The 114,769-nt window shown below is 52.6% G+C and carries 111 protein-coding genes and 4 pseudogenes (1 of these 115 cut by a window edge); 75 read left to right on the top strand and 40 right to left on the bottom strand.

Annotated elements, in window-relative coordinates; translation table 11 throughout:
- From P5706_RS35100 to P5706_RS35060, 9 genes are all read left to right on the top strand, one after another.
- Positions 1-60 carry the 3' portion of a PEP-utilizing enzyme gene (locus P5706_RS35100; protein WP_078465839.1) on the top strand. The gene continues 3,372 nt to the left of window position 1, outside the view, so the window shows 60 of its 3,432 coding nt (coding positions 3,373-3,432); its start codon lies beyond the left edge, outside the window; the stop codon is at positions 58-60.
- Positions 61-160: 100 nt separating this feature from the next.
- Entirely contained in the window at positions 161-1,696 is a 1,536-nt protein-coding gene (locus tag P5706_RS35095; RefSeq protein ID WP_285685311.1) for a radical SAM protein, read from the top strand.
- Positions 1,693-2,889, top strand: coding sequence for an SPASM domain-containing protein (locus tag P5706_RS35090; protein WP_177345119.1), 1,197 nt, complete (start codon positions 1,693-1,695; stop codon positions 2,887-2,889). Before P5706_RS35095 ends, P5706_RS35090 begins: the two co-directional genes overlap by 4 nt.
- Positions 2,886-3,530: a 2OG-Fe(II) oxygenase gene (locus P5706_RS35085; RefSeq protein ID WP_078465836.1), complete on the top strand. Its 645-nt coding sequence runs from the start codon at positions 2,886-2,888 to the stop codon at positions 3,528-3,530. Before P5706_RS35090 ends, P5706_RS35085 begins: the two co-directional genes overlap by 4 nt.
- 107 nt (positions 3,531-3,637) lie before the next feature.
- On the top strand, positions 3,638-4,306 hold the full coding sequence (locus P5706_RS35080) for a hypothetical protein (RefSeq protein WP_153045956.1): 669 nt from the start codon (positions 3,638-3,640) through the stop codon (positions 4,304-4,306).
- 119 nt (positions 4,307-4,425) lie between these two features.
- Positions 4,426-5,538 (top strand): radical SAM protein, encoded by a 1,113-nt coding sequence (locus P5706_RS35075; protein ID WP_233100552.1) that lies wholly within the window; start codon positions 4,426-4,428, stop codon positions 5,536-5,538.
- A 2-nt stretch (positions 5,539-5,540) separates the two neighbouring features.
- Positions 5,541-5,855 (top strand): hypothetical protein, encoded by a 315-nt coding sequence (locus tag P5706_RS35070; protein WP_153045955.1) that lies wholly within the window; start codon positions 5,541-5,543, stop codon positions 5,853-5,855.
- Positions 5,836-7,005: a radical SAM protein gene (locus P5706_RS35065; protein WP_238597266.1), complete on the top strand. Its 1,170-nt coding sequence runs from the start codon at positions 5,836-5,838 to the stop codon at positions 7,003-7,005. The genes P5706_RS35070 and P5706_RS35065 overlap by 20 nt, the downstream gene beginning before the upstream one ends.
- Positions 7,006-7,015: 10 nt before the next feature.
- Entirely contained in the window at positions 7,016-8,053 is a 1,038-nt protein-coding gene (locus tag P5706_RS35060; protein WP_078465833.1) for an ATPase, T2SS/T4P/T4SS family, read from the top strand.
- A 28-nt stretch (positions 8,054-8,081) separates the two neighbouring features.
- Here P5706_RS35060 and P5706_RS35055 read toward each other — a convergent pair whose 3' ends face one another.
- On the bottom strand, positions 8,082-8,846 hold the full coding sequence (locus P5706_RS35055) for an EAL domain-containing protein (RefSeq protein WP_078465832.1): 765 nt from the start codon (positions 8,844-8,846) through the stop codon (positions 8,082-8,084).
- A 151-nt stretch (positions 8,847-8,997) separates the two neighbouring features.
- Between P5706_RS35055 and P5706_RS35050 the strand changes: the two genes are divergently transcribed.
- On the top strand, positions 8,998-11,694 hold the full coding sequence (locus P5706_RS35050) for a PD-(D/E)XK nuclease family protein (RefSeq protein WP_078465831.1): 2,697 nt from the start codon (positions 8,998-9,000) through the stop codon (positions 11,692-11,694).
- A gap of 178 nt (positions 11,695-11,872) precedes the next feature.
- Entirely contained in the window at positions 11,873-15,238 is a 3,366-nt protein-coding gene (locus P5706_RS35045) for a UvrD-helicase domain-containing protein (RefSeq protein ID WP_198834201.1), read from the top strand.
- Positions 15,239-15,240: 2 nt separating this feature from the next.
- Here P5706_RS35045 and P5706_RS35040 read toward each other — a convergent pair whose 3' ends face one another.
- The 6 genes from P5706_RS35040 to P5706_RS35015 all read right to left on the bottom strand — a co-directional run bounded on the left by P5706_RS35040 (position 15,241) and on the right by P5706_RS35015 (position 18,340).
- A complete protein-coding gene (locus P5706_RS35040; RefSeq protein WP_078465829.1) occupies positions 15,241-15,765 on the bottom strand; it encodes a hypothetical protein in 525 nt (174 codons plus the stop codon).
- Between the two features lies 1 nt (position 15,766).
- Entirely contained in the window at positions 15,767-15,988 is a 222-nt protein-coding gene (locus tag P5706_RS35035) for a hypothetical protein (protein ID WP_078465828.1), read from the bottom strand.
- On the bottom strand, positions 15,967-16,692 hold the full coding sequence (locus P5706_RS35030) for a Crp/Fnr family transcriptional regulator (RefSeq protein ID WP_078465827.1): 726 nt from the start codon (positions 16,690-16,692) through the stop codon (positions 15,967-15,969). Before P5706_RS35030 ends, P5706_RS35035 begins: the two co-directional genes overlap by 22 nt.
- The gene (locus P5706_RS35025; protein WP_078465826.1) at positions 16,692-17,105 is read right to left on the bottom strand and encodes a 30S ribosomal protein S10; all 414 of its coding nucleotides are present in this window, start codon (positions 17,103-17,105) and stop codon (positions 16,692-16,694) included. The genes P5706_RS35030 and P5706_RS35025 overlap by 1 nt, the downstream gene beginning before the upstream one ends.
- A 75-nt stretch (positions 17,106-17,180) precedes the next feature.
- Positions 17,181-17,447, bottom strand: a complete 267-nt coding sequence (locus P5706_RS35020) for a hypothetical protein (RefSeq protein WP_078465825.1) — start codon at positions 17,445-17,447, stop codon at positions 17,181-17,183.
- Positions 17,444-18,340 (bottom strand): hypothetical protein, encoded by an 897-nt coding sequence (locus P5706_RS35015; RefSeq protein ID WP_188117753.1) that lies wholly within the window; start codon positions 18,338-18,340, stop codon positions 17,444-17,446. Before P5706_RS35015 ends, P5706_RS35020 begins: the two co-directional genes overlap by 4 nt.
- Positions 18,341-18,595: 255 nt before the next feature.
- Between P5706_RS35015 and P5706_RS35010 the strand changes: the two genes are divergently transcribed.
- Complete coding sequence (locus P5706_RS35010) at positions 18,596-18,964, top strand: PilZ domain-containing protein (protein WP_078465823.1); 369 nt, start codon at positions 18,596-18,598, stop codon at positions 18,962-18,964.
- Between the two features lie 550 nt (positions 18,965-19,514).
- Here the strand turns inward: P5706_RS35010 and P5706_RS35005 are convergent.
- The 3 genes from P5706_RS35005 to P5706_RS34995 all read right to left on the bottom strand — a co-directional run bounded on the left by P5706_RS35005 (position 19,515) and on the right by P5706_RS34995 (position 22,199).
- Positions 19,515-20,672, bottom strand: coding sequence for a hypothetical protein (locus P5706_RS35005; RefSeq protein ID WP_078465822.1), 1,158 nt, complete (start codon positions 20,670-20,672; stop codon positions 19,515-19,517).
- Between the two features lie 2 nt (positions 20,673-20,674).
- Complete coding sequence (locus tag P5706_RS35000; RefSeq protein ID WP_169904180.1) at positions 20,675-21,109, bottom strand: tetratricopeptide repeat protein; 435 nt, start codon at positions 21,107-21,109, stop codon at positions 20,675-20,677.
- A gap of 112 nt (positions 21,110-21,221) precedes the next feature.
- Positions 21,222-22,199, bottom strand: a complete 978-nt coding sequence (locus P5706_RS34995; protein WP_078465821.1) for a DNA replication terminus site-binding protein — start codon at positions 22,197-22,199, stop codon at positions 21,222-21,224.
- A gap of 129 nt (positions 22,200-22,328) precedes the next feature.
- Between P5706_RS34995 and P5706_RS34990 the strand changes: the two genes are divergently transcribed.
- The 5 genes from P5706_RS34990 to P5706_RS34970 all read left to right on the top strand — a co-directional run bounded on the left by P5706_RS34990 (position 22,329) and on the right by P5706_RS34970 (position 27,877).
- Positions 22,329-23,981, top strand: coding sequence for a tetratricopeptide repeat protein (locus P5706_RS34990; protein WP_153045954.1), 1,653 nt, complete (start codon positions 22,329-22,331; stop codon positions 23,979-23,981).
- Between the two features lie 97 nt (positions 23,982-24,078).
- Complete coding sequence (locus P5706_RS34985) at positions 24,079-24,588, top strand: DUF922 domain-containing protein (protein ID WP_169904182.1); 510 nt, start codon at positions 24,079-24,081, stop codon at positions 24,586-24,588.
- A 44-nt stretch (positions 24,589-24,632) separates the two neighbouring features.
- Positions 24,633-25,763 (top strand): endonuclease/exonuclease/phosphatase family protein, encoded by a 1,131-nt coding sequence (locus P5706_RS34980; RefSeq protein ID WP_228759002.1) that lies wholly within the window; start codon positions 24,633-24,635, stop codon positions 25,761-25,763.
- Positions 25,764-25,785: 22 nt separating this feature from the next.
- A complete protein-coding gene (locus P5706_RS34975) occupies positions 25,786-26,295 on the top strand; it encodes a hypothetical protein (protein ID WP_153045953.1) in 510 nt (169 codons plus the stop codon).
- Positions 26,296-26,785: 490 nt separating this feature from the next.
- Positions 26,786-27,877 carry a hypothetical protein gene (locus tag P5706_RS34970; RefSeq protein ID WP_153045952.1) on the top strand — a complete coding sequence of 364 codons (1,092 nt, stop codon included), beginning with the start codon at positions 26,786-26,788 and terminating at the stop codon, positions 27,875-27,877.
- 373 nt (positions 27,878-28,250) lie between these two features.
- Here the strand turns inward: P5706_RS34970 and P5706_RS34965 are convergent, their stop codons facing one another.
- Entirely contained in the window at positions 28,251-28,898 is a 648-nt protein-coding gene (locus P5706_RS34965) for a helix-turn-helix domain-containing protein (protein ID WP_078465815.1), read from the bottom strand.
- 194 nt (positions 28,899-29,092) lie between these two features.
- Here P5706_RS34965 and P5706_RS34960 point away from each other — a divergent pair, with 194 nt between their 5' ends.
- On the top strand, positions 29,093-31,507 hold the full coding sequence (locus P5706_RS34960; RefSeq protein WP_078465814.1) for a UvrD-helicase domain-containing protein: 2,415 nt from the start codon (positions 29,093-29,095) through the stop codon (positions 31,505-31,507).
- 256 nt (positions 31,508-31,763) lie between these two features.
- On the opposite strand, the gene P5706_RS34955 is transcribed toward P5706_RS34960, so the two are convergent.
- Complete coding sequence (locus P5706_RS34955) at positions 31,764-32,165, bottom strand: hypothetical protein (RefSeq protein ID WP_078465813.1); 402 nt, start codon at positions 32,163-32,165, stop codon at positions 31,764-31,766.
- A gap of 124 nt (positions 32,166-32,289) precedes the next feature.
- Between P5706_RS34955 and P5706_RS34950 the strand changes: the two genes are divergently transcribed.
- The 18 genes from P5706_RS34950 (at position 32,290) to P5706_RS34865 (ending at position 49,851) form a co-directional block, all read left to right on the top strand.
- Positions 32,290-33,570 (top strand): site-specific DNA-methyltransferase, encoded by a 1,281-nt coding sequence (locus P5706_RS34950; protein ID WP_078465812.1) that lies wholly within the window; start codon positions 32,290-32,292, stop codon positions 33,568-33,570.
- A gap of 9 nt (positions 33,571-33,579) precedes the next feature.
- Positions 33,580-34,278 carry a hypothetical protein gene (locus P5706_RS34945; protein WP_285685274.1) on the top strand — a complete coding sequence of 233 codons (699 nt, stop codon included), beginning with the start codon at positions 33,580-33,582 and terminating at the stop codon, positions 34,276-34,278.
- A 481-nt stretch (positions 34,279-34,759) separates the two neighbouring features.
- Entirely contained in the window at positions 34,760-35,758 is a 999-nt protein-coding gene (locus P5706_RS34940) for an ATP-grasp domain-containing protein (RefSeq protein ID WP_078465810.1), read from the top strand.
- A 90-nt stretch (positions 35,759-35,848) separates the two neighbouring features.
- Positions 35,849-36,988 carry a trypsin-like peptidase domain-containing protein gene (locus P5706_RS34935; RefSeq protein WP_078465809.1) on the top strand — a complete coding sequence of 380 codons (1,140 nt, stop codon included), beginning with the start codon at positions 35,849-35,851 and terminating at the stop codon, positions 36,986-36,988.
- A 72-nt stretch (positions 36,989-37,060) separates the two neighbouring features.
- Positions 37,061-38,188 carry a phosphoribosyltransferase domain-containing protein gene (locus P5706_RS34930; protein WP_285685270.1) on the top strand — a complete coding sequence of 376 codons (1,128 nt, stop codon included), beginning with the start codon at positions 37,061-37,063 and terminating at the stop codon, positions 38,186-38,188.
- Positions 38,178-38,936, top strand: coding sequence for an HAD family hydrolase (locus P5706_RS34925; protein WP_078465807.1), 759 nt, complete (start codon positions 38,178-38,180; stop codon positions 38,934-38,936). Before P5706_RS34930 ends, P5706_RS34925 begins: the two co-directional genes overlap by 11 nt.
- Positions 38,929-40,023, top strand: a complete 1,095-nt coding sequence (locus P5706_RS34920) for a cysteine protease StiP domain-containing protein (RefSeq protein ID WP_285685266.1) — start codon at positions 38,929-38,931, stop codon at positions 40,021-40,023. Before P5706_RS34925 ends, P5706_RS34920 begins: the two co-directional genes overlap by 8 nt.
- Positions 40,023-40,973, top strand: coding sequence for an HpcH/HpaI aldolase/citrate lyase family protein (locus tag P5706_RS34915; protein ID WP_078465805.1), 951 nt, complete (start codon positions 40,023-40,025; stop codon positions 40,971-40,973). The genes P5706_RS34920 and P5706_RS34915 overlap by 1 nt, the downstream gene beginning before the upstream one ends.
- Positions 40,970-41,728 carry an HAD family hydrolase gene (locus tag P5706_RS34910; protein WP_078465804.1) on the top strand — a complete coding sequence of 253 codons (759 nt, stop codon included), beginning with the start codon at positions 40,970-40,972 and terminating at the stop codon, positions 41,726-41,728. Before P5706_RS34915 ends, P5706_RS34910 begins: the two co-directional genes overlap by 4 nt.
- A 2-nt stretch (positions 41,729-41,730) precedes the next feature.
- Positions 41,731-42,318 carry a TerD family protein gene (locus P5706_RS34905; protein WP_078465803.1) on the top strand — a complete coding sequence of 196 codons (588 nt, stop codon included), beginning with the start codon at positions 41,731-41,733 and terminating at the stop codon, positions 42,316-42,318.
- Positions 42,318-43,493 (top strand): TerD family protein, encoded by a 1,176-nt coding sequence (locus tag P5706_RS34900; RefSeq protein WP_078465802.1) that lies wholly within the window; start codon positions 42,318-42,320, stop codon positions 43,491-43,493. The genes P5706_RS34905 and P5706_RS34900 overlap by 1 nt, the downstream gene beginning before the upstream one ends.
- 45 nt (positions 43,494-43,538) lie before the next feature.
- Positions 43,539-43,988 (top strand): tellurite resistance TerB family protein, encoded by a 450-nt coding sequence (locus P5706_RS34895; protein ID WP_078465801.1) that lies wholly within the window; start codon positions 43,539-43,541, stop codon positions 43,986-43,988.
- Between the two features lie 44 nt (positions 43,989-44,032).
- Positions 44,033-45,034: a TerC/Alx family metal homeostasis membrane protein gene (locus tag P5706_RS34890; RefSeq protein WP_078466138.1), complete on the top strand. Its 1,002-nt coding sequence runs from the start codon at positions 44,033-44,035 to the stop codon at positions 45,032-45,034.
- Positions 45,035-45,061: 27 nt separating this feature from the next.
- A complete protein-coding gene (locus P5706_RS34885) occupies positions 45,062-45,637 on the top strand; it encodes a TerD family protein (protein ID WP_046071045.1) in 576 nt (191 codons plus the stop codon).
- Positions 45,638-45,719: 82 nt separating this feature from the next.
- The gene (locus P5706_RS34880; protein ID WP_046071046.1) at positions 45,720-46,298 is read left to right on the top strand and encodes a TerD family protein; all 579 of its coding nucleotides are present in this window, start codon (positions 45,720-45,722) and stop codon (positions 46,296-46,298) included.
- 164 nt (positions 46,299-46,462) lie between these two features.
- Entirely contained in the window at positions 46,463-47,464 is a 1,002-nt protein-coding gene (locus P5706_RS34875; protein ID WP_078465800.1) for a hypothetical protein, read from the top strand.
- Between the two features lie 83 nt (positions 47,465-47,547).
- A complete protein-coding gene (locus P5706_RS34870) occupies positions 47,548-48,522 on the top strand; it encodes a lysozyme inhibitor LprI family protein (RefSeq protein WP_078465799.1) in 975 nt (324 codons plus the stop codon).
- 135 nt (positions 48,523-48,657) lie between these two features.
- The gene (locus P5706_RS34865; protein ID WP_198834163.1) at positions 48,658-49,851 is read left to right on the top strand and encodes a DUF4236 domain-containing protein; all 1,194 of its coding nucleotides are present in this window, start codon (positions 48,658-48,660) and stop codon (positions 49,849-49,851) included.
- 52 nt (positions 49,852-49,903) lie between these two features.
- On the opposite strand, the gene P5706_RS34860 is transcribed toward P5706_RS34865, so the two are convergent.
- A complete protein-coding gene (locus P5706_RS34860) occupies positions 49,904-51,148 on the bottom strand; it encodes a VWA domain-containing protein (RefSeq protein ID WP_078465798.1) in 1,245 nt (414 codons plus the stop codon).
- 326 nt (positions 51,149-51,474) lie between these two features.
- Complete coding sequence (locus tag P5706_RS34855) at positions 51,475-52,731, bottom strand: TerD family protein (RefSeq protein ID WP_078465797.1); 1,257 nt, start codon at positions 52,729-52,731, stop codon at positions 51,475-51,477.
- 417 nt (positions 52,732-53,148) lie between these two features.
- On the opposite strand from P5706_RS34855, the gene P5706_RS34850 reads away from it, so the two are divergent.
- The 6 genes from P5706_RS34850 (at position 53,149) to P5706_RS34825 (ending at position 59,554) form a co-directional block, all read left to right on the top strand.
- Entirely contained in the window at positions 53,149-54,408 is a 1,260-nt protein-coding gene (locus P5706_RS34850) for a hypothetical protein (RefSeq protein WP_169904190.1), read from the top strand.
- Positions 54,409-54,430: 22 nt separating this feature from the next.
- Positions 54,431-55,288: an SH3 domain-containing protein gene (locus tag P5706_RS34845; RefSeq protein WP_078465796.1), complete on the top strand. Its 858-nt coding sequence runs from the start codon at positions 54,431-54,433 to the stop codon at positions 55,286-55,288.
- A gap of 9 nt (positions 55,289-55,297) precedes the next feature.
- Positions 55,298-57,262: a hypothetical protein gene (locus tag P5706_RS34840; RefSeq protein WP_078465795.1), complete on the top strand. Its 1,965-nt coding sequence runs from the start codon at positions 55,298-55,300 to the stop codon at positions 57,260-57,262.
- Between the two features lie 11 nt (positions 57,263-57,273).
- On the top strand, positions 57,274-58,485 hold the full coding sequence (locus tag P5706_RS34835) for a hypothetical protein (protein ID WP_078465794.1): 1,212 nt from the start codon (positions 57,274-57,276) through the stop codon (positions 58,483-58,485).
- 83 nt (positions 58,486-58,568) lie between these two features.
- Entirely contained in the window at positions 58,569-59,045 is a 477-nt protein-coding gene (locus P5706_RS34830) for a DUF2059 domain-containing protein (RefSeq protein WP_078465793.1), read from the top strand.
- 83 nt (positions 59,046-59,128) lie between these two features.
- The gene (locus tag P5706_RS34825) at positions 59,129-59,554 is read left to right on the top strand and encodes a hypothetical protein (RefSeq protein WP_078465792.1); all 426 of its coding nucleotides are present in this window, start codon (positions 59,129-59,131) and stop codon (positions 59,552-59,554) included.
- Positions 59,555-59,682: 128 nt separating this feature from the next.
- Here the strand turns inward: P5706_RS34825 and P5706_RS34820 are convergent, their stop codons facing one another.
- Together P5706_RS34820 and P5706_RS34815 are read right to left on the bottom strand one after the other, a co-directional pair.
- On the bottom strand, positions 59,683-60,225 hold the full coding sequence (locus P5706_RS34820; RefSeq protein ID WP_078465791.1) for a DUF1523 family protein: 543 nt from the start codon (positions 60,223-60,225) through the stop codon (positions 59,683-59,685).
- A 252-nt stretch (positions 60,226-60,477) separates the two neighbouring features.
- On the bottom strand, positions 60,478-60,852 hold the full coding sequence (locus P5706_RS34815; protein WP_078465790.1) for a histone-like nucleoid-structuring protein, MvaT/MvaU family: 375 nt from the start codon (positions 60,850-60,852) through the stop codon (positions 60,478-60,480).
- A 1,222-nt stretch (positions 60,853-62,074) separates the two neighbouring features.
- Here P5706_RS34815 and P5706_RS34810 point away from each other — a divergent pair.
- From P5706_RS34810 to P5706_RS34790, 5 genes are all read left to right on the top strand, one after another.
- On the top strand, positions 62,075-62,446 hold the full coding sequence (locus P5706_RS34810; RefSeq protein WP_153045949.1) for a hypothetical protein: 372 nt from the start codon (positions 62,075-62,077) through the stop codon (positions 62,444-62,446).
- 183 nt (positions 62,447-62,629) lie between these two features.
- A complete protein-coding gene (locus P5706_RS34805) occupies positions 62,630-63,811 on the top strand; it encodes a C2H2-type zinc finger protein (protein WP_078465789.1) in 1,182 nt (393 codons plus the stop codon).
- Positions 63,812-64,039: 228 nt separating this feature from the next.
- A complete protein-coding gene (locus P5706_RS34800) occupies positions 64,040-64,282 on the top strand; it encodes a hypothetical protein (RefSeq protein ID WP_078465788.1) in 243 nt (80 codons plus the stop codon).
- Between the two features lie 700 nt (positions 64,283-64,982).
- Positions 64,983-65,138: a hypothetical protein gene (locus tag P5706_RS34795; protein WP_155007503.1), complete on the top strand. Its 156-nt coding sequence runs from the start codon at positions 64,983-64,985 to the stop codon at positions 65,136-65,138.
- Between the two features lie 134 nt (positions 65,139-65,272).
- Complete coding sequence (locus P5706_RS34790; RefSeq protein ID WP_153045948.1) at positions 65,273-66,046, top strand: hypothetical protein; 774 nt, start codon at positions 65,273-65,275, stop codon at positions 66,044-66,046.
- Positions 66,047-66,101: 55 nt separating this feature from the next.
- Here the strand turns inward: P5706_RS34790 and P5706_RS34785 are convergent, their stop codons facing one another.
- From P5706_RS34785 to P5706_RS34765, 5 genes are all read right to left on the bottom strand, one after another.
- Positions 66,102-66,443: a hypothetical protein gene (locus tag P5706_RS34785; RefSeq protein ID WP_078465785.1), complete on the bottom strand. Its 342-nt coding sequence runs from the start codon at positions 66,441-66,443 to the stop codon at positions 66,102-66,104.
- A 99-nt stretch (positions 66,444-66,542) separates the two neighbouring features.
- Positions 66,543-66,752, bottom strand: coding sequence for a hypothetical protein (locus P5706_RS34780; protein WP_078465784.1), 210 nt, complete (start codon positions 66,750-66,752; stop codon positions 66,543-66,545).
- A gap of 90 nt (positions 66,753-66,842) precedes the next feature.
- Entirely contained in the window at positions 66,843-67,184 is a 342-nt protein-coding gene (locus P5706_RS34775) for a hypothetical protein (protein ID WP_078465783.1), read from the bottom strand.
- Positions 67,185-67,314: 130 nt separating this feature from the next.
- On the bottom strand, positions 67,315-68,352 hold the full coding sequence (locus P5706_RS34770; protein ID WP_153045947.1) for a hypothetical protein: 1,038 nt from the start codon (positions 68,350-68,352) through the stop codon (positions 67,315-67,317).
- Between the two features lie 42 nt (positions 68,353-68,394).
- Positions 68,395-69,567: a hypothetical protein gene (locus P5706_RS34765; RefSeq protein ID WP_078465781.1), complete on the bottom strand. Its 1,173-nt coding sequence runs from the start codon at positions 69,565-69,567 to the stop codon at positions 68,395-68,397.
- A gap of 382 nt (positions 69,568-69,949) precedes the next feature.
- Between P5706_RS34765 and P5706_RS34760 the strand changes: the two genes are divergently transcribed.
- The 9 genes from P5706_RS34760 to P5706_RS34720 all read left to right on the top strand — a co-directional run bounded on the left by P5706_RS34760 (position 69,950) and on the right by P5706_RS34720 (position 80,778).
- Positions 69,950-70,624 (top strand): hypothetical protein, encoded by a 675-nt coding sequence (locus P5706_RS34760; protein WP_078465780.1) that lies wholly within the window; start codon positions 69,950-69,952, stop codon positions 70,622-70,624.
- A gap of 23 nt (positions 70,625-70,647) precedes the next feature.
- Positions 70,648-71,676 carry a phospholipase D family protein gene (locus P5706_RS34755; RefSeq protein ID WP_078465779.1) on the top strand — a complete coding sequence of 343 codons (1,029 nt, stop codon included), beginning with the start codon at positions 70,648-70,650 and terminating at the stop codon, positions 71,674-71,676.
- Between the two features lie 403 nt (positions 71,677-72,079).
- A complete protein-coding gene (locus P5706_RS34750; protein ID WP_078465778.1) occupies positions 72,080-72,904 on the top strand; it encodes a hypothetical protein in 825 nt (274 codons plus the stop codon).
- Positions 72,905-73,052: 148 nt separating this feature from the next.
- The gene (locus P5706_RS34745) at positions 73,053-74,129 is read left to right on the top strand and encodes a hypothetical protein (protein WP_078465777.1); all 1,077 of its coding nucleotides are present in this window, start codon (positions 73,053-73,055) and stop codon (positions 74,127-74,129) included.
- Positions 74,130-74,192: 63 nt separating this feature from the next.
- The gene (locus P5706_RS34740; RefSeq protein ID WP_285685615.1) at positions 74,193-75,044 is read left to right on the top strand and encodes a DUF808 domain-containing protein; all 852 of its coding nucleotides are present in this window, start codon (positions 74,193-74,195) and stop codon (positions 75,042-75,044) included.
- Positions 74,993-76,459: a tyrosine-type recombinase/integrase gene (locus tag P5706_RS34735; protein WP_285685244.1), complete on the top strand. Its 1,467-nt coding sequence runs from the start codon at positions 74,993-74,995 to the stop codon at positions 76,457-76,459. The genes P5706_RS34740 and P5706_RS34735 overlap by 52 nt, the downstream gene beginning before the upstream one ends.
- Positions 76,449-78,389, top strand: a complete 1,941-nt coding sequence (locus tag P5706_RS34730) for a hypothetical protein (RefSeq protein ID WP_285685242.1) — start codon at positions 76,449-76,451, stop codon at positions 78,387-78,389. The genes P5706_RS34735 and P5706_RS34730 overlap by 11 nt, the downstream gene beginning before the upstream one ends.
- Positions 78,386-80,362, top strand: coding sequence for a hypothetical protein (locus tag P5706_RS34725; protein ID WP_285685239.1), 1,977 nt, complete (start codon positions 78,386-78,388; stop codon positions 80,360-80,362). Before P5706_RS34730 ends, P5706_RS34725 begins: the two co-directional genes overlap by 4 nt.
- 11 nt (positions 80,363-80,373) lie before the next feature.
- Positions 80,374-80,778 carry a hypothetical protein gene (locus P5706_RS34720; RefSeq protein WP_285685238.1) on the top strand — a complete coding sequence of 135 codons (405 nt, stop codon included), beginning with the start codon at positions 80,374-80,376 and terminating at the stop codon, positions 80,776-80,778.
- A 481-nt stretch (positions 80,779-81,259) separates the two neighbouring features.
- Here the strand turns inward: P5706_RS34720 and P5706_RS34715 are convergent, their stop codons facing one another.
- The gene (locus P5706_RS34715; protein ID WP_285685235.1) at positions 81,260-81,730 is read right to left on the bottom strand and encodes a helix-turn-helix domain-containing protein; all 471 of its coding nucleotides are present in this window, start codon (positions 81,728-81,730) and stop codon (positions 81,260-81,262) included.
- A gap of 162 nt (positions 81,731-81,892) precedes the next feature.
- Between P5706_RS34715 and P5706_RS34710 the strand changes: the two genes are divergently transcribed.
- The 4 genes from P5706_RS34710 to P5706_RS34695 all read left to right on the top strand — a co-directional run bounded on the left by P5706_RS34710 (position 81,893) and on the right by P5706_RS34695 (position 83,600).
- Complete coding sequence (locus P5706_RS34710; protein ID WP_285685233.1) at positions 81,893-82,288, top strand: DUF6957 family protein; 396 nt, start codon at positions 81,893-81,895, stop codon at positions 82,286-82,288.
- Between the two features lie 40 nt (positions 82,289-82,328).
- Positions 82,329-82,772, top strand: coding sequence for a hypothetical protein (locus tag P5706_RS34705; protein WP_285685231.1), 444 nt, complete (start codon positions 82,329-82,331; stop codon positions 82,770-82,772).
- A gap of 90 nt (positions 82,773-82,862) precedes the next feature.
- Positions 82,863-83,246: a hypothetical protein gene (locus P5706_RS34700; RefSeq protein WP_285685228.1), complete on the top strand. Its 384-nt coding sequence runs from the start codon at positions 82,863-82,865 to the stop codon at positions 83,244-83,246.
- Between the two features lie 60 nt (positions 83,247-83,306).
- The gene (locus P5706_RS34695; RefSeq protein ID WP_285685226.1) at positions 83,307-83,600 is read left to right on the top strand and encodes a hypothetical protein; all 294 of its coding nucleotides are present in this window, start codon (positions 83,307-83,309) and stop codon (positions 83,598-83,600) included.
- A 445-nt stretch (positions 83,601-84,045) separates the two neighbouring features.
- Here the strand turns inward: P5706_RS34695 and P5706_RS34690 are convergent, their stop codons facing one another.
- Positions 84,046-84,453 (bottom strand): hypothetical protein, encoded by a 408-nt coding sequence (locus P5706_RS34690; RefSeq protein ID WP_285685224.1) that lies wholly within the window; start codon positions 84,451-84,453, stop codon positions 84,046-84,048.
- 290 nt (positions 84,454-84,743) lie between these two features.
- Between P5706_RS34690 and P5706_RS34685 the strand changes: the two genes are divergently transcribed.
- Complete coding sequence (locus tag P5706_RS34685; RefSeq protein WP_285685222.1) at positions 84,744-85,382, top strand: hypothetical protein; 639 nt, start codon at positions 84,744-84,746, stop codon at positions 85,380-85,382.
- Positions 85,383-85,734: 352 nt separating this feature from the next.
- Complete coding sequence (locus tag P5706_RS34680) at positions 85,735-86,379, top strand: hypothetical protein (protein ID WP_285685220.1); 645 nt, start codon at positions 85,735-85,737, stop codon at positions 86,377-86,379.
- 471 nt (positions 86,380-86,850) lie between these two features.
- Here the strand turns inward: P5706_RS34680 and P5706_RS34675 are convergent, their stop codons facing one another.
- The 3 genes from P5706_RS34675 to P5706_RS34665 all read right to left on the bottom strand — a co-directional run bounded on the left by P5706_RS34675 (position 86,851) and on the right by P5706_RS34665 (position 90,481).
- Positions 86,851-87,603 carry an SIR2 family NAD-dependent protein deacylase gene (locus P5706_RS34675; RefSeq protein ID WP_285685218.1) on the bottom strand — a complete coding sequence of 251 codons (753 nt, stop codon included), beginning with the start codon at positions 87,601-87,603 and terminating at the stop codon, positions 86,851-86,853.
- A 300-nt stretch (positions 87,604-87,903) separates the two neighbouring features.
- Complete coding sequence (locus tag P5706_RS34670) at positions 87,904-88,536, bottom strand: hypothetical protein (protein ID WP_285685216.1); 633 nt, start codon at positions 88,534-88,536, stop codon at positions 87,904-87,906.
- Between the two features lie 1,039 nt (positions 88,537-89,575).
- The gene (locus tag P5706_RS34665) at positions 89,576-90,481 is read right to left on the bottom strand and encodes a hypothetical protein (protein ID WP_285685214.1); all 906 of its coding nucleotides are present in this window, start codon (positions 90,479-90,481) and stop codon (positions 89,576-89,578) included.
- A gap of 325 nt (positions 90,482-90,806) precedes the next feature.
- Here P5706_RS34665 and P5706_RS34660 point away from each other — a divergent pair.
- Positions 90,807-91,575: pseudogene (locus P5706_RS34660) on the top strand (SIR2 family NAD-dependent protein deacylase).
- Here the strand turns inward: P5706_RS34660 and P5706_RS34655 are convergent.
- The 8 genes and pseudogenes from P5706_RS34655 to P5706_RS34620 form a co-directional block, all read right to left on the bottom strand.
- The gene (locus P5706_RS34655) at positions 91,563-92,192 is read right to left on the bottom strand and encodes a hypothetical protein (RefSeq protein WP_285685212.1); all 630 of its coding nucleotides are present in this window, start codon (positions 92,190-92,192) and stop codon (positions 91,563-91,565) included. The pseudogene P5706_RS34660 and the gene P5706_RS34655 overlap by 13 nt on opposite strands.
- 214 nt (positions 92,193-92,406) lie before the next feature.
- The gene (locus P5706_RS34650; protein WP_285685211.1) at positions 92,407-92,736 is read right to left on the bottom strand and encodes a hypothetical protein; all 330 of its coding nucleotides are present in this window, start codon (positions 92,734-92,736) and stop codon (positions 92,407-92,409) included.
- A gap of 507 nt (positions 92,737-93,243) precedes the next feature.
- Entirely contained in the window at positions 93,244-93,498 is a 255-nt protein-coding gene (locus tag P5706_RS34645) for a hypothetical protein (protein WP_285685614.1), read from the bottom strand.
- Positions 93,499-94,274: 776 nt separating this feature from the next.
- Positions 94,275-94,799 carry a hypothetical protein gene (locus P5706_RS34640; RefSeq protein ID WP_285685209.1) on the bottom strand — a complete coding sequence of 175 codons (525 nt, stop codon included), beginning with the start codon at positions 94,797-94,799 and terminating at the stop codon, positions 94,275-94,277.
- Positions 94,792-95,964 (bottom strand): DUF3800 domain-containing protein, encoded by a 1,173-nt coding sequence (locus P5706_RS34635; protein WP_285685207.1) that lies wholly within the window; start codon positions 95,962-95,964, stop codon positions 94,792-94,794. The genes P5706_RS34640 and P5706_RS34635 overlap by 8 nt, the downstream gene beginning before the upstream one ends.
- Positions 95,965-96,025: 61 nt before the next feature.
- Positions 96,026-96,394: a hypothetical protein gene (locus P5706_RS34630; protein WP_038443869.1), complete on the bottom strand. Its 369-nt coding sequence runs from the start codon at positions 96,392-96,394 to the stop codon at positions 96,026-96,028.
- 531 nt (positions 96,395-96,925) lie between these two features.
- Positions 96,926-97,054 (bottom strand): hypothetical protein, encoded by a 129-nt coding sequence (locus P5706_RS34625; RefSeq protein WP_256588646.1) that lies wholly within the window; start codon positions 97,052-97,054, stop codon positions 96,926-96,928.
- 242 nt (positions 97,055-97,296) lie between these two features.
- Positions 97,297-97,686, bottom strand: a pseudogene (locus tag P5706_RS34620) (DUF4113 domain-containing protein); the annotation flags it as partial.
- A gap of 25 nt (positions 97,687-97,711) precedes the next feature.
- Between P5706_RS34620 and P5706_RS34615 the strand changes: the two are divergent.
- Positions 97,712-98,365 (top strand): hypothetical protein, encoded by a 654-nt coding sequence (locus tag P5706_RS34615; RefSeq protein ID WP_098949351.1) that lies wholly within the window; start codon positions 97,712-97,714, stop codon positions 98,363-98,365.
- A gap of 104 nt (positions 98,366-98,469) precedes the next feature.
- Here P5706_RS34615 and P5706_RS34610 read toward each other — a convergent pair whose 3' ends face one another.
- The 3 genes from P5706_RS34610 to P5706_RS34600 all read right to left on the bottom strand — a co-directional run bounded on the left by P5706_RS34610 (position 98,470) and on the right by P5706_RS34600 (position 100,314).
- Positions 98,470-98,805: a hypothetical protein gene (locus P5706_RS34610; protein ID WP_285685197.1), complete on the bottom strand. Its 336-nt coding sequence runs from the start codon at positions 98,803-98,805 to the stop codon at positions 98,470-98,472.
- 168 nt (positions 98,806-98,973) lie between these two features.
- A complete protein-coding gene (locus P5706_RS34605; protein ID WP_098952558.1) occupies positions 98,974-99,468 on the bottom strand; it encodes a hypothetical protein in 495 nt (164 codons plus the stop codon).
- A 441-nt stretch (positions 99,469-99,909) separates the two neighbouring features.
- Entirely contained in the window at positions 99,910-100,314 is a 405-nt protein-coding gene (locus P5706_RS34600) for a hypothetical protein (protein ID WP_285685195.1), read from the bottom strand.
- Positions 100,315-100,566: 252 nt separating this feature from the next.
- Between P5706_RS34600 and P5706_RS34595 the strand changes: the two genes are divergently transcribed.
- A complete protein-coding gene (locus P5706_RS34595; RefSeq protein ID WP_285685192.1) occupies positions 100,567-102,291 on the top strand; it encodes a GGDEF domain-containing protein in 1,725 nt (574 codons plus the stop codon).
- Between the two features lie 438 nt (positions 102,292-102,729).
- On the opposite strand, the gene P5706_RS34590 is transcribed toward P5706_RS34595, so the two are convergent.
- Positions 102,730-104,334, bottom strand: a complete 1,605-nt coding sequence (locus P5706_RS34590) for an EAL domain-containing protein (RefSeq protein WP_098949349.1) — start codon at positions 104,332-104,334, stop codon at positions 102,730-102,732.
- Between the two features lie 922 nt (positions 104,335-105,256).
- On the opposite strand from P5706_RS34590, the gene P5706_RS34585 reads away from it, so the two are divergent.
- Positions 105,257-106,327, top strand: a complete 1,071-nt coding sequence (locus tag P5706_RS34585) for a zinc-dependent alcohol dehydrogenase family protein (protein WP_098949348.1) — start codon at positions 105,257-105,259, stop codon at positions 106,325-106,327.
- 978 nt (positions 106,328-107,305) lie between these two features.
- Here the strand turns inward: P5706_RS34585 and P5706_RS37375 are convergent.
- Positions 107,306-107,407 carry a hypothetical protein gene (locus tag P5706_RS37375; protein WP_502945544.1) on the bottom strand — a complete coding sequence of 34 codons (102 nt, stop codon included), beginning with the start codon at positions 107,405-107,407 and terminating at the stop codon, positions 107,306-107,308.
- Between the two features lie 501 nt (positions 107,408-107,908).
- Between P5706_RS37375 and P5706_RS34580 the strand changes: the two are divergent.
- From P5706_RS34580 to P5706_RS34565, 5 genes and pseudogenes are all read left to right on the top strand, one after another.
- A pseudogene (locus tag P5706_RS34580) lies at positions 107,909-108,931 on the top strand (PAS domain-containing protein); the annotation flags it as partial.
- Positions 108,923-109,180: pseudogene (locus tag P5706_RS37370) on the top strand (methyl-accepting chemotaxis protein); the annotation flags it as partial. The pseudogenes P5706_RS34580 and P5706_RS37370, both read left to right, overlap by 9 nt.
- A gap of 215 nt (positions 109,181-109,395) precedes the next feature.
- Positions 109,396-109,824, top strand: coding sequence for an oxidoreductase (locus P5706_RS34575; RefSeq protein ID WP_352231481.1), 429 nt, complete (start codon positions 109,396-109,398; stop codon positions 109,822-109,824).
- Complete coding sequence (locus P5706_RS34570) at positions 109,821-110,492, top strand: oxidoreductase (RefSeq protein ID WP_285685186.1); 672 nt, start codon at positions 109,821-109,823, stop codon at positions 110,490-110,492. The genes P5706_RS34575 and P5706_RS34570 overlap by 4 nt, the downstream gene beginning before the upstream one ends.
- 229 nt (positions 110,493-110,721) lie before the next feature.
- Positions 110,722-111,837: an alcohol dehydrogenase catalytic domain-containing protein gene (locus P5706_RS34565; RefSeq protein WP_285685184.1), complete on the top strand. Its 1,116-nt coding sequence runs from the start codon at positions 110,722-110,724 to the stop codon at positions 111,835-111,837.
- Positions 111,838-111,876: 39 nt separating this feature from the next.
- On the opposite strand, the gene P5706_RS34560 is transcribed toward P5706_RS34565, so the two are convergent.
- Complete coding sequence (locus P5706_RS34560) at positions 111,877-112,551, bottom strand: TetR/AcrR family transcriptional regulator (protein ID WP_285685182.1); 675 nt, start codon at positions 112,549-112,551, stop codon at positions 111,877-111,879.
- Positions 112,552-112,904: 353 nt separating this feature from the next.
- Here P5706_RS34560 and P5706_RS34555 point away from each other — a divergent pair, with 353 nt between their 5' ends.
- From P5706_RS34555 to P5706_RS34540, 4 genes are all read left to right on the top strand, one after another.
- Entirely contained in the window at positions 112,905-113,519 is a 615-nt protein-coding gene (locus P5706_RS34555) for a hypothetical protein (RefSeq protein WP_285685180.1), read from the top strand.
- A complete protein-coding gene (locus P5706_RS34550) occupies positions 113,520-114,179 on the top strand; it encodes an endonuclease III domain-containing protein (protein ID WP_285685178.1) in 660 nt (219 codons plus the stop codon). It begins immediately after the preceding gene.
- Positions 114,180-114,233: 54 nt separating this feature from the next.
- On the top strand, positions 114,234-114,665 hold the full coding sequence (locus P5706_RS34545) for a LexA family protein (protein WP_285685176.1): 432 nt from the start codon (positions 114,234-114,236) through the stop codon (positions 114,663-114,665).
- Positions 114,652-114,769 (top strand): Y-family DNA polymerase (locus P5706_RS34540; RefSeq protein ID WP_502945545.1); only part of this gene is annotated, 118 nt, incomplete at its 3' end. The genes P5706_RS34545 and P5706_RS34540, both read left to right, overlap by 14 nt.

The raw sequence follows: 114,769 nt of genomic DNA, 5'->3' as shown, positions 1-114,769 counted from the left end.
GCAGATTTAGTTGGTAAGACCATTCGAATTGAACCTACAGGTGGGGTGTTTTGTGCATAACGCCCTAGACATGTTGAATGTGTGCATAGCGCCCACCCGATTGTGCAACCTCAGTTGCACCCATTGCTATGTCGATCCCGCCCTTTTGCGGGACAAAAGCATGATGGATGAAGGTACTTACCGCGAGTCCTTCCAGCGGATCGAGGAGTTGTTCTGTCGCGACAAAAAGGTCACCAAGATAAACGTGGAGCTGCTGGGTGGGGAGTTGACCATGATGCCCCTCCAGTTCTGGGAGCGGAACCTGCCGTGGACCCTCAAGACTATGAAGGCCTGGGAAACCCTTTATGACGCTGAGGCAGCGTTGATCTGGTGCACAAATCTTATCTTCAAAGACCCTGAATACATTGACCTGCTCAACTCTGTAGGAACCGAGTTTGGGTACGGGATTGACATTTTTGTCCCGTGGGAGCCCGACACCAACAGGTTTCTAAAAAACGACAAACTACTTCCTCGGTATTTCGCGACGCTTGAAGCCATTACCGGTATCAAACGGAAAACACTGTGTATCACTATGAGTCGAGGAGTCATTGAGCGCGGCCCTCAATTCATCGTCGATGAGTTCGTCAGCCGTGGAATAACTGACATCAGCTGCGACATGCTGTATCCGGCCGGCAGCGGTAAGAGCTATTTCTTGAAGACCTGTACGTACGGAGATGTTTCCGACTACCTGCTTGAACTCAACTCGTTGGTTCCACAGGGTGTGACTATCAGCCCGCTTGTGGAGATGCGAACCGCTTCCCGATCAGGCGAGCACTATCACTATCCGGGCAACGACTCATACGACATAGAAATCGAGCCCAACGGTCAGGTCACGTTCAATTCTAGCTACACCGGTAATGAGTCAATTTTCCCGACCCAGACTCTATCCGTGCACGATCCACTGTTCTCAGCGAAGGCCATCTTCAATAACACACCTGAGTACGTCTCTCGGCATCGGATGCCTTATCAAGCATGCGGGACGTGCAAATTCGCCATCACCTGCTCTGGAGGGTGGGCGTGGCATAAGGATCTCGATCCAAATATGTCATCGCTCATTGCGTCTGGCGATTGTGCTGGTTTGAAGCGCGTGTGGGACTTTGCAGATGAAACCACGGTAGGTAGGTTGGACCGAGCTGGCTATCTCAGACGAACAGAAGCTCGCCGGCGCCAGGGGGCAATGACAAAGAGGCTCGTTACGACTGCTGTGGCCAAGGGCAAGGATGTGCCACTCATTGAGGACAGCGTTGCTGGTAACTACGACAAGTATTTCACTGAGTTCGACCGGGCCAGGCTAGTAGCAATGAAGCCTGGAAAGCTCTTCGAAAAAAGGTGGGTAGAGCGGCTCTTTTTCTACGATGCAATTGGTGCCCAAATCGATGACTATCCGGGCTGGTACGTTGAAGCCGCCGACGAAGGTGGAGAAGAGCTCTATCGGCATATTGTCTATGGCAATTTTCATTTCCTCGAGTTCGACCCGGTCGCCGTTTTCAATGAGATTCGTTACCGCGGCGAATGGTATCTGTCCAAGCTGATGATGCGGACGATTCAGGAGCTTGAGGGTTGTCTGCCAGTTGGAGCGGAAACGATCGGTGGAAGCCACGAGGAGATGATCCAATTTTGTAGCCAGGTGATTCAGATGCGGGAGCGAGCAGCATGACTCCCTCACCACTCACGCTTCATATTCGAATGACAAAGGCCTGCAATGCCGATTGCGGGTATTGCAGCAGCTGGCAGGAATCGCAGTCGACACGAATGCCCGCAAATGACTTCAAGCGCTCTATCGATTTCATATTCCAGGAAGGGTTTCAAAAACTCGGTATTTCTCCGACACATCTCACTGCCCAGTACATCGGCGGAGAGATTTTGACGGTACCTCACGCGGAGCTATTGGAGTGTGTCACCTACTTGCGCGAGATGGCAGCCTCACGTGGGATTCAATTTGTAGATGGTGTCCAGAGTAATCTGATTGGTTCTCCCGCCCGGGCAAAACGACTTTACGATTTGTTTGAAGGCCGGCTTGGTACTTCTGTAGATGACATGAGTGATGTCCGGACCGTTGGCGGTTCGCCAGAAAAGTACCGTCTTATTTGGAAGGAAGCTGATACCGCTCTTCGGCGTGAGCGGAGTGTGCCGGGGGCCGTATATGTCCTTGATGAATCTGGCCTAAACGGCGTAACCCGACAAATGATGCTCTCTGCAAGAGATCAAAGAATGCTGACTCTCCGCCCGCTCTTCCAAGGCGGCACTCCAGGCCAGGTTTTGCAGGGGGCAGAGGCTACAAAGGACGCATTTGTAACAGGTTTCCGCCTATGGTTCATGCGACTACCCATCATCGTAGAGCCTTACTTCTACCTCACTCAGGCACGAGTTCGAACGCTGTCTGGCCAGCAGCAAGCTGTAGGCGCTGCCTGTGCGTTTCAGTCCGACTGCACCAAGCGGTCACTTTCCCTTGAGCCGAATGGAGATCTCTATGTATGCCAAGACATGGCCGATGGCGGAATAGGGAAGCTAGGCAATGCCCTCACAAGCGTTTGGGACGCTGAAATGGTTGCAATGCTCAGTGAGCGGCCGAACCGTCTCGACGACAACTGTCGTTCGTGTCCGTATCTCACTGAATGCCAGGGTGGCTGTATGTTCGAGTCAGCAGCTCAAGGGCGTGGCATGTACGGCAGAAGCCAGCACTGCACAAGTTGGAAGTCTCTGTTCTCACTGATCGATCAAGGCGTCGCCGAGCATGGGTTAGGTGAGGTTGTTGATTGGCTTCATAGAATTGACATGCGGCACGCGAACACCAAATCAGCGGGTCTTGATAGGGCCAACCTGGCCGCAATGGTGGAGGCTGAATTTTGAAGCACCTGAATTCGATTTACAGGGATGGCTTCGCTGTAAGCTCTATCCCTAAGCACATTGCTGACGCTTTTCTGAACGCCGCGAAGGCGGATGATTTCCAGCCCGATAAGCCTGGCAGCCCTGATGTGGTGTCGTGGGAAGAAGATGATCCCTCGCGAAGCCTGTCAGTACCGCTGGACTACCTGGGGCCCATGGAATTGATTGGTCTGGGCAAAGAGACAGAGCACATCCGGGCCCATTTGGGCGACTGGAGCCGGACTAACGTGATGCTCCAGCGTGGTAAGCGTGGAGACTCGATGGGATGGCACCACGACTCCTACGACCCCATGCAGATGGTGGTGATCATCTACCTATCGGATGAAATCTGGACTCCTGAAGACGGCGGGCAGCTGTTGTTGGGTGAGGGTGATATTGACGACAAGGGAGCGCTTGTCGATCCATCAAAGGTTGTCGTGAAAGAAGCTGTGTCGCCCAACCATGGCACAGCCGTATGGCTGATTAACACGAACCCGAGATGGGTTCATAGCGTGTCTGAGATCCTTTGCGACAAGGCGCGCTACACACTGATTGGCCAATTCGGCTATCGAGAGAATGTAATGCGTGCTTACCCGCGCAAGAGATATGGAGATGATTGGCGTTGAGCAGTGTTCACCTCCCGCTAAGGCGGCTTCAATTCAGGGACGCACTAATAACGGCTCCGGTTTCGCTAACGCTTACTGGGGTTGTATTACGTGTTCTTGATGCCTTTGTGGATGGGATTTACGGGTCGCTTCGTCCCGACACAATTGTGATGGGAAATGATCCCCTCGTGGGGATTTGCGCAGCCCTTTCCCTGGCCGACCAAGGCCAACAAGTTGTCGTGCTCCCAGACACACTGGACGCCAAATCATGGCCCAATCCTGACTATGGCGAAAATGCGGTCGCGATCTTCAACTCTTGGGATGAAGCGATCGCCGAGGAAGTTCGCAGTCATTTCCCATCATTACCCTCCGGGGTCTCTATCGCCGAATGCCTTTCATTGCTCTGCAGCGCTTGCATGGCCACTGGCCGGGTCACTTTGATTGATGGTGCGACCTTTCAGACTAGTCACGGACATATTCGTGGTGAGCCAGGTCGTGAAGTGTTGTTTCCGGTACGTCCGGGCGAGCGGGATGCAGCTGGAATCAACCCTGGCTGGAAATACCTATCAAGACGTCTACACCGAACGATCATTAACCACGATGAGATCGAATTCATCAGCGCACGCTCCGTCGTTTTGACAAGCCACCCGTCATCGTTCGTTGACTCAAGCGGGAGTGCATACACGCGCGTTGGCCAAGCAAGATTAAACAAACCCGAGGTGGTTGATAGCGACGGCCGCATCGACGACCTCCGATCAGTATTATTTAAAGGGACGCCCCCATGCAGCCAGGCTTGACCTCAATCGGCGAAACGGGGCGTAGCACATTCCTGTTTCAGATCAACGTCACTCGCCGGTGCCAGTTACGTTGCTCACACTGCTACATTTTGTCCGACAAAAAGGACAAGAGCCCTGACATGAGCGAAACGGAGTTTCTCCATATTGTGGCTGGGATCGTCGAGCACATGCAGGCGGATCATAATTTCGCTCAGCGCTACAACCATGTCGATATCCACGTCATCGGCGGTGAACCCTCGATGCTTGGAGTGCCATTCTATGAAAGCGCATTGCCTAAAGCTAAGGCATTGTTAGCCCTGATCCCACAAGCGGTTTCATTCTCGATTGTGACCAACCTTGTGACAAAAGAGGCGCTCGATGTCGCTCGGCTGTTCGACAAGATTTCGACATCCTATGAGCGGTCGACCAGGTTCACGAAGCGTAGGCAGGAAGAGATCTGGCGAAACAACGTAACCACGCTCATGAATGAATCCCGACAACCAGAAATCTACGGACCCAAAGATTTCGCTGTCACGACTGCGCTAGTTAAGCCTGTTGTCGAAGCCGGCGCCGTTGCGATGATGGAAGAGTTGTACCAATTGGGTTTCACGAAAGTCCATTTCGGGTTCTTCATCCCATCGGGCGATGGGGATCTTAATGCAAAACTCATTCAGCCCAAGCACGCGGCAACCTCAAAGTTCTACATGGAACTGATGGACTGGTACCTGGCCAAGCGTGATCACATCGATGACCTCTGGATCAATCCTTGCGAGTCATGGCTTGAAGCTGTGTTTCGGAACGTCCCCTCGGACGACGTGGTATGTCCAATAGTCGCTGGCGCTCTGGATTTCGACTCTGACGGCCGTACGATCAGCTGTATCGAGAAGGGCGGCACTAACGACTACGTTTCCCACGGCAATGTCTTTGAGACTAGAGAGGTCATTGGAGAGGGCGGTGTTACTGAAGTTGAGTTTACGACATCCGTCCACGATGTTCTCACTTCAAAAAGCTATCTGCGAGAGGTCGCGAAGGCACGGCGATTGCCTGAGATATGTCGTACCTGCGATGAGCGAACGCTGTGCCAGGCAAACTGCGGTGTATTGCATGAGCAGTGGAATCAGAAAGACGAATGCCCGGGCTTCAAGACCTTCATCAAGTACGTGCGACATCTCGTCGAGGAGAAGGGCGTACTTCCAAAATCTGTTCTCGAGCGTGAGCGCGCGATGGGAAATAACCTGATTGCGGTGGGGTGAAAGTGGACGAGTCTAAACCACCTGGATTTTTCTCGATATTTCCTCTGCTGGCTCGAATCATCTTCCGGGCTGGCAAGAAATTGCTGAGTTTCGAAACCATCGTGGCCCTTGAGAAAAAGCAGGGGCAGGGCAGCGGAGAGCGCACGCCTGAAGAGCTCGAATTCGCGGCCCACCTTGAGTCGACCCCAGTGTACGTGGAGGAAGCGTCCTCGCCGTATTTCAGAAAAGCTGAATCCCTCATTGAGGAATCCAACAAGCTTGGCCAAGGCAGATTCGTTATCAATGAGGAGGTGCTGCGTGCAGTCCGGCAGCGATAGCTTTTCACTCATGGGCCCAGATATTAGGCCAGATACCATTGAAAATGGTTACTTCGTTTTCACCATAATGCCGACGCTGCACTGCCCCTATAACTGCAAACATTGCTATCTGAGTAAGGAGCAGCGAGCAGACAAGAGCGTTATGTCCCTCGATGACCTGCGGGTCATTTGTCGCAAGATTTACGACTATTTCGAGGAGCAGCAGCCGGATCAGAAAACCATCATTGCGTACAACTACGGTGGGGAGCCGACTGCCGCCGGGCCTGAATATTTCGAAGGGTACGTTCAGGTGATGGCTGAAGAATTCCCAGCAGCAGAGGGCTACCAAGTACGTCATGTGATGCTGACCTCAATGCTTGGTGTCGACCTCGATGTTTGGGAACCGCTGTGGAAGAAGCACTGCAATGGCTATGTACAGACCTCATACGATGGCGATATGCGTTCAGGTAACTATGTACGCAAGTGGGAACTCAAGGTTCGGGAGGCGATCAGGCGAGGCCTGAATGTCGGTACCATCAGCGTGGTCAACTCGGACCTCCTGACCCAGGGCCCAAGGCACACTCTGGATAAGCTACGTGAGATGGGAATTCAGGAGTCGGGCTGGCTGCCATTCATGCTCAATGAGCAGAACGACGTGCCAGGCAAATACGATGTACTTGCCCCAACCATGAAAGGCTTCAATGACTTCATGATCGAAATGCTCGACTACTGGTACGAGCTGCAGGAGCGTGGGTTCAATGCTCCTGCGATCGGCGAAGCACACTTTGCCGTGGAAAAGATCAAAGGCAACGCCATGAGCAACATGGCCGGTCAAACACTGTTCCTCCTCCCCGATGGCGACATGGTTCTTCCCAACTACCGTGATGGCTGGAAGGAGTACCTGCACTCATTTGGGAACATCCTTGAGCCGGGGGTGACCTTTCGAGACATCCTCTGTTCGCGTGAGCGGCTTCTTTATCTCCGGCGGCAGATGCGTAGGAACAACAATCCTGAGTGCGCATCATGCGAATTTCGTAACGCATGCCTCCTCGAGTTCGCCAAACCAAACAAGCCTGACGATGAGTGCTTTGGCGCAAAGCGTTTTGTGGCGCATGCCATCAATCGCAACGCTATAAATCCACGCCTCAGTGGCCCCGTTCAACTGTACTAGGAGATACCCGGTGTCTGTGCTCACATCCAGTCATCTTAATGACAAACCCTTGAGGCCAGAGGACGCGACCAACATCACTCTGACCAAAGACAGCCTTGAGGCTGAAGATAACAACGGTCGGTTCGAAATCATGAAGCCCCCGGGTGCTTGGAAAGACTTCTTCGATCGGATGCTCTCCGAGAAGGGGAGAGGCAACAAGCGTAAGGCAGCCAACTTCACCACCCCCTTTAACGGCGAGCGTTACCGCTGCATCTTGGCTGACTCATCCGGCGGCCAGGTCATCACAATGCGCAAGCTCATGAAGTCCATTCCGAGGGTTGATAAAGACCTAGGCTTAGACTGGAACGCTATTCGTCCGCTTCTTGAAGGGTCGGGCTTGACCATCTTTGCTGGCCAGATGTCATCTGGTAAGTCGACCACGATGATCTCAGCTATTGAGCAGTTGGGGCGCAAGCGCGGAAACCTCGGTACGGTTGAGGATCCTATTGAAGTTGAGTTCCAAGGCGGGGGGGTGATTCAGCGTGAAGTAGGTACGCACGTTGATTCGTTCGCAGAAGCGATCCGTGACTTCGTCCGGCAGTATCGCAACACAATTATGGTTGGTGAGATTCGTGACCCAGAAACTGCCGACGCAGCGGTTCTCGCCGCATCCCTCGGTCACAGTGTTGTGGGTACCCTCCATGCGGACAGTGCCATCGATATCCCAACGCGCATGGCTTCGCTGCTCGATCCCAAACTCGCTCGGATCTTGCCATCTGTTCTACGCGGACTTTGGTGGCAGCATGTCTATCGACGCGGTGATGGGAAAAGCAAGCCGCTACCCATTTACGAATCGCTGTATGTAACCAATTCTGTACGTCAGATTATTGCTGACGGCCCAGAGAAGCTGCCTCAGTTGATGAACGAAATGGTTTCTCAGAAACGTGTATCTATGGCCCAGTCGGCGACAGCTTGGGTAAGCAAGAATCAGGCAACACGTGAAGAACTTCGCCAATGGCTTGAGACACGTGGTCGTATCAACGACTCACAACTGGACTACGTTCGGTAATGTATTGATACGCTCTAGCGCCCCTCAGTCAGGGGCGCATCTCGGCGAAGTGTTGTAATTCTGAGGGGATTGCCGGCATACCAAGCAGGTACCCTTGGCACAGGTCAATATTCAAATGCTTGGCCAGTGACAACTCGTCTATAGTCTCAATTCCCTCAAGCACAACCTGCTTACCTCGCCGACGGCAAAGCTTTACCAGACGCTGCACCTCTGCCCGCGCTGACTCAGACACCATGAGCTCCATGGTTGACTCGCGTGAGAGTTTGCAGCCTACAACCGAGTCGCTTAGCAAGAGCGAGCGCTTTGCGTAACCATCACGCACGTCATCGACCATCACTGTCAGCGCCTGTAAACGAAGAGCCTCAAGACGCTTCGCAAGCAGGTGAGCCTCAACGTCTGCAGTTTCAGTCACTTCAAACGTGACCCTGCCCATCACATTCGCTGCAAGGAGGGCCTGCACGGCATCTCCGACGAAGGATGGGTGCGCGATCGACAACTGGCTTGTGTTGATCCAGACAGAAAGCCTCGGCCGGGATTTCAATTGATTGATCACCTGGGCCAGAACCCAGCGGTCGATATCGACAATCGAACCATCAGACTCTGCACGCGCGACAAGCGCAGCTGGCCCCTGAGTCCCAGTGCTGTCAGAAATCCGAAGCAAGGACTCAAAGGCTATTACTGATCTTTGGTCATCCATGACACTGAAGACTGGCTGGTATGCCAGGCTGAATCTTACGGGCACTGATCCCTCATGTGCCCAAGGCGAAGTCTGGGATAACCTCTGGATCGACATATGACGCAACCAAGCATTGAGCGGATACCTTAATAGTGGGATGTCACTACCCCATTTGCCGCATTCCGTTGGAAATGATTCATTTGGTCTGGGCTGGTGGCACTAAAGACCGCCGTTATTCTGGGTGTATCGAAAACGGAGATCTGCCCGAATGAAATTCCTCAGCCACCTCTCAAACATCACAGACGGGACAGTTGTCCTGGCCTCGACAGAGCGTGTCGCGCGACACATTAAGCTACAAGCAGCACTGCTCCAGGCGGTAGGTGGGAAGAAGGCTTGGTTCACCAAGGGGCAGATTATGACCATCACGAAGTGGATTGAGACCACTTGGTTGGAGCTGATGCCCGACGAACAAGCCCTCAACCCTGTTCAGGAGTTGGCCACTGTGAAGTCGGTAATTGACCAGTCGGACCTACTGCCGTCAAACATGATCTCTTCCACGAACGCAGCTCGCCGAGTTGGGGTGGCGTACTCGCAGGTAAACAAGTACCTGATTGGGATGGATAGTGATCGCTTCCGATTCAAAGAAGAGTTTGAGGCTTTCCTCCAATGGAAGACTCAACTCGATAGCGTGTGCGGCGCAAAACAGTATGTGTTCCGTGCTCACCTCCCTACGCTCCTGCTTAAGGCTATCAAGGCTGGCGATGTTCAACCCCCGGAGCGGGTGATTATCGTAGGCATGATGTCCCTGAACCCAGCAGAAAAGGCCGTGTTCGATGCCTTAGAGGCTCTCGGTACTGATGTAATTATCGTCTCAGCAGAGGGGGATAAGACGACCCCGCGTCTTGTGCGCAGCCACAATAATGCGAGCGAAATGCTTGAGGTCGCGCAATGGGTGTCAGATCACCTGCTGCCCTTCGTGGACGCCCCTCATGCTGCACCTTCACTCGCCATCGTCGTACCTGACATCCGTTCCTACAAAGGCCCCTTGCTTGATGCGCTGAGCTTGCATACGAGCCCAGGATCATTAATGCCTGTTGGTCCGGATGGTGAAACACGGGCGCCGTGGGATATTTCCAGTGGTGCAACGCTGGGTAGCCGCCCCATGATCCGTGCGGCTATGGATCTGTTGTCCATCACGCCCGACAAGGCAGATTCCGAGACTTTCAGCCGTGTGCTGCGCTCTCGCTGGATTGCTGGCCATGTGGGCGAGTCTGCGACCCGTGCCCTTCTGGATCTGTGGTTCCGTGACAACCTAGGCCTGAACATGGGTGGCAAGGATTTTCTGCGGGCTATTGGGGCATACAAGGGGGATGCAGTTCCTGATTTCCGAAAGCGCTTTGGTGGACTTCTTGAGAAGTTGGTGTCCGGCGAGCAAAGCCGATATCCATCTGAGTGGGCCGACCATTTTACCGAAGCCCTGAACGATATGGGCTGGCCCGGTCAGAGCGAACTGGACAGTGCCAATTTCCAGACACTTAATGCTTGGGCTGAGGCGCTTGCAATGTTCCGCACACTGGATGCTCAACTCGGGACTGTTCAGTATGAGCGAGCATTCATGTGGCTCAGGGAGGTCGTAGACACACGACAATTCCAGCCCCGTATCAGCCATTTGGCCCCAGTTTCGATCTTGGGCTATGAGGATGCTATCGGCCTCAACTTCGACGCCTTATGGATCGTTGGCGCATCGAACAACGTATTGCCGGGCCGCGCTGAGCCATCACCCTTCATTCCTACCGATCTTCAGATTGATGCGGGGATTTCTGACGCCTCTAGCGAAGGGATGCTGGCATATGCTCAAAGTGTTGTGGGCGCACTCCTCAGCTCTAGCGCTGACGTCACGGTGTCGTGCCCCAGCCATAACGAAAAGGGGGCGGCCATCGGGGCCAGTGAGTTGTTTGGCACGTGGCCCGCAACTGCACCTACCCTGGAAACAAAGGGTGACTTCCTTGATGACCTGATGGGCCAGTTGGATAGGAATAATTACGAGCAAGAGGAGGCCCCAGCTGTCAGCGATATCGAACTAACTGATATCAAGGGTGGAGTTCGCATCTTCAAGGACTATGCAGAGTCCCCATTCTATTCATTCGTGCGCAATCGCCTACGAGCCAACATGTTTCCGCAACCAATCATCGGCCTTGATCCTCGAATCCAAGGGACAATGATCCACCTTGTGCTTGAAAAATTTTGGACTGAGGTGGTGACCTCCAAGGCACTCAAGGCATTCTCGGTTGCCGAGCTCAAAGCCAAGGTCCAGCACCACACTCAGCTGGCTTCCGAGGACCTTCTATACAAGCTGATCTGGCGCTACGGCATGAAGCTGATCATGCTTGAGCAACGTCGTATCGTCGACCTGACCATTGAGTGGTTGGAGCTCGAAAAGAAGCGGGAATTCGAGTTCGAGGTTATCGGCTTTGAAGAACGCCATGACATCGTTGTTGGGCAGGTACCTTTGACGGTAAGCCTTGATCGTCGGGAGCGCATCTTCTTGAACGAAGAGCAAACGGTCTCTCGGAGTGTTGTGTTTGACTACAAGACAGGCCAAGAGATGCGGATGAACAGTCTGAATGCTTCCACCCTCACAGAGCCTCAATTGCCAATCTACGCGACCAAGATCGACCTCAGTGTCGCTTCAGTAGAACCAATCGACGGCATTGTGCTGGCTCAGGTGAATCAAAAGTCTCTCGGTTTTCATGCTCGCTCAAACTTTTCGGCCAATCTCGTCGAAGGGAAGAAGGCCAGACAAGAGGACGTCGATACCTCGGACAAATGGGAAGCTCAGAAAGATGCATGGAACCGGCAGTTGGATTCTATGAGTGCTGGCTTCATCCGTGGCGAAGCGACTCTGGACCTATGTGGAAAGGGGTTTCCAATCGGCTACGAGTACATTGCGCCTATCGCACGATAAGCGTCAGTCGGGCTCCCAATGCATAGCGAAGGGGAGCCCATAGCTTAAAACATTCCGCATGCGAAAACTTTTAGTCCAATCCCGGGTTTACCGACCTGCGTCCTGAAAGATTACTTTGGCGGCTGGTGGCACGCGGGGGCGACGTTATTCTGGGTGTATCTGAATTGGAGCTGACCACATGACTGCATTCGTACCCTTCGCCGCTCTGCCGCACCTGGACCCTATTTTTGCTGGAATCCGAGGTCTCAGCATTGCAGATGCCGAAGCGCGCGCCCTGGCTATCGACCCTCGCCGCTCGCTACTGTTACTGGCCCCGGCCGGATCAGGTAAAACGTCTACCTTGCAAATGCGCTTGCTTTCCTGCCTGACAGTCGTGGAGCGCCCTGAGGAAGTGCTGGCTATCACATTCACCAACATGGCTGCTGCTGAAATTGTAGAGCGTGTTATTGGTGCGTTGCAGCAGGCAGCGACTGGCATTGAGCCTGAATTGGCCCATGAGCTCCCGCAATACCGTCTGGCTCGTTTGGTGCTAGATCGAGATAAGGAAATGGGTTGGAACCTTCTCTTGAACCCTAGCCGTCTGCGCATTATGACCTTCGATAGCTTTTGCGCTTCACTGGCAAGCAAAACTCCAATCATGTCCGGGCTGGGTGGCGGTAAAACTACCGACGATGCTTCGCTCATCTATCGTCAAGCGATTCTCGAAACCCTCAAGTCCGTTAACGACAACGACATTCCTGAGTCTCTCTCTAACGCGCTTGAGGCGGTATTGTCTTTCGCTAAAAACCGATTTGAAGCTTTGGTTCCACTGTTCGAAAACCTACTAATGAAACGCGATCAGTGGGCCGGCCGTATCATGGCACTGGACACTATTGAAATGCAGGAAGCGGTCAGCTCAGTTGTTCTGCATGCTGCCCAACAAGCTATTTCACTGATCCCAGGATCTGATCTCGAACGTGCAATGACTTGCCTTAAATCTGCCTCCGGTGCCCTTGATGGTTTCGAGTGGGCTGCGGAAATGCCCGCTGCCATTGCGAGTGCGAAAACGCTCGAATATTTCGGGCAATTTGCCTCCTACATGCTGACTAGTACCGGCACGCTCCGGGCGAAAGTAACCGTAGCCAACGGATTCCCAGCTAAGCATTTCTGCACAGTTGAGATGAATGGAATTCTGGCTGACCTCAAGGTTAACCCTCATTCTCAAGAATATGCTCAGGCCCTAGCCACACTTGCAACCCTGCCAGAACTTCAATACCCAGCTCGTTCAGCAAAAATGGTCGAGCACTTCACGGTAATTCTTCGGTATCTGTTGGCCAATCTGACGCTGGCAATGGAAGGGACAAACTCACTGGACTTCCCTGAAATCGCTCAGCGCGCCATTCAAGCTCTCGGCGCTGGTGAGACTGTCGGCGACGCCTTGCTCGAAGAAGACCGTATTCTGCATATCATGGTTGATGAATTCCAAGACACCAACCAGGCCCAATACGACCTATTGAAACTGCTGGTAGAGAACTGGGAGCCGGCCGACAATCGTTCTATCGCTTATGTCGGCGATGGCTTTCAGTCGATCTATCTTTTCCGTGGCGCTGACCTGAATCTGTTCACATCAGTTGTCGAGGCGAAAGCTTTCGGGCCCAAGCAAATGGATATTCTCCGGTTGACTGTCAACTTTCGGTCCTTGCCGGGCGTCGTTGAGTGGAATAACGCGACCTATGCCGAGGTCTTCAAAGACTCAGCTTATGAGTTCGTCCCATCGGTAGCGTTCCGGAAAGGCGATGGCGGTGTGAGCGTACACCCCGTGGCCACAGGTCAAATCGGTGAAGCCGAAGAAGTTACAAAGGTTGTTCAGGAAGCCCTTTCAAAAGACCCTTCAAAGTCGATCGCAATCCTAGTACGTGGTCGCTCGCACCTGAAACACATTCTGCCGATGTTAAAAGAGGCTGGAATTGAGGTTCGCGGTAAGGATATTGATCCCATTGGAGAGGCTGCCCCTGTCTCTGAAGTGATTTCACTGATTCGTTCACTCTGGCATTCCGCTGATCGAGCTTCGTGGATCGCACTGTTACGGGCAGCGTTCGTTGGTCTTAGCTGGGCAGACTGTTTGACTGTCGCCCGGGGGCATAACGTCATTGAGAATGCTCTACGCGACGAAGGCGTGCAGGCTCAATTGTCTTCCGAAGGACTGACCCGAGTGTTGAGGCTCTTGGAGGTTCTGGACGGAGTGAAGCGCTCCAGTCGTGGTTCAGAGCTGGGTTGGGCTGTTAAATCAGCCTGGATCGCCTTGGGCGGACCTGCAACGGTAAATACTGGCGAGATGGACGATGTGGAAACCATCTTCAAGCTACTCACTTCACACACGGAGTCAGGTGACCTTATTGACCCTCAGGCCTTTTTCCGCGCGATTGACAAAGCATATGCAAGCCCAAAAGCTGGCGCGGTAACAGTCATGACTTGCCACGGCTCCAAAGGCCTGGAATACGACATTGTGTTGATTCCTGGCTTAAACAAAGGCGGGGCTAAAGATGATGCGCCTCTGTTCTACTTCCGCCAGATGGATGGTGTCTTTTCCGTCGTTCCTAACCTCGGAGACTTGGACACTACCACCCCTGATAGTCGTCTATTCAAATTCGTTGGCCGCATGGTTCGCAAGGATATTTCTGATGAAGTATGTCGGGCGGCGTACGTGGGGACGACTCGGGCCAAAGAAGATTGCCACCTTTTCGTATGCGTCGACCGTTTCCCTGCTGCCGAGGGTGAGGTCCAGAAAGAGAAGGAAATCAAGCCAGCAGCAGGTTCGTTGGCTGAGTGCTTGTGGTCGGCTATTGGAGCCCAAGTGAAAGCGGTCGCCCCGGCATTCCCTATTGTTGCAGTTACGGATTCTGGGGTTCCCTCTAAGGCACGCCTGGCTCCCAGCTACAAAGTCGAATTGCCTAAAACGGTCTTTGTTCCGGCTGCAAGCAATGACCAAGTACCCACTGAAAATGAACTGAACGATGAATTGCGGGAGGAGGAGGGGAGCGACTATCGCGCCAAGACCATCGGTATCGTCTACCACTGGTTTGTAGAGCAGATCGGTAAGCAGGGTATCGAACTCTGGGATGAAGCTCGCGTGCGTACAAAGGCTCAGGCTATCGCATCGATGCTTCGTCGTGAAGGCTTCCCTGCTGCTGAGGTTCCTCAGGCGGTTGCTCGCATCCTCCGGCTGCTGTCCAATACCGTAAACAGTATTCATGGGCAATGGATCTTGAAGAAGCGTCCGGGCAGTGGCCATGAGGTGCAGGTCAGTGCATACCGTAACGGACGTTGGGTTCACCGCTTCCTGGATCGACCTTTTGAAGATGATGGGGTTTACTGGATCAGCGACTACAAAACTCCGGACTGCCCGGAGGGTATGTCCGAAGACGCTTTTGTTGCGCGGGAGGTTGAGCGGTACCGGCCGAAAATGGATGAGTACGAGCGTGCTGTGAAAGATGCCGGTATCACCATCCCTGTTAAAAAGGTGCTGTATTTCCCAGCATTCGACCGGCTTGCAGAGGTTGCCTAAGCCTAACGAGGGAACCTGATTTTCGGGTTCTTGACTGTGATGCCCATTCGCTTATGCAGAGGCCTTGAATCTTGCGGCTTTCTGTTCTTGAGTGAAATGGGTACCTCAGTCCTGATGGAAACCAAAGCTCGAAATAGCTGCTCATCGAACGGGATCTGCACACACTCATCTCTAAAGCTCAGCAGCCCAACCACATTCGATTCTTTGAATGCCTCCCGAGCAAGGCCGATATACAGCATCACCTGGTAGTATTCCCGGCGTCGTACGAACCCCTTGTACATTCGGTTTTTGAATTCACCGATTACAATTTGCCCTGTACGATTTCCGCGGAAAATGGCATCCGGTTCACCTGCTACGCCGAGTGCGCTGAGCCGTTTTCGTGGATGCCCCTTGCCTAGGTCAGTCCCTACAATTACCCACTGAGTTGCAGGCAGCGAAAACTGCTTGTAAATATCGAGTGGTGCCTTGGCTTTGAGGGCCAGATACAGCGACAGGGCCGCTACAATAATTCCAAGAATGATCAGCATGTCAGAATGTAATCACCTTAAAGTAGAGCAGGGCGGCGATGGCTACCAACACAATGGCAATAAATCCGCCTTTGCTTGGCCCCGCGCCGATCCGGCCATGCGCTGCGGTACCCATTTTGGCTAAACGTTGGTTGTATGCCCCACCACCGGCCCCAACGAACTTGCGCGGATCCTCTGCATAAGCGGCGATCTTGCTAACAGCTACGTTCGTACTGCGGCGCATGCCGAAACCTCAGATTGTGATTGAAAGAAAAAGGTCTTGTACCCATCAAACTTCAGCAACCCTTCCTCTTCCAATGCTTTGAACGCGCGACTGCCCGACCGCCTCTCGACCCCCGCAAGGGTTCTTATTTCATCTTTGCTGGCATGGACCTCTATACCGCGGGCCGTGGGGCGTGAGTCGGGATGCTCAACCAGCATGGTAATCACCCGCTTGATGCGATCAAGGTCCTTGGCAAATAGGTACTGCGCAGCCTGGGAATGCTTGGTCATCAAGTTCAGTTCAGCGGCCATGAGAACAGTCTCGCTGTAGCTGTTCGCTTTCATGAACTCATCGTATTTTGACTTTGAGACAGCGAGTAGGAAGGTATGGCTTCGAGTCTCGTAGCCAAACCGTACCTGCTTAGGTTGAAGTGGCCAGATTATGTCACCCTTCCGAAGGGCGTCTACGAAGATCCCCTTGCCCTGGACATCTGGCGAAAGTGCATAGGCAACCACGCAGCCTTGAAGGACGATGAAGAAATTCCCTCGGTCGATGTCCAGTTGAGTCTTTGGCGGGAGGTCAATCAATGTCCCGTAATGGTTGCCATGGATGAGCCAACTGGCCCACGTTCCCTTTTGAGGGCTTGTTTTGAACCAGTCAGGTTCGGGCGTTTCGAGGACGGCAATGTTTGGGTGTTTCATGGCGTGTGAGAAACCGTTTGCCATTATTGAGCTTCCTTCAAGTCGTATTGGCTCTGGTACGACTCGATCTTGATGTTGACAGTCGCCGGCAGTGGTAACGCCACGAGCGACATGATGGATTCCGAGGTTGGAGATTCAACCAGGAGGACATTCCTGATTCGTTTGGCTTTGGCGCAGTAAAGACCGCGGGAGCCATTGGACAGGGCTTCTCGGAGAATGATGTGACGTCTGCGTACAGTCGGAAGCGCGAGAGGGCCTCGCACCTTCACCCCTTGCGTGCGGCGCAGGGCAGTTTTAATCGTTTTGGCAGTTTGCAGGACGATAGGGTGGTCCAGCCCATCGATGACGATGTAGAAGCTGGCGGAGGAAAAATTCGAGCGCATGGTCCTGGGATCTGCAAGATCCCAGGCTTGGGCAGATTTCGCTTCGCTGTACATTGGACGGGGCCCTTGAAATATCTCATGCCCTAATAGTGGAAAGAGACAGCCCCATTTCAGCGACTTTGACCGATATTATTTGTTCAGATCTGCAATTTTCTGATGATGATAGAGGGCGCTTGCGAAGGATCGCTGCGCTTTCCTTAGGCGCAGTGCATCAAACAGCCCCGGGTCTCGGCGGACTCGGATTGTGTGCGGCCCAGTGAGAACCCCAAGGATCTTGTCGTAAAGAGCCATTATCTGGGGATTGGCGAGCTGGTTCACCATAGGGAGTGACTGTTCATGTGCAGAGACGGCCTGACTGATGACCTGTTGCTTCCAAAGCTTATAGTCGAGGATCACTTAATTGCTCCCTTGGGTTTTGACTTCCTGCGGGCCTGGTGCATAAAGACCAGATGCATCCCACCAAAAAACCACACAGCTATGAATGTGGTTGAGAACGAAAGTAGACCAACCTTGGCGACGTTGAGGGAATGACTAGGGAATTTTTCATCGAAAACCGCCCGATGTAGGGTGTCGTTTTTGTAAGCAGTGATGATCACCTTCTGGCTTGCGCTAACCCCCCTCAGGACGGTATCGGATTCGTTATCGGTAGCAGGGAAGACCTCTAGCCATCCGGTAACACTCATTTTTGAGCTTTCGATCGACTCTAGGATACCTTGAGCAGAAGGTGCAGCCAAAACCTCAGCTGGGATTTCATTTCCCACCCATTGAAAGCATTTGATGGGTAGACGCTCACATTCATACTTGAACCGACCCGGATAGGTCGCCGTCAGTTCCTCTTGGTAACGCATCCTTTCTGTCAGCAATTCGCCCTGGATGTAGTAAGCGAAGAGATAGTGGATGCAGCACAAGAAGGTGGTGTAGGCCACAAGGAAGAATGTGATGTGAATTCGCATGAAACTGCGGAACCCACGCTGGGCGATGAACCGCAAAATCAAGCTCGTAAAAACGAGAGCCAGTGTGTAGACGTCTCCGCGTTGGCGCTCTTCGCCGGTGGGTACGTGACCGACCATCCAGCAAATTCCTTCGTACCCCAGGTTAAGAAAATTGACCTCTTCTTGGAATAGTGAAACTGCGGCAATTGCCGCGAGCCACCCCAAGGTCATTTCACGGCGGAAATGAGCATAGATACCAGTCCATAAGCTCAGAAATAGAACGTAGACGCCAAGATCCTCGAGCACTTTCAGGAAAGTGATTTGTTCGCCGTCAGGTGTGGCGAATGTGAGAGTCACACACACAGCCAAGTAAACAAAAAGGAACACCGGGATCTGAAGTTGCCAGGGTATTCGGGACTCGAGCACACCAGCACCTCGGGGCCAAATTGAAGCTGTGCTAGGGAGGAATTTCATAAGGGGGTTTTGAATAGCCGTTGAATATGTTGTGACGATACTATTCAGTTCCTTGAAGGTGACCAGCCAAAAAGGGGTCTCGGATTTCTGTAACGGCGCTCTGAACAGATCCGCACAACTAGCTATAGGAAACAAAGGATGAATGCGTCCAGCCGACGGCACACGCGGTACGTGATCTCTGAAGGAGCGCTGCTCTCTCAAAAAATCAAAGGAAAGGGTTTGGTAGCAGGGCTCCTGGGTTGGGCCGATTGCCGGGTGCGAGATTTATCGATCGCGGGCGCTATGATCCTGACAGAAAAGAAGAAAGGAATCGGAGATGCTATCTCGATGAAGCTGATCCAGCGGAATGGTGACGAGCTTCAATTCGAAGGGAGGGTGGTGAACTGCGGTACTGATCATCGAAGCGGAAATTTCCAGCTTGGGATTGCCCTGTCCGAACAAGCTCCGGAATCTCGTGAACATATTTTTCTTCACAGTCTGGGCGAGTCCTTCCCCGAAGCGCGCTGACCCGATAGCAGTGACTGCTTGGTTGTGATACGACAAGGCCCGCCCATTTGCATGGACGGGCCTTGAATAAGTCGAGGAGAAGCAACGGCACCCATAGGCATTTGGATGTAGAAGGGGGTGACTTAGGAGTTAGGAGGTCTAAAGCCTATGCTTTCCTCAAGAAACTGTGTCAAAAACTGGCATGGGGGAGTGAACCCCATTCCGCACATTCTGTACGAACGACCGGGCTTTGTGAAGATGAAGGCCGTGAATTTGCGATAAATTGACACCTATGCAGCGGTCTCAGAAATCTCGCAAAGCGGCGAAAATCTGGAAAAGCTTTCTATCTCAAGTGTCTTCGACCCTCTCGCCGCCCATCGGTTCAAAAAAAACCAGGATTTTTCTTTTCTTGTCTCCGGCCCGAGTGGACTGGTAATGCTCTATTTCAGGGCGTGTAGCTTCCTGTTGCGGGAATTCTACACCTCCCTTTTACGACAATTCTGTCAACTTGGTTGTGATTCTTGGCAATAACAGACGCGCTAATTTAGGACGCGTCTGGGAATGAGAGAGCTCAACCAACGGCAGGCTTGCCGAATATCCGTTTGAATAGCGTAGCTCCTTGTGCCTGGGCTTGGGTTTCCGGCACGAGCTGGACGATGCTGAAGATTACTCCTGTGTCGTTCGAATGATAGGCGAGTTGCAGGTTGTTCTTCTTGAGGCCAATGAATGGAGCTGAAGCAACTAGCGATTGATCCATTTGCTCATGGCCCGTAGCAACCATTGTAGGGTCGAAGCCAAATATGACACGACTATCAAATTTGTCCCAAAGCATCGGGTCTGGATGAGAGATGGTTAGAACGACGTTGATGCCTACGCTACTGGCAAGCTTCAAACCGGCAGTGACCGATTCCTCATCCCTCGCGACCGATACCCGGTCGATGATGAGGGTGCGTCCACGCACAGCTCCCTCGTTAAGGGCAGAATAATGAGCGGAGACTAGCTGCTCGAGCGTGTAGGTACGACTTGGTAAAATCGTCACCGCCAAGTGGTGGTCTGGATGCTTCTGACGTTCACCCAGGATGAACGAACTGTGATCTTCAGAAAGCGACTTTCTGAAGACATCATGGCCGCGGCTGTAACGGTTCAGATAGTTGTCGCCATCGTGTGTGGCTCGCACTACGGCAACGAACAGGTCATCAAGGCGGTTCAGGCAAATCTCTTGGTCGATCCATTGAGAGATGTGCAGGGGCTCGGTATGGATGATTAGGGTATGGCCGGCATAATCACGTCCCAGTAAATATTGGGAGGGTGGCATGAAACCAGTGCGAGCCTTGAATCTCGCCATTTCCTCCGCTGATTGAGAGGTTGGATCTATCTTATCTTGCCTTGCGTATGCCTTCAGCGCTTCAAAATTGCTAAACCCCCACATGGTTGCAATGAGCGTTCCCTGAGGGTGCCCTTTACGAATGTCGGGTAACGTATTCTTGAGGGGATCCATGTTCATGGCCATTCGCAAGAACTCCATCATCTGGAGGCTTCGATCGGAAATGGCTCTTATCTGATCAGGGGTCTTGATCATCTGCAGGCCATTGATTGGCTCTTCGAGTTCACCAGTTTTAGCGTTCAGACGGTTGTACCCGTAGGCACGCGCAACGATCACATTTGCCGCTTCAGCATTAATGCCCAAGGCCATTTTCTTGACCAAACGTTCAGATTGCTCTTTGTACATGCTCACGAGTCCAGAAGGTTGGTGATGGGCTGGTGGCGCTCTACGAATCCAACGTAGGCCGCGTAGAGGGCTTTGTCGGACTTCTCGCTAAGCGAGGATGCCAGTAAGCGGTAAGCGCGGCGAAGATCTGGTTTGATGTCAGTCATGCCATGCTCGACGATCTTGACGAGCTCTATAGTGGCTTTAACGTAACCGGCAGAAGCAGCTCGCTCGATGTATTGGATGCCCTTAACTGGATCGGCCCCTGCGCGTTGTTTGAGGACGTGGGACATTCCGTAGGTGAATAGGGCGTCGGTCGATGCAGGTTTAGCAATGCAGGCGAGCCGGAGCCAGTGGTCAGCGCGGGTTATGTCAGTGTCTACACCGATGCCTTGATTGAGACACCTCGCCACTTGGAACATTGCTTTGCCATCTCCATTTTCAGCAAGCTCAAGCATGTCTCGATATGCGTTCGCTCGGTTTCGCTCATCGCAGGAGACCAGATCTCGAGTGAGACTGGCCAGGCGGAGACTGGTGGTTTGGTCAGTGGACTGCATTCTGATTATTGCCTTATTCATCAATTGAGGCAGGAAATGAATCGCTTTCGGCTTTCTGTACCAAAGGCCCAAAGACGCGATAGTTCTCGAGATACTGATAGAGGTTCATTTTCTTGATGTACGGTTCTTTCTCGAGTAGTTCGCGGCCGGCAGATTTGCGTCGTGCCGTGACTACGTCGTAGCTAAGTAGCGGTTTAATTGTGGGTGCAAACTTGCATACATCGATGTCGTAAACGAAGGGCACGGAAGAGATGATCTGGCGCACCGGCGTATCACCGTCACGAACCCGTGCTCGGATGTGGGGTTTGACTGGTCTCCGAATAGCGACCTGTTCATTGCCTAGCTTCCGTAAGAGATCAATAGCGGTCAGCAAGCCCTCTTCAATTGATCCCTCAGGAGCGTCGGACATGGTAGGACGTCGGTCGTGAAGCTCATCTAAGAGGTCTTCCCACTCTTTCACTAAATCTGAAGCCACATGCCTTGATCCGGATGTGCCGGTATCAGTCCAGTAGAAATTAATGGTCTGAGGGTTCATCAGCACCGGGGTGCAACGCATTGCCTGCTTTGGCGATATGGCCTCAAACTTAATCCAAACCTTCCGGCGATCGTTAGATTTCTTGATCTTGCCGATTAGCATTTCCAGCTTGCTGCGCAGATCATTCGTTTCGATGATTTTGGCAATCACTTCCCCAGGCAGCGCAACTACCCCTGGACTCCTCAAGGTTTCCTTCGCGTTCTGAGTTTCCTTCATCGTGATGCAAGTGAGGACGTCTATAGCTGCGTCGACCGCGTCGCTACCTTCAAGCCTCCTCACCGGGATAGGCGCAGCTTCGTCTACTTCTGGCTCTTGTCGAAACTCCATCTCAAAAATCGCATCGACTCTCAATCGGTGTCGTGAGTCATTGAGCATTCTGACCAGTACCTTGAGCTCGGCCTCAAGCTGTTTGACCACTGCGATTGCTTCACTGATAGCGCTGAGGTGGAGTTCCATAGAGATGTCCACTGCGTGAGCCCACACATCACTTTAACGGGCGTTGGATTTTCGACTAGGCGTTTTGAATTGGATTCTATTATGGCGCGGGTACACTCTGGCACATAACCAAATTGGGGTATCCGAATCTTGTCTCTGGCAAAAACCTTTGAATCTGCAGTGAACCTGGGCGCTCTTACTGAAGCCTGGTTGCGCACAATCAAGCCTCTGCTGAAGACCCAACTTTTCGAACTCGGGGTGAAGGCCAAGCTCAACAACGCTGCCTCGGTAATGGCCCCGGGAGCTTTAGTCGCGAATGTCGTTCGTCAATCAGGTATCAGCTGGAGCGAGAAGCCAATTCGTGTCCTCCTGCTGGGATCAGATCCTCTCATAAGATTCGATAAGTCCAAGTGGGCTAGCTTGGCTGGCGAATTTCTTGGAGCTCCAGGAGCTGTGGAGATCATCTATACCCTGGACGAGAATGCGGACTCCGAATTCTCAAAGCTTGCGACAGCGCTCAACCTTCCCGCATGTAGCGTATTGACCCACGGCGAAGCAGTCGAGAGCGGCTTTTCGAAGGTCGACTTGGCAATATGGGTTCACCCTGCCGCAGAGTCGGCAGACGAGGCTGAGGCTCTGAATACCTCCACTGCGATGTCGCTGTCCACCAAGCAAGGTGTTCCTGTTTATTCGGCCTCATTTAACGAGGTCGACCTCCACACACAGAATTTCCTGATTCAACATCACTCTGTGCAGTTGCAGCCACTTGGCGGTCCGATTACTCGCGGGGCCCCATCCATCAACCGATACGGCATTTCTACCTTCGGTTTAGGGGTAGAGGGTGGATGGGGTGCAATATTGGCAAAAGTTGAGCCGGCGCAGCAGCTCGGCGATCCCTGCGAGGCCGCTCTCGTACGCACGGCGATGAGACTCGTATGTGCTGAAGGAGCACTCCATACGTCATGGAGCCTGGGCCAGCGCATAAACGGTGTAGCCTTCAACCGGATCATCCCGTTGGGATTGCTTGGCAACATGGCCATCGACCCTTCAACTGGTCATGTCTTCCAAAAAAATGAAGACTCACGTGATCTCCGCGTTGTCGGCCATCTATGGGACAGCGAGCTTAGGCTGATGCCGAGCTCCAAGCGTGAGCTGTTGCTGTGGGCATGTCGAATTAAGCTGGCATTTCAAACAGAGCTGCCAAAAGAAGATGCCAGGCGCAAAGAGGCAATAGCCTCCCTTGAGCAGGGTTTTAATGACGGAATTGTCGAAGCTGCTGTAGCGCTGGCTCGGTGCTATGAGTCATCAAAAGCTGATGGAAGCGATGTAACGGCACATCTTTGGCAAAGCAAGGCTGGGGCCCTGCACCCATTGAGCTCTTACGGCTTGGCCTATGAGGCTTTGGGAGCTGGAGACTTAGCCGCCGTTGAGCGATATCTGCGAATCGCTGTCGAGTTCGGATACCCGATTGCGATGACAGACCTCGGGAAGATGCTCTGTGACAGTAAGCGAGTAGACGAGGGTCTGGCTCTCTTGAACGAAGCCGCCTCTCGCAAGGATCCTGAAGCCAATTACGAGCTTGGAGAATTGTCTGCCAAAGGTGGTGACCTGCAAGGCGCCCTGGAATTCCTTCGCGCGGCATGGATCTATGGTCATGTCGACGCAGCAGCCCTTGCGCGGCAAGTAGCCGATTACATGCTTGAGCACGGAATTGGGAAACGCTCGTTAATCAAGCGCGAAGCGAAGGAAATCGCTGCATTTCAAAAGAAGCTCGACACCCGCTTGGTGGCAAATGCTACTTAGGATTCGACTGAGTGCTTCAAATTGGGCTGGAAGAATCGCTATATCAGCGATCCTCGCTTGGATGCCTTTACATTCTGTGGCATCAACGGTTCCAGTTGTGGATTCCAAGTTGGTCACTTACGGAGTGTCCGGGCAAACCATCGATCAAATTCAACGATCGATTGCAGAGCATACACCCAGTCGAAACGGGGGCTCCTACTACGCCGGCGTCACGATATGGAATCTCTCAGCATCCTATGACCTGATTCCCTCCCCACATGGCTGCCTACTCGATAACGGGCAGGTGTTCTTGAAAATCAGGATTCACCTACCTGTTCTGGAATCGATTCCCAAATCCCCAGGTGTTGAGCAAGAGTGGCGGCGGTTTTACAGCGCCCTCAATGCTCATGAAGCATTGCATGCGCAAAACGCCTACCGGGCCGCCACCACGCTACTGGCAAAAATAAACGGGACACGCACTGATGTGCCCTGTTCTCGCGCCAAGGTGATCGCTGAGAAGGCTACGGCCGCGCTGATAGAACGGATTTCTGCCTACGACAAAGATCTAGACATTCAAACCCGTCACGGAACTACGCAGGGCGCTTATTTGAACCCCGTTGTCAGATGACCCCCCCCACAGAATATGAAGCCTAACTGCCTGGAGCATAACCTTTGAAGAAAACGTTATTGATGTCTGCTTTGTTGGTGTTGGCTACTGCTATATCAGGGGTTGCCGCAGCCGCAGACGCTCGTGTTGGAACCTGGAATACAATGCGTCTGGGCAACGGTGACCAGAAAAGTTACCCAGCTTTAGCAGCAGTCGCCGCCAATGTTGACGTCCTGGCCGTTCAGGAGGTGATGAATGATGAGGGCATCCAATACCTAAAACTGGCACTGGAGCAACGGACACGTGAAAAGTGGAGCTCGCTGTGCTCAAGCCCTGTAGGCTCGCGCAGTTATAAGGAGCAGTATTGCTTTCTTAGCCGCGATTCGGCAGTTCAATATGAAGACGGCGCCGTAAGCTTTTTGGATCGTAAGCATGTGTTCATGCGAGAGCCCTATAGCGCGCGCTTTAAGTCCCTCAGTGACGGCAATACCTTCGCCTTGGCCACCGTACATATCATTTACGGCAAGTCAGCCGCTGACAGAACCCCAGAGCTGAAAGAGCTCGGTAATTACTGGGAATGGCTCGAGCAGGTATACCCAGGAGAGCCCATCATGCTGATGGGTGATTTCAACATGCCCCCTTCGGACCCTGCGTTCGAGTCCCTTCGAGCACGTGCTATCCCAATGGTTACAGACGGCGCAAGCACGTTGTCGAACACAAGCGGTCGGTTTGCCAATCTGTACGACAATGTGTTTGCCAACCAGTCAGCGCGATCGATGATGTCCGGTGTTGGGATCGTCAATTACCCTGCGATGCTCAAGGTAAGCCATGAGGATGGGCGGCGCGCCGTGAGCGATCATGCGCCAGTGTTCTTCCAGCTTGGGAAGGCTAGGCTGGGGAGTGCTGTCCAGATGGCTTATCCTCAAGGACCCGCTCAGCTGATGCACCAGGTAGTGAATGCTCCGGCTCGTAATGACTCTGTCTTCACTCCTCTCGCATCGACCGGGCTTGGTGCCCTTTCTACCGCTTCGAATACTCAGGTCGGGAGCGTGCACGGTAATAAGAGCTCCCATATCTACCACCTTTCCAGCGGTTGCCCGTCCTACGGAATGATCTCGGAGAAGAATCTGGTGGTATTTGCTAGTGAAGCCGAAGCGATTACGAGCAACTACAGGAAGGCGGGTAATTGCAAGTAAGGTAAGCAAACGGCATCTTGTCATGAATGACGGTAAATATAAAATGAGAGACCCAATGAAAGCCACAATGCAGCAGGCAACCGAACACAATCAAAACGTACTGAATGTCCTAACTGAACTTCTTAGTGTACTTCGCGATGCAGATGCCATTATCGGTCGTGACGAAGAAATTTTAGCTTTCGACAGTCACCGCACCCTAGCGGCAATTCATGGTGACATACACTCTGTTTTTGGCTCGCTAAGTTTGATTGCGGGAGGTGAATATTCTGGCGGGTGGAACGTGTTCTCTCAAACCCAACAGAATAAGGACTTCTTTCTGCTCAATATTCGCTCCCTGCTCCGTGAATCGGACTTCAATAACGGCTTCCCGCTGATCACAGATGTTTGCACCCTGATCGAAGGGTTGCCGTGTATGCCACCCGAATACGCTTTGAAGGTCAAAATCGCTCACGATAAAATCTCTCATGCGATGAGAAGTTTTCGCTCGAAAAACAGTGGAGAGATTGAGGCGGCGATTTTTGACCACGAATGACCACGGAAACAGTCCTGACTGTTGCAAACAAAAACGAGCCATGCGATCTGTTGGCAGCAAACAACATCGTTCGACACAAGACAACTTATTGCGACACTCGGCATTATAGATTGACACAAAAACGCTGATGAATCGCCCTCTGGAGCAGAGCAACAGCCTGCAGCGCCCGGAATCACTGGTAGGTTGTGTCAAACTATGTTGTCGTTGCTGTCCGGGTTGATACGTGAGTGGTCAGTGATTTAGGGGCTTTGTGTCAATCTATGTTGATGCCACCCAGTGAACCCGCAAAGCGCGGTCAACGCCCGCTTCACATGCGAAGGCATTGTGCTGGACGAAATCGTCGCCCGAATCGGTTTGAAGATGCGCAGCAGTGAAATCGTATGTTTAACTGACAACACCGTGTGGTGAAAAGCCTAAGGTGGCGCAGTGCAGATGTATCGCCACAGCGATGGCGGGATACCCAGCGTTGTTTGAATACGAGGCCACCGTCATGACGCAATTCATAGCTACTGAACACAAATTGGCTCGCCTATGGGTCGAGGTCTGCGGCAAGAGCTTGGGCATCGAGCGTGCTGAGGCCGCAGCCATGTATGCAAATCTGTGCGGTTTCCGAACTTGGGATGCAGTTACCAGTGCGATAGGGAACAAGCAGCCCAGTGTTCCAGACGAGCAACTAGAAGTACCCGAGTTGATGGCTCGACGGGATAGCTACATTGCTGTGATGGTTGATGTCTTTGCGATAAACCCATCGATGGCCGTCCACCTGGCCGCGAACCTCAGTCCCTCCAGCGGCAAAATGCCTAAGACTATATCAATCAACCGAAGTACTTTGCATTCTCCGCCTGAAGATGAAGGTTTGAGCCTCTATGTGCCGGGCTTTGATGATCCTCGGGTAGCAAACGCAATGCTCAAGGATTTGCTAGGTGGTGCGCCAGGCCTCGAAGGCTGCAATCTGGATAACTTAACCGACCGCCTGCGCATTTCTCATCCGGTTGAACCGGGGGATTTCTGGGACTTTTACAGCGATCAGGGCTTCGACCTGATCGAAGATACCTTTGTCGAAGATTATGAATACGGTGGACCATCGTTCTTCATGCCGTGTAGCCCTGAAATATCCGATAGCGAAAAGGTACCGGTCTTCCTGACCAGCCTTGCTTACACGCCGCTAGATCATCATGACCAGATGGCAGATGAGGTTCGTCGAGTGATGCTTGAGAGCGCCAAAGCGATCACTGGTGCGGATACCCTGCTCCTCTGCTGGGGACATTTGCAGCAAAAAGAAATTGGGGGCAAGCGGTTCACCTACGCTGGCCAGATTCATCATGAGGGGACTTGGCGCGATCTGCTCCTGAACAGATCGCTGGACTCATTCGACAAGTTGCTTCGTGCAACAACTGCTCTACAGGACATTAATGAGCCAGGGCCAGAGTTTCAGGACAGCGGCTCGGAATGCATGATTCGCTTCTTTATGGTGCAGACCCAGTGCGAGTCTAGCGCGGAGTTCTTCCAAAAATACATTGTGAACAGCATCGGCAACCCCAGCGGATGGTCAATTGGGATTATTACTAGCAAGTCCGAGTAGACATCAAGAAAATCGCATGAGGAACACCCAAGCCCCGCCTAACCCGTGGGGCCGTTGCCGTAGGGGCGGCGTGATTTTCGCTCCCAGGATCGATCGTGAATATCAAATACTGGGGGCTATCGGCCGTGTTCTCGTTGCCTCGCAACTCGGCGATGGCATCAAGGTAACCGTACAGTTTTCGAGTAAACAAGCTGTGAACGATCAGGAAGCATTCAGCCGCGCGGTGGACGAATTAGCGGCTTTAGTTCGGCAACTAGTCCACCAACTCGGTAAGGTCGCACCAGATAGCGACCTCCCGGCGAAGGCTCTGGACTAATTAAAGCGCAAGTGTCTGCAAGGTAGTCCACTACGCAAAGACACCCTGCAGCTCACCTCACCTGGTGGTGCTGGCATGGACGAGGGTCTGCCTTCCCCTGATGCTGATAAGACCTTCCTGAGAAAGCTCCTTCATCACCTTTCCAACCATCTCTCGCGTGCACCCGACCATGGACGCGATCTCGACCCGTGTATTCTTCAATACGTACCCCTCTGGGTGAGAGATTGCACCGGGTAGACTGCATAGTTCCACGAGCGCGCTTGAAACTCTGCCGCGAACGTCATAGAAGGCAAATTGGCCGACCTTGCGTAAAGACCTAACGCTCGTGCGTGAAAGCTCACGACAGAGTCCAAACATCGCAAGAGGCTGAGATGCACAGGCCTGCAGCAGCTCTTTGGCAGTCAGCACGTATGCAAAGCACTCAGATTTGGCAAGCACGTACATTTCGATCTTGTTGCCTTCTCCGGGATCGATGCTTCCAAATACGTCGCCAGGAATTAGGTGCGCAATGTTGAGCTCGCTTACTTGAGAATGATCAGTGACTTGTATAGCCGCAGTACCTTCTGTGAGCAAAAAAACACATGGTTCCTCAGAGTCGAATCTCATCAACGTCGAACCCCGAGCAAATTTTCGTCTTTTGCCCGACGCAGTAAACAAGGTATTAGCGCCTGCCTTCTGGAGCGCACTGCTGCCGGCATGTTTCATTCATCGCTCCATCATCTGTAAGTCCCATAATGACGAGATACCTGGTCATTGGGAGATGGCAGGACGATACCCAGATTCAGTGGAAGGTGTTACTCAAAAGAGGGCTGTGTAATTTCCGTGAGCTCGTTTTGGGTAGCACATAGAGGATCCTGAAGACACACTTGATCTATTAATTTGTTCGACAGGCGATCACAGTGAATCAACCAATCGAGCCACCCTACGAACTCGATGAGCTTCCATTTCATCATCGCTTGGCAGCCCAGGTGTTGGGTGCTGGATTGGATCTACTTAATGCGAGACATCTCGAGTCCTGGGAGGCTGGCCGCCGTATCGGTCTCATGGAGGCCAAGGCATTAGCTCAGCAGTCATCTACCCAGGATCAGGTCGTAATTCCCGGTTTGAAAACCACTGAGCCCGATCATCAGGTCACAGGCAAAGATGACTTGGTGTTTGGCGGCGAACGCATTCATATCAGCAGTGATGCTCGCGCAGCTATGCGCGCTGACTGTGAAGCAAGGCTAGATAAGTGTGCACAGCCCACAATGGAGCAATGGAAGGCTATCCTTTCGACATCCAATACGACTCTTCTCGGAGGTGGTGCGGGTACTGGTAAGACCAAGACATTGCTGTTCAGGGCATTGTTTTTCCATCGATATGCGCAGGTCCCTCTATCTCAGATACGTATTCTCACGTTCAGCCGTGAGGCTCGTGTAGAGATGGCCAGCGATCTACAGGAGGTCTTTGGTCTGTTCGGTGTGGTGCTCTCGCCGGCCGAATGTCAAGCGATAGTGATGACCCCACGCTCATGCCTTTTAACCCAATCGATGGCTCTTCCTGACCTTGCCACGGTGATACCGCTTGAGAACTATGGAGCCAGCCCGCCTGACACATCTGCCCTCGCTGACGGCCGACCCTTCGAGGCGTCATTGAACAATACGCAGAGGGTGGAGATGACCAAGTGCCTCAACCTTCTCTATCGATCCAATAAGCGGTTCAATGAAACTTACATTGCTTTGTGGATTTCGTCGCTAAGACTACCTCAGCTTGAAGTCGATTCACCCGAAGTCGTAAGGCGCGCTTCATTGGGATGGAAGCTCAGCGAGCATGACGAGGCCCTGACCAACTCTGTTGAGGCTTTGTGGCGCAAAGCAAAGGCCTGGCCTGTTGAGGGTGTGACAGCCGCTAGAAAGGTCTTCACCGTCAGAGGTCGACCTTATGCAACACATGGCTACATCCCACAATTGAAACTCCACGTGGTGCTTGGCTTCGATAGGTCGGAAGGGCCGAGCTTGCGCCGCGATCCTTCAGCTTCAATGGAACTGTACAAAGAGGTCGCGATCAAGCGCACCCTGTTCCAGGCCTACTTTCCAGAGGGTGTGGTGCACCTGGACTCCTATCAAGATGCTGCCGAACTGTCGGAGAGGCTGAAATACCTCGCTCAAGCCGCTCCAAGCTTTTCTTACGCACTACAAGGTCAAACAGGTCCGGTACCGGTTCTCGATTCGTTCAATTCAACGTCAGCCTTACTTGATTCGCTGGGCATAGAGGTAGGGTCTGTGCCTGGCAGAATGAATTTTCTACCTGCAGATTCTGACGCACTCTACTTTGAGGCATTGGCGATTTACTGGGAGGCCCTTGAGCGGCACCTCTCTAAACTAGAGGGACCGGTGATTCCGTTTGGTCGTCTGTTCGCCGCGCTTGGGGGCGGTAAGCTGCCAGCCGTACGGTACGTGCCTATGAGTATTCTCGAGCAATGCCGCCACCTTCTCATTGACGGTGCAGAAGATCAGACGCTCCCGGTTGCCTCTTGGGTGCGGTCGGTACTGATTGAGATACGTAGAAGAGACTCAGCTCAAATATACACAAGGGGTTTGTCATCAAGTATTACAGTGGCAGGAGATCCGAATCAGTGGGTGTACGGTAGTTTTGGGGCGACTCCAAAATTGTTCTTTGACTTCGAAGATATGTTTAGTAGTCCGGTACCGGCTACGAAGGTGACCCTGACCGAGTCATTCCGGTCTACTCAAGCCATTATCGATGCGGGATCTAACCTGGTCCAAAACCTTTCTTTGGGAGTAAACCGAAGCCCTAGGTCTATTCGACCTCCAAAGGGGGAGGATCAGCCTGTCAGGATAGTTGGTGATGATCTGGATCAACTTCAACGCATCTGCCAGTCAGCAGCGGCAGATGGCTACAAAGTTTTGATACTCATCGACAGCGAGGTCGACAAGGCTTGGGTCGACTCTGCTGTTGGGGACCAGATTAGAGATGATCGTGCTTCAGGCGGGCGGTCTATCCGTGTTCGTTCATTCCACAAGGCGAAGTCACTTGAAGCGGACATCGTCGTGATGGTCGGAGACCCGTCGACTGGTGTTTCGTCTTGGTACCGCAATCAGCTCTACAAGATAGCGGGGTTCAGTTCGGGTGGTGACTCTGCGCCGGGGGATACGGTCTCTCACGGCGAGGCTTTGCGCCTAGTCCACGTGGCAATCACCAGGGCGAGGCATAAGTGCATTTGGTTTCCAAATCGCGGAGTGGGTACTGTCCGTACCGCGAGTGTGCTGGGTGGGCTGATGCCGGGACTCTTCGATGATGAGCGCCGTGCTTGATGCGGTAGGTATTTAGTAGATGGGCTGGTAAAGCCGATAGGTGATGCTCGAAATAGTGGTGAGGAGTTTGTGCTTGTTCTGTCAGGTGTAGATCTCGATGGGGCGTATGGGCTGACTGAGAAGTTTAGTCATTAAGTGGAGCGTCGCTACATGCATCTCAGCGTTCCTGTAGGCAGAGTGACCATAAGCGCTGACGTTTGTGCAGGCTTACCTGGTCAGTGCTTTGCGGCCACAAACAGTGGGTCGAGCCCTCTACTCAGCGAATTATTTCGGGCGTAATCAGGCTGCTCTGGCTTTCTGACTCGACGTCGGCAAAAGACATCAACATCAGCCTTCTAATCGGTTCAGGGAGCACTTTTACCTCTATGGTGACCCCTTCGTAGATAGCTTCGGTTTCAGAGGCTCTGAATACGCCATGGGGAATCCATGGCTCATGTCCAAGCCACCGCCTGGCCTGGTAGTCGATCATAAAGCCGTATACCTCGATCCAGAGGTGTGGACGCACGATAGCGCCGCGGGCGGACAGTGCCCCCGCTTTGAGAATTGGTTTGTGCCCTCTCTCCGTCAAAACGGAAAAGACAATTCGTGAAAATCCATCGCATTCGACGTTCGAGTGCTGGATAGGGTCGAAGAGGGCAGCCAGTTCATCGCGGGTCACAGTAGATCTCCATAGTGGAGTCAAGACTTTAACCGCGCTACATCATCCCTACCACCTGAAGGCTTCTGCCACAGGTTTCGCGATGGGAAGGTAGGGCATCGATATTTTAGACGAGTTATCAGCAATGAAGTCTTTTAAGGCCAAGTCAGTACCAGCTTCGCAAGGTGAGCTTTTCGGGGCAGATCAGATCGCCGCCATCTATAGATCCCAACCGGAAGCACACATCGACAATGCCACCTTGTATGGATTGGTTGCCATGCGAAACGGATTGTCGGCTGGCGCATTGAACGAGCGTGTACCCGTAGGCCGATCAGGGCAGCGGCATAGCCTAGAGAGGCGTGCGATTCGATGGACGCAGCAAGATCTGCGCAGGGCAGGGGTCCTTGAGCGAGTACCGGGTGAGCGTGGTATTTGGCGCCTTACGGAGGAGGCTAAGCGCGATTTAAACATGGCGAAGCCAGGCGTCAAGGTACTTGGCTTTCGAACTGATCTAGGTGTCGCAATTTTCGGCGGTAGCGAGTATATCTTCAATAACTTAGATGTTCAGCCAGTATCAATTATTTGCAGTCCTCCCTATCCTTTGGCAAAAAGTCGGGCTTACTCTAATCCTACCCAATCGGAAATCGTTAAATACATTGTGGGGATTCTTGAGCCAATTATTGAAAAGCTTGCAGACACAGGTAGTCTCGCTATCAATGTCAGCAATGATATTTTCCTGCCTAATTCCCCCGCGCGCTCAACCTACGTTGAGCGATTGACGATAACACTGGAAGACATGGGTCTAGGGCTTATAGATCGTTTGGTATGGAAGTCCAACAAGCCGCCTGGGCCAGTTCATTGGGCGTCTAAGACGAGGCAACTTCTTAACGCAACCTATGAACCAATTCTAATATTTGCAAAGAACCCAAAGCTTTTTAAAGGGGACAATAGGCGCGTTCTCGAGCCTCACTCTGAGCGGCATCTTGCATTAATCAATTCAGGTGGCGAAAAGAGAACAACAAACTATGGGGACGGTGCCTATCGGCTACGGGTTGGCAGTTACAGCAACCAAACTGAGGGACGTATTCCTAAGAACGTACTGGAGCGCGGCATTCGCTGCCCATATGGCTCACAGTTTCGTGCTTCAGCGGAAGCGCTGGGGTTGCCTAGTCATGGTGCGGGCCAGCCCTTTAGCGTTGCTGAATTCCTTATCAAATATTTGACTGAGGAAGGTGACCTTGTGGTGGATCCATGGGGTGGCCGCTCGATGACAGGTTTGGCCGCCGAAATGCTTAATCGGACTTGGATCACTGGCGAGCGGGCTCTACAGTACGTTCGTGGTGCAGCAGAGCTATTCCGCGAGCGCCCAGGCTTTCGTATCAACCCTCAACTAGAACAAGCATTCGCCGGCTCAGTCCAGCGCTAAGGATCCATTTTGCCAGCCATCAACGTTGCTGAGTTTCCTGCATTTCTTCGCGCCTATCGCTGGACTAACGTTAATCATGCTTCTCGTGGATATCCAGGGGACACGTTTCCTGATTTTCCATGGATTCAGTCGCTAGAAGGACGTGGTGTGAGGATTGTGGCGAAAGGTGTCATTACTGCGTGCCCGACGGACTACCTTCGCGAGATCCTTGCATGGGGCGCGGGGAAGAATGACCCCGGGATGAAATTTGAGGCCGGGCTGGGTAACGTGTCTCTCATTGTAATCCTCCAGCAAGTAGTGGCCAGTCTTGAACAGCCGCTTGCTGCTATTGACGCTGCTCTTAAAATTCCGGGATTTGGTCTGACGTATGCTTCCAAGCTTCTCCGTTTTTTTGACCCTGGCCGGTATGGGAGCTTGGATCGCCGGATTAGGCTTGCACTGTTGAAAGCAGACCTACTTCCCAAAATACACGATAGCTATAAAAGCTCGATGATCGAAGGCTACGTGAAATTCCAAACACTCTGCGAGAGTTTGGTTTTCGAGCTCGAGTCTAAGGGCATATGCCGCCCGGAGTGCAATCTACCCTCCGCTGCGTCAGCGACGGGATGGCGCATCGCCGATGTTGAAATGGTTCTCTTCACCTGGGCCGATCGCGGCTTGCAAACGGAAAAGGGCAACCAATTCGAAACGGTGAATCCTGACATCTAGTGATAGACTTGATATTGATCCTCCGTTCTGCGTTGGCCCACTTTACACCGAATCATTTTTAGCTGGGTATCGTGATCCTTCATATGCTGAAATAGATTATCTGTGGACGACTAACTTGGAGTCTCTGCATAATTAGAGGGAGATTGTTGGGATTGTTAATCAGTCTTGGCCGTGCCGAAACTTATAATGTAGATGTTGTTTATATTTTACCGGTCTACCTTACCTCGTTTTGCCCCACACCCACCGTCGAGAAATATTTTGCTAGCGCAGTTACCGCAAGCAAGGCCGACCAATTTGAAACCCGCAAAACGAAATTGTAGAGGGGGGCTTTTTGTCGAAATGACGTCTCTATTTTGGGCGGCCCCCCGCATTGCCTTGAAGCTACAGCTGGACTCGTTATGTTCCGGTTGAACAATCGAATGCTGTCAGTCCCCTTCCTCGGGTTTGACTGTCAGTGCACATCTACAAGTGAGGTTAAAGTATGATTTGGTTTCTCGAAGGGCAGTCAAGCCAGCGTGACATTATTGAAGGTGCGCGTGACGCGCTGCCACCTGAGGTGAAGATATTCGCCTCGCACCGCGACAATCGCCCCGAAATTATGGCTGGAGCAGATATTAGCTTTTGCGAGCCCCGTGGTGCTGAAGAGCGGGTTTCGTGGGTGATTACTACTGCACGCACCTATGGAATCAAAGTAATCCTGGCGGGTCGCTTGGGGGCGGTATTTGAAAGCGCCCGGGATCGATTCGAGGAAGCTGGCCTGGTGCTGGTAACTGGTGGTTCATCGATGCGCACATTCGATCTTGTTGATGACAAAAGCAGGTTTACCGCTGAGGCGGAGCTTGCGGGCTTGGATTGCGTTCCGGCAATAACCGCAACTAATGCCGATGAAATGTTAGCAGCGTACGGGGCTCTGTCTGCTTCGGGAGAGGTTTGCGTAAAGCCTGCCGTTGGCATTTATGGTCAAGGCTTTTGGCGCTTCAAGGAGGGTGCTGACCCATTTCGTAGCTTTGCTGATCCCGATGCCCGCGTTGCGAATTTCGCGACCTATATGCGTGCATACAGCGAGGTGGAAAATCCTCCGTCGATGCTTGTAATGCCCTACATGGCTGGAACCGAGTGTTCGGTGGATATGGTCTGTGAGACTGGCCGAGCGGTTGCGTTTGTAGGCCGGAGGAAGACCGGCGCGTATCAGTTATTTGAAAAGGAAGGTGCGGCGGTCGAGTTGGCACTAAAAGCGGCTGCTCATTTCCAGTGTGATGGCATCGTGAACGTTCAAACAAAGGATGATGCACAGGGTAAACCGCATTTGTTGGAAATCAATCCTCGCTACTCCGGTGGAGTCGGTTACACCCGGGAGGCTGGCGTCAATTTGGCAGGGATCTTTGCTACGCGCCGCCTAAACCTTCCTGAGCCACCTACCGTTTGGCGGGCAGGCGTACGTGTGAAAGGGGTCTCCGTTGCAGCTGTAGTTCCAAAATGACATCCTGAATCATCGAGAACCCTGAAGTTTGGTACCATTGGAGCGCTTCCGGTGGCGCGGTGGATTTAGCACTCAAGGAGTAAAAAAGGAATGATGGTGCTAGCGCCAGGCGCAAACACCGCGGTATCTAGTGCACGGAGTGAATGGACTCTGGAATGCGGGAACTCCTCGGCTTTCGGAGAGTACGCTGCGATTGCCATACTGCCGGTAAATGACAAGCGCCTACCCACTGGTGAGGCTGCCCTATTTCAGACGTCTCAGTCCTGGATGGAGTGGAGCGGCGACCAAGCAAAGGTTGGTTGTAAGTTGAACTTGTCAGCCCTCCCGTCCGGTAGCGATAGGCTACTCCTCATCGCATACACTTTTTCTGCAGCAGGACCGGTAAGCGATCTTCGTTCGTTGCACCTACTTGTTGACGAACAGATTGAATATAGGTTGGACCTTCGCGATAACGGTGAAGCGGCGATCATTATCGGCGAATTCTACATCCGCAATCAGCAATGGAAGTTTCGTGCACTGGCTGAGGGTTCGGCTTATGGTTTAGCCGCTCTAGGCCGCCGCATCGGGATCGATATTAATGACGCTCATCCAAAAGGGCGCACTAGCTCTGCGGAGGCTGACCGCGCACGAGCGGGCGCAACCGGCACTGGTTTCGCTGTTTCCCAGCACCATGTGCTCACCTGTGCTCATGTAATCGAGGGCATGAGTGATATATTCATTTCCTCCTTTGAAGGTCGTTATCGTGCAGAGCCGGTCGTCGTTGATCAGCGTAATGACATCGCTCTCCTCAGGGTGATGGAGTCGCCTGTCCTCAGATCTGTCACTTTTAAGGAAGGCTCCGGCTGCGACTTGGGTGAATCTGTAGTCGCGCTGGGTTTCCCTATGTCGGGTTTCGCCGGCGGTGGTGTCCACGTGACCCAGGGCGGCGTGTCGGCGTTGTTTGGCCTGCATAACGATTCTAGCCTTCTACAATTTACTGCGGCTATTCAACCGGGCTCTAGCGGATCCCCCTTATTTGATTCGACAGGCGCTGTTATCGGGTTGGTAACTTCTACAATGCCTGATGCTCAAAATATGAACTTTGCCGTTAAAGCGTCTTTGCTCCTCTCCTTTCTGGATGCGTGCCGCGTTGATGCAGTTCAAACATCCAGCAGCAGGACGTTCACAACTGCTGAATTAGCACGTTCGGCCCAAGCATCTATGTGGCGCGTCGAAGCCAAGAATTTTTAGCCCCTATTTTGACTTGAAAACTGCGGAAGAGACGTTAGGTTATCGACCTCACGCAACCCTAGGAATTTTTTCATGGAATGCAACGCAGATAAACAAGCTCTAAGCGCACAACTGATGCGCGGGCGTCTCGATGTCACTGTCGATGCCACACATATCGACCCGGACTCCTTGTTCGGTTTTGCCGAGCGCCGTAATCCAAAGCGTGCGTTTCTTTTCGTGTCCAGAGTACTTGGTCGCCACATACCTGTGCGGCCTTCGATCATGAATTCAAGCTTCAATAGCCTCGCAGCACAAATTCCTGACGACCTGCCTGGGCCCGTACTCGTTATCGGCATGGCTGAAACAGCAGTTGGCCTGGGTGCTGGTGTGCATCGCTCATACAGCGCGACGCGCCCGGACACGGTTTATATGGTCAGCACACGCCACCCTACTGGCAATGACCTGTTCGCCCGATTTGAAGAAGAACATAGTCACGCCAGTGCGCACCTCATTCATTTGCCGATCGATGCCGACGTTCGGGAAATGATGTTGAATGCCCGTTCGCTAGTGCTGGTCGACGACGAAGCCTCAACGGGCAAAACCTTCATCAATCTTCACCGTGCGCTGGTCGATGCCGGCCTGACTCGGGTCGAGCGCGTGGTGACTTGCGTACTGACGGATTGGTCCGGCGATGCGGTGCGCAAAACCATCGGTGACTCTGCTCAACAGGTTTCGCTGTTGCAGGGGGCGTATACCTTCCACGAGGACGCTGATGCGCCGCTGCCGGAAATGCCGGCCGTGGGTAGCATCGAGCCCGGAGAGTGGCCGTTGTCGGCGGAAAGCGATTGGGGGCGCCATGGTATTCGTTGTGTAGAAGACACTTTGGCTCTCGATCTGAAGGTCAAAGCGGGCGAGCGCGTACTCGTGGTTGGTACCAGCGAATTCGTCTGGCGTCCGTTTTTGCTCGCCGAGCGCTTGGAGCGTGCTGGTGCTGATGTGCATTTCAGTTCGACCAGTCGCTCACCAATCGCACTGGGCCATGCCATCGGTCACGCGTTGTCGTTCGCGGACAACTACGGTCTCGGTATCCCCAACTTCCTCTACAATGTCAGCCCAGGGCAATTTGATCGTGTCCTTATTTGCTCGGAAACACCTGAGCAGGCTGTGTCCGCCGCCCTGATTGAATCCCTGAGCGCGGAGGTGATTGTCGATGGTCAATAAGCGCCCCCTCGCCCTGGTTGATCTCGACGACACCCTGTTCCAGACTGCTCGCAAAATGCCAGAAGGTTCTCAGCGGATTACTGCGACTCTCGATATCGAGGGTCAGCCCAATGGCTACATGAGTACGGTCCAACACTCCCTCGCACAATGGCTCCTGTCCACGACCGACGTGGTCCCAGTTACAGCGCGCAGCGTTGAAGCATTCAGTCGTGTGAAACTGCCTTTTATGCACGGTGCCGTCTGCTCCCATGGCGGCGTGATCCTTGGTGCTGATGGAAAGCTTGACGAGGAATGGCAAGCACGCATGAGCGATGTTCTTGCTGACTATCAGGCTCGCTTGCCAGGCCTCAGTGAAGCAACCCTCGCCATTGGCAAGGAGCTTGGCATTTCCTTGCGCGGATGGGTTGTCGAGGAAGAAGGCCTGCGCCACTACGTAGTGACCAAGCACAACGAATCCAATGATGAAGTCCTGCAAACGGTTCTCGCTGAAGTACAGGCCCGCGGTTTATTGGAAGGCATGCACATCCACGGAAATTCCAACAACCTCGCGTTCTTGCCGCTGGGCCTGTCGAAGGTAGTGGCTGTTCAAGAATTGTTGCGCCGTGATCGTGAGGCCAATGGTGAGCGTCCGGTGTTGGGCTTTGGGGACAGCATCACTGACCTCGGTTTCATGCAGGAGTGCCATATGTGGGCGACCCCAGCGCGTAGCCAATTGGCCAAGCTCGTTGGAGGGAAAGTCCATGACTAAGGCCATTGCGGGTCTGGTTACCGTGGGGAGCGGCAGCTATGCAGCAGATGATGTTCAGTTCCTGCTGCAGGCCGTTCAGATGGAGACCACTGATGTCTTGGAGAAGGAGCGTCTGATTCAGTCGAAGCAGAAGCACTACTCCGAAATGATCAGCCTTGAGAGTGCGCCGACTGACGTGCACAAAGCCCTCTACGAGCGCGCACTCGAACAAAACGGTACCCGCATGGCCATGGACGTTCAGTCCCTGGCGCTGGCGCTGAGCGAGGCATGCACGGGCCCGTCTATTGTTCTTGTGTCGTTCGTTCGTGCTGGCTTGCCGCTCGGCGTTTTATTGCGTCGGGCCCTGCTCGACATGGGTCGAGATGCGCACCACTACGGAATCAGCATTGTCCGAGATCGCGGGATCGACAAAGTCGCCCTCGAGGCCATCATTCAGGAACATGGTTCCGAGAACATCGTCTTCGTCGATGGCTGGACAGGGAAGGGCGCAATCTCTGGCGAGATTCAGCGCAGCCTCAATGGCGACTCGCGCTTCCCTGAGGAACCCCGGCTTGTAGTACTGGCAGATCCCTGCGGCCGGGCGTGGTTGTCCGCGTCGGCTGAAGACTGGGTTATCCCCTCCGGCATCCTTGGTGCGACGGTGTCTGGTCTGGTTTCGCGCTCCATATGGCCCGCAGATGGAGGCCTGCATGGTTGTGTGGTTTATGACCATCTGCGTGAGCACGATGTCACCCGCGAGTTCATCGAGCAGATCGAAGAGAAGCGAAAGGCGTTGGGGACGGCTCCTCAAGCCTCTCCATGGACCGATACCCAGCGTTTTGAACTGCAGGGTGCAGCTTCGCACCTAGTCAAGTCGCTGGCCTCCCAGTTCGGCATTACCAATCTCAATCGAGTAAAGCCTGGTATTGCCGAAGCAACACGCGCGGTACTGCGTCGCGTACCTGATCACGTCTTGGTGCGCAGCCGTAGCGACAGTGATGTTCAGTTGCTCATGCACCTGACTGAGGGCGCTGGGGTCGCTGCGGAAGAAGTGGGTGCTGCATTAGGCCCTTACCGGGCGGTAACCATCATTCGGAGTGTGAGCTGATGAAAGTCCTTTCTCCTTATGCCCTGGGGGCAACGCTCTACATGCCGGCCACACGTCCGGATCTGCTGGATGTGGTTTTCCGCACAAAACTGCCAGAACTGCGTTCTTTGGTCGTGTGCCTTGAGGATGCGGTCGCGGAGATTGACGTCGACACGGCTTTGAGAAATCTGCATGGACTGCTTACCGCAATCAACGAGCGTGGTGGGCGTCCGTCCGATGGTCCACTGCTGTTTGTTCGTCCCCGAGACTCGGTGATGGCTGCTGTGCTGAATGATTGGTCGTTGATGGCCCACGTTGATGGGTTCGTTGTGCCGAAATTGACCCTGCGCAACCTCGGGGAATGGGAACACGCCGTTACAAACCCGGCGCTGTACCTTATGCCGACGCTGGAAACCACAGACGTGTTCAACCCTGGTGCAATGGTCGAGTTGGGCCAGGCGCTGAAGGCGAACCTAAATCAGCGGATTATCGCCCTACGTATCGGTGGGAACGACCTGATGGGAAGTCTTGGACTTCGTCGGAATCCTGCAACAACGCTCTATAGCACCCCAATGGGCTACGTGATCCCAATGTTGGCAGGCGTCATGGGGTCCCAAGGTTTCGCACTGACGGCACCAGTGTTCGAGCAACTCGCGACACCGCATTTGCTGATGGAGGAGCTTGAACTCGACATCGCCCATGGCTTGGTAGGGAAGACGGCGATTCATCCATCGCAGATCAGCACGATCCAGGACACGTTGCGCGTAAGCCTCGAAGACCTCAACTGCGCGAAGATGATTGTCAGTGACGCTGCTCCGGCAGTGTTCAAGCACAACGATGCCATGTGCGAACCTGCGACCCATTACAAGTGGGCGGTCAACATCCTTGAACGAGCGAAGTGGCACGGGGTTCGGCAAGCAGATGTAGGACCCATTGAGGCCCCTATCCGTTTGGCCGAGGCCGTGGGATGACAATGGAATATGACGATGCTGGCGGGCAAAGGCGTCATGTGCTGTCGGTTTTTGACTTCGACGGCACGCTGACCCGGCACGATAGCTTTGTTCCATTCCTGAAGTTTGCCTTTGGAACCCGGGAATTCAATCGACGTATTTTGCGGCTTGCCCTGCCAAGCGTTCGATACCTGGCTCGGCGTTTGAATCGTGATGAGTTGAAAGCACAGCTGATCAGCACGTTTCTCACAGGCGTAGAAACGAAATGGGTGCAGGAGCAGGCCGTGAAATTCTGCGGGTTGTTTTGGGGACAGCTCATGCGCCCTTCAGGTTTAAAATCTGTCGCCGCCGAAGTAGAGGCGGGAGCAGTAGTTACTCTCTGCTCCGCGTCCCCAGCGTTGGTTCTCAAGCCGTTTGCGGATCGACTTGGCATCAAGTTGATCGGCACCGAGCTTGAGGTAGTAGACGGTCTGTTGACCGGGCGCATGACTGGCAACAACTGCAGATGCGAGAACAAAGTACTCAGGCTTGAGGCTGTGTACGGGCCACTGGACCTGTTCCGGGTTAAAGCATGGGGTGATACCCGCGGCGATTTCGAATTGTTGGCTGCGGCCCAAGAAGCACACTGGCGACACTTTCATCCCGCATGGCGTCGTCTAGGCCTGCGGGCAAATAGAAGCGGGAATTCGGGTGTGCGCAATGTCGCGCAAGCCAACCTGCAAGTGACGATCAACCCTGATCGACACGCGAACACTGATGACCAACAAGGAGCGTAACCATGGCACTAACCCTGCAAAAACAGCAATCCATCTCCCTGGCTAAAACGGCCGGCAGTTCGCTGACCAGCATCAGCCTTGGTTTGGGTTGGGACCCAGTCAAGGCGGGCGGTTTCCTCGGCAAGATGTTTGGTGGCGGTGCCGAGATCGACCTCGACGCTTCCTGCATTTTGCTGAACAGCGATTACCAAAAAATCGACCTGGTATGGTTTCGCCAACTGAAGTCTCAGGACGGTTCGATCAAACATTCCGGTGACAATCGTACCGGCGAAGGCGATGGTGATGACGAGACCATTAATGTCGACCTGCAGCGCTTGCCTGCCTCCGTCAAGTATCTGATTTTTACGGTAAACTCATTTACGGGACAGACTTTTGAGAAAGTCGAAAAGGCCTATTGCCGTATTGTGAATGGCAGCAACAACAATGAGCTAGCTCGCTTCAACCTATCGGAAAAAGGTGGGCACACCGGAATCGTCATGGCGAGCCTGACCCGCGAGAATGGCGACTGGGAATTCAAGGCAATCGGTACGACGACGAATGGCCGAACTGCCGACGACCTAATCACTCTGGCCGTTCAGGCGCTGCGCTAATGGCGAATCTCGTACCTGGTGGTAACGCGCCGGTTGCCAGCGGCCAGCTTCGCGTTGATATCAATTACACGCCAATCCCGGGGGCCGACATTGACGTCTCGGCCTTCGCACTGGGCGCCTCGGCCAAAGTCCGAGGCGATGGCGACATGTGTTTCTATGGCCAGCCTCAAATTCTGGGTGGCGCCGTTCAACTGACCGAGTCCTCGGCCGGGCGCGCAGTGTTTTCCCTCGATACGAGTCGTCTTGAGTCTTCAGTTGAGAAAGTGGCCCTTACTGCCACTATCTACGAAAACAAGGCAAGCTTTGAGCGTGTGTCACAACTTTCGGTTGTGGTGACAGGAGGAATCGAAGCTCAAATCCCTACTGGCGGCATGAAGGAAACAGCACTCATCCTCGGCGAATTTTATCGCCGAAATGGTGACTGGAAATTCCGCTGTGTGGCCCAGGGATTCAATGGCGGACTTGAGCCGTTGGCCAAGCACTTCGGTGTAGATGTCGCCGCACCAGCGCCGGCCCCTGCCCCAGCGCCAGTGGTACAAACGCCGCCGCCTGCTCCGGCCGCGCCCCCTAAATCTACGATTAGTCTGAACAAGGTCACCCTCGATAAAACACGATCGTCTATCAGTCTTGAAAAGACGGCAGCCGGTTTCGGCGAAATCAAGGTGAATTTGAACTGGAACAAAGGCAGCTCGGGCGGCTTCTTTAAGCGAAGCCAATCCGTCGACTTGGACGTTGGTTGCCTGTACGAGCTGCAAGACGGCGAGAAGGGGGTTGTTCAAGCCCTCGGAAGATCGTTCGGCAGCCTGACCCAGGAACCTTTCATCCAATTGATGGGTGATGACCGTACGGGCTCTGTCGCTGGTGGTGAGTGGCTGCACATCAACGGGGCGAAGTGGAGTGACATCCGCCGGATCTTGGTATTCGCCTTCATCTATGAAGGTGCTCCGAACTGGAAAGAAACCGATGGTGTTGTGACGATTTTCATCCCTGGCCAACCCGAAATTGAGGTCCGTCTCAATGAAGAGGGTGGTCGTGACGCAATGTGTGCCATTGCGATGCTTGAAAATGTGAACGGCGCCGTTAAGGTCTCTCGGCGTGTGGACTTCCATCGAGGTCACGCAGTAATGGACAAAGCTTACGGCTGGGGCATGAACTGGCGCGCAGGCTCCAAATAGAGAATCTGGCGGGGTCTGCCGACCCCGCCCTTGAGGGAACACAACATGTTTGCATGGCTTAAACAAAACGCTGTTGCAGCGCGTGAAGCACTGACTACTGAAGTTTCAAAGTTCAAGAACCAGAAGTTTCTTGATGCGATGACTGCGAATTGCGCGCTCATCTCGGCTGCGTCAGGTGGTATCTCTTCTGAAGAAAAACAGAAGATGACCGGTTTCATTCAAAACTCGCCTGAGTTGAAAGTGTTCGACATGGGCGACGTAATCAAGGCGTTCAACGCACACTGCGAAAAGTTTGAGTTCGACTTTCAGATTGGCCAGGCCGAAGCACTGAAGGTTATCGGCAAGATCAAGAACGATGCTGGCGCTTCCCGCCTCTTGGTTCGCGTCGGCTGCGCCATTGGTGCGTCTGACGGCGACTTCGATGACAAAGAAAAAGCAGCGTGCCGCTTGGTCTGCCTTGAGCTGGGCCTTAACCCAGCTGATTTTGAACTTTAAGGAGCGGTAATTTGGACACTCACATCGGTTTCCCTCCGCTGACCATGGCGGTATTCGTGGGGATCGCGCTCGGCGCGCTTCTCCTCGACATGGTCACTCACCGCGGTGACAAGCCAATTTCCCTGGCTAAGGCTTCGATTTGGTCGATCTTCTGGATCGCTATCTCGTTGGCGTTCGCCGGCTTCTTATACGTACAGCACGGCCCGGAGGTCGCCAGCCTGTTTGTAACTGGCTACGCCCTCGAAAAAGTTCTCAGCGTCGACAACCTGTTTGTGTTCATGGCGATTTTCGCATGGTTCAAAGTGCCGGATGGCATGCGACACCGCGTGCTGTACTGGGGCATCATTGGCGCGATCGTGTTCCGCGGCATCTTCGTTGCCATTGGTACCGGTCTGCTGGCTTTCGGTCCATGGGTCGAAATCGTGTTCGCCGTGATCGTTGCGTGGACCGCAGTTATGATGCTGCGCGCCGGCGGCGATGATGAAGAGGAAGAGGACTACTCCAAGCACATGGCTTACCGCTTCGCACAGAAGTTGTTCCCTGTGTGGCCGAAACTCCACGGCCATAATTTCTTCGTCAGCCGTAAGCAGCTAGAGGTCGAACTCCAGAAGCCTGAGAATAAAGGCATGACCCTGGCAGCAAAAGGAACAGTTTTTGCGACGCCGCTGTTCCTCTGTCTTGTAGTGGCCGAAGTTTCTGACGTGTTGTTCGCGTTTGACTCTGTGCCGGCGGTGATCGCCGTTAGCCGTGAGCCCCTGATCGTCTACTCTGCCATGCTGTTTGCGATCCTGGGACTGCGTACCATGTACTTCGTGCTCGAAGCGCTGAAACGCTACCTGGTTCACCTGGAAAAATCTGTAGTCGCCCTGCTGTTCTTCATCGCCATTAAACTCGGCCTGAACGCTACCGACCACATGTTTCACCATGGCTACACAATCGATGCAAACACCAGCCTGCTAATCGTTATGGTTGTACTGGTGATTGGTGTAGTTGCAAGCCTTGTCTTTCCAGGCAAGGAAGAAGCTCAAACTGAAACCGCTGAGTAATAGCCCATACCACAAGGAGTAATACCCATGGCGTTGACCCTACAGAAAGGTGGCAATCTTTCGTTGACCAAAACCGACCCGAGCCTGACCAAAATTTTGGTAGGCCTGGGCTGGGACCCGCGTGCTACTGATGGTGCTGAGTTCGACCTGGACGCCAGTGCGCTACTGCTGGGCGCAAATGGCAAAGTACGCGGGGAAGCCGACTTCATTTTCTACAACCAGCTGAAAAGCGTTGACGGTTCGGTTGAGCACACAGGCGACAACCGCACTGGTGCGGGCGACGGCGACGACGAAGTAATCAAGGTAGACCTGAGCCGCATCCCGGCCGACGTGGACAAAGTGGTCTTCATCGTTACCATCCACGATGCAGAAGTACGCAAGCAAAGCTTCGGTCAGGTCGGCGGCTCCTTCATTCGCATCGTTAACGATACGACCAATGCGGAAGTCGTTCGTTACGACCTGGCAGAAGACGCATCGACTGAAACTGCGATGGTGTTCGCTGAGTTGTACCGCAACGGCGGCGAGTGGAAATTCCGGGCTGTTGGCCAGGGTTATGCCGGCGGCCTGAAAGCTCTGGCCAATAACTACGGCATGAATTTTTAACGCCTAAGCCGTTAATCTAATTATCTTTTTTTACCTGGCCTTGATCTAAAGGCCTTGTCTACCTTACTAAAAGGAATCGAAAATGGCCGTATCTCTGCAGAAAGGCGGGAACGTTAGTTTGTCTAAAGAGGCTCCAGGCCTCACCGAAGTCACTGTAGGTCTGGGTTGGGACGCACGAGTTACCGATGGTTCGAAATTCGACCTCGACGCGTCGATCTTCATCCTGGGTGAAAGCGGCCAAGTCCTCGACGACGCCAGCTTCATTTTCTACAACAACAAGAAATCGGTTGATGGTTCTGTTGAACACATGGGCGACAACCAGTCCGGCGAAGGCGAAGGTGATGACGAGCAAGCCACCGTCAAGTTGAACGGTCTGGCTGCCGCCGTGAAGAAGCTGGTTTTCGCAGTGACCATTCACGACGCTGAAGCGCGCAAGCAGAGCTTCGGCCAGGTTGCCAATGCTTACATCCGTGTAGTGAACAAGGCTGACGGCAAAGAACTGGCGCGCTACGACCTGAGTGAAGACGCTTCGACCGAAACCGCCATGATCTTCGGCGAGCTGTACCGCAATGGCGACGAATTCAAGTTCAAGGCGATCGGCCAAGGGTTTGCTGGTGGCCTGGCGCCTCTGGCTAAATCGATGGGCGTGAACATCGGCTAACCCGCAAGGGTTGAGAAAGCCCCCGCGAAACGGGGGCTTTTTCTTGCCTACAGAAAGACCACGGAGTTGGTCCTGTAGGCGGTTTCGACTACTTCATCACTAGGAGCGACTGCTGGCGATCGCCACGGCAGTCTACCGGTTCTCGGGTTTAAAAGGATATTTGGATGGGCATGTTTCGTGGGGTTGTAGCTGCAGGTGTTTTGGTGTCTATGTCAGGCTGCGGAGCCTACAACGATTTCCAGGCAAACAATGCAGTTCAAGAATACAGGCAGGCATGCCTTGGAAATTATACGAACGAGTGCGAAAGCAAACTGGTCGACACGAACATTGTCATGCTCGAGCTCGCGCGAAGCAACATCGAGCGGGAGAAGGACTCGATTGTGCAAGTCGTCGGCAAAGATGGATTTGATCGTTTCTCAAAAACTGCCAATGAGCTAATTGACCACTTGGTCGATCAACAGGAAAACAAGCGTCCAGGTTTTTTTGCACGATGGTTCCTGGGTGAAGGTCAACCGTTCGGCAACACACGCAACCAACTTTTTGACATTGCAGACATGCAAGAATTAAGTGCTGCAGTGCTTCAAAAGATCAGCTCCGGTGTCCACGCGAGCAAAGCATCTGCTAAGCCTAATGAACCAATCACTGAGACTGAGGCAATCTTGTTAGGCAAGGTACCTCAGGCACCGATTCAGGCTCAGGTCACCCCGACTGCCCAGCCGGCGGAACCAGCAGCACAGGCCGCCGAGTCGACTGTTCAGGCATTAGTGCCATCCGACCTTGCTGCATCTGCAGATCGGATGATCGCGAGTGAAATCGCCCGGGATGGCGGGGATGAATACAAAGAGGGCCGTCAGGTTAAGTTTGCTGACCTAAATAACGACGGCATCAAGGATGCCGTAGTGCTTTACACGATCGAAGGTCAAGGTGGCGGCAATGGCTACTTCCAAACCCTTGCCGCGTTCATTGGCGACTCGGCAGGATGGGACTTCCGTGGAAAAGCTGTAGTCGGCAATGGTGTCCAGGACATTCAGGTAGTTGATCCCCAAACCGTCAGACTGACGGTTCTCTCCGTCGGTCCGGATGATGCGGATTGCTGCCCGAGTGTTCAGAGCACCGAAAACTACAAGTGGGACGGCACGACATTTCTTCAAGCCCCAACGTCGTAAGTAAGAGCCAGGCATCAGGCACCTAGCCGTGTGCATACGAGTGCGGCTAGGCAGGGCTCTGGCGAAACGCTGGAGCAAACAAAATGAAGGAAAAATCGAATATGTCGCGATTCAACATCGGCTCTGGCCTTTTCGTCATGTTGCTCTCCCTGGTATCAGCCCACTCCAATGCCACCAGCTTTGATTGCACCAAAGCTGCAAGCTTTGCTGAGAAATCGATTTGCACAGATTCTGCACTCAGTCGTCTGGATGAGCAGATGAACTCCGAATATGTCCGCGCTTTAGACGCAGCGCCGCACAAGGCCCAGGTCCGTCAAGATCAACGAGACTGGTTGCGTCTGCGCGACAACTGCAAGACCGCCAGTTGCTTAACCGCTTCGATGACTGATCGGCTCAGTGTTCTATTACGCACCAGGGTTGATCAGCCATCTAAAGCGCCAACCTCCGTTGCCGCTACCCGGGTTGATCAATCTGAAACGAATGTGATTTCAAAGACCGCTACTTCTCCAATGGTCCCCGCCGTGGTGAAGCCGGCGGCCCCGCGAAATGCCACGGATGATCATCAAGCGATCCTGAACTTGAAGATTGGCCTGTTCGTGATGGCAATGTTGCTGCTGGTCTGCATTTACCTGCACCGTCAGGGGACCATTACGATCTATCAGGACTACACCGACGCGCTTTGGACAACCTTGACTCCGATCTTGGGGATTGGTGCGTATTTCGTCGCGAGCGCCTGGCTCGAGGTACCACGCAACTACTCCATCATTGCTGCCTGTGTCCTTGGTGGTCTTATGTCATTGCAGGTGCTTATCCAAACGTACAGAAGCAACAGCATCTGGTTTTTCCTTTTATCCCTCTTCGCAAAGGTCATTCTGCTGACCTTCTACCTTCTGATGATGGCCCTCCTGCTGTGCGGTGGTGCGCGAACCAAAAGTGAGGCCCGGCGGCGGCGCGGCTGGGCAGTTCTTGCCACGACCGTATTCGTATTCCTCTCAGGCTGGATGTGCCGGAATCGGCAATTCAGTTCGATCGACGATTACATAGCCGGACGAGCATAAGTGACATATCGGAGGTCGCGCTATTGCCACATGCGTGCCCCCGATGTAAATGGACGTCGGGCCAGTCTAAGGGGCCCGACCGAAGCCGGCATTTCAAACAACAAAGAATCCAGGAAGAAGGATCAAGGAGTAGTCATGGGATTTCGTTTCAGCAAGCGAATCACGATTGTGCCTGGCGTACGCCTTAACATCAGTGGGAAGGGGGTGAGTACTTCTATTGGGCCCCGTGGTCTGAGTATGACGATGGGCCGCAATGGCACCTATCTCAATGCGGGTTTGCCCGGTACCGGGCTTTCATATCGTGAAAGGATCGACCGGCCCAGTAGATCAAGTAATTCTCAGTCATCGCCCGCCGGAAGCGAATACTCGGGCCAGGTAAAGGTCAAGGTAAACGAAGATGGCACGTTGTTGATTACGGACATGGATGACATCGAGTTGCCGGCTGCTGTCATCAAACGCGTCAAATCCGAGATGGCCGATTCCATTCAGGACTTGCTGACGAAAGCAGCGGATAAGGTCAACCAGGATCTTGAGTCCTGCCTAGGCGTGCACCTGTTGACGCCACGGCCGGGGGCCATGCCGGTAATCCCAGCTCCTTTCGCCATTGAAGAACCCACGAGGCCTACTCAGCAAACGCCAGGCTTGATGGATCGAATGCTGCTGCGCAGCGCGAAGATTGAGCGTGAGGCCGAGTCAGCGGAAGAGCAGTATCGACAAGACCTCGCGAACTGGCAGGCCACGCGGGACGCCCATGAACTTGAACGCACCGAAATCGAGAAAGCATTCCGGCTGGCGGCAAAGGGCTTCAGTGCTCAGATGGAACGCGCTCTGGACTATGTGTTGAGCGGCATTGCCTGGCCAAAAGAAACCCAAGTGGCCTATGAGTTCTCACAAGACGTTACCGGCGTCGCGCTCGATGTTGATTTACCTGATGAGGGCGACATCCCGCAACGCAGCGCTGAAGCCAGAGGAAATGGCAAGCTGACCTTTAAGAATCGTTCGGATGCCCAGGTGCGTAGGGATTTTGTCGCATTGTGCTATGGCTCTCTGTTTCGAGTTGTAGGAGAGGTATTTGCTTTACTGCCGGCGATCCAGAAGATCTTGGTGTCGGGCTACATTCAGCGTAACAACCCCGCTACCGGTGCGGTGGATGATCAGTACGTGCTCTCGGTCTTGGTAGGCCGAGATCAGTGGGATGCGATTGATTTTAATCGTCTGGATGCGATCGATCCTGCAGCGACCCTGATCGCGTGTGGCGCAGTGGTAAAGCTAGACCGCTCTGCGCGTTTTGTTGAGGTGACGCCGATGGATATGTCGGTCTTGAACTGAAGACAACCGCGGCGGCTAGAGCCGCCGCGGTGTGGGGCAGGGCAGGAGAAGATTAGCGAATGATTCCTTCGCGCTTTGCCTCCAAGATCCACATCGGAAATTCCTGCATCAGCCGTTCGTACAACTGCTCTTCCGTCATGTCGTGCAGGTCATCCAGGGCAAAGAATCCGCAGTTGTCCACGACTCTCCCGGGCATGGTGTCCAGTTTTTCCAGAATGCCGTAATTCCGGCCTGCTAAACCAACGTATTGCCAGAAGATTCCCAGCTTCGCTGCATCCACCATAAGTTGCGTGATCTTGCGGTTTTCAGACACGCCACCGTCGCTGATGAAAACCACAAACATAGGGGTTTTGTCTTTGGAAGCTTGGAAGGACTCGATCACTTTTTGGATCGCCTTCGGCTCATCATTGTAGCGCCGACCGACGTCCCACTTTGTCCAGCCGCTGTTGTCGGATTCGACAAAGTTCTGGTAGTTGTTCAGTTTCACAGGTGAGAGTCGCAATGGTCGTTCGGCGAATGTCCAGCACTCAAGTTCAGCGTCTGTATCTAGGGCGACGGCGATTGGCACAAGTCGATTTAGGACTTCCTGCACCCGGCCGGTTTTGTATTGATTTCTCATCGAGTCGGTGACGTCGAGCACGAGCAAAACGCGAGCTTTCATTCCAACCAGGCAGGCTTTCTCGAGGCTAACCTGTGCCTTCTTGGCCAGACTGACCAGCTCCGGCGCGACAGCAGCTACACGCTTCTCCAGAGAGATTGTGGAGGGAGATGGGGCCGGTGCCGCCTCTTCAGTAACTTCGCCGCCAAAATGCCTCACGAGAGCGTCCAAGCCCTCGGCAAACCCCTGAAGGTTAGAGGCCAACCGCCACTCCCCATTCTTTCGGTAAAGCTCAACGATCATTACCGCTTTCTCGGTTGTGAATGTGAGCCCTGAGAACGCGCAGGTCGCTCCTGTCTCACCAGTGGGGCTGATTACTTTGAAGTTGCCATTCCGGATGTCACTCATGGCCCCGGCACCATCGATAGAGGCTGTGAAGACCAAACGTTCGATAGAGGCGGGCAGGGTGGCTAGATTAATTTCAAACTGGCCGCCCGGGGCAAGCTTCACACTGCTGCAAGGCGTGACAGGCTGATTGAAGAAGACCATATAGCGATCGTCAGAAAGCTTGCCTTGGTCGTCGACACCGAAACAGACGAAGTCAATGACGCCGGGGCTTTCGATGTTGACCGAGAGAGTGAGGGAGAGACCGGGAACAATATTTGCCAGCGGCATGCGCTGGCCTTGGGTGATCTGCATGCATGGTTCCTTGTGACGATTAGAGCGCCTGATGATGAAGTGGCCATGGTGAAACAGCCGGTTCTGCACGGGTGGCTGGTTTATCCGTCGGCTTAAACCTAACGGCGCTCGACCTTCCTGCAAGTCTTATAAGGCCAGTGAGGTCGCAGCGGGAAGTTCCTATGGTAAGAACTGTTTTGTTCGTGGGCGCGGGGCGATTCAACATGAGTTGATGAGGCAGATGATGCTGGCATACAACCAAAAAAGAAATCCCGCGGCGGCCGTGTGCCGTCGCGGGAGTACTGGTCAAGCATGGATCTGCTCAAAGCGCCTGTAAACACGAAAGCTTAGACGTACTGCTTTTTGCCGCTCCTTGCGATTGGGCGCCCTTTAAATACGTGTGGGCCGTCCATGGTCAGTTCGATTTTGTCACCTTTCCGAGTCAGCCAGGGGGTGGCTTCACTGCCAGTTTTGGAGGTAACTCCGGATGGGCTCAAAAGGATGTGGTCATCATGGATTTCGATTTGGCCGATAACAAAAGTGTAAATCATTGAACTGAAGAAACCGCCAGCCTTGAATTCGAATGCGCACTCGACGACCTGGTCGCCGTATTCCATCCGCATCTTAGGTTTCAGTGATGCCACCGAAACCGCACCGTTATCTACCGCTGAATAAACGCTGCAGACCAGCGCTACCTTACCGCCCATGAGCTGCGAGATTGCTGGGTTAATTTCGACGGTTTCAATACCAGGAGCGGAGGCGCTGGCGCTGACTACGTCACCGGTATGGAAAACGAAGGGATCGACGTCAAAGGCCCCACGCTTGTCAGGTGCCTGGATGATGGACATTCGCCCATCAGGACGAAGGATGCCGATTCGAAGATCGAGGTCGTCGTTGTCAGATCCGTCGCCGTTATCAACCCACGTTGCGCTGACCCGAATTACCTTTGGAGCGGACGGCCCTTTTTCGAGGGACACCTTGTGGCTGCTGCCAGGCTTGTCCAGTTTAACCACGGTCTTGGCGATGTTGACGGGCTTTGGAGGCGGTGAAGGTGTCGCCGCCGGCGCGGAGGATGCATTGTCTTCAACTTCGATGCCATAAAACCCGCAGAGTCCGGCAAGACCTGAGGCGAAACCTTGCCATACAGAGCGTGCCTTGAGTTGGCCGTTCCGGACGTACAACTCAAGCACGATGATGCCCGTCTCTTGTGAGAAGGGCTCAGGTGCCAGTTCCAGGGTTTGGTCCCCGGCAATGACGATAGCGCGAAGGTCTTTGACTGCTTCGAAGCCGCCGGCGCTGCCGTCTTGCGTCAAAGTGATTGCGATCTTCGTGATGTTTGCCGGGAGTCGAGACGAGTCGAAGCTGATGCTGTGACTGACCGTGTCGCCACGAGCGATCGGGGGCGCGAATGTCGCCGCCCCTGAAGAGTGCTCGGGTGCATTGAAGAAAACCATGCCGCTGTCATCCACTACCTTGCCAGTGTCGGTGACCAAAAACGCAGTAAGGGTTACGTCTAGGTTGTTACCTGCCGCATGGGTAACTTCCACCCGCCCTTGGGAGGAAAAGATCGTTGTGTTCTCGCCGGGTTTGAGTGACTGATTCAATTCATGCCGCCTATTCCATGGGTTTTCGTAACGCATTGTTCATGCGCTGCGCTTTTGTTGTTTGAGCGCGAAGGCCGGCCAATGGGGAAACATCCCTCATTGGTGCTGATTGCATTGATGCAGTTTAACGGCTTGGCCGCCGGCGACCGCCGAGACATCCATTCTCCATTTACACACCGTCTGAAACCCAAGTTTGGAACGTACGAGAGGGAATGTTGTGCGCGACATTGAAAGTCCTCTCAGTCCCGTTAAGTTCTGTTCGTAGGAAACAAAAACATCTGCCCGGCGTTCTGCACCGGAATTCGACACGGCATTTTGAGTGGTGCGGTCTCCTGCTAGATGGCAATATGCTACATCTATTTGCGCTCCCCTCATCATCCAGGGTCTGGCGTTTAATTTCTGACAAGGACCCGTTGGATGCTAATCGCACTTGTGGTTTTGAACGCCCTTTATTTGATCTGCAGTCTGCTGTTCAACGCCGAGCTGCTCAACATGGCTGGCGCTGATATCCCCCTCCGAAAACTCGAAGTCCTTGAGACCTATAGCCAGATCCTGGCGGCGACGAGTATGTGCTTGCTGGTATGGCGAATCTGTTATCGACGATACCAAGGCAAGGGGAGGGTGCTGTGGGTTTGGCTCGGAGCATCGACACTTGTCGTTACGCCGTTGACGTGGTGGTTTCAGGGTGCGGCACCGGATTGGATCGCAGAGCAGTTCCCCGGCTCGCTACGGGTCAGTAGCCTCTACGCATACGTCACCAAAAAGGGATTGCTCTATGACTCCCTGACTATTCCGCAGATCCCCTATAAGGCTTACAAGGATCAGGGAGAGGGGAAGGCTTTTATAGCAAACCTCGGCGTTCTGATGAGTGTTCAAGGCTCTTACGTCGAGCGCATCGACAGGAACTTCCAAGGCTTTTCAGCTGCTGTTTTTCGTGGCTACACCGTCCGTAATGGAGACGCGTTATACGAGCGCTTGCAAGAAACTGTCGTGCCCTCAATCAGTGACATCAGCAGGGCGTATGCACAGCTTGAAGGTTTTCGTGCGGGAGGCATCTCGGGGAGTGAGTGGCGACCGATCAAATGGCCGAATGCAGGGGAAGATCTGGGATACCAGCCGACCATTGACGAGTACGCCCGGTCAATCAATCCCGGTGTGCGGACACGAGATGCTCTGGCCAACACCACCGAGGTTCGCCACATGGCGAAGACCAAACTCGGTCCTCTCTATGTGAAGGGCATGAACCTTCTGGCTACGCGAGAGCAGTACCAGGCTTATCTGCCTGGCATTGCCGACAACATGGCCTATGACGTCGCTCACACCGACATCCACGGGGCTGAAGGTTTGAACGTCCTCAAGAATATGTGGTTTATCCCCTTCTCCCTTCTTAGTGGGTTGTTCTTCGGCGGCATCAGTCTAGTGGTCTTGATCATCTCGGGTGTTGAGGCGCTTCGAAGCCTCCCCGGGCGAATTCGCTTCGTTCGACCGGTCGCCGTGATTTCGATCGTTATGCTGCCTCTCGTTGTTGGCAACGCAATTGTCGATAGCCCCGGTTATAGAGATGCGTTCAGGAGCTTGGGCAAACAGCCAGTTGTGCTTGCCACCGTTTTCCATTGGGCCATGTCCTCAGAAGCAATGCTTTACAACATTACAAGGCCTCTGCTGAAAGCAGAGTGACCTACACAAAGGGAGAGTCACCGTGCGTAAAAAGTTTCTCGTTTCAGTACTGGCATTGACCATCGCAGCATCAACCTCTGGCTGCGCTGAGTTGGGTATCAACAAGCAACAGGCTGGTACCGCAGTGGGTGTCGTTGCTGGCGCTGTCATCGGGCAGTTCATCGGGAAAGGCAACGGACGGATCGTGGCAACCCTTGTCGGCGGTGCACTGGGCGGTTACATCGGTAACAAAATCGGTGCAAAACTCGATGAGCAGGATCAGCAGGCTCTGGCACAACGCACGCAAGATGCATTGAACGCGTCGCCGAGCGGGTCCAGTCTGCCCGTGTCTTGGACATCGGCCCATTCTGGCGCGTCGGCGGAGATCGTTCAGGGCAAAGAGTTCACCCAAACCAAAACGGTTGAAGTGAAACGTGCTCCGAAGATCGTCGCCGTCCCTTCGATGAAGCTCATCAACGAACAGTACGTCACCAAAAGTAGTTCGAATGTGCGCGCCGCGCCTGAAAAAGGCGCAGACAAAGTGGGTGGTTTGAAACCTGGCACCGAGTTCACTGCCGTTGGTTCGACAGGCGACTGGATTCTTGTCGGCCGCAAGGGTGTAACTGTCGGCTACGTCCACAAAGATTTGGTTGAACCAAAATCAGTAGCCGTTGCGAAGCGTGTGAAGTCCGCGGCCAACCTGGACGAGATGAACGTCGCTGTTGACAAAGAAACAAGGGCCTTCGATCTCGATTCGATCCCGACGTTGCCAACTCAGCAGGTCGCTGCTGAAACGTCTTGCCGGCCGGTGACCGTGAGCCTCAAAGCGGCCGACGGAAACACTGTGCAGGAGAAGAACACCTTCTGCAAACAAGCCAACGGCACCTGGGAACTCATCTAAGGGATCTTCATGAAAAACCGCGCACTCGCTCTCCTTGTAGTGGGTGCTTGCGGCATCGCGCCGCAAGCCTGGGCACACCAGCTCGCCTACTCGAAGACAGAACAGATCCAGGTGAACGTTGATGGTGAGGCGACATCCTGGTGCAAACCAGAAGTGGCCATCACCATGCAGCGCCCAACTTGGGATGACCAGAAGCCGCTGAACACGCTTCTATCGAAGCTCCCGTATATTCTTGGCCAGGAATGCCCGACGGCCCAGGTCACCTGGAAAGCAGTCGACGCAAAGGGGGCGGTTTACGCCACCGGCGCGGGCAATGCGAGTAATCTGGGCCTGGCCACGCTGACTTCACCGACTGCCGCTACGGCCGCTGCCGCGCCCGCTGTTTCGGTAGCCCCCGTGGCTTCTCCTCCTACTCCACCAGCAGCTGTGGCGGCTGCATCTGTACTACCAGCCGTCGCTGCGCCTACTGAGCCTGCCGGTGCAGCGCCTGTGGTTGCTGCACCGGCCCCAGCGCCTGTAACGGCACCTGTGATACCACAACCAGCACCAGAGGCTTCACCCGTGCCAGTGCAACCGGTGCCGGTGGCTCAAGTACCTGTGACGGTTGCCCCTGTAGCTGCCGTGGCCACAGTACCTGTGGAGTCAGCTCCAGCCGCCCCCCCTAAGCCTGCCGCTCCAGCTGAAGCGCCGGCCGCTGTTGCCGCCGTTCCTACCGGTGACTTCGGCCGCTCATTGGTGCTGGACAACCGGAACCTGATGGGGATTACCGACGGAAGTGGATGCAAATGGGTTATCAGTAAGTCGGTAACTGATGAGTCCGATCCAAGTCTGTCCTTTGCGTCGACACCCGCCATGCCTTGCTCTGCATCGGGCTATGCCGAGGGGTCCTATGACAAATTGCGTTGGGCGGTACCGAACACCTATCGCGGTGATACCTGGTCAAAAATAACCGTGCACCCGAGCGGTCTGATGTTCAACCAGGCACTGGTCCCAGCGGTGAAAGGCAAGGCGCTTTCATTCCTGAATAGCCGGGCAGACCAAGCACTCTTTCAGTTGGGTGAACTGCATGCGCGTAGCATGAAGGTGTATTTGGCCTTTGAGCGCCCCAACTACCGTGTCCTGTCGCCGTTCTCCAGTGATCCGTATTATGTAGTGATCACTGCAGATGAGGCATTTGCTCTTGATGCGGTTGAGTTGAAGCGCGCTGTGGTTGAGGTCTACCAATTGGTGAAGGCAACGTCGCCAACGACCGTCGGCCTGTCGAACCTCTTCTTCGCCAAGAATTTCGAAGCGCTTTACCCCGAGGGATACGCGTCGGAAACCAAAGACAGCATTCTCAAAACGCGTATGGGCGAGAACCGTGGTGAGTTTTACTTCGATGCTCGCCAAGGGAATAACTTCGCCCTGCGTCGCGAGGAGATCCGCCTGAGAGAAGTACGTCGTCTGCAGCAGCAAATGGCAGAGCTGCACACACGCGTCTTGGCGCGTTACGAACAACTCAAATCCGGGATGAAGGAATTCGAAGGTCGGGAGGCTGAGGCGCTGGCGCAGATGGCTGGTATTAAAGTCACCTTCCCATCGCCGATCGCAATGCAGGACCCGAGCTCTTCAAAGTCCGCTGTGCCGATGATGATTCACGTCACTGGAAAGAGCGGCGACTTCTACGAGGTCGACTTCCCACGTAAGGGGCGTGTACAGGCTGATGCTGAACTGGAGAGCCAGTGGTACGTGCTGCCGGCGGCAAACATGACACCCTTCCTGCCGCTCGAAGACGGTCGCGCCGTTCCTACGTATCGCGTGTATACCGCTGGCCCGGCTGAGGCCTGCAAGCAAGACCACTGTGCTGACAGAGTGTCATTTGGTGCCGTACTGGCCAAGGAATTTCCTAGCGCCGGGATCGACTTCAACTGGACGCCTGCAGTCTCTCAGCAGCACGTGATTGATTGGCAGCAAGCATCTGTTCAAATTCAGTAAGGCAACCGACTATGAAAACGATGAACCAGAAGCACATCCTCATCGCCGCTGCGGTCGCCGGTATTGCGATTCTTGCAGCCGGTGTGGGGTTATCGAGCTCCGGCAAGAAGCAAGCGCTGCGTCAGTACGATGAGATGAAGGAACAGTACTTCCTCGAGAACGTCCTAAGCGAGGGAGATATTTCCTATTCCTTCTGGTCGGGAAATGTCACCGTTGAAACACCGGAAATCCGCCTGGTTGCGGCAGAGACCAACGGCGCAGATAAATTCCTGAAAGGGATTCTGGGGCTGCTCGGTGGAATGGACTCCGGGGCAAAAGAGTCTGCCCTGGTCGAATGGTCACGGTATCTGCTTTCTTCCAGTACTGGTGGAGGTCGTGCCGGTGGCGTTTACTTGAAGGCCGACACCCTCAAGGTTAGCCGCGAAGGTGATAACAAGAAGGGCGAGATTCATGTCCAATTGTTGGGCATGGACATGAGTACTCCTTACCTGTCGCACAAAGGCACAGATGTGGTCCTGCCCTCGGAAGTAGCGGATGAGATCCAGCCGCGCGCGGAGATGGATCAGTACGGAGGCGTGGTCAAGTCGCCCTACTCGTGGGGTAGCAATATCGTCCAACGTCTGCCGTTCACTGGTGCATTTATCACCGGCGCTACAGGGGAGTTCGGCACCAAAGTTGACTTGGACTTCAAGCTCACGCGCTCTAGCGACGGCGAAGGCTCGGTCGAGTTTGTAGTGGTGCATCGTAATGACGGCAGTGAAGTTGGCAGGATTGTGCGCGAGGCTAAATTTGCGTCCATCCCAGAGCTTGACGATGTCCAGGCGCAACTCAAGAGCGCGCTAAGTGGCTTCATCATGGGGGCTTACAGTACGTCCATGGGCCAGGCCGTAATTGCGGAAGCCGCAGGTGACTTTGCTCGTAAGACCAAGGTGGCCAGCTACTCGCTGACCTACAAGGGCTTCGACCAGTTAAAGGAGTCGTTCGACGAATTCAAGGCCGCTACCAGGCGTGAGGAGTTCACCGGCTTTTGCAATGAAACAGGCCTATCAGTTTATCAGAGTGACTTTGGAGTCAAGGGCAAGGATCACAGCGATTCGGAGTGCGCGATCGCTCAAAAGCTAGCCACCGATGCCAAGTTTGAAGAGTCCTACATTTTCAAGGAAGACAAGTCGTTATTTTCCGGCCTGTTCGTGAGCAAAAGCTTCACGCTTGAGACGAACTGATCACCACATTTCCTAGAACCTGGAGTGCGATCCGCCGTACTCCACGGTCACCAAAAAAATTTCAAGACAAAGGCAGGCATTTCATGACGAAGGTTTCCAAATGGGCAATCACGGCGTTCTGCTCGGTGCTGCTGGCCGCTTGCGATTCAAGCCAGGACAAAGCTGAAGAACTGGTCAAGTTGATGGGCATGGACGTCCAATACAAGATGGTAGTGCAAGTCGCCACGTCGGGTTATGCATCCAAATATCGCGAAGTCGCGCCAGAAAAAATCAAGGCCGTGATTGAGGACAACATTTCCCGGGACCTACTGAAAGATACCTTGGTCCAGGTATACGCAGATCACTTTGATGCCGACGAGCTCGAACTGATGATCGAGGCCAACAAGCATCCTGATCAGGCGATGAAAATTATTATGGGCTCTAAGGACGGCATGAAGTTGGCAAAAAAATCCATGGACGTCCAGGTGGATCTGCAGCGTGATATGGCCAAGGCGTTCGAGGATCGCGATGAGGACATTGTCGACGAACTGGACGACCTCCGAAAGGATGCCCGCGGCTGACCTTCATTTGCTCCGAACCACGGTAATCGACGCGGCTGCTACGGACAGTTCGAGGTAGCGTTTGGCAATTCATGGAGGGTGGGATGAGGTTTATTTTGGTAATGCTGCTGGTGCTCAGCGGCTTCGCTCACGCCGGTTGCGGCAGCATCAACAACGACGATCAACGCGCCTACTGCTACGTCAAAGAGGGGAATGGGAGCTGTGCGAGCATTAAGGACGACGATCTGCGCGCTACCTGCTATGTGGAGGCCGGCAATGGCAGTTGTGCGAGTATCCGTGATGATGACAAACGCAAATACTGCTACGTGAAAGAGGGCAACGGAAGCTGTGCAACCATCAACAATGACGACTTGCGTAACGCCTGCTACGTCGAAACAGGCAACGGGAGTTGCGCGAGTATCCGTGACGACGATCAGCGATACTTGTGCTACGCCAAGACTGGCAATGGCAGTTGCGGGAGCATCAAAAACGACGACTTGCGACGTCAGTGTGAAATGGTAAAGCGCTGACTGGCTTGCTTTTGCCAGGCCGGATAAAAGAATCTCACCTACAAAAAATGCCAGTCAGGTAACTGACTGGCATTTTTCATTCTGCGGCTAACGATCTTCCAAGCTGAAAAGGCGAGTGGTTCAACCGCTCAACCCAGTACTTCGCCCCTGGTCTTGCGCTTGAATCGCCGGCGCAGGAAAAACACCACAAACAAAATAAGCAGCGTGCCTACGGTGAGGAAAATCGTGTTGAACCAAGGAAACGGCTCTTCGCGACTGTTCGTGGCTTCGATGTCTGTGATGTTTGGGAACACGGACAATATTTGAATGCGCCAGCCGTAATAACGAATGAGAGCCAGCTGCTGGGCATCTCGTGAGTAACCCTGGGCCTTTGCCTGAACATCGGCCGCGTCAAACTTGAAGTACCACGGAAAACTCCACCCGGTATCTTCATTGCGATAGACCATTACGTTTTTCGATGTTGGGTGTTCAGTGTTAATGAAATACACATCCCGGGTAGGGCCGTCCGCGGGGTTTTCAGCATTAATGACGCCGTCATCATCCACACGTTTTACCTCGACGCCGGTGATGGCCACCACATCGTATTGCGGTAAAACATAAAACAGACCCAGGGCAGCGCCGGTGACCACCAGCAAAAACGCGCCGAGAATCACTCCTTTAATCCACTTCATGCGTGTGCTCCGTTATAGATGATCGAATTCTGCCCTAAATCGACCTAGGGATTTACTTTTAACAGTGACTTTTGGAAAAAACATGGTTAACAAATGTGTTTGCTCTAGACCTTGTATCTCGAAGGTGGCGAGCCAGCCTAATTGATTTTGGCTCTGTTAGGAGCGCCCAATAGCGAAGAAAATCACTACGTGCCCTGACTGTCATAAAAACCAGGGATATCTCCCTGGCCTGTATGGGTGGCCGCGAGATTTTTAACGAACAGATACCCAGCCTTCGACTACATCACCACCCCACTCAGCTTTCCACTCTTTCAGAATTTTGTGGTTGCCACCCTTTGTTTCAACAACTTCGTCGGTGTGTGGATTCTTGTAGACTTTTATCTGGCGTGGCGCTCGCTGGACCTGTTTACCGGGCACCGCTTTGGCAACCTTGCTCGCGGAAGCCTGCGGATCAAGGATATTGATCACGTCGCGGAGATTTTTCGCGTAGGAAGCCAGTAGGTCTTTCAACTTGGCTTCAAACTCGATCTCTTTTTGAAGCTTCGGGTCACCCTTGAGTGCTTCTCGACGGGCCTCCAATTCGAGGATATTTGCTTCAATGGTACGGTATTCGTTGATGAGGCTCATTTGGTGCTCCATATGATTACGATTGCGTTACTGGCAAGACTCGAGATCCAAATGCCGTAGTGGTCCAGCCTAGAGCTCTCTGAATCTGTTCTGCCTGAAGCGCCTTTGGTGAGAAAAGGAGGTGCTATTGCGAGGCGGAGATCAGAATTTAGGTTTCAGTCTCAGATACTAAGTCTACCAATCCGTTGATTCTTTCCCAACAGGTTTCAGTTAAAGCCACCTTGAACTGCGCTCCGGCTATCTGTGAAATCTCCTTTTGAAGCGTTAATACAGAACATGAGCGGTTCGAAGGCAAAAATAGAGATTTCAAAGGTGACTGTAACGGTCAGACTATTTTTTCAAAATGTCTGTTGGGAGTTGGATTGAAGGCGAAGTGCGGTCTTTAGGTCTTAGTGTAATACCAGATGTAATTTGTTTCCATGCGCTAGAAAAATGCACCACATCACGATGGAGCGCATTGATATGATGACGTAATTGCAAGCCTATACTCCTGGCCGTCGTGTTAAAAGTCGATGGTCAGCTAGGCGCCGCTGCTTCAAATTGATTGTTCATGAGCGCACGGACAAGGCATCCGATGGGTTGGTAATTTGGGGCTGCATGCAGAACGTTGTCATCATCATTTGAGAAGTCAAGATTGAATCCGTAATTTGCTTTGGACTTGAAACCTGAGGTCGTCGCCGTTATATTAACGGTTGGAGTGGGTTGGTGAGCTCTATCTAAATCTTGAATTCATATATAGGTATAAATGATGCTCATTGAAGTGTTACTTTTTTTAACGGTGTTGTGCCTAATCGTCATTCCTATTGCCGTGTACTTTGTAGCCAATTTCAGTATATGGTGGGTGATCGCCTTGTGTTTTATAGCGCTCTTTGCACTGGAGTGCCATGAACCCAAAAAGAAGAAAACGTGATGTATATGCTGGCTCCATTCCGTGGCTACATAATCTTTACAAATTTCTGTTGTGTAGTTCAGTACCTTATAGTCAAGTTGGCTCTGGCTTGAAACTGTCCAGCCAAGCATTAATCCACTATTTTTTTCAAGTGCGCTGGGAGTTAATTACTGCTTGCAAGGAAACTACCGAGAAAAGGTAGCCCGCAGCCATAGTGGTGCGGTAAGCTGTGGATATGCTCGGACAAGGGTGAATACCGTCGAGAAACCCTCAAAATCAGGCCAGGGTATTAATTCTCAGCTTTTCACTTCAAGTTGAAAAAGGGAAATTTCGGTGGAAACTAGTACAAAATCTCCAGTCGGCACTCGTGTAGTTTTGTATTTGGCTATCTTGTTAGTATTGGGAGGCTGTATCTATAATGGGCTCAGGATCTACATAGATAGGCAAACATACTCGCGAAGTGTTGCAGAGCTTGCCTTGCAAGCGTCGGCGCCAGTAACGCAGCGGATTGTAACGCGTGATGAGCATACTGAATACGAGAGGTGTGAAAGAGGTTTCTGTTGGAGTGCGCCTGATGAAGAAAGCCTAAAACAAGTAATGGAAATACAAGTTGGTGGAAATGGTGGGCTTCCCATGGTAGATACTGCTGCTTTTGAACAAGCCCTCAAACAACTGCAGGCGGACTACAGATCAATAAACAATTGACTTGGCACGATTCTATCATGAAGTTCTGAATTCCGATTTTCGGCCGGAGGCTGGGTTACTCAGTATCTGGGTGCATGTGTCACGATTCCTCAGCTTTCCAAACATACGGTAGTAACGCATTCCTAGTTGTGCGGGCCGCTATCGGTTGGCAAGATACTGAGTCTGAAACTGAGCACTGATACCATGATCTTCAAGTTACCCGGCGAGACCCTGCTTCGCCTTTGCGAAATTATTTCTGAGGCGCAGCGAGCCTTTACTGCCTCTCCGACGGTGTTGAGGTTTGAGAATGCGTTATTAGCGGAGGGTGTCTGTACGCTAACCGCGATAGGAACCCACTTGGTTGCCAATGAGAAACGGGGGTTTTCGGCCATTAAAGAACTGGTTGAAGACCTGGCCACTGTGTTTGACCTGTACATCCAGGGCATCTACCCCAGGCCTGAGTGCCTTGGTGATGAGGTTGAGGGCGAGAAGGGGTTGAATGCGGCCGATGCTACCTGGCTTCTCATCATGCTGGAGGCGATTGGGGTACAGGTTGATCCAAGTAGACTTGTTGAAGCACTCGTTACCCATATCGGGGATCGTAAACTTCTTACAGGCACTGAGTTCGACATCCTTCACTACAAGCATACCCTGGGAAAACGGCGGATCCAGTTGAATGCTGATCGAACCTTCCTTGAGGGGCCAGTTACCCAGAAGACGTTTAAAGACTCGATCGGGAATCGATACACCGTTTGTTCGCGGGGTGATCTGCCATATTCACTGGAAATCAGTGGGCCTAAATACCGGGAGCCCAAACCTCAGGAGGCGGTGACGTGCGACCTCTGCGGAATGCTCTACGTCACAAATCATCCTGGTGATGCGCGGCGGCACAAGACAACACACGATCGAGTGGTTCGCCGATTAAATCCCAAGCCGAGTGCGCGCCTTCAGAAGCGAGTCGTTACCGGGATTACCGGCGAACTCGTAGGTCCGGACGCCCCGCTGTGGATGCACGGTGAGGTGTACGAGAGGGCGGCAGCTTTCAGAAGGGAATTTGGTTACGATTTTATTCAGTGGCCTGGTGGCTCAAGTACACGCGCACCATCTGATTGGAGAGGCCATTTGTTTGCTGGCCCCGGGGGCGAAATCGCCGGAGCTTGCGCTTTCATGCATACAACGTCCAGAAAGGCTGAAGGAGAGTGGTCACTCCAATGGATCTGGATTGCCCCAATGTTCAGGCGTATGGGCCTCTTAGAGACCAGGTGGGCTGACTTTCAGCAAAGATACGGTGACTTCGATTTGGAAAAGCCTTTGTCTGAAGCCATGGTGAATTTCCTTTGGAAGCATGGATCAGAAGCACAGCGTGCGTCGTTGCCGGTCTTTTAGTTCAAAAAGGCTGCCCTAAGCTCATCCCATATAAGTCCGAGTATGTTGAGCAAAGCGACCCTTGCGGACCTTTAAGATTGGTTGGCTCCGTATGCTCTGGCGTAGACTGGGCAACTATTTTTAAAGCAATGGCGCGGCTCGACTGACCCGCTATATCAAATCCCGCAGTTACAAGTGGGGTTAGTCCGTAGAAGCCCCGGATAAGCCGCCTAAACGAGGAATCACGTTATGCCCGACCGTGGTCATCAAGCTAGCCACGCCCCAGCGTTTGAAACGAAGCCGGATCTTGAGCTTTACCAGACTGGTCACTACGGCGTAACCGGAATTGCCAATTACGATCCTGCACTTTGGGAGCGTGTTCGGCACATGGTCCGTCATAGGGCCAATTTAGACGGTCGAAGCGAAGGTATCGACTGGCTAACGGTGAGTAAAGGTCTGAATGCCAAGCGCGCTTCAATTAAGGGGCAGTGAGCGCAGCGCTACTAATCCCCAGGCTTCAGGCCCGGGGGCAAGTGCGCGCTGGACTGCGCTATGCACCTTATGTACTGCTACCTGCAGGGAAGACTCGTTGCGGCACGCAAGCACGTAGCTGAATACAGGTTCGATGCCCCCGAGACATTGGCCATCAGGTTCAATGTCCCATTTGCAGCGATGGCCATCAGCAATGCATTGCGTAGCAGTGGCTCAGCGGCTCGAAGCAATTCTGGACTTCAGCTACCACGCTCGCTTGCCAAGAGCACGCTGGTATCCCGTGCGGCAGACTTGACTAGGGTCATGACACGAGGTGCAAACTCTAAGGAGTCGTCAGTCCTGTAACGCTTGCCCATTAGCCACCACGCGTCTGCATATACCATAAGGGTAAAGCCAATCTTGCGGCTTTCCTTGCAGCGGGCTGTGACGTCGGGGAGGCGAGATCCTGAATGTAGTGCAAGTTGTCCAGGCAACGTACTGCGATACCGCAACGCTCGCCTGTGAAGGCCCCCCTCGTTAAACCTTCCAAATACTAAATCAACCCTCTTCAGGCTACGACGGTGCCCCGGGCTTTCACAGTCAGGTTTTGAGTTGTGCCCCGTTTAGAGCCGCAGTAGGGTAGATATCCCAATCCGAGGTCCAGACCTCCCGACCCTTGATGAGGCGATTACCAATGCTTGGTTGCTGCGGCGCAGAACGCATGAAATTCAAACCCAACGAAGATGAGGTTGATCAGGAACGCCTCGAGAAAATTGTCGAGAATTTGACCGTAGGCGACTGGGACGACTCAGTCATTGAAAAGCTGCGAGTGTGCAGCTGTCCTTGTCATGTCGATGGCCGTAACGTCATGTGCTGAAACTGTGGCCTTTCGCACCGCGGAAGCTTGCTCCCTGCTTAGTGTTTGATATGCATTGAGGGCGGCCAGCAGGTTCAGGTATCGAATGGCTGTAGGCATAGCTTCAGGAGCGTAGATTCGTGAGGGAGGAGTTAATGTCCAATGACCGCATCAATGATGCGAGAGCAAGAGAGGTCCTTGAGCGCGCGGCTACTGAACTCCTCGCCAAAGGCTGTGAGGAATTGGCTTTTGATATCCAACAACTTCTGCTCGAGACCATAGACGTCCCGGTGGAGTACGGCTGCCTGTGCTGTGGGGGCAAGCACTCTCCGTGGACAGCGCATTGCATTCATTGCAATCCCGGCCAGCACTTAACTTCAAACACGGCTGAAGCATTAAAGGCCTGCAGCTGGACCAACACACCTCAAGTCAACAAGGAAGTGCTCACGAGAGCAATTCAGGAGCTTGAGGCGGCAACTCGTACTCGTGACTTCACCAAAGATCTGCTGTCTGCATTCATCGCGGAGTGGAACGGCTATCTGGTGCTTGATCGGGTCGGTGAAGGCTCTGATGCCAGATTCGTCTATCCCGAGGTTGAGCTGGCGTTTGTCAGCTGGTGCAAGGGCGGGATCAAACTGAATGCAGCGCTGAATCAACTTGCAAACCAACGAGTTGTCGTCAAGCGACTGCGGCAAGAAATAAATGATCTCACTGAAACGGCCGAAAAAGTGGAAATCGAGCTGGAGTCCAGCCTTCACCATGCGCAACAGCGTGACACCGAAGCTTTCGGGCTTCTCAATCGGATCCTCAAAGGAACTCCCAGTGTTTCCAAGGGAGAGCTTCGAACTTTCCTCAAACGTGCGGAATCACTGAGGGCCTGGGGTGGCCAGTCCATGGCCCAGCCCCGTTTGAATCCCCCAATGGAGTAGCGGGATAGGTTCCAACTGCCGGCAGAAGAGAAAAGTGGGAGCGACATGCGTTGGGTTAGGCGAAGGGGGCGGCAGCCTGATCAAAAACCGTCGCATAGCGACCCTGGTCGTGAGTCTCCTGCAGTGCTGCACGAAGCTGGGCCAACTGCTCATACCCAGCCAACGCCTCTACCAGTTCCGCGACACCAGCTTTTTCCGGAAGGGTTGTGAGTACCTGGTCGAGCTGCTCGACCTGAAGATCATCAAGGGCAACAACGGCCCCCGACTGCAACAGATCCGACAGATACGCCAATTCCGGAAGAAAGCCCTTGCCCTTGCCAATGCGTCCGTTATTCGCCAGATCGATCTTAGCTTCCTCACCGGTTGCGGATTTCATGGTTACGATATTTGTGGTCATTTGACTCCCCGTATGTTGAGCGCGTGGTCGCGTCTCTATGTGCACAGCTCCGACTGGCCTGGATTTGAGTGTTGCAGAGCGCCGCTTTATTCGATTGGATCAGTAGGCCAGGTCTGCTTGAAACTCGTGCTCACACTCGGGGCAGGACAGTTCGATATCCCGGCTGGCCTCTGTGTCGTGCTCGCAAGTCTGAATACCTTCAGCAGCAATGTCGTGAGTTTCCAACACATCAAACTCCTGCTTGCACGCAGGGCAGCTAACGAGGAGGGTAAGCGACCAAACAGCCTTAACGTTGGGGGTGGCACTCATTACAGAGATCCTTGAGGATTTGCATCCCAGCGCGGCTCTTGCCGGTGCCGGGTTTCTACCGGGTCACTTCTTGTAGAGGCGAACCCAGTCCTATGGCTGGACATATTGTGGTTTGCCCTGTTCATCAGTGATCCACTTGCCGGAGTCGGTACCAGGTATAGGGCCACACACCTGACCAAATATCTGCCATCCATGCTCATTGCCGGATTCCTTCCCGATGCGGACCATATTGAGTTGGCATTCCTGCCCAAGCATCTTGGCAGTTACCAACGCGTGGTCGCCATCAATCTTAGGCGTTCCCACGAGAATGAACCGAGTTGCCATATAATCCTTTGCTAATGCCCCGGCAGCCTCTGATGTACCTGATTCGGCGCTCTTAGCCGACGCGCACATGGACGCCATGAGCAATGCGATGAATAGTGCAGATTTCATTTGGATTCTCTTCTTGAACTATGTGAAAAAATGGCCCCGCATTATGGCGGGGCTGGGAGTATTGCTGGGCATATGCATCTATCACCGGCTGGGCACAGCAACCCCCTTTTGGTGATAAACATCGACGCGGCTACATACGAGTGGCAGGCGAGGCCGGCTTGCTTTTCAGTTCCTGAATTAGAGGGCCGAGCGCTTGCATATCGGCATTCAGGTTAACGAGCTTGAGCATATTTTCAACTGTGAAGAAGGCGCGGCCGGCGTCAACCACTTCCTGGGCTTTGATCAGGTCCTGCGGGACACGTCCGACCCATTTCGCAGTGCTTTGCAGCACGCGCGGTGACATGCGTTCAATGTCATCTATGGATTGTGTGGCGAATTGCTCAAGCGGCAGAACTAGGTTCGTCACCAGCATGTCTTTGAAGTTGGCGGCGAGGAACGTTAGTCCCGAGAGGGTGGTGACCAACACCTCTTTCGTCGGCAAGTCCTTTCTGGACTTCTTGTTGGTCGTCTCCCAGTAGGCAGCAGCCTCATCTGCGGTCATGGGTTCATCACGGATGATCCGATCCTGGCCTCTATCAGCTCGCTGTTTGAGCTGGGTATAGAACGGAGTGCCTACGGCCCCCATGAAACGGCGCTTCAGCTCTGAGAGCTCGGTATGGGCTTGCTTGAGGCTGCTCGCTGCCAGGATCAGCGAAGGGATGTCTTCACGTGCGCGCATGATGGAATCAATTCGGCGCTGCCGAGATAGGGCTTTGTCGATCCGCTGGCGCTCTAGGGTGAAGCTGATCCCGAAATGCTTGCGACCGCAATGGCCTCCAATGCCAGTCTCAAGTCCATCCGTAGTGGTGATGAGGTAGCCTCGACGATGCGGGGTATGGCAGGACTCGATGCCGCAGGGGATCGAATCGAGAAAGTGGTAGGGCATGACAACAGCGTCGAAGCCGCGATCGCTTTTGGGGCGGAACGCTAGCGATTGCGTGAAGTTCGGGCGCTTGGCGAGATCTTCAAAGCTGTCCAGGACAATTATCGATTGCTCCAAATCGCGTACCTCCGTTGACTGAACTGGCATTCTACCACTACTGGTAATGCAAACAGTGTTCAGGCCGGCGCAGATATTTGAAAGCCTCGCCCGCAACAGCATCAGCGCGGCGGGCAGTAGGGAATCCACTGATTACCGTCTACCATGCCGCGGCGGAGATGGGTGAGCCCGCTACGTCTTGGAGTGTCCATTCTGAATGCGCTCATAAATAATGGCGGCCGCGGCCTGAGCATCCCGGTCAAGTTCTGCGCTCATCGGAGCAATATCCAGCCCTTCGTCACCATCCACGTAGAAGTCGCCGCCCTGGTCATCATCAAACTCTTCTCCTGCGTATTGGCCACCGGCGTGGTATGCCCGCAGCGTCCCGACCGTGACATCTCTTCCGAGTAGACGGCTCAGATGAATCCACGTCCAGGTTTCAACGGTCGGAGCATCTCTGTCAGCGCTCACCAACCGGTGTAACGCTTCAGTGTCACCATTGCGTGCGGCTACCTGGGACCATGACATCGCCAACAAAGTCAAACCTGCAGCCTCAGCGAGGGTTGCAACCCGCCCGGCGAGTCCCGGCACCCCTGCATGCGAATCTAGGACTGCGAAGTCCTCCGCGGTTACAGCAATCCGCTTTTGCAATTCGTCGAGCTCAAAAAAGATAGCTTCAGGATGGCCAGATGCGGATGCCTTCGATAGATGAAATTCGGCACGCTCTATCAAACCCTCTTCGAAGAGAGCTTCGACGGCAAGTTGTTTCTCAGAACCTGATAGTTGTCGGCCTAAGCGCATCTGGAGCAGCCAGTAGACCGACCCTGAGTCATGATGCTTGACCAGCCGCTCGTAGATCCGGAAAAGGGCGTAATGCGCGGACGGGTTCTTGCAGCTGAAATCCTCAAGCATCCCCAAGGAAAGCCGCAGTTGAGGTGGCTCCATATCAAGGAGGCAGCCGTGCAGCTCCTCGAGGGCGAACTCGGTGGCATGGTCGATTGAAACCTGATCATCGTATAGGCCAAGCACCCCTGCGAGGGGAATCGCTGCCAGCTCATGGCGCTGTGCAAAAGACTCCACCACCAACGCAGTGAGGCGTGGAGAGCCTGCAGCCTGGAGTGCGACATGCCGTTCTGTGGCCCGCCTAAGATCTAGAAGCCCAGCCAGAAGGAGCCGAACGTTCTCGACTGCGTTGCCATCGCACCCGCTGAGCGAGACGATGAATGCCTGGCTATTCAGGCTTGCAAACGAGTCATACCCCAACAGCGCTGAAAGCAGTTCGTACGTGTGGCCAACCGAAGGTTTTTCGCCTGTCTGTTCAGCAAGGTTCTGGCGCAGGGAGAATACAAGTTCTTTGAGCAGCATGAGTCAATCCTCAAAGCTCGCCGACGGAGTGTGGGGTGCGCGTTTAAGACCTGTCGACGAGCGAGAGGGTTGAACGAGAATTTGGTGGTGCAAAGCCGGTTTCTACTCGCGCACAAGTATGCCTGGCGGCGCGGCCAATATAGTCGATGTTCAAGGAGGAGGGGTAGAGTGAAAGCTTTTTTTGATTAGGCTTCAAATGGGGCCGGCCTACAGTCAAACCGACTTGAATGCTCGTGTGGAAGTTCGTTCTACTCAACAGGGCTAGGCGCAGCGTTTCTGAATTCTGTGCGATCGTGAGCCCAGTCGTTATGATGAGCCGACTATTCGTTTAACACTTTGGCAATGCTCCGGTGAGCATGCTGAAGACTGTTCGAGGTTGGCTATGAGCATTAAGTCCCCCGTATTCACTGAAGCCCAGGTTGGGGCTGCACTGGCACAAGCTGCTGGGCTGATTTTTCACCCGCAGCTTTTCCGCCCGATGCCAAAGATCACGTTAGGTGAAGTTGGGGCTCCATCACAGACTGAGCCGCCCGCTGACGATTGGTCGGGTAAGATCGCATCTTCATTTGTCCGGCTTCCTGTTTTCGCAGATTTCATCCAGCGATGCGCTGCTGATGCCCATAAGGCCCTTTCGAATGATGACCCCAGGGTCAATCCGGCCGGCATGAAGGCAGACGAGATGTGCAGCTCATCACATGCGCAAACGGTGCTGGCGCGCGTCCGTGATGAATTGATAAAGAATCCCTACGATGTCAAGTGGATTGGAGTGGTTGTCTTCGCACTAATCCGTACGCTTGAGGAGACAGTCGACAACGCGACCACCTCGGGTGATAAGTCAGACATGTCATTCGCCGTTTCTATGATGAACAGCTCACTGGTAGCCGCAGATGCATGGGAGCTCGGCTTCGTAACGAAGCGTACGTTCACAGTCCCTCAAATCGAGACGAGCCTCAGAAAACACATATCAGAACGGGTAGTCATAGCGCTTGCTTCGATGGTTGCGGTCGATCCTGGCGCAGCGTTTTTCAATGAGCATGCACCCGTACGCCTTCACTGATCACTAGGAGTAAGGATTGCCCCATGTTCCTGGGACCAGATCAATACAGCGCCGCTTTGATGCGGATGGTCGCTGAAGAGTCTTCGCTGGACGTTGCTGTGGCGTTTTGGGGGAAGGGTGCTGAGATGAAAGTGCATCCTGATGAGACGAAACCTATCCGCATCATCTGCAACCTGCTAAGCGGCGGGACGAACCCCTGGGTCATTGCACGCTTTCTTAAGCGAGCTGAGTTGAATTCCAACATCCAGATCCGCCAATGCGATGTGCTACATGCAAAGGTTTTGGTAGGCCGGTCACAGGCGATCATTGGCTCGGCCAATATCTCCGCTAACGGCCTTGGTCTTGATGGCGATGAAACTGGCCGATGGATTGAGGCAGGTGTACATACAGTAGCCATCGAAGAGGTAGAAAGTGCCCGAGCCTGGTTCGACCAGCTATGGAACACCGCTAGTGTTCGCGTGATAACGCGGGATGACGTCGCGAAAGCAATTGTGGCTTATAAGCGGCATCGAGGTACGCGGCCGGACTGCAGCTCCACTGGACCCTTTAGCTTCTCGAAATTCACGCCGGCGGATCTGATCGACAGGGATGCGTACGGTTTGCTGTATGTGAGCGGCCCCTCGGATGACGCCAAGGCAGCTACTGCGCGACACGCTGCCGCCGAGTCTAAGGCGTTGGGGGCAATTCCTGGTAAAGGCACCGAGCGCTGGTCATTTGAATGCTGGCCTGAGGACCTGAACACAACTGGCAAGGTCGAATACTTGGCCATGCTCTGGAATCAGGAGAAAGCCAATGTAGTCGTCGACGGTCCGTGCGTTATGACGGCGACTCAGCTGGAGTTTACGTACTCAGAAGGTGGTCAGCCTGGCTGGTTAGATTTGGCGAGACCGACGTCGACGCTGATCGGCCACAGCTTGAACAAAATGGAATGCCGGGCTTTGGCCAGGGAGTTGAAGCCGTACATGCAAACTGTGTGGGACGAGTCAGAGATATTGGACGAAGGTATGCGGCGTATTCACCTCAGTCACATTGCAGAGATAATTGAGCGGTGAATGATTGACCTCGTTTGCAGATTAGGCCTTCTGAGCAGCATCATCTACAATTCGAGTAGAGTGAGGTATTGGCGGAGGCTGGAGTAGGTTGACGACCCAAAAGCCTACCATCGAATTTCCGCCAACTCCCAAAGGCGGTAATTTACAACTAACTGATTTCTAAGGCTTTGTTCCTCATTCTTGCGATTATTCGCTTCCTATCATTAGATCAGTTTTCTTGCTCCCTCAGCGGGAGCATGAGATCCATTAATGTGAAAAGCAGGTATGGAAACCTCCTTCTTACGTATAGCATGGTTTGCCCGCTTCCTACCTGTCACTCATCCGGATTTCATGTGTGGTTTATGGCGTGACATCCTGAATAAGCGCGTTAATCTTGTCGTGAATACAGACCAGATCGGTACCCATGCCCCCGAATCGCCATCGTGCACTCGCGCCTGAAATCGCCGGCAAGCTTGGCCAGGTTTCCGACAGAGAACTCGCCAAGCTTTCCGGATTGAGTCCTTATTTCATCAAGCAAGCACGCTTAGCGAAATGCATAGAACCGCTCACCCGCGGTTACGATCTCCCTGACGGCCTGGTGCAGCAATTGGGCAAGGTTCCCGATGCCCAACTGACTGAGGAGTATGGTGTTCCAGGGCCTGTGCTTTTCCGGGCCCGTCAAAATCGATCAATACCCAGGTACAGAGTGCTTAAAAAGCCGGATAGCCCTGAATATGTGGCTTTTCCAGACGAAGCCCTCGCGCTGCTTGGTAAGGTCCCCGACGTAGAGCTTGCAAGCCAATACGGTCGATCCTTGCAGGAGGTTAAACAAGAACGTGGTATTCGTGGCTTAGATTCCTACACCAAGGGTCGCAACCTGCCAGAAGAGCTTGTTCAGCAGTTAGGATTGGTACCGGACTCTGTGCTTGTCCGTCGTTATTCGGTGGCGGCGACCACCATAAAACGAGCTCGCGATGCCCGCTCCATCGCACGCTTCAGGCCTTGTAAGTTGCCGAAGTCTGATCATTGGAGCGATTTAAACCAGCTAGATTCGGCGTACCTGCCCCCTGCTCAATCAACCGATGGGAAGCTTAACGGGGAAAAAAGGATTTGGTCGGAGGAAGAAGACTCCCTTCTTGGTACGGCAGCAGATAGCAAAGTAGCTGAGTTGCTGAAAATTGATTTTTGGTGCGTCTTTTATCGACGTAAAGCGATGAGTATTCCGCCGTTTGAATACGCCTACTCATAATTAAGCCCGGTCATTAGCCCTGACATGAGGTTAACTTGTTGAAATTAAACGCTTTTCCGCCAAAGCACATGTGCGGAAATTTAGGAGTGGGCGCCTGATAGAATAAACATTCTACCGGCCGCGTCCGTTCAGATTTGGAAACCAGTTTATGGCTCAGCTGATACATCAGGATAGCGCATTACTTACTCTAGCTCGAAAACTGGATAAATCTCCCCTTCCTACGTCTGATCGAGCATGTCTGATCACCCTTCCTGACGGCTCCACCCGCCTCGGCGTTACTCAGGTGGTCAACTTTGTTCATCACGGTGGAGAGTTCGCGGGGGCCTTGTTCGGCCGGGTTTCATTTCGGTTCGCCGGCGAGAACTCGGAACTTTCGAATGCCTTCTCCCCTACTCACGACGTTGCTTGGTTCATTGTGGACCACAAAAATGGATTAGTTCAGTTCGGCCCTCAAGATGGCTTGATCGTTCGTCATCCTGGGCTTGGCATCGGGTCGTACATTGTCGGCCAGTTGCTTCGCATTCTATCTGGCGGTACTGCTCACGGCTCTTACAAGGTTGTAACTACAGAATTGCCGCAGATCACGCTTGATGCCCTGCCCGCGGCCCTTAGAGCGGAGAATGAGCGGCGGATAGATAATGTTTTCGGGAACGCTGGTTTTTACCTTTCCAGTGCTGCGGGTGTAAGGGTAATTGGCGCGCGCAAGGTCGCTGAGCTGAAACCCCATTGGAACTGGGAGAAGGTGAAGTTTCTGAATCCAGGCCAATTGATTGACATCGCCGCCAATTCGATCAATCGCTGCAGTAGCGCCGAGAAAGCTAGTGAGGCTCTCAGCGTTCAGGTAGAAGCGATTAAAAATGAGCTTGCATCGGCTGCCGATAATCTGGAGGCGTCCAGGACTGAATTAGGGGCGCTTTCAGAAAGAAGGAACTCCGATCTGCTGCAAGCTGCAGAGCGTGAGGCTCAGCTTGTATCGGGGCTTGAAGATGCGGAAGCAGATCTGTTCAGAGTCACGGGGGAGATGGATGAGGCCAAAGCGGCTTACCTTCAGCTGCTTTCAGAACCCGCAAGAGCCACAGCCAGTGAGATTCGATCTGCTACTTACCCGTCTTCGCCGCATTTCATCATCGAGCTTGGGAGACAAACTCGAATTTTGGCCTGGGCACTTGTAGCCGGTTGTATTTTTCTAGGCGCTGCAGGCTTGGCAATCCAGGCATTTCGCTGAGTCCTGGCCATTTTGAATCATGCAGTTACCTTGCATGGAACACTTCTAAAACTTGGAATTACCGTGGCATTTGGATCTGGCTTGGCCTTGCTTGATGATATCGCGACGTTGCTAGACGACGTGGCGGCCCAAAGTAAAATCGCAACAACGAAAACGGCAGGCGTGCTTGGTGATGACCTGGCGCTGAATGCTCAGCAGGTTACCGGGGTGCGAGCCGAGCGCGAGATCCCGGTTGTACTGGCTGTCGCCAAAGGGTCACTACTCAATAAGGCAGCCTTGATCCCAATCGCGATGTTGATCAGTGCCTTTGCACCGTGGGCAATTACTCCTTTGCTCATGGTTGGCGGTGCTTACCTTTGCTTCGAGGGGGTTGAGAAAGTCCTTCATCGCTTCCTTCATCCTGAAGTTGACCAAGAGCGGGCCGAACGCGTAAAGGCGATCGCCGAGCCGAAGGTCGACATGGTTGAGTTTGAGCGAAAGAAAATCCGGGGGGCGGTGATAACCGACCTTGTGCTGAGCGGCGAGATTCTAGTGCTGGCGCTGGCTACCGTTGCAAGTGAACCACTGCTTGAGCAGTTCCTCACGCTGGTGGTCGTTTCTCTAATCATCACATTCGCGGTATACGGGTTTGTTGCGGGCATCGTTCGTATGGACGATGTTGGACTGCGATTGGTAACGAGCACGCGTACCATTGGCAATGCGTCAGGTCGGTTTCTTCTGTGGTTTGCACCCGTGCTGATGCGTGTATTGGCTGTCGTGGGGACAATTGCGATGTGGCTTGTCGGCAATCTACATGTACGCATATGGACTCTGGAGTCCATATGTAATAGTCTATGGACATGTGGACATAAAGGATGGCTCTGGTGGCGGATAAAACCTCAAAAAAACAGCCCTGTGCGAGGTATGATTCTTTAGCTCGGCGGATCTTGTTGCCCGAGTTCCGTTTCCAGCGAGTCCACTTTACAGGTCACGTCAACACACACCTGGCTCCTCCTTTACAAGAGTTCGCTGCAGATCCCCTTTCTTATCGAAATTTCCCAGTGATCATCCAAGGGAACGGCGAGCCTTGGGATATAGGTAATCTATATCTAGTTCATAAGCTACAAGCTGAGATTAACTACGAGTCCCGCACCTATAGAGGGATTGCAGACCATCTCCTCGATTATCTAAGGTTTTCCGAAAGTGAAGGCTTAGATATTTTTTATTTTCCAGTGAATGATCGGCTAAAAATTACATATCGCTATCGGCAGCGCCTAATAGATCGAGCCGTCTTGGGGGAAATTGGTTTAGGAACAGGCACGGCAAGAATAAACGCTGTAGTAAAATTTTACCGTGAAATCATGCGCTGTAGATTGGTTGATGAAAGCTTTTTAGGTGTTGAGCCTTTTAAAGATGTCTACAAGTATATATCGACACTGAATAACTATGGAATCGCGTCCGCAGTAAAGGTGCAGTCACATAACCTCGCAATAAAAAGTCGGGTGTCGTCTGAGCCGGATCGTATTTCTGATGGAGGTAAACTTCGTCCTCTAGATGTAGAAGATCAGGAAATTGTTCTAAGGTTTTTGCTTAGCTCGTCGCGTGAATATCAGTTGATGTTTTACTTTGCACTTTTTACAGGCGCGCGAATTCAAACCGTTTGCACATTGCGGATTAGTAGCTTGAGTGGGCCGCTGGATAAAGACGGGATGCTGCGTTTGAAAATCGGTATGGGCACTGGAGTCGATACTAAAAACGGTAAAAGAATGGTATTGCTCGTGCCTGGATGGCTAGTGAATGATTTAAAAATATATAGCAAGTGCGAAGATTCCCTAAAAAGGCAGTCCCGTTCATTTTACAGGGATGCAGGTGATAATTATCTGTTTCTCAGTAAGAACGGCAACCCGTACTATACTAGCAAGACTGAACTTCTCGATCGCCGGGAAGCACAGCGATACGGCTCAGGTGGGGGTGGGCATAATGCAGATCTCGCTCCCCTTCAAGATGGTGCAGCCATACGGCAGTTCATAACTGAAATTCTGCTTCCAAAAATATATCTTGAGCATGCCGATTTTCAAAAATTTACATTTCATGATTTGCGAGCATCTTTTGGTATCAACTTGCTTGAGTCTGAGTTGGATGCTAGGGGGGAGGGGCGCACTACTGAAGTCCTAGAGTATGTGCAGCAGCGCCTTGGCCATAGTGATAAAAAGACGACATTGCAGTATTTGAATTATAAATCGCGACTTAAGTGGCGTGCCTCCGTGCAAGGAAAATATGAGTCTCGGCTTTTTAAATATGTGAATACTTCAGCAGTATCAGTGATTGCGGCGGTTCCTAGTGATCTCTGAGTTTCAGGCCCGTGCGATCACGCAATTGGACGTTGGTGATTACAATGCGGAAGCCTTGCAACCGGAATCTGTTGTGTTGACGTCCAAGATTGGATTATACAGCGCGCACACGTATCGCTGGGATGTCGGCGCTTTCTGTTACACGTCGCGAGATTCAAGATCGCAGAGATGCGGCGGAGTTAAAGTTGATCCGGCATCTTTCGATGTGCGGCGTCGTGATTTTGTAAGGAAACTGATAGAGCGCTTTCGAAAAGGTAATCCCAATACTGTAGAAGGGAACTTCCGTGATGTTCGGCGCTTTATGAATTGGATGGATTCTAAATATGATGTTAGTCAGATTCACGATTGTACATTGCTAAAAGCTGCTTATCAAAACTACACATCCGATCTGCTGCGAGAAATGCACGTAAGCGGCATTGCCGGAGCACCTCTCAGTCAGGAAACTGCAAGGGGTTATCAGCGTGGGGCTCGGCTAACCCTCAGTGTTGCATTTGATTTAGATGATGTTCAGTTGAGGCGGTTAGCAGCCTTTATCGGTCGGCGTAAACTAAGTAGGGGCGATTTTTTCATCGGTACTTCGTCCGATGACAAAACGGTTACGTTTGCTGCACTTGTTAATTTTATTGATGAAGTTTATCGTATCATTGTTTTAGCTGGCGCGCTGCCGGTAAAGCTAGTTTCAGAAAAGGACAAAGATTATTACTATTACTCCTCGAGTCAAGCCGGGTTGTCATCAGAGGTGTCTGGGACTATTTATGATATTTTGAATGAGCTTTCAGAATTTCCCTCGCGCCGATCAGTTCTCCTACGTTTGAATACAGTTGATGAGTCAGTGCGTGAGCGCAACGCCTATTGGAATGCGAGGGCATCCTTTAAAAACTTTAGGTCTGACATTGGTTGCCCAGCAGCAAGGGCTCTGGCCAACAAGGCAATGGTTGCAGCATTAATATGTTTCGTATCGGCTTCGGGTCAGAATTTGAGTGTCTGTCGAGACTTAAAACTTACGACTGAGCAGGTAGTACCCTCGACGCAAGGACGACGTTTTTCTGGTACGAAAGGCCGAGCTGACGGTAAGGAAGTATATCCGGAGTTTGGGGTTGAGTTTGCCCCGATTTATAAAAAAATCCTATCTATTCGTCAGTTCATGGTTCAGCAACAAGAAACGGATTTGGTATTTCCGGTGTTCAGCAAGAAAGCTGAATTGGTAAATATTCAACATATCAATATCAACAGTTTGAAAAAGTTCTTTTCGCATTCGCTTCCAAATTTGAGCTGGGTAACTCCCAAAGAATGGCGTCAGAATGTTAGCTCTGAATATTTAAGGTTGAGCGGAGGAGACACTCACCTTGTAGCAGAAAAGCTAGGAAACACCGAAGGGGTAGTCCGAGCGCATTACGGCCGGCCTAGCTTCGAAGATTCTGCAGACCAGCTTAACTCTTTCTTTAATGCTCTACATCAGTCCGCGCTTATACGAACCCGTAGTCAAGCGAACATTCCAGTACAGTTAATCGATGACACGGTTTCTTCACATTCGGTACCGGCGGGCCAATGCGTAAATAGTGATGATAACGCTCCTGGCTTGGCTGATGGTTTTACTCCGCTCGCCCCATTGCCATCTTGCAAAGACCCTGAAACGTGCCTGTTTTGTGCTCATTATGGAGTGCATGCTGATGAGCATGATATTCGTAGGTTGTTGTCCTTGAAGTTTATTATTAACGAAACCAGGGCCCGGCGATCCTCAGAAAGTTTTAATAATCGTTTTGTTCCAATGTTACATCGGGTCGAAGAAGTCCTTGAGGCAATCGTGGGTAAAAATCCTACTATGGTAGAACTGATTGAAAATGTCTCCAAGGGAATTGGTCATGGAGATCTTGATTGTTTTTGGGGGATTCATTTTGATACCTTGGTATCAATAGGCGTGGTGTCATGAGCATTATAGAAGGACTCCAGTTGGCAGGGGTGAAAGCTATCTCTTTGCCCGATGTGTACCACGAAATTAGGCATTCTATTGTTGGTAATGAGTTTGTTGTATCTCGGAGCCTTAGCGGGGCTGTTGTCTCAAGATATGGTGATAAAGTTTGGGATGTGAAGGTATATTGTGCGGCAGGTAAAACGATTTACAATTTTGTCAATTGGCGCTCTGATATAGGTAGTGAGTTATTTGGTATAGTTGTAGATGAGATGAAGCAGGTGCAAATTGCTAGGATGAATTTGTACTCAAAGCCGCGTAAGGTAGGCTCTATTATGCTGACCCCGCTGAGGTTGCTGGCTAACTTGGCGATGGATAATAATCTCACGCTCCGACAGCTTCTAGGCTCATTAGATAATGTAAAACTACTTGGCGACGCGTTGTCTGCGAAGAGTAAAAGTTCTGTTGTGGCAGTGATCGAGCTTCTTAGCGAGCTATACGATTTAAGTTTAATGCACCCTGAAGCGCGTTTTCCTTACTCTCCCAAGGATTGTATTCAAGAGCTCAGGCAAATTTTTGGTTATCAGTATGGTCTGGCGGTTGAGCAGACAATGCTGATTCCTACAAGACGCTACGCATCCTTGATAGCTGGTCTTGATTGCGCGCTCGATGAGTTTAATGGAGTATCTGGCTCTCTATGTAAATTCTTTGAACAGAGAAAACATAATCCTATGTTTGGCTGCCAGGTCTCCAAGTATCGGAATAATGGCAGGGCGGTTGTATGGAGTGCAGCGTTGGAAGCAGTCGGTTTACATGACTACTTTTCAAAATATTCTATTGTGAATATGGTAGATCTTTATTCTCATTTGAATTTTATTCGTTATTATTCTAAGACTTGGATTCATTTATTTAGCGGTATGCGGTGCAATGAGGCTCGATGCTTGCCATTCAATACGCTTCAGAAGATTGAGGTCAATGGTGAGGAATTTATAGTGCTCCGAGGGTATACCTCAAAAATTGAAGGGCAAAATCAGACTCCCACGTTTTGGGTCAGTGCTCCGATTGTCGAGAAAGGAGTTACGGCTGCGCAGTCTCTTGCTAAGATTGCCGTGATAAGGAACGGGTGGGATGATTCAGAACCGTCAGCTTTTCCGTTATTTCCCGTTATATCCCAGCGTAAGGAAAATACTCAGTGCGTGCATTATGCGACTGCTCCTATCATGGCGACTCCATTAGTTCGCTTTACCTACAGGGCGCTGAAACGTATTGATGGACTTAATATAGTTGAGGAGGATTTAGCTGAACTTGATGAGTTCGACGGATTTCGAGATTGGAGAGGTAAATCTAATCTGAAGGTTGGTGCGCAGTGGCCTCTATGTACACACCAATGCCGTAGATCACTTGCTGTTTATTCCGCTCGTTCTGGCTTGGTCTCTCTGGGCGTCTTATCAATTCAGTATAAACACCTTACGGAAGTTATGACGTCGTACTATCGTGCTGATAGCGCTTTTGCGCAAAACTTTATAGTTTCTGATGATCAGAAGCTTTTTGTAAGTGAAATTGCGGCAGAGCAACGAATGTTTGGGTACGTTAAGTACAACCAAAACGTCATCAACTCTTCTGGACGTCTATGGGGTGGGGAGGGGAATAGAATACAGGTTTCACGAGATCGGGGTCGCCCATTGATCATTGCGACTGATAGAGAAGTGACTCTTAAAAAGTTTAAAAGTGGAGATATGGTTTATAAAGAGGGGCCTTTGGGTGGGTGCGTGAATCCTGAGCCATGTGAGAAGATTGGTTTTATGAATGTATTAGTGTGTACTGACTGTAATTACTCAATCCTTGATGGCGCCAGTGTTGTAAAAATTAAGCATGGACTTCGTAATCTTGAGCGAAGTATGTCTATGTTCGCGCCGGAAAGTCCGTTTTATAAACAGCTTTCTAATGAGGTTGATGCGATCACGCAACGCTTAACCAAAGTTGACGGGGTTTAAGAGGAGATACTATGAGTGCAGTTAACGATTATCTCACTGCTTTAGATCGGATGATAAATGGGTGCCCCGAAATTGTTCCTGTTGGATGTGCAATAAATAACGATACGGTTGCACTTGAGGCTGGCCGAAAGCGAGGTTCTATAAAGAAGAAGCGCTATCCAGACCTCTGCAGAGCGATTGATGAAGCCGCTGAAAGGCAGCAGCTGAAGGTTGCTGATTCCATAAGTTCGACTACTCTAGAGCATGTTAATTCGACAGACAAGGGCCTCCAGAAGGAGTACAAAGCGCTGGAGAAAGATTATAATGTTGCACTCCAGAAGAATATTTCCCTTGTGTACGAGGTGTTTGTGCTGAAGAAGAAAGTTGATGAGCTAGAGAAGAAAACCAATGTGTTAAATTTTCCTAAGCTTCGGTGAGGTAATATTAGTAGCGTGCAGGAGTAGTGTCGGATCGAATAGATTCTCTTTTAATCTAAATAATTCTCTTGAGATACCTATGCATTGTTGCCTCTGATAGTCCTAAATCTCTGGCAGTTTCATTACGGGTATACCCTATGCCCGAAGCCTTTTGGCAGTGCTTATCTTTACGTCAGTGCCCATGCCCAATGGGCGTCCAGGCGGTAGCTTTGATGCCGTGGCTGCCTAGCTAATATGATCGAATGCTCCAGCGAGCAGATACGCGATGCTCATCTGGTTGCCACCCTCGATCATTATTTTGGTGTGGTATGTGTTCTGGCGCTCGCGCATGGTTGTTTAGTTGCCCGGCTCCATATAAACGCTGACCAGGTAGTGAGAGAATTCCTCAGTCAGCCGGCGTCCGAAAACTCATTCGAGTGCGTAGTCCTAAATTAGAGCAATGCTCCGTATTGTCAAAAATGAGGCTGTTAAAACTTTTCCATTATAAATCTTCTGATTTCCGATCCGTTGACCAAAGCCTATTGATAGTCGTCCAGGCGTATCCGAGTTCGCGCGCAGCTTCAGCGCGACTATAGCCCTGTGCTTTCAATCGCTGAACCTTATCCCTCCTGTCCCGGGCTTCAGCCACCGATGGCGATTCGAGCTTCTGAGGTTCTGCAGGAAGAACGATATCCGCCAACCCCAGTGCCTCCATTTCAGCAATGGCTGAGAGCATCACCTCGCGAGGAGTCTGATGTTGACTGGCTGCGATGACCAAACCGAAGAAGGTTGCAGCATTCACGTGTAGGGCGTCAGCCAAGGCTTTCGTAGAGTCCACAGTGGCTGTGGTTTTCGAGGCTTCAAGCTTGCTGATGAACGACTGAGCAACCTCGCCGGCGATCGCGTGCTGGTGCAACCCTTTGGATCTACGTAGCAGCTGGAGCACGGCTGCGTAAGGGCGGCGCAGTGACATCTTGGCGTCTCTTCAAAAAGAGACGGTATGCCGCGTTTGCCAATCAACATACAAATATATATAGTGATTCATGTGTTGATTTTGCTGGTTTTGCGGCATATCTCAGGATGAAGACGGCGTTCGCGCTGTCAATTTATGCATAACTTTGACGGAGCGTGAGCCTTGTCCGGCCCAGTTCAGAGTGACCTTTTCTTGGGTGGCAGTGAGCCGTTACCAGGCTCAATAGCCTCGGTAGAAGAGATCATTGCAACGCTAGATCTGCGTGTACCACCCAAGGCCTATTGCCTAGTGGAGGAATGGACGATTTTCCGCGCCGATCTAACTCAAGATGAGCTCGTCCGTGTTCATGCTGCCAACCACGTTCCGCTCTTCCTGTTTGCCCACAAGGTAGTAAAAGACTCCAAGGCGAGATTTCATCCAGGCGATTGGGTGCGTTCTAGCATGTGTACCGCTTTCGACGACGGCGTCATGTTTGAGACCAAGAATACGATTTACGTTTTGATGGGGTCGGGGCATGAGCAAACTGCGAGTCTCAAGACCATTTTTTCCTTCTTCTAATTTCCGTTCTATATGAGCTCTGCAAAGCAAAGGACATCCCATGTTCAGAACACAAGACTCAGATCTAATCGGCGCGCCGGGGATCTTTGGTGAAGGCCTTGCGCATTGGCATAGCGTGTCACGGATTCTCAGAACTCACTGGTACCACCTCACTGTCCGCGTGAGCGAGCAGGGGCGAAGCACTGAACTTACTCACATGATTGAGGGAGAGCACAGGTTGCAGAACATGCTCGTGACCCAGAGCGATGAACAAGAGCTAGTCGACGTCCAAGTTATGACTCCGGCATGGATGAACAGAAGGGTCGGATGGGATATGGAGCGCGTAACAAAAGTAACTATCGGCAACGACAGTGATTTTGAGGTTTGCCTGATTGAGGTCGAGGGAGGCGCTGTCTATCACAGCTCGCACCGCCCAGGCTTTCAAATTGACTCGCTGACAGACCTTCGCCCAATCTTCCTCTCAAGCATGATTCGATCAGTCTGAAAATTACCAAGATTTCTGCACGATACCAGCGCGTCTGGTTGCGTGCGCAATTCTTGATAATGCCCTACGAACCACAACAGGAGCGCAATCATGCTCGACACGTTAGACGTCAATTTTCATGGGAAACGCCATACTGATTTCGATCTCACACGAATTATTAAGGCTGAGGCCCAAGGCTTCGATTTACCGGTAACGGCCTATCTGTGTGGAGTTTCAATTAAGGCACGTGCAGGCATCGGTGTGGTCTTCGGCCACAAGCGTAAAGACCAATATGGTCGGTTTGGTGATGGTCATCTGATCAGGACTTCTGATGTGTTGAAAGTCGAGCGCGAAGGGCGCTTCTGGGTGATGACGACGGAGAATAGCCGTTATGTCTTGGCAACTTTCCAGCGCGAGAACGGGCGCGCTAGCTTGCGTTATTTCTTGCGTATTGCTCAGGGGCAGTACCATCCGACCCCTCCCATTTTGCAGTGATGGTTCTGCGAGGCTTTGACGGTTCTACGGCTTGTCATAAGTCCTGATCGAGGTGGGGTGATGCTCCTGAAGAAAGGCGAGGTTGTTTCCATTGCTTCCGGAATTTTTGAGTCGTACAGCCGGGAAGGGCCGTTTGTAGCCACTCAGGATTTCGACCTTAGCGCATTCGTTGCCAAGACCGTATCTGCTGTTACTGAAACTTGGGAAGTCACTGGAGTGCTTTGGGAGGTTCCTCGGGTGCTTGTTGAGCAAGGTCTCCTTGTCGAGCTACCTTGTCGGAGAATTCACTTGGGGTCATTAGGTGAAGTTGAACTGACGGGAGGAGAAGAACGACTTTTGATTGTGCGTTGCTGATAAGTCCTCGATCGCTACAAATGAATGCGACTCTGAGCGTTGAATCGCTTGCTGAGAGTTCTTGGCGTGCCCCTTCGGGGACGGCTGTCATATACCAAGCCCCTGCGTGGCTTGGCCCTAGCGGGCTTCCATCCTCACGTCTACGGCCGAGCGGCCTGCGCGCTCCGCTTGCCCGAGACATGAGGGTGTAGCTAGCCATATCGGCTCTTGATCTTCCTTAGATATGGCAGCCGAGAGCAAGGGCGTCACTTGATGCCGAGTGCAGGCTTAGGTGCTCTGCTGACGCGCCCTTGTTTTGTCCCCGTAGTGACCATGCCGCCATTTGGCCCTAGCCCGCAGCAAAGGGGAGCTGCTGGCTTCTGACGGAGGCTGACTTGCCATTTCGGATTGCACGAGAAGGTAGACCCTGTCCCTGCAGCAGAGACAGGGGCGGCACATTTCACGCTTATCGAACCTTGCACACCAGCTTGGTCGGGTCTGAGAAATCACAATCCTTGTGATCAATGACAAATCCCATCTCTACACCAGTGATGCTAATCGTGTGCTCGTTAGGTCGTGCTGCGTCTTTCACGCCCCACATGAAAACCCCCGCCGTAATTATTATTCCCGCCAAGGTGACGAAACCCAGGGCCTTGTTTTTGAGCCTCATGCCAGCGGCACCCGCGATTATCGCTATCACGGCCGATGCAAGGGACACAGCTAGGGCAGTGTTACTGATGCTAAACCGAAGGGAAACTACCAGCCCTCCAGCCAACGCCGCACACAGAACTGCTACGATCCAGCCCCAATTACGCTCCCCCCACATTTCGAATTTGCTTTTTGATTTGATGCTTCGCGCCGTGAAATTCTTCAACTTTTTGTCTCCAACATAATCGATAAGTCAAGCAAAATGCACGGGCTAGAGCCTCCGCGTCCAAGTGTGTTAACGGCAGGGGGCGAAATATCTTTGAGACATTTCTGCGCTGATCGATTTAAAGCGGCGCCAGTGATCCCCGCAATGTGAAGCGCCAGATACGCGCAGGGTAGGGAGGCCCTCACAAGCGCCGAGACCTCTTAGTTATTGTACCAAGGGCAGAAGTGATGGGGATGGTGTCGATATAACCCTGCTAACAGGTTTGATTTTCAGAGTTAAAGAGGACATTGATGAAAGCTACACTCAAAGCCCATTTGCAGTCGTGGGTGGGCCGGCTCGAAGCACAGCAGGATAAGGGACGTGACCGTCATTCGGATTTCGACCCCTATTCGGATTACGACTTTTTCTTGGAGTACAAGGTGCTGGGGATAGCGACGTTCCTGAAGCAGATAGCCTACCAAGAAGACGATCTCGATCTGCTTGCGTTCGCGTCGAAAGCCGAGATGCAAGTCGAGAGCATGATTAGCGCTAATGAAGCAGTAGAGGAGGAGGCTGACCGCGAGCATGAAGAGCAGCAGCAACAAAGCTATGAGCACGATGAGCGCATCAGGAAGGCGTGTGCCTACCATTTCTACACTGCCCCCGCGTTTTCGGTAGATACGTCGCAATACGACCTGATGGTTCAGGATGCGGCAGCTAGATTTACTGATCCCTACAAGCTCTCTAGCTTGAGAAGGTATCTGGAGAGCGACCAGGTGCTTAGCAGAGTGTACGAGAAGGTGAAGTCCCGCCTAAGACGCACGTTTGACCGAGTGGGTGACTCTCCAACCCTGGAAGAGATAGAACAGGCCTTTGACGCTGAACTGTTGAATATCTATCGGCTGGCCGATGCCCGCGTCAAACGGACGATTGCTCAGTACGCCCCTTAATACGACCCGGGCGGATTGGTTGATCGAGATAACGCGGGCCTTGTGGTGGGCTTGGCGGGGACTCTTGCCACCGCCAAGCGCCAGTCAGCGACCGAGTAACACAGCATCCACAGGAGACGTGCGCGCCTTGGGCGACGAGCAGTCTTAGAATCTGGTTTTCATCGTTCATTTAAGGTCTTGTCCGGCATCACCCCCTCCGATACGATCGTCCTCGGCTCTCCGCCGAAGCTCTGGTCGGCTTGAAAAAGAGAACGTCCTTCCCGCCTCAATATTCTGCTATCGGCATCCGGATTTCCCGGTTATTCGCTAACGACAAAACGCCCAGCACAGCGACACATTCCGGAATTTTCAGATGACAGACTTCGTCAAGACAGCTGCATTTGCAGCCAAAACATCCCTCGCTGCGAAAGGCATCAAAGTCCAGCACGGTATCGCGCTGGAGGTCGTCGCTGCGTTTCTCGGCTACAAAACCTACGCCGCGTTTGTGGTTGAAGAGCGTAGTGAGGATCTGAAACATCATCTGGCTGATGCTGAGGTTATCGTCCTCGATTATCAAGGCGGTGTATCTCGGCTGGCTGAGCTCGAGGTATTGCAGGCCTTCATTGTTCAGGATGTCATCGATGCTATCGCCAACTGTCGCGATGGTGTGTTTTCAGATCTGCCCGAATTTCTCGATGATTACGTTCAACACGAGCTTCGGGATGTCATTCTTTCGGATGAGGGTGTAATCGCTGCGGCAGGAACTGAGCCATTTTCGGTCGAGCTGGAGGAGGGAGATCGTTCAGCGAGCCGCTTTGGGGTGCTTCTGATACTTGGGAAGTATCTGGTTTTGGCACAGTCCATGGAGTGGATGATCGTGCTGATCCCGACGATGAGAATCTTGAGGCGGCGGACGCTATCCGTTGTTTTGGCTGGGTCAAGTTTTCCAAGGCGGGGCGGGCTGGCCTCAAGTTCCAGCGGAGCGGCGGTGAATCTCTCTAGAGTACGGATGCACTGACGGCCCGAGCGACGAGCAAGGGTGGTTTACCAAGCTCGGGTCACGCATGGCTGAGACGGTACGGGATGGGCGTGTGGCCTCCGACGTCTCAAACCAATCTCAAGCCACCGGGTGTGTCGACGTCGGCGGCTGCATCCTTTTCTCGCCTCGCTTCACCCATGGGCATCAGCAAATTCACCGCTCCTTGGCGGGTGATTACTTCACAGATTTGTAGAGTCGTGATTTGGCTTTCCAGTATCCCTTGGAATCGGTGGTACATCGCATCCGCAGCGTCCAGTTTCAGCCAGTTCGCAAGATTCGTTCGAAACGTTCAATTTCGCTTGCTCGTAAAGGGTGTGGCGGTTTTTTTGCTGCCATGCATGTGAGCCTACTGATTAAAGGCAATACCCATGGGGAGATGACTTGCCTCAACGACTACTGCTCGCGCTCTCGTTTCACTCTGGTAGATGCGACGCTTACGCTTCGTACTGTTTAGAGAAATGCCCTTTCAACCAAGGACGTCATGCTGAGCGCTGCGGTGCCCTCTACGAAAAACTCCTTACTGCTAATCGCAAAGCGTGCTGGGTTGATGTGTACGATCTTCGCACCATTCGCTAAAGCGGCGAATGGCAATTCTGCGGCAGGATAAACGATCCCAGATGTACCTATCGAGATGAACATATCGCAGTCTTTTGCGGCCGCCAATCCAGTAGCCCAAGCGTCGTCTGGAAGCATTTCGCCAAACCAGACAACACCTGGTCTCACATACCCGTTACACCTCGCGCATCGCGGTGGCTCGATGCAAATCCCGGCGTCTGGTAGTGGTGCAGATGGCAATAGCGCCTCGTATGCGGCGCTGCAGTCGATGCATCGGGGCGAATGCAGACTTCCATGGAGATGAGCCACTGCGGCACTTCCTGCTCGCTCGTGGAGGTCGTCCACGTTCTGAGTGATGACCGTCAATTTGGGCACGTGGTTGGCGAGCTGTGCGATCGCATAGTGTGCCCCGTTAGGTTGCGCCTGGATGACTTTGCGTTTGCGCCATTCGTACCAGCCCCAGCACAAACCGGGGTCTGCGCGAAATGCTTCGGCTGTCGCGAGCTTCGATGCATCGAAGTTTTCCCAAAGGCCAGTTAGGGCATCTCTGAAGGTCGGAATACCACTTTCCGCTGATGCGCCGGCGCCTGTAAAAACCACGACATGTTTGGCCACCCGAAGGTGCTTTGCAATTGTGGTAATGGGCATCGTTGCTTTCCTCAAATTATTTTTCCCGAGGCCCGTTTTTTTTGCGAGGGCGTCATACGTTGTCTGGACATTGGACGTGCCGCTCTACGGACGGCTGTCGTAAACCGAGCCACGACGTGTCTCGGCCCGGTGGCTTCCATCCTCACGCCTACGGCCGATGGCCTGCGCAGGGTCTCAGATTCGTAGCAGATCAATGTACGATTATAGCCTGTAGAGCCTTTCTAAAAGAGCTTGTTTGCGGGCAATTTCAGGGGCTGAGGATTATCCCGAGAGGTATTTTCTCCGCTTCATAGCGAGTATCTAAGTCGCACAACGCCGGCGTTCATTACCGTTGCGCACATGGCACGGCTGGCACACTGCCTGGAGAGTTGCAGCTTGATGTGCGTCATTGAGGAGCTGCAAAGCAGAATGGCCTGGCGGTAACGAGAAAGGCTCTTTTTCCAGCCAGTCAAATCGGGAAAATATCTCCTCAACCTGAGACGCGCTGAGCGCCTGAATGATCTGTGTGATCATTACGTTAAACTCTGGAGACACATGGTCGACTTCAGTTGATGGTTCTTCTCCGCAGCGTTCGCACATTAGATGCGCTGCTCTGTATCTCGAAACTATAGGGTGCGCTGCATCTCGGAGTGCGCGATCCAACCAAGCCATTTCGTCACGAGGGTTGATGCACTGCGTCCATGAGACTCCGTGCCAGCCATGACCCGGAAAGTAGCCTTGGAAATCGTAAACTGCTCTTGGGCGGTGAAGCTTTCGGAAGCGAGTAGGGCGCAGATCTTGCGCTGCACAGTGGTAGTGCTTCTGATGTATTAGGTCGGCAATGATGAAAGACTCAAACTCTTGTCCGAAATCGACCTCTGCGATCTCTCTCTGGATCATCTCTTTCAGTTGCGTCTTCGTCATTCCCTGGAAGAATTCTTTGCCTCGGCTCATCTTGATCCCTTGAGTACGTTTTTTTGATCGGCACTGCGAATAGCAAGTTACCAGCCGAGCCGTCTGGTGGCGCTGTAGTAATCGGCGTCAGCTCCATCGTTACTTCAGTCGCTGAAGTGCAATTCTGTCTGCAGAGATGGGCTGGCAGCCGTCCTTCTCGGCTGTGTTCGAGCTATCGCCCTCGGCGCTTTTGTAACCGTTTCCAAATCAATTTCGAGGTCTTTGAGTACACCTGAATGTTGCAGGTCGAGCAGCTCGGTTTCCAATCGATCCAGCAGGTCGCGGAGCGGTGCAATACTGGATGCTATCCCGATAGGCATAGGTCGGTGTTCGAGCAGTACATCAAGACCTCGAATTTGTCGGACGGAGAGTATCTTTTCTGTGCTGCTAATGCCTCTGTGCGTCCACTATCGTCTGATGCGCTGAGAAAGATCTGTGTCTTGTGGGCTCGCAAAGCGAATATTGATGCGGGCCCGCTCACACCTCATAGCGTACGCAAGACCACTGATGATTATGCTGACTTGATGCGCAAAATCAGCGAGAGGATGGGGCACCACTCAGCAAACATGTCATTGGCATACGCAGTCGGATTGCCGACAAACAGTAGCACTGATGACTAGGCCCAAACTCGGAAATGATACAGAGCTTGATTCGCGAGATGGTTGGCGGTTTTCCTGCCCCATAGGTCGACGGCGATCTGGAGTATTCCCGCTTTGGGCCAGCCCCCCATCGGGGTGCGGCTGTCGTAAACCAAACCCTGGCTTCGCCAGGTTTTGACCCTGCGGGCTTCCATCCTCAGGCCTTTGGCCCGCAGGGCCGCCGCGCTCCGCTTGCGGTCATGCCTATGAGCATCAAGCGTTAGTCATCATCGTCATCTTGATTACTTTGGTGTGCCGTACATCCACAGTCCTCAATGGCTCCGCCGTAGTAGTTGTCTTCGCCATCCTCCACCTCCCACATACTGGTGGTGCAATAACAATGTTGGCACTGATAGTGATACGTTGACATATAGATTGATTCCTAGCAGGCAATGGCTGAGTCAGTCGTTGTTGTGCGAGTAGTCGTCGAAATAATCCTCTTCATAGTAAGGATCGTACTGGGCGAATACCGCTGATACGGATTGCGCATCACGCTGACTCAACCCAAGTCTCGAGTTCAACGCTATTTTCTGCTTGGCTGCGGAATCATAGTTGTCATAAGCGTATTGGGTTGCTTGCCCATCACGACTGCCTTCCTGAATGAACATCAGCCTGTAAATGTGCCGCTCGTTTGGAAGCTCGGTGCAGTAGTAGCAGTGCCTTTTTGGTAAAACCTGACCGGTCAGCTCACGCAAAAATGAGCTTGTAACGCACTCATTGTTGGAAGTCGTGGATTGCTCATGCAGAGAGTAGAAGGCGAGGGTTTCCGGCTCACCTGGATAGCCTGCGCGAAGCAGGTAACGTTGACTTAGCCACCGAAGCCAAATGGTGATATCTCCGTCCGCTATCGTGACCTTCACAGGCGGAAGCGCTGTGGAATGCTTTCTTCGTATGGGGAGGTTGAAAGCTGGCCAGTCTTCGATAGATTCGGCTGGGTCTGGCAACGAAAACTTTGAAGTCGCTCCTGAAAACCGATGCTCTCCACCGCTGGCAATCCTTTGAGCTAGTTTTTCGGCGACTTGCACCATGTTCCAGGCGTTGCTGCGATCATGGATCAAGTGATGGGAAGTCGCACACCCCGGCGCGCTAACAACGGCAAAACCCAGACCAGAGTCTCCCCAGTTTTCAATGGCCGAATCGGGTAATTTCGGTGCTTTGGCGCTCATCACGTTCCAGTCACGGAACCCACAGGCACGCGATATAGCGGTCAGCCATTTCCCGAGCGGAACGGTATCGAAGATTTGTGCGTGAGATTGTTTTACGTAGTGTGCTAATTCTTTGGCTTCGGCAACACTTAGAGCAGGCATACCTTTCTCCATGATGAGCACATGTAAGAACGGGGCCTCCCCTTGCCATTCAGTGCTCAGTCAGGAGCGTAGCAAAGAATTTTTCACCAGAGATTTACCGTGCCCAAGAGGGGCGGGAGGGGATGGTTCTCTGAACCGTGTCTGGATGTTATCCATCATTGATTGCTTCCGCAATGTAAGATTTGAAGTGGTTAAATCGTGGCGAGCCTTCGAATGGCTAATGGGCTGCGCGGCTCAGACCAGTTCAACATGCATCACTAGGATTTTGCTGGAGGTCTAGGCCGCGTGAGCGATGATGAATTGCCGCAACTCAAGGAGTTAGTTTGTGACTATCAGCCGCCTCGCTGAGCGCTTGCGTAACGCTCAGCATGTCGTCGCCTTCACTGGGGCGGGTGCTTCAGCGGAAAGCGGCATTCCTAACATTCAGGGACGCTCTTACAGGACTCTGGGAGCGGTTTGATCCTGCACAGCTTGCTACCAGAGAAGCATTCCGGGCTGACCCATCACTGTGTTGGGGATGGTATGAGTGGCGCCGGCTGAAAGTTCTAAAAGCGCAGCCAAATGGAGCCCATCTCGCTATCGCCGAACTGGCCAGGCATGTGCCCAAGCTGACCGAGGTGACACAAAATGTTGATGAGTTGCATGAGCGAGCGGGCAACCAGGATGTGATCCATCTGCATGGCAGCCTACACTCGCCTCGGTGTATCGATTGTGGGGTTGCTTATGCGTTGCCCCTCACGTCCGAAGCTCTGCCTGAGGGTGGGAGTCGAATTGATCCGCCACGATGCACTGCATGTGATGGGTATGTTCGACCTGGAGTCGTTTGGTTTGGTGAGATGCTGCCCGAGGACGCTTGAAGTGCAGGGCTCGCCGCTGCTCAAGAGTGCGATATGTTCCTGTCGATTGGAACGTCTGGAGTCGTGTATCCGGCTGCTGAGCTTCCGCTACGAGCGTTGGGGCGTGGGGCGACTGTTGCTCACATCAATCCTGTGCGGTTTGATGTCAGCAGCCAAGAGCACTTTCTCAAAGGTGCTGCCTTAGAATTGATCCAAAGCCTACTTCGCGAGCCCCTCGACGACCTTCACGCTTTGTAGTCTGAAAACCTGAACGTTGAAAAAGGAATTTTCTTAACCACGTATATCTCCAACCCATCCCGTGGGTATATCCATCCTGAATCATCACTGTTGCAAGACCAAGAGGTCTCCAGCGGCCCAGCAACTACGACTAGCCTGCTGGCCAAATCGGTGACCTGAGAAGAGTTCTGTGCAGAACCGTATTGCTCAAAAAGATTACCGCTTCCCGTGAGCTCGCTACCCCCCTTTGAAGCTTTGAATCGCCAACGGTAAGAAGCTTCACAACGATCTTTAAAGGACATTTCCAACACAGCCATGCCCATTGAGCTCTTCATAATCAGCAGCTCTCCGTTTTGAATCGCCAAAGCTCCTGACGGTGATGTTTTACCAGTTGATCCGTTTCCTGTTGGACTATCAACTGCTACAGGTTGCTTTTCAGAGGGCGCTGAGACAGTTAGCTGGTTACGGAGCCATGAAAAAGTGCCCGTAACCAAGTTTGGCTTTTCTATAGCCAAATAACCTGCCCCGACCAGAATCACACCCAGACCAATTTTCCAGTTCTTGCAGAACAATTTAAAAAGGTCTGAAATTTCGCGCGCTGTGCGGTTTACGTAGGACTCAGGGTTTTTGTCAGACATCGGCAGCTCCATGCATTTATGCGTAGCATTTTGCCATGACTACGAAGTTTTTTCATTCACAAGATGATGCCTGATGAGGTGAGCGAAACACCCTGTGGGAAGGACGTGAGGGCACGACCCTGGAACCCTCCAGCACATAGCAGAAGTCTATCCTTACGGTACACGGGAGTCGAAGCCAGTGAGCGGAGGCCCCGATCCTTGGGGCTAAGAATGATTAAAGCTGGAATTTGATCACCACATCAATGCCGTTAACCAGCAACACGCACAAAACATCAGGCTTGTATTTGCTGGGAACATCTTTGAAGAGAGGTTTGATCTCTTTCGAGATGCTAGTTTTTGCGAGCCCAACTTTGTCATAGGAACCGTACAGATCCATGCTTCCGGTCAGTGTAGTTTCGACACCGGCATGTGTGCTCCAATCCTCTTTGACTGTTGGAATTTGATTGCGGACATGATCTGCCCATTGTTTCGCTTCATCAGCTTCATATGACAGTGTTTCTTTTCGATGAACAGTGTAGCTAAGCATGAAGGTATTAGAGGCCACAGCATAAATCCTTATAAAAGATTAGACATTTATTCTTACGAGTCGGTTTTCATGACGTATCAGCTCCCCAAGCCCAACTTAACCAACTAAGATGAACATCTCTGAAGTCAGTCGCTGCGCCTGAAAAGCAGCTTGCACTTTATGGTAGAGGTCGTCCCTAACTGATCAAATCGAATGTGCAGTAGAGCAACTAGCTCACGTTGCAAACTCCCTGAAGAGCCTTACATCAATGAACAGGAGCCAGCCCGAGTAGAGCCGGCTACCTCAAGAGTCAGACCCAGGGGGCTTTAGACTTAACCTACTGGGTATGGCACGCCGAAGAACACGTTTTGCAACCGTTCGATTGCCGGTAGGTGTTGCGAGCCTCGCGTACAGCAGTCGCACAGGTGGTGTGGTAGCCAAGATCAAGACGGTTGTGGACTGCCGGCGAATACATGCACGTACTGGTATGTACCTCGTGATCACCATTGGTCTGTGCGTTGCGGTTGACGAAATACTGAGCCATTTTTACTCACCCCGCTCTTTGTTCGATTGGGCGAGCACCGAGGCTGCTAAGGTCTTGGTGGTGGCGTTGTACTTGTTGCTGTCGAGGACATGACTGGCTTTAGTCTCCATATCGGCACCGGTTTGCTTGCCGGTCGAAGCTTGAGCCATGGCCGACCCTGCCAATTCCTTCTGGATGGCCGAGGAGCTATCACTACGCAGGATTTTGGAGGCCAAGCTGGCCACGGGAGACGAAGTTTGTTTAGGCTTTTTCGGCACGATTAGGTGCTCCTGTATGAATAAAAAATCGAGTAGGCAGGAGCAACCCTTGAGCGGAAAACCGAGCTGAATGGTTGACATCCAAATTCGGTTTTTCTCTAATGCGCGTCCCACCAGTGTCCGCATTGGTTCAGGGATTGGCGGGTATGTGTGCTCGGCGTCCAAACTTTGCACGCATATCCGCTGTGTTCACTGAAACCTCAGCCTCTCGCAAAAAACACAACATGTAGTGCTGTCTTCGAGATGACCTACAAGATAATGGGGTCAAAATGACATTGCAAGGCAATAACCCTGTGGATAACTTGTGCGCAAATCAGTGGTTGGATCTATTATGTCCCTGTATGTATGCCCAGCCCTTCTAAATCGCGGGGTAAGACGTTTCGCCATTGAAATATTTTGAAACATACTCCTTTCGCATGCCCCTGCTTCCTCTAGAACAGCCACCCTCTGCTGTTAAAAATGACAATCCGGTGGCGTCATTTCTTCGCTAGATATGGTTTGGTTTTTCCGTCAGGTGCTGCTCCTTAACTCTTTCCACGGTCAGTAGATGACGCTAAAAACCGCCACTGAAAGCATTCAGGGCGGCGTATTGCGGGGCTATCTCCTCTGACCTATGATCACGCTAGGCGGTGATGGTCGCCTGCAGTCCGTCGCTGAGCGTAACGCTCCCAAAAGGGGTCATTAAGCCTAAAAATGATGGTTAATGTGCCGTATTGGGGACATTAAATTTGCATCTAAAAGCAACCAACCACTAGGTCTCGGCTTTAGGGTGGCAGTTAACTTTCTGAGTCGGTAGGCTCATGACGAGCCCAGCGCAACGTAGCTATCGACATGAATTGCCTAATAGCCAACGCACCACGTTCATTTCTGGCTTTCGACCCAGGCACGGTCAGCGCTGCCTCTACCTTGGCACGACTTGCTTCGTACATTGCAAATGCGTTGAACTCTGAATCAAGCAGCACCAAGAGCACACTATCGAAGGGTTGCCGTAGATCAATTGCGCCCATACGGCCCGTAATCTTTAGCGGGTTCAGGATACAGCGGCCCTTTATCTGGATTCTCGCGACGCCATCTTCCAGCGTCTCTGTAGCGTCGTAACCTGCCTGCCTTGCAGGATGTAATAACAGGCCGAGTCTAGTAGCTGCTTCGTACTCTGCGACCTCGCCTGTCACGCCCAGCGGTTTGCCGGTCAAGCGATAGAATCTACGCGCAAGCACCTTGGCTTCTTTCAAGATCTCTAGGATTTCATCCTGGATCAATGCAGCCTGCTGAGGTTCGTTGCTATGACAGAGTTCAGTCATCTGCAAACGCCTCGAGCGCCGCGAGCAGCTTGGCTAGCTCAGTCAGATTGGCTGCAGTCACGATGTCATATTTTCCTCGACTACTCAGCCTATACACTTCTCGAGCCTTTTTGACCCGCTCCAGTAGTGGAACAACAATGCCTGACGCTTTTTCAAGAAACTCATTGATGTCCGCACGCGTCTGGGGAATTTTGTAGCCCTTCGCCGCACTTGTAATGATCACGTCGGAATCGCGCAGCTTGGCAATGCCGCTGGAGCGGATTCTCTGGTCGTTGACGTCACCGAAGCCGCTATCTTTTAGGTGGGCGACTATTTCTGCGGTTGGCACGTAGTCTTTGGTGACGAATTCGCTTTGGAATCTCAAGAACCGCAAGATGCTTAGCTGCAGGCGCTCATCCTCATCAGGGTGCTCATCAACGCGTTCGCTAAAAAGGTTTGCCTGGCGGACAGCTTCTTGGTGTACCTGGTAGTCTGCATACCCAGATTCATCCGTCGGGGGCGGCAGTAGAGGCTGGTATTTGGAAGGCCACTCAAGCATTCCAAGAGTCAGGCTGCGAAGGATTTTCTTGTAGGCAAGAACTGCTTCTTCCGAAGCTTTCTCTTCGTAGATCTGAGCGACTGAACCAGCGAAGAAATCTGCAACCTGAACCAAAACGTTGTCCTTACTGGCCATCGTCTGGAAGGCATCCTTATCGCCAAATAGGTCGTCCACGAATCGTTCTGCAACGTAGCTTTTGAGGCTCTCCTGAAATTCCTGGCCACCATGCTCGTCTACGATCATCTGGAGGTCAGGGTATGCGCGGAACAAACGTTCATAGAGCAACCCGTTCACGTATTTTATGAACGAGGTCTTGATACGGAGGCCGCCGTCTTTGTGAATTCGGGACTTATCAACGACGGTGAAATAGAGCTTGAATGGCAGCTCAGCTAGCTCGTTGAGGATTCGGGCACGGCGATTTGAATCTTTGGGTTTCAGATTGCTGGATTTGATCTCGCCAGTTTGAAAATGACGCATGCGGAGTGCTTCAGCTTGGGCATAAGCAGCTTCCAGGTCTTTCTCTGCCACCAGAATGGAGCACACGATGAAGAAGCCCGAGCTTCCTCCCTTTGACGTATCAAGGTCGGAATTCCCGGACTCATCCACGAAGGCATATGTTCTGTCCATGAGCTTGTTCCATCAACAACGTGCTGAGCGCAGTGGGTCGCCCAATGGCAACGTGGCGAATTTAGTTCGTCGCAGTGGTAGTGCCTGGAGCGGGGCCTTCGCTGAACGTGTAGTTGATGACCACATCATTTCGGATCAAGACGTCGAGAGTTTTCTGAGTGCCCGTGGTCGTCACCTTCATGGTGACCACGTAGCTCTGGGCATGGGCTGAGCCATTGGTGTAGGTGTAGATCCACTTTTCGTCGGTCTCGCTGACAGCACTCTTGGCGTAGGGCTCACCAAACAGGGACTTCAACTCAGTAGTCGTCGTTTTGCCTTTGGTGATGCTCGCTACACTGGCCGACGGAAAGTCTCGTCCTGCGGTGTAGTGGGACGTAGCGCAACCGCCAAGTGCGACACAGATTCCCATTACTGCGATGAGCTTTTTCATATCCTTCCTTGATCGTAGAAAGCTCCAAATCTAGCTGGCATCGAGGCTAAAAGCCATCGTCTCCTTGATCGCCTGTGCTCGCTCTCGCCGACAGGGCACCACACACATAAATAAATGCACTCGAGGCCGGGCAGACCATAAAAACTCCGAACCATTGAACTCTAAATCGTGGGAGCAAGGGTGCCTTCATGTAAGAACGATACTTTCGGTTAGCAACCGGCTGGTTTTCGTTTATGAGCATGTCTGCGACGGCTATATACGGCCAAAAGCGGTCACTTAGCTTCTTCGCGAAACAGGAGCAGTTCAACCGTATTGAAAAATACTGTACGCACTCAACCAGGAGGGTATCTTGATGAGCCAGTGTAATTCAACTCTCAGGCAGTGCCGCAATGATGCTATTCAATATGTCGTTGTAGCGATCATAGAAAGGGCACTGATCGTCAGATAAAGCGAAATTACAGACTATGCATTCACACCCAACAAGCTTCAATGACAAAAGCTACCATTAAAGTAGCTTCTGCCAGCGACAAGCTATTTTTTTGTAGACTTGCTAGGCTTCAAGTCAGGATTGTTACTTGGCGTATCTTTATTGTCACGACGACGCTTATCAACTTCGCCGGTTGATTTGGCAATCGGTTTTGGGCCTGGTTTAAGCGCCATAAAATCTCTCCTTGATGTTAATTTTATTTTAGTTGCTGCGGCATCATCCTATTGGTACGGACGGATACTTTCAATAGGCAAGAGATACTTGATTTTAAGTATGTGAAAACTCGAATTAGCTTTGGCTCATCTACTGGAGTCTACCGACAGGTAACGTGTTGATCTTACGTTCATTGGCGACATCTTGCAGGTAGCACTGCACCTCCAGAATCATTCGAGCATCGCCAGACCGAACCTGTCTGCTACCTAGCCTTTACCGTCCACAACTGATCAACCTTCGTCGTATAGCTCTGACTCATCAACTCGCGGCGCATTGCCCAACCAGGCGCCGCAGGAACACTGGCTAAACGGACAACTCCCTTACCCCAACGGCTGTTGATCTCGTCCAGAACGCTCATGACCTTGTCCGCCATCGCAGGCTGCGAGTGCGCGAATAGGTCATCTGTGAATTCTCCTCGCGGTCGAAGATCCATCAGCAAAACCTCTGCTTTGCTGTACTTGAAGCCTGGTCGGAAGAGGCGATTGACCGCTTCGGTTGCAGCCTTGGTCATGAGTCGCACATCGTTTTTCGGGTAATGTAGGGGGCATGTGGTGGGATTATTCGCCCCAAAGACTTGGACGCCATTGGCGTAGCCTGGCATAAATTAAGGACAAAATATGTTCAGCAAATCTCAGATCATTACCATCCCAGTCCTGATCTCATCGGTACTTTTACTCACCGGCTGCCCGCCATCAGCGTCGTTCACCCAGTGGAAACGCGCTTCGACCACTGTTGAGGGTGTCAAAGCCGCAATGACAGAGTGTGGCGACCCGGTAGGTAGTTCGATAACCCACTTGCCAATAAACGAGCAAGTGCTGCAATTCCAGTGTATGCAGCGTCTTGGCTTTATTCGCAAGGACGGCTTTGAATACTGTGAAATAATGAAGAATATGCCAGCCTGCGTCGAAGAAAGGCAGGGGCGTCCTCTCAGTTTGTCGCAGCTCGAAGCGTTGCCGTTTGTAGAAGATGAAGCATTTCACCCAATCAAGCCTAATTCTGGTCGGGATGAACGTATGCAGGTCTCATGGCGTAAAGCGGGAGCATCACGTCATTTCGAATTCGAGGTAGCCAATGATAGTGAAGCCCTGCCGGTGATGTATGCGTGCGGCTATGCGAAACCACTTGGGTCGAATCTGGACGTCGCTAGCATAGGGCGCACTGCAGAAGTGCAGCGTTGCATGATTGATCACGGCTTTGAGCCCAAAAATAAAATTATGGTGGTTTGCCAGACTTACCCACAAGTGACGGGCTGTTCGTCGACAACGCCGTAGAGTTGATTCAGATAGAGAGCAGAGTGAAGAGGGGGCTTGTTCGTGAGAGATAAATATCTTCCTAAGTGAACGACGTGATAACTCATTAGCCCAGCTACCCTTTTCTACATCGATTTAACCGATACCACTTCCACGTACTTGTACTTCTTCCTCGCAGCCTTCACAGCCTCCTGCTCAGCAAGCAACGAGCTCAACGTATCAGCCTCGTGAATCAACTCGATCATTTTCCCTTCAAATTCGTTTCCAACACGTAACGTGACCCTCAGCCTAGGCGTAAATGATTTCGCCGCTTTCTTCTTGGCTGCTGGAGCAACCACCGGCTTTGTGAACACAACCTCTGGCACAAGTTCCAGAACTGGAGGAGCAGAAATCTGCACCTCAGGCTGAACCGTACCAAACAAGGCACGACGCATTTCTTCTTCGGTTAAATCAGAGTTCATAGAACATCTCAAAGTGGGCGGTAATCAGCTCGACGAATTCTACTAGGATGGCGGCTCCAGCGTGTCCTCTGGGAGCATGTATGGTCACTGTGAATTCGGGCTACGTGGTCAACATTTCAACGTGGTAGTGGGCTAGATAGCGTTAAAAATGATGCAACGTAAGCTAGGCTATTGAGGGCTTAAGGGTTCATCGCAATGGTTGTCTGGCTTCGTCTTCGACAACTGAGTGAACTGCTCCAATGCGTTTTGGAAATCCTCCAATGCAAAGCTTACCGGCTTGCTCTCGGCGATCCATTTTGTCGAGATTCCAACTTCCAGTTTGTCCGAAATACTTCGACCGAAGCGCCGCCAGTGTACGGTGTCAGCCTCGATTACCTGCTCAGTGACCAAGACGATACAGTCGAAATTCATGTCATCGCTACAGACCAGCAACGGCACGATTGTGGAGCTTCCATCCTCCGCCGGGATGATGCGACGGTTCGCAAGAGCGTCTTCGTATTCGTCGATAAGCCAGATCAGAGAAAGACCAAGCCTTGCGACGTCTGACCATTCGAGATGAGTGGACAGCCATTGCTCAATGCCAATGCCGTCAATCATTAACCATGCGCAAGCGCTCCTGGCGAATCCAGGTCGGTAGTAAGCGGCGCTGATAACTTGGTGCATGGCGAAGTCCTTTAGTGCAGTGCTGCTGTGAGGATACTCCAGTGGTATCACGCCTAGGCGCCAGTAGATCACTACTCTCGGACGCTTGAAGGGAAGCTTATATTGCACCTGGACGGACGGGCAGCTTTCAACCTTGGCGCGACGATGAGGTCGGATTGTGAGTATCTTTCCCCGTCGGGTTTCCCTCACAAGCTGCTCCTTGGATTTTAATCAGGTACGATCCCGACGACTCATCAACAATCGAGATCGTGTCATGCAAGATGGCTGCTGGCACTTCCATCTCTTCGGTGCCAATTTCGCCACTGAAGTCGAGGCGCACAAATACGTGTTTGAACAGTGGGGGATAGAGCCCCTGAAACCGGGAGCGAAGCCGAGTACGTTTCGTGGGGAGACCGCAATCCTACCTGGCGAATAGCGGAAGATCTTGGGTTCAACATGGATTCAGATTTCGTTGAGCTCGCCAGTACACCAGAAGACGTCGCCAGTGCTGGCAGTACCGAGGACGTAGATAGTGGAATTCAACAGAGTCTTGAAAAAGTCTGGACGAAGGGCCGGTTCCTCCGCCGCCAGTCCGAGTGATTTTTCGAGGTTGTTTTCTTGCAGGGTATCCATGATGCCCATCGGCAGTTCCATCAAAACAGACAAAAAGTGAGTGGCAAAGAGCGCGCAGTTTTTCATGCCTTTGTGAAAACAGGAAGAACAGGAGGCTAATAAATTCAAAGCATACGCAGAGACACTCTGGACGGTATTGCAAGGAGAGCACCTCCACATCAGTGCTGTATGAAGCCAAATGCGGTTCGCCTCTAAGGGCTGCTTCTGGCCGATTCTGTTGAAAAAGTCGGCCATGGTTTCCGCAGTAGAAAAGTACGCGCTTGAGATTTAAATCTTTACATTGAGCAGAGGATTCCGAGCTCAGATTTCGCTTAGCGGCGCGCAAAAAAGAGTTTTCTGCGATTGGCGTTTGCTTCCCTGCAACAGACAGCTACCGGCCGACTCTGTTGAAAAAGTCGGTTCTTCCAGACTGCCCGCATACCAACCATGCCGTAAGCGAGGATAACGGGCGATTTGGTTATCGTGGTGCAAGATTGCTGGCCGCGCATGAGTGATGTCACAATGATGCACCTCGCCTGCATGCTCAACAATAACCGCGATTCACGGACTATCACCATGCCCAGCCTCTGTTGCTGTTCTAACACGCCAGGCCCGCCGAAGAGACTTCTCCTGGTTCGGCTGCTTCGACTGATGTGTTTTGTGCTGCTCTGGGATCAGACTGCGTGGGCGAGTCCTGGCCATCAACAGAATGGCGCCGAACAGGTGATTAATGTACAGCTACGTTGGAAACATCAGTTCCAGTTCGCGGGCTACTATGCTGCCATCGCAAAGGGGTATTACCGCGAAGAAGGACTGGATGTGCGCTTGCACGAAGGTGGCCCCAATGTCACACCGGTCGAAGAAGTGCTCTCTGGGCGTGCCCAATACGGCGAAGCCAATAGTGAATTGCTCTACGCACGTCTGCATGGGAAGCCCTTGGTAGCGCTGGCGGTGATTTTTCAGCATTCACCTTCCGTACTCGTGGCTCGCACAGACCAAGGTGTTCGCACTGTGCACGACCTGATCAGCAAGCCGTTGATGTTGATGGATGCACAGACCGATGCCGATTTTCTGGCGATGTTCCGTAGCGAGGGTATACCCCTCGAAAAACTACAACTGCTACCCAGCAGTTATCAAATTGAGGATCTAGCCAGCGGTAAAGTGACGGCGTTCAACTCGTACCTGACCAACGAGCCCTTCTACCTGCAACAGCGGGGCGTGGAATACAACATCATCTCGCCCGTCACCTACGGGATCGACTTCTACAGCGACATCCTGTTCACCAGCCAGGCCGAGATTGACGAACATCCACAGCGGGTCGAGGCCTTCCGCCGCGCTACCCTGCGCGGCTGGCGCTACGCGATGGATAACCCCGAGCAAATCATAGACCTGTTGCTCAATCAGTATTCGGTGGAGAAAAGTCGCGCGCACTTGCAATTCGAAGCTCAGGCCATGCGTCCGCTGGTGGTATCTGACCTGATCGAGATCGGTCATATGAACCCAGGGCGCTGGCAACGTATGGCTGAAACCTTCCTCGAGCTGGGTATGGTCGACAATATCGCCGGTCTGGAAAACTTCATTTACGATCCCAGCCCGCCACAGCTTATAGAGCGGCTACGCAAGACCATTGCGCTGATCAGTATCGGCTGTGTGCTTGTCCTGATGTTCGCTCTGGTTCTGTTGAATACCCAGCGCCATCTGCGCAACGAGATCAAGTTGCGCAAACTCGCCGAAGAGGAAGTACACAAACTGGCCTTCTATGACAGCCTGACTGGCTTACCCAATCGCAATAGTTTTATTCCCTTTGCAAGTCAGAAGTTGCTGGCCGCAAAGATCCGTGGAGAAAATCTAGCCCTGTGCTATATCGACTTGAATCATTTCAAGCAGATCAATGATCGTTTTGGCCACCAGGCAGGCGATGCCATCCTGATCCACGTAGCCACGGCTATCAAATCCAGTATTCGCGAGTTTGAAATAGCCGCGCGCATGGGAGGTGACGAATTCGTAGTGCTGCTCGACGGCGCGCATCACAGTGGCGATATCCAGCGCATCACCCATGAAATCTGCAAGTCCGTCGACCTGCCCATTCCATGGAAAAACAGCCAGATCAAGGTCAGCGCCAGCCTAGGGGTGGCGTGGTATCCGGAAGATGGCGAAGGTCTGGACGATCTGATTTTCAAAGCCGACACCGCCATGTTCCAAAGCAAAGCCGGTATCGCTGTGCAGGCTTGAAGCTGCTTGCGTGGCGCCCCTCCGAAAAGACTTGGTAGTTAGAAACCAGTGCGCCACTGCGGTTTGCGTGTGTGTCGTCCTTCGCATGACGCTTCTAGTCAGCGCCGTGACTGACCCGGATTAAGCTGAATGATCTATGTAATTGAACGGGGATCACAGGTTGCGCAACGGCACCCAGTTATGCGGCAACAACTCGGCGATTTCACTTGCACGCTGCGTTAGCAGGTAACTGTTATCCCTACCGCTTACTCTGAGGTACGGAAAAACGGTTTGGAAAGGTGCTGCTCGAATGAAAATAGATGAGTTAAATGCTGGAAAAGTATGTTCATCTGACCGAGCTGGTTTTTTTGAGCCTCGGGCCACGAGCGCATCCAAAATCGATGTCCACTACAGACCGTCCCTGGAGCAAAAATGCAACAAGTGGCTGCGTAGCTTACCTTAAAGATGAAAATGGTCATCCTTAGGCTGAGTATCACCTTGAGCCAGCCCCCGGCGGTTGCACAGGAAGTTCCTAAAATCGTTGATAGGCATGGGCTTGGCAAAAAACCAGCCTTGGGCAAAGTGAACCCCAGCATCCACCAAGACGTCACGTTGCTCCTTAGTCTCGACCCCCTCAGCAATCATCTGTAATCCCTGAGAGCGGCCAATCTCTATGATGTTGAACAGCAGCGGCTTGCTAACGCGATTGCTGCCTATCTCGCTCACAAACGCTTTATCAATCTTCAAAAAGTCGAGATCGTAAGTAGACAGATACGACAGGCTCGAATTACCCATCCCAAAATCGTCGATTGCAATTTTAAAGCCATTCGCACGGATCGACTCCAACACTTTTTTAGCCTTGTCGGGCACGATCAAACCACGCTCGGTGACCTCGATCATGATGTTTTTAGGACGGGCGGCTGTCACGCGGATGAGCTCTAGAAGTTGTTGTTCGATCTCCTTGGAATGTATGTCTTCGGCTGAAACGTTGATGGCTATATGAGCGCTTGGGCAGTCTTTGAAGAGCTGCGTCGCGTCCTCGCGCACAATTTCAATGACTCGTTCGGTAATTTTCTTCATTAGTCCCTTGGATTCTGCGGCTGGGATGAAAATATCCGGACTAATGATACCTCTTTCGGGCTGATTCCAGCGAAGGAGAGCCTCAGCCCCAACACATCCGCCTGTCCCCAAGTTCATGACTGGTTGATAAAGCAGAAAAAATTCTCCCTTCTTGAGGCCGTCTAGGATCTGAGATCTGAATGACAGTCTTTGACGTGCAAATGCGCAGAGCAGAATGGCACCACCTACACCTGCCAAGATGCCTGCTACTAAATAAGTCGGTATGGCTGCAAGAACCATCTGATTGACACGCGCCTTGGGCATTGCCGCTAAGACCGAAGAGTCGCCATCACTGCTGAGTTTGATAGTGACCAAATAGTCAGTATCAAAAAATGACGTCGGTTGCCCAATGTAGTTGATCAGCCACTCGGACTTGAACGTACCTCTTGAGCGCACCACGTTTTGATTGACGTTGCGAAAGTGGGTGATAGAAACATCAGGTTTGTCATCCTCGACATCGAGAACAAGACTTGGGGTGATGATCGCGGCATATCCATCTCGCTCGTTGATAACAAAGGTTGTGTCAGGGGCATTAGGTAAAATCAATCGATTCCAGCGTCGGCCTCCGGTACCGGTTGTGTGGCTGGCAGGCCCCAGATGTATGGGGGCGGTGGATAGATACAGCGCAGAACACAGCACGTCGTCGCCCTTGATGTACGCGAGGTCTTTCAGATAACTAGCATTGAGCAAAAGGCGTCGCATCAGGGCAACGTGGTCAGGCGAACAGGGCGCCAAGCCTGCTGTACGTTGGGCAGTTACCACCTCATCGACTTGCGATTGGGTGGTTACAGAGCGACGAATGACCTCATCCGCAACATCGCTCAAATCATCGCGCGCTCTTTCAGTGCCACTGCGGACAGCGAAATAGGCAGAAAACGCGATAACTGAAATGGCATAGATTATCGCGCCTAGCGCCGCCCAGTTTCGCAGATACTTTCTACGCATTTAGGTGCTATCCGATGTGCTGTCAATGACTGCAATTCTATACCAACAGAATTGTTATTTTGAGTCATAAATCTCTAGAGAAATCAATGGGTCGTGCCACACCTGTGTGCGCAGGCACGAATAAAAAGGGCGTTATGGTTCAGTCGGTCGAGAGATGTGACTAAAGCCTCACGAACACCTCAAGCATCTAAAGTCAAGCCCTCCAGGGGGGCGACCCAAAGGATGCTTGAGTTTGGGCACCAGTAAGGAGTCGATTTTGTGGAATGCCCGCAGCAGGTCATAAATAACGCACTGACTCGGCTAAGCGCCATAGGGCGAAGACTTTCACGTCTGGCTCTGTCAGCTAGCCGAAGGGTGAAGCGCCTTTCGGCTAGCTCGACTTGCTGGATCGCTGGGCAGAGGCAAGCGAGTTGCTGCGATCATGAACCTGATCCAGTCAGAATGTATCAATGGACATGACCCGTGTGCTTATCTCAAAAAACGTGCTTTCGCGGCTGCTGACGCAGCGAGCAACTGAGATTGAGTAACTGCTGCCGCATCAATGAATGCTTGTCTGATCTATGCGAGGTTGTTCGCTGGCCGCTCCCGATTTTCTACTTTCAGTCAAACGCTGAACATTGAGCAAGACTTGTAGGGCAGACGCCTACGGTGAAACGGCGTGTGTCCGTGCAGATTTCGTGCAGGAAAAACGCACGGCCTGTCCGATTATTTGATAAGAAGCCCTGGCGCGAGATCAAAAAAAGCCTGTTAAAACAACTTGATAGACTACTAGCGCTTTTTTATGTATTTTAGTTATATCGAGGGATAGAGGCCGTCGCTCTCGCCACATAATCGGCTTAGCGGTTTTAAGCGGGAGTAGTTTGACAATCGTTTTGATTTGACCCTATAAAACACGCTCACATTCTTTATTTGGGTTTTTTCCATGAAAGCGATGGTTTATTACGGTGAAGGCGACATTCGTTTGGAAGAGCGCGAAAAGCCAAAATTGCTTGCACCCACTGATGCGATAATCCGCATGACGAAAACCACCATTTGCGGTACGGATCTTGGCATATGGAAAGGTAAAAATCCCGAGATTGAGCAAGCGGCAAAAGATAAAACAGGAAGCTTTAATGGTCGCATTTTGGGTCACGAAGGCATCGGCGTCGTTGAAGAAATAGGCGATGCCGTAGGTAAATTCAAAAAAGGCGACAAGGTCATTATCTCCTGCGTGAGCCGGTGCGGCATTTGTGAGAACTGCCAAAAGCAACTATACGCCCACTGTCGCAATGGCGGCGGGTGGATCATGGGCTACATGATCGACGGCACTCAGGCAGAATTTGTGCGCACTCCCTTTGCAGACAATTCGCTGTACCTCCTGCCAGAAGCCCTCAACGAAGATGTTGCCGTTTTACTTTCTGACGCCCTACCAACCGCACATGAAATCGGTGTGCAATACGGCAATGTTCAGCCGGGCGATACCATCGCCGTCATTGGCGCTGGGCCCGTTGGCATGGGTTGTGTACTCACCGCTCAGCTGTATTCCCCTTCTAGCATCATTGTCATCGACATGGATGACAACCGTTTGGCCATGGCTCGCGAACTTGGCGCAACTCACACTATTAACTCCGCCCAGGAAGATGCTATCGCCCGCGTGCTAGAGATTACCGAAGGTCGCGGAGTGGATTGCGCGATTGAGGCTGTTGGCCTAGAAGCCACTTGGAATATTTGCCAACACGTCGTCAAAGAAGGTGGACACATTGCGAATGTGGGTGTGCATGGCAAGCCTGTGCAATTTGCGTTGGAGAAGCTCTGGATCAAGAATCTCACTATCACCACCGGCCTCGTAAACGCCAACACCACCAGCATGCTCCTCAAAACTTGCTGCTCCGGCAAACTACCGATGGAAAAGCTCGCCACTCATAGCTTTGGATTTTCCGAGCTGCCCAAGGCCTATGATGTGTTTAAACATGCCGCAGATGAAAAGGCCATGAAAGTCATGATTGACTTCTAAGAGCTCATCCGTAGCAAACAGGTTAGCGGTAGATCCAAGCCGCATTGTGTGCGGTGTTGGATCTAACCGTGGCGAAGCTTATCGAGCCGCCGACTCCTGCGCGCGGCAAGAAGATTTACGCGCGCCGGCCGGGTACCGTTTGCCCACTTGAACCGATGCGACTCGTGTCCGAGACCCTCTTCTACGTGCTGCGCACCGGCTACTACGATTCGTCATCAACTGAGTCCGCGTGGTCGAAGAACGGGCCCCCCACATAACTTTTCATGCTCCTTGGGCTAACCAGTCAGAGATCGCTGGGACGCCAAGGAGGCGCCTCGTGGCTATTTGAATTGCCGATCCCAGGAGTTTACGGATGCCATTTACACTGAAGTAATCACGCTTATTGTCTTCACTAAGCACTCTGACATGCCATTACTCTGTGGGCTACGCCCTTATATGGTCAACGACTGCAAGCGGATCTGTTGAGCAACAGGCGCGTCTATTCGACGGTGTAAGCCGAACCGATACCGCTGAGCTACTGCACGACTAATTACCTAAACGCTTCTCCACGCCTTACAACATAAAATTTTGGATATCGCCGCCGCATACGGTTGGGTTGCCGAGCCAACCGGTGGCTTCGCGGTCACAGTAATCCTGGACGAAGTTCACGCTCAGTTTGGCGCAGTCCTCGAAGCGAAACTCAAAACCGTCCGAGCACCGGTGGTTTCGCTGATTTTCACGGCAATACGTCCTTCGTGCCGACACCCCGCGTAGGGTTGTTTGATCCTGCGTCAAGCAGCAGATTGTGATCACGCATCACCTGGTAAACCCGAATCACATTGATCGGGCGCGTAGCAAATTGGTTTCACGGTCGCGACGCAAAAATTCCCAGACTCGACGGCAGCCATAGCTGGGCAGTTCGCAGAGCTGTTGCTGGATTTTGGTCATCAATTCAGCTTCTTTCACAGGGCTACTTTGCCGCGTCTTGGATGATACCGATTACCTGAGTCGAACCGCTAATTGCTGGCGCGCCACACCGACACATTGGCTGACCAGCTTCACTGGTCGTCCCACAGCAACGAGGGTGATTACGCAATCCATTTTCGTGGCCGGGCAATCTTCATGGCCTCTTTGAGGATTTCATTTTCCATCGTTTTATTGCCCAGCACCCGTTGCAGTTCACGGATCGGCTTGAGCGCATCATTCAGCTCTTAGGCTTGCACCAAGGCTTCGTCAGCGCTGATCGCGGAGAGGTTTCCGTCCTGACACGGCTTGCGTCGCAGGAAAAACTTGTTGGCATTGATGTCATCTCTCCTGGTCGAGCAGCTCGCCACCCTTATCATTACTGTGAGTCATAACATACCCGTTTGCCTATCAGGGGAGAGGAGTCCAGTCTTTAATGGGGCTCGTTCATGAAGCGCTGCCACCCACTAGATTATTTATAGGGCATGGCGCACGACGGACTTTTGCGAAGATGAAAACCCTACCAATCGTCTTAAATGTACATTTTCTTACGATTCTTCCTGGAGGTTTGGGGGGGGCTGCCGATGTAAATGGAAAGGAGCCACGGATGAGGGCCCTAAGCCAATTGAGTATTTCTCTATGTCGAAATCGTTCTTTGGGCGCCGTGATCGCACAGCGCTAAGCCAGTTGATTTCTTCCATCCTTGAGGGGGGCGACCCGCAAGTCTCAGGTTGCGCGGAAGCGCCGAGAGTTCTCGAAGCTTGGAAAGTCATAAAGGATGACGAAGCCAAAGTAGCGGCACATGTCTCCGCCCTAGAGGCCGAACTTGAATCTGCGCGCTTGCTCTTGAGAGAGGCTTCTGAGAGTGCTGCTGCTCAAGAGGTTAGATTTGACTTGGTCAACCGGGCCTCTAGCGAAGGCTTGTGGGACATGGAGGTCATTGCTGGAGATCCAGTTAATCCCAAAAACAGGTTCTGGTGGTCATCCCAGTTCCGAAGTCTCTTGGGGTTTAACGACGAGCGTGACTTCCCAAATGTACTTGCGAGTTGGGCTGATCGCTTACATCCGGATGACAAACAGGCAACGCTAGATGCTTTTGCAAAGCATCTCAATGACAAGTCAGGTCAGACACCCTACAAGGTCAAAAATCGACTGGCAATGAAAGACGGAAGCTATCGATGGTTTTACGCTCAGGGTGAAACTTTGCGTAATGACAATGGTATGCCTGTTCGTGTTGCAGGCTCACTGCGTGATATCCACGAAGAGCTTGAGAGGGATCAAGTCCATGACGTGATTATCACCCGGTTTGAGCTAGCGCGTGAGATGCTTTCAGATGGCCTCTGGGACATGGAGGTTATTGCAGGGGATCCCGTCAACCCCAAAAATCCTTTCTGGTGGTCACCGCAATTCAGAAAATTACTGGGCTTCGACACCGTGGAGGAGTTCCCGGATGTTCTCGATAGCTGGGCGTCCAAATTGCATCCTGAAGACAAAGCGCGAAGTCTGAACGCGTTTGGTGCCCATTTGACTGACCGTACAGGGAAAACACCTTTCGACTTAGAGTACCGACTAAAGGTGAAAAGTGGTGAGTACCGGTGGTTCAGAGCGCGGGGTCAGACACGCCGAGATGCCTCGGGTGCGCCGCTGAGAGTTGTGGGGGCACTGGTCGATGTGAACCTGCAGCATGAGCAGGATGCGTTGCGTCAGGCGGAGTCCATCCACCAGCGCGAACTGGAGGATAACCTCGCTCATCTTTCACAGATCGTCAGCACAATCCAAAGTATTGCAAGCCAAACTAACCTGCTTGCGCTAAACGCTGCCATTGAGGCGGCGAGAGCCGGTGAGGCGGGCAGAGGTTTTGCGGTAGTTGCAGATGAAGTTCGTAAGCTTGCGACAAGGACGACTGAGGCAACTCAGCAAGCGGTCAGCATGATGGGTAAATAACCGGGCTTAGCGCGAACTGGCTCGGGATTACAGTGACTGCCGCACGGAAGCGCGTGGTCATCAAAGCGGAATCAGCGGCCAGAGTGTTGATCGAAACCAGTGGAACTCGTACCGAGCTCCAGGATCTGTAAATAAAGGTACGGAGTCGTACATTTATCACTGCAGGTATCCAGGGGGGCGCAATGCCAACACTTTTCGATCCAATCATGCTCGGTAGCATTTCTTGCAAGAATAGAATCTTCATGGCACCGCTCACACGAGGGCGAGCTACTCACACGCACATTCCTACTGACCTGATGGTCGAACACTACCGACAACGTGCTCACGCAGGCGTGATTTTCAGCGAGGCGACAGGGATCTCACAACAGGGGCTAGGCGTTCCCTACGCGCCGGGAATCTGGAACGAAGAGCAGATGAATGGGTGGCGCAAGGTCACCGAGGCTGTGCACAGCGAAGGTAGCAAAATCGTTCTGCAACTCTGGCACATGGGTCGTGTAGTCCATTCTTCGTTCAATCAAGGTCATCAGCCGGTATCCGCATCTCCTACTACCTCCCCTGGACACGGTCACACCACCACGGCAACGAAGAGTACGAAACTGCTCGCGCCTTGAGCGAAAGCGAGATCAAGGACGTGGTCAAGCAGTACGGTGTGGCGGCTCGCAACGGCATGCAGGTGGGTTTCGATGGCGTTCAAGTGCATGCCGCCAACGGCTATCTGATCGATCAGTTTTTGAGGGATTATTCAAATTTCCGTAAAGACCAATATGGAGGAAGTATCGATAACCGCATTCGTCTGCTTTCTGAAGTTGTTGAGGAGGTCGTTGCTGAGGTCGGTGAGGAACAGGTCGGAGTGCGACTCTCTCCTAACGGGGAAATTTTGGGAGTGAATGACTCCGATCCAGCTCCACTTTTTGTGCGAGCAGCGCAGCGAATGTCTGAAATTGGAATTGCCTACCTGGAGGTTCGCGAAGCTCCGCCCGGAGACTTCATGCTCTCCTCCAATACCGCACAGATCCACCCTCTGATGAAAGAAGTGTTCGATGGCCTGTTCATCATGAACAGCGACTTCGATTTCAAACGTGGTGAGGATTGCTTGTCCACTCACCAAGCGGACGCCATCTCCTATGGCAGGCCGTTCATCAGCAATCCAAATCTTCCAGCGATGTTTCATAAAGGACTGTCCCCCGTGCCGAGCAATCCAGAGACCTACTACTCACTGGGAGCCGAGGGTTACGTGGATTATCCAGCTGGACAGGGCGAAGTACCTTCTCGAGAATGATGACGCCCTTATCAGGGGCTTTGGGTGGTTACCGCCTCCTGCAAGTGACTAAGTGACCACAGTAGTCTGCGCAAACGGTCTTCCAGATTCGCACCTCTTGGTAACAAAAAACATGCATTGCTAAAGATTCGTTGAACTCCTTGAGTCGACTGCAGCTCAATTAATGGTACTCAGTCGTACTTTTTTTCATGCCGTCCTTTGGCGTGAAGCTTATGATCAGGAGATGCAAATGCCCCACAGAGATATGCGTGCAGCCCGCCTTCATGACACAGACGAGCCAATGAAAGTCGAAAAGGTGCCGCTGCCAGACATCCGGCCTACTGAGGTGCTGGTAAAGGTCGTCGCATGCGGTGTGGTGCAAAATCTACAGAACGTGCTGAGAAAATGGGACGAGGTAGCGTCTGAACTGCCGCGTCCTAAACTTCCTGCGATTTTTGGGCTTGATGCCACTGGAACAATTGAGTCTGTAGGGGCGCAAGTCTACGGTTTTAAACCCGGAGACAGAGTCTACGTTAACCCTGGCCGTTCATGCGGTTCGTGCCGTGCCTGTCAAGCTGGAGAGCCTGTTTCATGTGACAGTTTCGTGCTCAACGGTTACTTCGGCCTGGGCAAGAACGGCGCTCGGATGTTCGAGGACTATCCTCACGGAGGACTGTGTGAATACATGCCGGCGCCCCAGTACAGTCTAGTCAGACTGCCTGATGAAGTGGATTTTGAAACGGCGACCAGGCTTGGTTATCTCGGCACGGCTTATCGCGGGCTGGTTAGGGCCAATGCCGGGCCGGGCAAGATTCTTCTTATCAACGGGATCACCGGAACGTTGGGTCTAGGCGCTGTTGCGCTGGCCCTTGCGCTCGGGGTGAAGAAAATTCTTGGTACTGCCCGGAACGAGGCATTATTTCAGAAGGTTCAGAACATGGGGCCTCCGGGCAGGATCGAGATATTGAAGTCGGGTTCTGAGTCCGTGAAGGAGTGGAGTCAGCGAGTGACTGACGGCGAAGGTGTCGACATTGTGCTGGATGCTTTGGCTCCAGGAGCGCCTGCCGAGCCATTGGTGGAGGGCTTCAAAAGTCTGAAACGAGGCGGTCGGTTGGTGGACGTTGGTGCTGTCCAAGGCGACGTTCCCCTGGACTTGTTCTGGGCGCTTTCTAATGACGTAACAATCATCGGATCAAGCTGGTTCACAACGCATCAGAGTCAAACGATGGTTGACATGGTAGGCGCAGGACTCTTGGATCTTGGATTCTACGAGCACAAGGTCTACCCCCTCGAGCAAGTGAACGAGGCTGTCAACGATACCGACAGTCGCTGCGGAGGTTTCACAAACTACGTCATCAAGATGTAGTGATTTATCTAGTTGCCAACCCCTCTGAGGGGCTGGCAGCTAAACCGGATTGTCGAGTGTGGATTGATCGAGATCCTTCGATAGCATCCGGGCGACCTGAGCGACGTCTTTTGTAACACGCCGGTTAAGAAAGCCTAGGTCGTCACCAAAAAACGCGTGAAAGTAGAGGGGGTGAAGTGCCAGCTCGACGAATCGTCTCCCTACCTCTAAAGCAAGCTCATCGCTCAAAGGCTCTTCAGCGGTCTTCAGGGCGTCAGCAATACTTTGTACACATGCGCCGAAGCCTAAACGAAACGCTTCCTTCGCAATTTCTGGGAAGCGATCAGTTTCGGCCAAGGTAATGCGCATGATTGAAATGACATAGGGGGTGAGTGTGGCTTCGGCTAGCGCGGTACCCACCTGCACTAATTTTTCCTCAAGCGTTCCCCGGGCGGGCTCTGTATCCATCTCTTGAAGAAATGTCTCCACGCACTTGCGCACCACAGCTTCGAAGAGCGCTTCCTTGGTTGCGTAACGACTGTAAAGCGTGGTCTTACCCACATGGGCTCGCTCTGCGACGTGGTCAAGGGTGGAGCGTCCAAATCCATGCTCCAAAAATATGGCAGTGGCTGCATCAAGAATTCTCCGCTCGACCTCACCCGCTTGGTCAGCACGTGGACGACCTGGTCTTGGGCGGGGCGAGGTGGGATTTTTTTTGGAGCGATCCTGTTTCAAACCATCAATCCATCTTAAGAAACTGAGTTGCACAGTGTGCCATTTACTGACCGTCCTAGGTTGGTATCGGCTAGCCGTTGCCCTTCGAAAAGCGAAGTACCAACGAAACGACGAAAGGAACACGAGGTGTGTGGCTTTTAATAGTACGCTGTCGTACTATTAATTCATCGTGAAGCTTGTGTTCGTCCTGTGGATGCGACGGTAGCTTCACAGCCGCGTAGAGACTTGGCCAGGCTCGCGCTTACAGGCTCGACTTGAGGTAGAAGTTGAGCAGCATTGCAACGGCTCAGGAAGGCTGCGACCGGCCTGATTTCCACGCCTGGATGATGTCTGCAATCACAGAGAGAGATCGTATGTCGACTTCGTTGTATCAAGAATGGTGTGCGGCCCGTCTGAGTGCTCTGCGCTTACTCAACCAAAGGGTAATTGCTCAGGCCGAGGCACTAATGAGTGAAGACGGTGCTGTTCAAGCGGGCGTGCTTCTTGAAGCTGCGATCATCTATGAGGTCTGCTGCAGACATCAGCGAACCCTCGCTTGTCTGATGCGAGAACTGTCAGTGTCTGCCGATCTTGGTTTCACGGGCGATACCACATGCCAAAAGTCGGCGTCTGATCTCACGTCCGCACAGGCTGACCAATCGCCGATCAGCTCTCTTTCAGCGCTGTGTGACCTTCGCGCGACTATTGCTTCCGCTCAGTTTTCTTACGACGAGCTGAGTAGCGCGTTCGACGCTTTAGGGCTGTCCCACCAAAAAGACGATCTGCATTGGATGCGCGACGAGTGTGCTGCTCACAATCGTCGACTTGAAACTCTAGTCATCTCCCATCAGGCGCAGCTGGTGGCGCCAAGAACCCCTCTTCAACAGCGTCCTGGTGAACCGACAAACCCGCTGATACATCCATGTGTCGCTGGGCATATCGCGTCCTTCCATGCTGCCACCGACAAGACTATCCAAGAGGCCTGCTAGATGCTTGCAAAAAGTGAAATTTCATCCATCTACAAGTCTCTAAGTAACGCCTACCCGACGTTCGATCAGAGTGACGATGAATGGATGACCAACGGGCTGTCCAGCACGCCATTCCGAAGCATTGTCTCTGCTGCACTGTCGACCATGACGACTACCAAAAGAGTGGTGGCTGCGTGCGTGCCCCTCTACAAGAAGGTGTCGACGTTTGAGGAACTTCTGGCGCTGGATGATGAAGAGCTTCGAAGCATCATCAAGCCTGTCGCACACTACAACAAAAAGACCAAAAGCCTGAAGATGATGTGCAAGCAAATCATCGACAGACACGGCGGCAAGCTTCCAGAAACAAAAGAAGAGTTGCTCCAGCTGCAAGGCATTGGTCTCAAGTGTTCAAGTCTGATCATGAACTTCATATTCGACACCCCATTAATTGCCGTCGATACGCACATCCATCGCCTGCTAAACCGTTTAGGGATTGTTGACACCACTTCAACGGATGTCACCACCAAGGTGATCAACCAAGTAACCCCTTCGCAATACAAAAAGCACGCTCACGAATGGCTAATTCAGCATGGGATGAAGGTCTGTGTTGCACGCAGCCCTCATTGCAATGACTGCATTATTTCCAGCCACTGCGCGTATTTTTCTGAACACTACGCTTAGTTCTGGCTGTGACGTTGGGTAACCTAGAACGCATAGAACCACTAGAGGTACAGAATGAGTGTGACTGCTGTTGGTGCTTTGCTGGCGCAAGGGTTGCCCATCCCGGTTTTTTCCGCAACTGCCTCCGCTGGATTTCCATCTCCTGCTACTGATCACATTGAAAAACACATCTCACTCGACGAGCTTTTCAACATTCGTGCACCTCATGTTTTCCTGGTCAAGATTGACGGGGACAGCATGCAGAAAGCCGGGATTTTCAGCGGCGACTTTGTGATCGTTGATCGCAGCAGGGAAGCCGTTGACGGCGACATAGTCGTTGCGTCGCTCAACGCTGAGCCTGTATGCAAGAGGCTCAGACTTGAAGGTCGACGGCTGAGTCTGGCGCCGGAGAACGACAGCTACACCACGAGAACGCTATCCGATGAGGATGAATTGATGATCTGGGGTGTGGTGCAATACAGCGTGCGTGATCATGGCCGGAACTGACGAAATGTTTGCTTTAATCGACTGCAACAGCTTTTACGCGAGCTGCGAGAGAGTGTTCAGGCCGGATCTTGCCAAGGTGCCGATTGTTGTTTTGTCTAACAACG

The organism is Pseudomonas sp. ChxA (assembly GCF_030263855.1).
GTDB classification, from domain to species: domain Bacteria; phylum Pseudomonadota; class Gammaproteobacteria; order Pseudomonadales; family Pseudomonadaceae; genus Aquipseudomonas; species Aquipseudomonas fluorescens_CB.
Note: the sequence above shows the minus strand (reverse complement) of the source record. Positions and strands in the feature narration are given on the sequence as shown.

Excerpts from the sequence above, each read along its gene's own strand:
- P5706_RS35095 (WP_285685311.1), top strand. The coding sequence starts at position 161 with ATGATGGATGAAGGTACTTACCGCGAGTCCTTCCAGCGGATCGAGGAG.
- P5706_RS35090 (WP_177345119.1), top strand. The coding sequence starts at position 1,693 with ATGACTCCCTCACCACTCACGCTTCATATTCGAATGACAAAGGCCTGC.
- P5706_RS35075 (WP_233100552.1), top strand. The coding sequence starts at position 4,426 with ATGAGCGAAACGGAGTTTCTCCATATTGTGGCTGGGATCGTCGAGCAC.
- P5706_RS35055 (WP_078465832.1), bottom strand. The coding sequence starts at position 8,846 with ATGTCGATCCAGAGGTTATCCCAGACTTCGCCTTGGGCACATGAGGGA.
- P5706_RS35050 (WP_078465831.1), top strand. The coding sequence starts at position 8,998 with ATGAAATTCCTCAGCCACCTCTCAAACATCACAGACGGGACAGTTGTC.
- P5706_RS35045 (WP_198834201.1), top strand. The coding sequence starts at position 11,873 with ATGACTGCATTCGTACCCTTCGCCGCTCTGCCGCACCTGGACCCTATT.
- P5706_RS35040 (WP_078465829.1), bottom strand. The coding sequence starts at position 15,765 with ATGCTGATCATTCTTGGAATTATTGTAGCGGCCCTGTCGCTGTATCTG.
- P5706_RS35035 (WP_078465828.1), bottom strand. The coding sequence starts at position 15,988 with ATGCGCCGCAGTACGAACGTAGCTGTTAGCAAGATCGCCGCTTATGCA.
- P5706_RS35030 (WP_078465827.1), bottom strand. The coding sequence starts at position 16,692 with ATGGCAAACGGTTTCTCACACGCCATGAAACACCCAAACATTGCCGTC.
- P5706_RS35025 (WP_078465826.1), bottom strand. The coding sequence starts at position 17,105 with ATGTACAGCGAAGCGAAATCTGCCCAAGCCTGGGATCTTGCAGATCCC.
- P5706_RS35010 (WP_078465823.1), top strand. The coding sequence starts at position 18,596 with ATGAATGCGTCCAGCCGACGGCACACGCGGTACGTGATCTCTGAAGGA.
- P5706_RS35005 (WP_078465822.1), bottom strand. The coding sequence starts at position 20,672 with ATGTACAAAGAGCAATCTGAACGTTTGGTCAAGAAAATGGCCTTGGGC.
- P5706_RS35000 (WP_169904180.1), bottom strand. The coding sequence starts at position 21,109 with ATGCTTGAGCTTGCTGAAAATGGAGATGGCAAAGCAATGTTCCAAGTG.
- P5706_RS34995 (WP_078465821.1), bottom strand. The coding sequence starts at position 22,199 with ATGGAACTCCACCTCAGCGCTATCAGTGAAGCAATCGCAGTGGTCAAA.
- P5706_RS34975 (WP_153045953.1), top strand. The coding sequence starts at position 25,786 with ATGAATGACGGTAAATATAAAATGAGAGACCCAATGAAAGCCACAATG.
- P5706_RS34970 (WP_153045952.1), top strand. The coding sequence starts at position 26,786 with ATGACGCAATTCATAGCTACTGAACACAAATTGGCTCGCCTATGGGTC.
- P5706_RS34965 (WP_078465815.1), bottom strand. The coding sequence starts at position 28,898 with ATGAAACATGCCGGCAGCAGTGCGCTCCAGAAGGCAGGCGCTAATACC.
- P5706_RS34950 (WP_078465812.1), top strand. The coding sequence starts at position 32,290 with ATGAAGTCTTTTAAGGCCAAGTCAGTACCAGCTTCGCAAGGTGAGCTT.
- P5706_RS34940 (WP_078465810.1), top strand. The coding sequence starts at position 34,760 with ATGATTTGGTTTCTCGAAGGGCAGTCAAGCCAGCGTGACATTATTGAA.
- P5706_RS34935 (WP_078465809.1), top strand. The coding sequence starts at position 35,849 with ATGATGGTGCTAGCGCCAGGCGCAAACACCGCGGTATCTAGTGCACGG.
- P5706_RS34930 (WP_285685270.1), top strand. The coding sequence starts at position 37,061 with ATGGAATGCAACGCAGATAAACAAGCTCTAAGCGCACAACTGATGCGC.
- P5706_RS34925 (WP_078465807.1), top strand. The coding sequence starts at position 38,178 with ATGGTCAATAAGCGCCCCCTCGCCCTGGTTGATCTCGACGACACCCTG.
- P5706_RS34920 (WP_285685266.1), top strand. The coding sequence starts at position 38,929 with ATGACTAAGGCCATTGCGGGTCTGGTTACCGTGGGGAGCGGCAGCTAT.
- P5706_RS34915 (WP_078465805.1), top strand. The coding sequence starts at position 40,023 with ATGAAAGTCCTTTCTCCTTATGCCCTGGGGGCAACGCTCTACATGCCG.
- P5706_RS34910 (WP_078465804.1), top strand. The coding sequence starts at position 40,970 with ATGACAATGGAATATGACGATGCTGGCGGGCAAAGGCGTCATGTGCTG.
- P5706_RS34905 (WP_078465803.1), top strand. The coding sequence starts at position 41,731 with ATGGCACTAACCCTGCAAAAACAGCAATCCATCTCCCTGGCTAAAACG.
- P5706_RS34900 (WP_078465802.1), top strand. The coding sequence starts at position 42,318 with ATGGCGAATCTCGTACCTGGTGGTAACGCGCCGGTTGCCAGCGGCCAG.
- P5706_RS34895 (WP_078465801.1), top strand. The coding sequence starts at position 43,539 with ATGTTTGCATGGCTTAAACAAAACGCTGTTGCAGCGCGTGAAGCACTG.
- P5706_RS34890 (WP_078466138.1), top strand. The coding sequence starts at position 44,033 with ATGGCGGTATTCGTGGGGATCGCGCTCGGCGCGCTTCTCCTCGACATG.
- P5706_RS34885 (WP_046071045.1), top strand. The coding sequence starts at position 45,062 with ATGGCGTTGACCCTACAGAAAGGTGGCAATCTTTCGTTGACCAAAACC.
- P5706_RS34880 (WP_046071046.1), top strand. The coding sequence starts at position 45,720 with ATGGCCGTATCTCTGCAGAAAGGCGGGAACGTTAGTTTGTCTAAAGAG.
- P5706_RS34875 (WP_078465800.1), top strand. The coding sequence starts at position 46,463 with ATGGGCATGTTTCGTGGGGTTGTAGCTGCAGGTGTTTTGGTGTCTATG.
- P5706_RS34870 (WP_078465799.1), top strand. The coding sequence starts at position 47,548 with ATGAAGGAAAAATCGAATATGTCGCGATTCAACATCGGCTCTGGCCTT.
- P5706_RS34865 (WP_198834163.1), top strand. The coding sequence starts at position 48,658 with ATGGGATTTCGTTTCAGCAAGCGAATCACGATTGTGCCTGGCGTACGC.
- P5706_RS34860 (WP_078465798.1), bottom strand. The coding sequence starts at position 51,148 with ATGCAGATCACCCAAGGCCAGCGCATGCCGCTGGCAAATATTGTTCCC.
- P5706_RS34850 (WP_169904190.1), top strand. The coding sequence starts at position 53,149 with ATGCTAATCGCACTTGTGGTTTTGAACGCCCTTTATTTGATCTGCAGT.
- P5706_RS34840 (WP_078465795.1), top strand. The coding sequence starts at position 55,298 with ATGAAAAACCGCGCACTCGCTCTCCTTGTAGTGGGTGCTTGCGGCATC.
- P5706_RS34835 (WP_078465794.1), top strand. The coding sequence starts at position 57,274 with ATGAAAACGATGAACCAGAAGCACATCCTCATCGCCGCTGCGGTCGCC.
- P5706_RS34830 (WP_078465793.1), top strand. The coding sequence starts at position 58,569 with ATGACGAAGGTTTCCAAATGGGCAATCACGGCGTTCTGCTCGGTGCTG.
- P5706_RS34825 (WP_078465792.1), top strand. The coding sequence starts at position 59,129 with ATGAGGTTTATTTTGGTAATGCTGCTGGTGCTCAGCGGCTTCGCTCAC.
- P5706_RS34820 (WP_078465791.1), bottom strand. The coding sequence starts at position 60,225 with ATGAAGTGGATTAAAGGAGTGATTCTCGGCGCGTTTTTGCTGGTGGTC.
- P5706_RS34815 (WP_078465790.1), bottom strand. The coding sequence starts at position 60,852 with ATGAGCCTCATCAACGAATACCGTACCATTGAAGCAAATATCCTCGAA.
- P5706_RS34805 (WP_078465789.1), top strand. The coding sequence starts at position 62,630 with ATGATCTTCAAGTTACCCGGCGAGACCCTGCTTCGCCTTTGCGAAATT.
- P5706_RS34800 (WP_078465788.1), top strand. The coding sequence starts at position 64,040 with ATGCCCGACCGTGGTCATCAAGCTAGCCACGCCCCAGCGTTTGAAACG.
- P5706_RS34795 (WP_155007503.1), top strand. The coding sequence starts at position 64,983 with ATGAAATTCAAACCCAACGAAGATGAGGTTGATCAGGAACGCCTCGAG.
- P5706_RS34790 (WP_153045948.1), top strand. The coding sequence starts at position 65,273 with ATGTCCAATGACCGCATCAATGATGCGAGAGCAAGAGAGGTCCTTGAG.
- P5706_RS34785 (WP_078465785.1), bottom strand. The coding sequence starts at position 66,443 with ATGACCACAAATATCGTAACCATGAAATCCGCAACCGGTGAGGAAGCT.
- P5706_RS34780 (WP_078465784.1), bottom strand. The coding sequence starts at position 66,752 with ATGAGTGCCACCCCCAACGTTAAGGCTGTTTGGTCGCTTACCCTCCTC.
- P5706_RS34775 (WP_078465783.1), bottom strand. The coding sequence starts at position 67,184 with ATGAAATCTGCACTATTCATCGCATTGCTCATGGCGTCCATGTGCGCG.
- P5706_RS34765 (WP_078465781.1), bottom strand. The coding sequence starts at position 69,567 with ATGCTGCTCAAAGAACTTGTATTCTCCCTGCGCCAGAACCTTGCTGAA.
- P5706_RS34760 (WP_078465780.1), top strand. The coding sequence starts at position 69,950 with ATGAGCATTAAGTCCCCCGTATTCACTGAAGCCCAGGTTGGGGCTGCA.
- P5706_RS34755 (WP_078465779.1), top strand. The coding sequence starts at position 70,648 with ATGTTCCTGGGACCAGATCAATACAGCGCCGCTTTGATGCGGATGGTC.
- P5706_RS34750 (WP_078465778.1), top strand. The coding sequence starts at position 72,080 with ATGCCCCCGAATCGCCATCGTGCACTCGCGCCTGAAATCGCCGGCAAG.
- P5706_RS34745 (WP_078465777.1), top strand. The coding sequence starts at position 73,053 with ATGGCTCAGCTGATACATCAGGATAGCGCATTACTTACTCTAGCTCGA.
- P5706_RS34725 (WP_285685239.1), top strand. The coding sequence starts at position 78,386 with ATGAGCATTATAGAAGGACTCCAGTTGGCAGGGGTGAAAGCTATCTCT.
- P5706_RS34720 (WP_285685238.1), top strand. The coding sequence starts at position 80,374 with ATGAGTGCAGTTAACGATTATCTCACTGCTTTAGATCGGATGATAAAT.
- P5706_RS34715 (WP_285685235.1), bottom strand. The coding sequence starts at position 81,730 with ATGTCACTGCGCCGCCCTTACGCAGCCGTGCTCCAGCTGCTACGTAGA.
- P5706_RS34705 (WP_285685231.1), top strand. The coding sequence starts at position 82,329 with ATGTTCAGAACACAAGACTCAGATCTAATCGGCGCGCCGGGGATCTTT.
- P5706_RS34700 (WP_285685228.1), top strand. The coding sequence starts at position 82,863 with ATGCTCGACACGTTAGACGTCAATTTTCATGGGAAACGCCATACTGAT.
- P5706_RS34695 (WP_285685226.1), top strand. The coding sequence starts at position 83,307 with ATGCTCCTGAAGAAAGGCGAGGTTGTTTCCATTGCTTCCGGAATTTTT.
- P5706_RS34685 (WP_285685222.1), top strand. The coding sequence starts at position 84,744 with ATGAAAGCTACACTCAAAGCCCATTTGCAGTCGTGGGTGGGCCGGCTC.
- P5706_RS34680 (WP_285685220.1), top strand. The coding sequence starts at position 85,735 with ATGACAGACTTCGTCAAGACAGCTGCATTTGCAGCCAAAACATCCCTC.
- P5706_RS34675 (WP_285685218.1), bottom strand. The coding sequence starts at position 87,603 with ATGCCCATTACCACAATTGCAAAGCACCTTCGGGTGGCCAAACATGTC.
- P5706_RS34670 (WP_285685216.1), bottom strand. The coding sequence starts at position 88,536 with ATGAGCCGAGGCAAAGAATTCTTCCAGGGAATGACGAAGACGCAACTG.
- P5706_RS34665 (WP_285685214.1), bottom strand. The coding sequence starts at position 90,481 with ATGCCTGCTCTAAGTGTTGCCGAAGCCAAAGAATTAGCACACTACGTA.
- P5706_RS34655 (WP_285685212.1), bottom strand. The coding sequence starts at position 92,192 with ATGTCTGACAAAAACCCTGAGTCCTACGTAAACCGCACAGCGCGCGAA.
- P5706_RS34640 (WP_285685209.1), bottom strand. The coding sequence starts at position 94,799 with ATGACTGAACTCTGTCATAGCAACGAACCTCAGCAGGCTGCATTGATC.
- P5706_RS34635 (WP_285685207.1), bottom strand. The coding sequence starts at position 95,964 with ATGGACAGAACATATGCCTTCGTGGATGAGTCCGGGAATTCCGACCTT.
- P5706_RS34630 (WP_038443869.1), bottom strand. The coding sequence starts at position 96,394 with ATGAAAAAGCTCATCGCAGTAATGGGAATCTGTGTCGCACTTGGCGGT.
- P5706_RS34625 (WP_256588646.1), bottom strand. The coding sequence starts at position 97,054 with ATGGCGCTTAAACCAGGCCCAAAACCGATTGCCAAATCAACCGGCGAA.
- P5706_RS34615 (WP_098949351.1), top strand. The coding sequence starts at position 97,712 with ATGTTCAGCAAATCTCAGATCATTACCATCCCAGTCCTGATCTCATCG.
- P5706_RS34610 (WP_285685197.1), bottom strand. The coding sequence starts at position 98,805 with ATGAACTCTGATTTAACCGAAGAAGAAATGCGTCGTGCCTTGTTTGGT.
- P5706_RS34605 (WP_098952558.1), bottom strand. The coding sequence starts at position 99,468 with ATGCACCAAGTTATCAGCGCCGCTTACTACCGACCTGGATTCGCCAGG.
- P5706_RS34600 (WP_285685195.1), bottom strand. The coding sequence starts at position 100,314 with ATGGCCGACTTTTTCAACAGAATCGGCCAGAAGCAGCCCTTAGAGGCG.
- P5706_RS34595 (WP_285685192.1), top strand. The coding sequence starts at position 100,567 with ATGAGTGATGTCACAATGATGCACCTCGCCTGCATGCTCAACAATAAC.
- P5706_RS34590 (WP_098949349.1), bottom strand. The coding sequence starts at position 104,334 with ATGCGTAGAAAGTATCTGCGAAACTGGGCGGCGCTAGGCGCGATAATC.
- P5706_RS34585 (WP_098949348.1), top strand. The coding sequence starts at position 105,257 with ATGAAAGCGATGGTTTATTACGGTGAAGGCGACATTCGTTTGGAAGAG.
- P5706_RS37375 (WP_502945544.1), bottom strand. The coding sequence starts at position 107,407 with ATGGATTGCGTAATCACCCTCGTTGCTGTGGGACGACCAGTGAAGCTG.
- P5706_RS34575 (WP_352231481.1), top strand. The coding sequence starts at position 109,396 with ATGCCAACACTTTTCGATCCAATCATGCTCGGTAGCATTTCTTGCAAG.
- P5706_RS34565 (WP_285685184.1), top strand. The coding sequence starts at position 110,722 with ATGCCCCACAGAGATATGCGTGCAGCCCGCCTTCATGACACAGACGAG.
- P5706_RS34555 (WP_285685180.1), top strand. The coding sequence starts at position 112,905 with ATGTCGACTTCGTTGTATCAAGAATGGTGTGCGGCCCGTCTGAGTGCT.
- P5706_RS34550 (WP_285685178.1), top strand. The coding sequence starts at position 113,520 with ATGCTTGCAAAAAGTGAAATTTCATCCATCTACAAGTCTCTAAGTAAC.
- P5706_RS34545 (WP_285685176.1), top strand. The coding sequence starts at position 114,234 with ATGAGTGTGACTGCTGTTGGTGCTTTGCTGGCGCAAGGGTTGCCCATC.